The 95,919-nt window shown below is 67.9% G+C and carries 97 protein-coding genes, 2 tRNA genes and 1 pseudogene (1 of these 100 cut by a window edge); 37 read left to right on the top strand and 63 right to left on the bottom strand.

Features of this window, described 5'->3' with window-relative positions; translation table 11 throughout:
• Positions 1 to 79 precede the first annotated feature (79 nt).
• The gene (gene radA / locus AWC25_RS16830) at positions 80 to 1,501 is read left to right on the top strand and encodes a DNA repair protein RadA (RefSeq protein WP_069400822.1); all 1,422 of its coding nucleotides are present in this window, start codon (positions 80 to 82) and stop codon (positions 1,499 to 1,501) included.
• Positions 1,502 to 1,515: 14 nt separating this feature from the next.
• Positions 1,516 to 2,589, top strand: a complete 1,074-nt coding sequence (gene disA, locus AWC25_RS16825) for a DNA integrity scanning diadenylate cyclase DisA (RefSeq protein WP_069400821.1) — start codon at positions 1,516 to 1,518, stop codon at positions 2,587 to 2,589.
• 6 nt (positions 2,590 to 2,595) lie between these two features.
• Here the strand turns inward: disA and AWC25_RS16820 are convergent, their stop codons facing one another.
• Together AWC25_RS16820 and AWC25_RS16815 are read right to left on the bottom strand one after the other, a co-directional pair.
• Positions 2,596 to 3,399 carry a hypothetical protein gene (locus tag AWC25_RS16820; protein WP_142278888.1) on the bottom strand — a complete coding sequence of 268 codons (804 nt, stop codon included), beginning with the start codon at positions 3,397 to 3,399 and terminating at the stop codon, positions 2,596 to 2,598.
• Positions 3,400 to 3,509: 110 nt separating this feature from the next.
• A complete protein-coding gene (locus AWC25_RS16815) occupies positions 3,510 to 4,127 on the bottom strand; it encodes a carbonic anhydrase (RefSeq protein ID WP_069400819.1) in 618 nt (205 codons plus the stop codon).
• On the opposite strand from AWC25_RS16815, the gene AWC25_RS16810 reads away from it, so the two are divergent.
• Positions 4,126 to 5,037, top strand: a complete 912-nt coding sequence (locus AWC25_RS16810; RefSeq protein WP_085167123.1) for an HhH-GPD family protein — start codon at positions 4,126 to 4,128, stop codon at positions 5,035 to 5,037. The two genes, AWC25_RS16815 and AWC25_RS16810, sit on opposite strands and share 2 nt — an antisense overlap.
• Here the strand turns inward: AWC25_RS16810 and AWC25_RS16805 are convergent.
• Positions 5,020 to 5,775 (bottom strand): alpha/beta fold hydrolase, encoded by a 756-nt coding sequence (locus AWC25_RS16805; protein ID WP_069400817.1) that lies wholly within the window; start codon positions 5,773 to 5,775, stop codon positions 5,020 to 5,022. The two genes, AWC25_RS16810 and AWC25_RS16805, sit on opposite strands and share 18 nt — an antisense overlap.
• Before the next feature lie 64 nt (positions 5,776 to 5,839).
• Here AWC25_RS16805 and mhuD point away from each other — a divergent pair, with 64 nt between their 5' ends.
• Together mhuD and AWC25_RS16795 are read left to right on the top strand one after the other, a co-directional pair.
• Positions 5,840 to 6,160, top strand: a complete 321-nt coding sequence (mhuD, locus tag AWC25_RS16800; protein WP_044512474.1) for a mycobilin-forming heme oxygenase MhuD — start codon at positions 5,840 to 5,842, stop codon at positions 6,158 to 6,160.
• Positions 6,135 to 7,514, top strand: coding sequence for a serine hydrolase (locus AWC25_RS16795; protein ID WP_372513430.1), 1,380 nt, complete (start codon positions 6,135 to 6,137; stop codon positions 7,512 to 7,514). Before mhuD ends, AWC25_RS16795 begins: the two co-directional genes overlap by 26 nt.
• On the opposite strand, the gene AWC25_RS16790 is transcribed toward AWC25_RS16795, so the two are convergent.
• The 19 genes and pseudogenes from AWC25_RS16790 to AWC25_RS16700 all read right to left on the bottom strand — a co-directional run bounded on the left by AWC25_RS16790 (position 7,515) and on the right by AWC25_RS16700 (position 25,428).
• Positions 7,515 to 8,072, bottom strand: coding sequence for a histidine phosphatase family protein (locus AWC25_RS16790; protein WP_069400814.1), 558 nt, complete (start codon positions 8,070 to 8,072; stop codon positions 7,515 to 7,517). It lies immediately after the preceding gene.
• Positions 8,069 to 8,872, bottom strand: a complete 804-nt coding sequence (locus AWC25_RS16785; RefSeq protein WP_069400813.1) for a CbtA family protein — start codon at positions 8,870 to 8,872, stop codon at positions 8,069 to 8,071. Before AWC25_RS16785 ends, AWC25_RS16790 begins: the two co-directional genes overlap by 4 nt.
• A gap of 6 nt (positions 8,873 to 8,878) precedes the next feature.
• Entirely contained in the window at positions 8,879 to 9,088 is a 210-nt protein-coding gene (locus AWC25_RS16780) for a CbtB domain-containing protein (RefSeq protein ID WP_069400812.1), read from the bottom strand.
• Between the two features lie 165 nt (positions 9,089 to 9,253).
• A pseudogene (locus AWC25_RS16775) lies at positions 9,254 to 9,635 on the bottom strand (YbjQ family protein).
• Between the two features lie 78 nt (positions 9,636 to 9,713).
• Complete coding sequence (clpC1, locus tag AWC25_RS16770; protein ID WP_069400811.1) at positions 9,714 to 12,248, bottom strand: ATP-dependent protease ATP-binding subunit ClpC; 2,535 nt, start codon at positions 12,246 to 12,248, stop codon at positions 9,714 to 9,716.
• Positions 12,249 to 12,559: 311 nt separating this feature from the next.
• Positions 12,560 to 12,898, bottom strand: coding sequence for a histone-like nucleoid-structuring protein Lsr2 (lsr2, locus tag AWC25_RS16765; protein ID WP_044508725.1), 339 nt, complete (start codon positions 12,896 to 12,898; stop codon positions 12,560 to 12,562).
• A gap of 119 nt (positions 12,899 to 13,017) precedes the next feature.
• A complete protein-coding gene (gene lysS / locus AWC25_RS16760) occupies positions 13,018 to 14,526 on the bottom strand; it encodes a lysine--tRNA ligase (RefSeq protein ID WP_069400810.1) in 1,509 nt (502 codons plus the stop codon).
• A 231-nt stretch (positions 14,527 to 14,757) separates the two neighbouring features.
• On the bottom strand, positions 14,758 to 15,582 hold the full coding sequence (locus AWC25_RS16755) for a type III pantothenate kinase (RefSeq protein ID WP_069400809.1): 825 nt from the start codon (positions 15,580 to 15,582) through the stop codon (positions 14,758 to 14,760).
• A gap of 2 nt (positions 15,583 to 15,584) precedes the next feature.
• Positions 15,585 to 16,004 carry an aspartate 1-decarboxylase gene (gene panD, locus AWC25_RS16750; RefSeq protein WP_069400836.1) on the bottom strand — a complete coding sequence of 140 codons (420 nt, stop codon included), beginning with the start codon at positions 16,002 to 16,004 and terminating at the stop codon, positions 15,585 to 15,587.
• On the bottom strand, positions 16,004 to 16,936 hold the full coding sequence (panC, locus tag AWC25_RS16745) for a pantoate--beta-alanine ligase (RefSeq protein ID WP_372513428.1): 933 nt from the start codon (positions 16,934 to 16,936) through the stop codon (positions 16,004 to 16,006). The genes panD and panC overlap by 1 nt, the downstream gene beginning before the upstream one ends.
• Positions 16,933 to 17,844, bottom strand: coding sequence for a Rossmann-like and DUF2520 domain-containing protein (locus AWC25_RS16740; RefSeq protein ID WP_085167121.1), 912 nt, complete (start codon positions 17,842 to 17,844; stop codon positions 16,933 to 16,935). Before AWC25_RS16740 ends, panC begins: the two co-directional genes overlap by 4 nt.
• Positions 17,845 to 17,969: 125 nt before the next feature.
• The gene (locus tag AWC25_RS16735) at positions 17,970 to 19,376 is read right to left on the bottom strand and encodes a DUF6779 domain-containing protein (protein WP_085167120.1); all 1,407 of its coding nucleotides are present in this window, start codon (positions 19,374 to 19,376) and stop codon (positions 17,970 to 17,972) included.
• 122 nt (positions 19,377 to 19,498) lie between these two features.
• On the bottom strand, positions 19,499 to 19,975 hold the full coding sequence (locus AWC25_RS16730) for a DUF3180 domain-containing protein (RefSeq protein WP_085167119.1): 477 nt from the start codon (positions 19,973 to 19,975) through the stop codon (positions 19,499 to 19,501).
• On the bottom strand, positions 19,975 to 20,526 hold the full coding sequence (folK, locus tag AWC25_RS16725; RefSeq protein ID WP_085167118.1) for a 2-amino-4-hydroxy-6-hydroxymethyldihydropteridine diphosphokinase: 552 nt from the start codon (positions 20,524 to 20,526) through the stop codon (positions 19,975 to 19,977). The genes AWC25_RS16730 and folK overlap by 1 nt, the downstream gene beginning before the upstream one ends.
• 53 nt (positions 20,527 to 20,579) lie before the next feature.
• Positions 20,580 to 20,978 (bottom strand): dihydroneopterin aldolase, encoded by a 399-nt coding sequence (folB, locus tag AWC25_RS16720; RefSeq protein WP_069400804.1) that lies wholly within the window; start codon positions 20,976 to 20,978, stop codon positions 20,580 to 20,582.
• The gene (gene folP, locus AWC25_RS16715; protein ID WP_069400803.1) at positions 20,971 to 21,813 is read right to left on the bottom strand and encodes a dihydropteroate synthase; all 843 of its coding nucleotides are present in this window, start codon (positions 21,811 to 21,813) and stop codon (positions 20,971 to 20,973) included. The genes folB and folP overlap by 8 nt, the downstream gene beginning before the upstream one ends.
• Positions 21,810 to 22,418, bottom strand: a complete 609-nt coding sequence (folE, locus tag AWC25_RS16710; protein ID WP_069400802.1) for a GTP cyclohydrolase I FolE — start codon at positions 22,416 to 22,418, stop codon at positions 21,810 to 21,812. Before folE ends, folP begins: the two co-directional genes overlap by 4 nt.
• A gap of 15 nt (positions 22,419 to 22,433) precedes the next feature.
• On the bottom strand, positions 22,434 to 24,788 hold the full coding sequence (gene ftsH / locus AWC25_RS16705) for an ATP-dependent zinc metalloprotease FtsH (protein ID WP_085167117.1): 2,355 nt from the start codon (positions 24,786 to 24,788) through the stop codon (positions 22,434 to 22,436).
• A 184-nt stretch (positions 24,789 to 24,972) separates the two neighbouring features.
• Complete coding sequence (locus AWC25_RS16700; protein WP_084229364.1) at positions 24,973 to 25,428, bottom strand: VOC family protein; 456 nt, start codon at positions 25,426 to 25,428, stop codon at positions 24,973 to 24,975.
• A gap of 91 nt (positions 25,429 to 25,519) precedes the next feature.
• Here AWC25_RS16700 and AWC25_RS16695 point away from each other — a divergent pair, with 91 nt between their 5' ends.
• From AWC25_RS16695 to AWC25_RS16685, 3 genes are read left to right on the top strand one after another with little or no spacing between them, the layout of a single operon-like run.
• Entirely contained in the window at positions 25,520 to 26,488 is a 969-nt protein-coding gene (locus tag AWC25_RS16695) for an alpha/beta fold hydrolase (RefSeq protein ID WP_142278887.1), read from the top strand.
• Positions 26,485 to 27,672, top strand: coding sequence for an LLM class flavin-dependent oxidoreductase (locus tag AWC25_RS16690; protein WP_069400799.1), 1,188 nt, complete (start codon positions 26,485 to 26,487; stop codon positions 27,670 to 27,672). Before AWC25_RS16695 ends, AWC25_RS16690 begins: the two co-directional genes overlap by 4 nt.
• Positions 27,672 to 28,685, top strand: coding sequence for a zinc-binding dehydrogenase (locus AWC25_RS16685; protein ID WP_085167115.1), 1,014 nt, complete (start codon positions 27,672 to 27,674; stop codon positions 28,683 to 28,685). The genes AWC25_RS16690 and AWC25_RS16685 overlap by 1 nt, the downstream gene beginning before the upstream one ends.
• Before the next feature lie 12 nt (positions 28,686 to 28,697).
• Here the strand turns inward: AWC25_RS16685 and AWC25_RS16680 are convergent, their stop codons facing one another.
• Positions 28,698 to 29,942, bottom strand: coding sequence for a PPE family protein (locus AWC25_RS16680; RefSeq protein ID WP_085167114.1), 1,245 nt, complete (start codon positions 29,940 to 29,942; stop codon positions 28,698 to 28,700).
• 12 nt (positions 29,943 to 29,954) lie between these two features.
• Entirely contained in the window at positions 29,955 to 30,254 is a 300-nt protein-coding gene (locus AWC25_RS16675; protein ID WP_069400796.1) for a PE family protein, read from the bottom strand.
• A gap of 422 nt (positions 30,255 to 30,676) precedes the next feature.
• On the opposite strand from AWC25_RS16675, the gene AWC25_RS16670 reads away from it, so the two are divergent.
• Genes AWC25_RS16670 through AWC25_RS16655 form a run of 4 tightly spaced genes read left to right on the top strand, consistent with a single transcriptional unit; the run spans position 30,677 to position 33,789 of the window.
• Positions 30,677 to 31,507, top strand: a complete 831-nt coding sequence (locus tag AWC25_RS16670) for a helix-turn-helix transcriptional regulator (RefSeq protein WP_085167113.1) — start codon at positions 30,677 to 30,679, stop codon at positions 31,505 to 31,507.
• A 29-nt stretch (positions 31,508 to 31,536) separates the two neighbouring features.
• Positions 31,537 to 32,778 carry a cytochrome P450 family protein gene (locus AWC25_RS16665; RefSeq protein ID WP_085167112.1) on the top strand — a complete coding sequence of 414 codons (1,242 nt, stop codon included), beginning with the start codon at positions 31,537 to 31,539 and terminating at the stop codon, positions 32,776 to 32,778.
• A complete protein-coding gene (locus tag AWC25_RS16660; protein WP_069400794.1) occupies positions 32,775 to 33,044 on the top strand; it encodes a hypothetical protein in 270 nt (89 codons plus the stop codon). Before AWC25_RS16665 ends, AWC25_RS16660 begins: the two co-directional genes overlap by 4 nt.
• A gap of 10 nt (positions 33,045 to 33,054) precedes the next feature.
• Positions 33,055 to 33,789, top strand: coding sequence for an SIMPL domain-containing protein (locus AWC25_RS16655; RefSeq protein ID WP_085167111.1), 735 nt, complete (start codon positions 33,055 to 33,057; stop codon positions 33,787 to 33,789).
• 16 nt (positions 33,790 to 33,805) lie between these two features.
• Here the strand turns inward: AWC25_RS16655 and AWC25_RS16650 are convergent, their stop codons facing one another.
• The 5 genes from AWC25_RS16650 to glnT are packed head-to-tail and all read right to left on the bottom strand — an operon-like array spanning position 33,806 to position 39,316.
• A complete protein-coding gene (locus AWC25_RS16650; RefSeq protein WP_085167110.1) occupies positions 33,806 to 34,996 on the bottom strand; it encodes an NAD(P)/FAD-dependent oxidoreductase in 1,191 nt (396 codons plus the stop codon).
• Positions 34,993 to 36,354 (bottom strand): FMN-binding glutamate synthase family protein, encoded by a 1,362-nt coding sequence (locus AWC25_RS16645; RefSeq protein ID WP_069400791.1) that lies wholly within the window; start codon positions 36,352 to 36,354, stop codon positions 34,993 to 34,995. Before AWC25_RS16645 ends, AWC25_RS16650 begins: the two co-directional genes overlap by 4 nt.
• The gene (locus AWC25_RS16640; RefSeq protein WP_069400790.1) at positions 36,354 to 37,043 is read right to left on the bottom strand and encodes a GltB/FmdC/FwdC-like GXGXG domain-containing protein; all 690 of its coding nucleotides are present in this window, start codon (positions 37,041 to 37,043) and stop codon (positions 36,354 to 36,356) included. The genes AWC25_RS16645 and AWC25_RS16640 overlap by 1 nt, the downstream gene beginning before the upstream one ends.
• Positions 37,031 to 37,927: a class II glutamine amidotransferase domain-containing protein gene (locus tag AWC25_RS16635; protein ID WP_069400789.1), complete on the bottom strand. Its 897-nt coding sequence runs from the start codon at positions 37,925 to 37,927 to the stop codon at positions 37,031 to 37,033. Before AWC25_RS16635 ends, AWC25_RS16640 begins: the two co-directional genes overlap by 13 nt.
• A gap of 48 nt (positions 37,928 to 37,975) precedes the next feature.
• Complete coding sequence (gene glnT / locus AWC25_RS16630) at positions 37,976 to 39,316, bottom strand: type III glutamate--ammonia ligase (protein WP_069400788.1); 1,341 nt, start codon at positions 39,314 to 39,316, stop codon at positions 37,976 to 37,978.
• 208 nt (positions 39,317 to 39,524) lie between these two features.
• On the opposite strand from glnT, the gene AWC25_RS16625 reads away from it, so the two are divergent.
• Positions 39,525 to 40,178, top strand: coding sequence for a helix-turn-helix domain-containing protein (locus tag AWC25_RS16625; RefSeq protein ID WP_069400787.1), 654 nt, complete (start codon positions 39,525 to 39,527; stop codon positions 40,176 to 40,178).
• Positions 40,179 to 40,186: 8 nt separating this feature from the next.
• Here the strand turns inward: AWC25_RS16625 and hpt are convergent, their stop codons facing one another.
• The 4 genes from hpt to dacB are packed head-to-tail and all read right to left on the bottom strand — an operon-like array spanning position 40,187 to position 44,228.
• On the bottom strand, positions 40,187 to 40,795 hold the full coding sequence (hpt, locus tag AWC25_RS16620) for a hypoxanthine phosphoribosyltransferase (protein WP_372513431.1): 609 nt from the start codon (positions 40,793 to 40,795) through the stop codon (positions 40,187 to 40,189).
• A 51-nt stretch (positions 40,796 to 40,846) separates the two neighbouring features.
• Complete coding sequence (tilS, locus tag AWC25_RS16615) at positions 40,847 to 41,815, bottom strand: tRNA lysidine(34) synthetase TilS (protein WP_069400785.1); 969 nt, start codon at positions 41,813 to 41,815, stop codon at positions 40,847 to 40,849.
• Entirely contained in the window at positions 41,794 to 42,846 is a 1,053-nt protein-coding gene (locus tag AWC25_RS16610) for a zinc-dependent metalloprotease (RefSeq protein ID WP_069400833.1), read from the bottom strand. Before AWC25_RS16610 ends, tilS begins: the two co-directional genes overlap by 22 nt.
• Positions 42,843 to 44,228, bottom strand: a complete 1,386-nt coding sequence (gene dacB / locus AWC25_RS16605) for a D-alanyl-D-alanine carboxypeptidase/D-alanyl-D-alanine endopeptidase (protein WP_142278886.1) — start codon at positions 44,226 to 44,228, stop codon at positions 42,843 to 42,845. Before dacB ends, AWC25_RS16610 begins: the two co-directional genes overlap by 4 nt.
• A 128-nt stretch (positions 44,229 to 44,356) precedes the next feature.
• Here dacB and AWC25_RS16600 point away from each other — a divergent pair, with 128 nt between their 5' ends.
• Positions 44,357 to 44,845 (top strand): inorganic diphosphatase, encoded by a 489-nt coding sequence (locus AWC25_RS16600; protein ID WP_044508763.1) that lies wholly within the window; start codon positions 44,357 to 44,359, stop codon positions 44,843 to 44,845.
• A 12-nt stretch (positions 44,846 to 44,857) separates the two neighbouring features.
• Here the strand turns inward: AWC25_RS16600 and AWC25_RS16595 are convergent, their stop codons facing one another.
• Complete coding sequence (locus tag AWC25_RS16595; protein WP_085167109.1) at positions 44,858 to 45,943, bottom strand: DUF475 domain-containing protein; 1,086 nt, start codon at positions 45,941 to 45,943, stop codon at positions 44,858 to 44,860.
• Positions 45,944 to 46,079: 136 nt separating this feature from the next.
• On the opposite strand from AWC25_RS16595, the gene AWC25_RS16590 reads away from it, so the two are divergent.
• The 3 genes from AWC25_RS16590 to AWC25_RS16580 are packed head-to-tail and all read left to right on the top strand — an operon-like array spanning position 46,080 to position 48,460.
• The gene (locus tag AWC25_RS16590) at positions 46,080 to 47,378 is read left to right on the top strand and encodes a polysaccharide biosynthesis protein (RefSeq protein ID WP_142278885.1); all 1,299 of its coding nucleotides are present in this window, start codon (positions 46,080 to 46,082) and stop codon (positions 47,376 to 47,378) included.
• Between the two features lie 14 nt (positions 47,379 to 47,392).
• Complete coding sequence (locus AWC25_RS16585; protein WP_069400782.1) at positions 47,393 to 48,094, top strand: glycosyltransferase family 2 protein; 702 nt, start codon at positions 47,393 to 47,395, stop codon at positions 48,092 to 48,094.
• A 24-nt stretch (positions 48,095 to 48,118) separates the two neighbouring features.
• Entirely contained in the window at positions 48,119 to 48,460 is a 342-nt protein-coding gene (locus AWC25_RS16580; RefSeq protein WP_069400781.1) for a DUF2304 domain-containing protein, read from the top strand.
• On the opposite strand, the gene AWC25_RS16575 is transcribed toward AWC25_RS16580, so the two are convergent.
• Positions 48,457 to 49,401, bottom strand: a complete 945-nt coding sequence (locus tag AWC25_RS16575; protein ID WP_085167128.1) for an NAD-dependent epimerase/dehydratase family protein — start codon at positions 49,399 to 49,401, stop codon at positions 48,457 to 48,459. The genes AWC25_RS16580 and AWC25_RS16575 overlap by 4 nt on opposite strands.
• Positions 49,402 to 49,434: 33 nt before the next feature.
• Between AWC25_RS16575 and AWC25_RS16570 the strand changes: the two genes are divergently transcribed.
• On the top strand, positions 49,435 to 51,225 hold the full coding sequence (locus AWC25_RS16570) for a hypothetical protein (RefSeq protein ID WP_142278884.1): 1,791 nt from the start codon (positions 49,435 to 49,437) through the stop codon (positions 51,223 to 51,225).
• A gap of 193 nt (positions 51,226 to 51,418) precedes the next feature.
• On the opposite strand, the gene AWC25_RS16565 is transcribed toward AWC25_RS16570, so the two are convergent.
• From AWC25_RS16565 to AWC25_RS16555, 3 genes are all read right to left on the bottom strand, one after another.
• On the bottom strand, positions 51,419 to 51,640 hold the full coding sequence (locus tag AWC25_RS16565; RefSeq protein ID WP_069400780.1) for a hypothetical protein: 222 nt from the start codon (positions 51,638 to 51,640) through the stop codon (positions 51,419 to 51,421).
• Positions 51,641 to 51,761: 121 nt separating this feature from the next.
• A tRNA-Thr gene (locus AWC25_RS16560) sits at positions 51,762 to 51,837 on the bottom strand.
• Between the two features lie 99 nt (positions 51,838 to 51,936).
• Complete coding sequence (locus AWC25_RS16555; protein ID WP_244899531.1) at positions 51,937 to 53,103, bottom strand: DNA polymerase III subunit delta'; 1,167 nt, start codon at positions 53,101 to 53,103, stop codon at positions 51,937 to 51,939.
• Between AWC25_RS16555 and AWC25_RS27700 the strand changes: the two genes are divergently transcribed.
• Together AWC25_RS27700 and AWC25_RS16550 are read left to right on the top strand one after the other, a co-directional pair.
• Positions 53,047 to 53,169, top strand: coding sequence for a hypothetical protein (locus AWC25_RS27700; protein WP_280523410.1), 123 nt, complete (start codon positions 53,047 to 53,049; stop codon positions 53,167 to 53,169). The genes AWC25_RS16555 and AWC25_RS27700 overlap by 57 nt on opposite strands.
• A gap of 95 nt (positions 53,170 to 53,264) precedes the next feature.
• Positions 53,265 to 54,926: an adenylate/guanylate cyclase domain-containing protein gene (locus AWC25_RS16550; protein ID WP_372513432.1), complete on the top strand. Its 1,662-nt coding sequence runs from the start codon at positions 53,265 to 53,267 to the stop codon at positions 54,924 to 54,926.
• 8 nt (positions 54,927 to 54,934) lie between these two features.
• Here AWC25_RS16550 and topA read toward each other — a convergent pair whose 3' ends face one another.
• From topA to cspA, 3 genes are all read right to left on the bottom strand, one after another.
• Positions 54,935 to 57,736: a type I DNA topoisomerase gene (gene topA / locus AWC25_RS16545; RefSeq protein ID WP_069400778.1), complete on the bottom strand. Its 2,802-nt coding sequence runs from the start codon at positions 57,734 to 57,736 to the stop codon at positions 54,935 to 54,937.
• A gap of 180 nt (positions 57,737 to 57,916) precedes the next feature.
• Positions 57,917 to 58,507: a hypothetical protein gene (locus tag AWC25_RS16540; RefSeq protein ID WP_069400777.1), complete on the bottom strand. Its 591-nt coding sequence runs from the start codon at positions 58,505 to 58,507 to the stop codon at positions 57,917 to 57,919.
• 185 nt (positions 58,508 to 58,692) lie between these two features.
• Positions 58,693 to 58,896: a cold shock protein CspA gene (gene cspA / locus AWC25_RS16535; RefSeq protein WP_007166602.1), complete on the bottom strand. Its 204-nt coding sequence runs from the start codon at positions 58,894 to 58,896 to the stop codon at positions 58,693 to 58,695.
• 248 nt (positions 58,897 to 59,144) lie between these two features.
• Between cspA and AWC25_RS16530 the strand changes: the two genes are divergently transcribed.
• Complete coding sequence (locus AWC25_RS16530) at positions 59,145 to 61,472, top strand: DEAD/DEAH box helicase (protein WP_069400776.1); 2,328 nt, start codon at positions 59,145 to 59,147, stop codon at positions 61,470 to 61,472.
• Positions 61,473 to 61,783: 311 nt separating this feature from the next.
• Positions 61,784 to 62,821, top strand: coding sequence for a PAS domain-containing protein (locus tag AWC25_RS16525; protein ID WP_069400775.1), 1,038 nt, complete (start codon positions 61,784 to 61,786; stop codon positions 62,819 to 62,821).
• On the opposite strand, the gene AWC25_RS27450 is transcribed toward AWC25_RS16525, so the two are convergent.
• The 7 genes from AWC25_RS27450 to ssd are packed head-to-tail and all read right to left on the bottom strand — an operon-like array spanning position 62,818 to position 67,323.
• The gene (locus AWC25_RS27450; RefSeq protein WP_276048636.1) at positions 62,818 to 63,117 is read right to left on the bottom strand and encodes an Rv3654c family TadE-like protein; all 300 of its coding nucleotides are present in this window, start codon (positions 63,115 to 63,117) and stop codon (positions 62,818 to 62,820) included. The two genes, AWC25_RS16525 and AWC25_RS27450, sit on opposite strands and share 4 nt — an antisense overlap.
• Before the next feature lie 34 nt (positions 63,118 to 63,151).
• The gene (locus AWC25_RS27445; RefSeq protein ID WP_280523409.1) at positions 63,152 to 63,451 is read right to left on the bottom strand and encodes a TadE family type IV pilus minor pilin; all 300 of its coding nucleotides are present in this window, start codon (positions 63,449 to 63,451) and stop codon (positions 63,152 to 63,154) included.
• Between the two features lie 23 nt (positions 63,452 to 63,474).
• Entirely contained in the window at positions 63,475 to 63,666 is a 192-nt protein-coding gene (locus AWC25_RS16515; protein WP_069400828.1) for a DUF4244 domain-containing protein, read from the bottom strand.
• A gap of 45 nt (positions 63,667 to 63,711) precedes the next feature.
• Complete coding sequence (locus AWC25_RS16510) at positions 63,712 to 64,305, bottom strand: type II secretion system F family protein (RefSeq protein ID WP_069400772.1); 594 nt, start codon at positions 64,303 to 64,305, stop codon at positions 63,712 to 63,714.
• Positions 64,302 to 65,108, bottom strand: a complete 807-nt coding sequence (locus AWC25_RS16505) for a type II secretion system F family protein (RefSeq protein ID WP_069400771.1) — start codon at positions 65,106 to 65,108, stop codon at positions 64,302 to 64,304. Before AWC25_RS16505 ends, AWC25_RS16510 begins: the two co-directional genes overlap by 4 nt.
• Positions 65,105 to 66,277, bottom strand: a complete 1,173-nt coding sequence (locus AWC25_RS16500) for a TadA family conjugal transfer-associated ATPase (protein WP_069400770.1) — start codon at positions 66,275 to 66,277, stop codon at positions 65,105 to 65,107. The genes AWC25_RS16505 and AWC25_RS16500 overlap by 4 nt, the downstream gene beginning before the upstream one ends.
• On the bottom strand, positions 66,274 to 67,323 hold the full coding sequence (gene ssd / locus AWC25_RS16495) for a septum site-determining protein Ssd (RefSeq protein ID WP_069400827.1): 1,050 nt from the start codon (positions 67,321 to 67,323) through the stop codon (positions 66,274 to 66,276). Before ssd ends, AWC25_RS16500 begins: the two co-directional genes overlap by 4 nt.
• Positions 67,324 to 67,806: 483 nt before the next feature.
• Between ssd and AWC25_RS16490 the strand changes: the two genes are divergently transcribed.
• Positions 67,807 to 68,664, top strand: coding sequence for an HAD-IB family hydrolase (locus AWC25_RS16490; protein ID WP_069400769.1), 858 nt, complete (start codon positions 67,807 to 67,809; stop codon positions 68,662 to 68,664).
• A gap of 440 nt (positions 68,665 to 69,104) precedes the next feature.
• Here the strand turns inward: AWC25_RS16490 and AWC25_RS16480 are convergent, their stop codons facing one another.
• The 6 genes from AWC25_RS16480 to AWC25_RS16455 form a co-directional block, all read right to left on the bottom strand.
• Positions 69,105 to 69,866 (bottom strand): Fic family protein, encoded by a 762-nt coding sequence (locus AWC25_RS16480; RefSeq protein WP_069400768.1) that lies wholly within the window; start codon positions 69,864 to 69,866, stop codon positions 69,105 to 69,107.
• 11 nt (positions 69,867 to 69,877) lie between these two features.
• Positions 69,878 to 71,497 carry a dipeptide ABC transporter ATP-binding protein gene (locus AWC25_RS16475; RefSeq protein ID WP_085167107.1) on the bottom strand — a complete coding sequence of 540 codons (1,620 nt, stop codon included), beginning with the start codon at positions 71,495 to 71,497 and terminating at the stop codon, positions 69,878 to 69,880.
• Positions 71,494 to 72,357 (bottom strand): ABC transporter permease, encoded by an 864-nt coding sequence (locus AWC25_RS16470; RefSeq protein ID WP_069400766.1) that lies wholly within the window; start codon positions 72,355 to 72,357, stop codon positions 71,494 to 71,496. The genes AWC25_RS16475 and AWC25_RS16470 overlap by 4 nt, the downstream gene beginning before the upstream one ends.
• On the bottom strand, positions 72,350 to 73,276 hold the full coding sequence (locus tag AWC25_RS16465; protein WP_069400765.1) for an ABC transporter permease: 927 nt from the start codon (positions 73,274 to 73,276) through the stop codon (positions 72,350 to 72,352). The genes AWC25_RS16470 and AWC25_RS16465 overlap by 8 nt, the downstream gene beginning before the upstream one ends.
• Before the next feature lie 2 nt (positions 73,277 to 73,278).
• Positions 73,279 to 74,907, bottom strand: coding sequence for a peptide ABC transporter substrate-binding protein (locus AWC25_RS16460; protein ID WP_142278882.1), 1,629 nt, complete (start codon positions 74,905 to 74,907; stop codon positions 73,279 to 73,281).
• Between the two features lie 122 nt (positions 74,908 to 75,029).
• Complete coding sequence (locus tag AWC25_RS16455; RefSeq protein WP_372513429.1) at positions 75,030 to 75,593, bottom strand: DUF4232 domain-containing protein; 564 nt, start codon at positions 75,591 to 75,593, stop codon at positions 75,030 to 75,032.
• Positions 75,594 to 75,719: 126 nt separating this feature from the next.
• On the opposite strand from AWC25_RS16455, the gene acs reads away from it, so the two are divergent.
• On the top strand, positions 75,720 to 77,681 hold the full coding sequence (gene acs / locus AWC25_RS16450; protein ID WP_069400764.1) for an acetate--CoA ligase: 1,962 nt from the start codon (positions 75,720 to 75,722) through the stop codon (positions 77,679 to 77,681).
• 10 nt (positions 77,682 to 77,691) lie between these two features.
• Here acs and AWC25_RS16445 read toward each other — a convergent pair whose 3' ends face one another.
• A complete protein-coding gene (locus AWC25_RS16445) occupies positions 77,692 to 78,390 on the bottom strand; it encodes a chymotrypsin family serine protease (RefSeq protein ID WP_069400763.1) in 699 nt (232 codons plus the stop codon).
• Between the two features lie 265 nt (positions 78,391 to 78,655).
• Between AWC25_RS16445 and AWC25_RS16440 the strand changes: the two genes are divergently transcribed.
• Together AWC25_RS16440 and AWC25_RS16435 are read left to right on the top strand one after the other, a co-directional pair.
• Positions 78,656 to 79,198, top strand: a complete 543-nt coding sequence (locus AWC25_RS16440) for a phage holin family protein (RefSeq protein ID WP_085167106.1) — start codon at positions 78,656 to 78,658, stop codon at positions 79,196 to 79,198.
• On the top strand, positions 79,199 to 80,164 hold the full coding sequence (locus tag AWC25_RS16435) for an alpha/beta fold hydrolase (RefSeq protein ID WP_069400761.1): 966 nt from the start codon (positions 79,199 to 79,201) through the stop codon (positions 80,162 to 80,164).
• Here AWC25_RS16435 and marP read toward each other — a convergent pair.
• From marP to nth, 4 genes are all read right to left on the bottom strand, one after another.
• On the bottom strand, positions 80,157 to 81,350 hold the full coding sequence (gene marP, locus AWC25_RS16430) for an acid resistance serine protease MarP (protein ID WP_142278895.1): 1,194 nt from the start codon (positions 81,348 to 81,350) through the stop codon (positions 80,157 to 80,159). The genes AWC25_RS16435 and marP overlap by 8 nt on opposite strands.
• Before the next feature lie 5 nt (positions 81,351 to 81,355).
• On the bottom strand, positions 81,356 to 82,066 hold the full coding sequence (locus AWC25_RS16425) for an NUDIX hydrolase (RefSeq protein ID WP_142278894.1): 711 nt from the start codon (positions 82,064 to 82,066) through the stop codon (positions 81,356 to 81,358).
• A 136-nt stretch (positions 82,067 to 82,202) separates the two neighbouring features.
• A complete protein-coding gene (locus AWC25_RS16420; RefSeq protein WP_069400758.1) occupies positions 82,203 to 82,847 on the bottom strand; it encodes a TlpA family protein disulfide reductase in 645 nt (214 codons plus the stop codon).
• Positions 82,848 to 82,865: 18 nt separating this feature from the next.
• On the bottom strand, positions 82,866 to 83,546 hold the full coding sequence (nth, locus tag AWC25_RS16415) for an endonuclease III (protein WP_169717139.1): 681 nt from the start codon (positions 83,544 to 83,546) through the stop codon (positions 82,866 to 82,868).
• A 173-nt stretch (positions 83,547 to 83,719) separates the two neighbouring features.
• On the opposite strand from nth, the gene AWC25_RS16410 reads away from it, so the two are divergent.
• Together AWC25_RS16410 and crp are read left to right on the top strand one after the other, a co-directional pair.
• Positions 83,720 to 84,118, top strand: coding sequence for a hypothetical protein (locus tag AWC25_RS16410; protein ID WP_085167105.1), 399 nt, complete (start codon positions 83,720 to 83,722; stop codon positions 84,116 to 84,118).
• 86 nt (positions 84,119 to 84,204) lie between these two features.
• Complete coding sequence (gene crp, locus AWC25_RS16405; RefSeq protein WP_044508824.1) at positions 84,205 to 84,879, top strand: cAMP-activated global transcriptional regulator CRP; 675 nt, start codon at positions 84,205 to 84,207, stop codon at positions 84,877 to 84,879.
• Between the two features lie 122 nt (positions 84,880 to 85,001).
• Here the strand turns inward: crp and AWC25_RS16400 are convergent, their stop codons facing one another.
• From AWC25_RS16400 to sp36, 3 genes are read right to left on the bottom strand one after another with little or no spacing between them, the layout of a single operon-like run.
• Complete coding sequence (locus AWC25_RS16400) at positions 85,002 to 85,796, bottom strand: MBL fold metallo-hydrolase (RefSeq protein ID WP_069400756.1); 795 nt, start codon at positions 85,794 to 85,796, stop codon at positions 85,002 to 85,004.
• Positions 85,797 to 85,801: 5 nt separating this feature from the next.
• Complete coding sequence (locus tag AWC25_RS16395; RefSeq protein WP_069400755.1) at positions 85,802 to 86,257, bottom strand: RidA family protein; 456 nt, start codon at positions 86,255 to 86,257, stop codon at positions 85,802 to 85,804.
• A gap of 35 nt (positions 86,258 to 86,292) precedes the next feature.
• Positions 86,293 to 86,454 carry a Sp36 family protein gene (gene sp36, locus AWC25_RS26620; RefSeq protein WP_142278881.1) on the bottom strand — a complete coding sequence of 54 codons (162 nt, stop codon included), beginning with the start codon at positions 86,452 to 86,454 and terminating at the stop codon, positions 86,293 to 86,295.
• Positions 86,455 to 86,573: 119 nt separating this feature from the next.
• Here sp36 and bagA point away from each other — a divergent pair, with 119 nt between their 5' ends.
• Together bagA and bagB are read left to right on the top strand one after the other, a co-directional pair.
• The gene (bagA, locus tag AWC25_RS16390) at positions 86,574 to 87,596 is read left to right on the top strand and encodes an ATPase BagA (protein ID WP_084229355.1); all 1,023 of its coding nucleotides are present in this window, start codon (positions 86,574 to 86,576) and stop codon (positions 87,594 to 87,596) included.
• Entirely contained in the window at positions 87,593 to 88,735 is a 1,143-nt protein-coding gene (bagB, locus tag AWC25_RS16385; protein WP_085167104.1) for an ATPase BagB, read from the top strand. Before bagA ends, bagB begins: the two co-directional genes overlap by 4 nt.
• A gap of 282 nt (positions 88,736 to 89,017) precedes the next feature.
• On the opposite strand, the gene AWC25_RS16380 is transcribed toward bagB, so the two are convergent.
• On the bottom strand, positions 89,018 to 89,368 hold the full coding sequence (locus tag AWC25_RS16380) for a WhiB family transcriptional regulator (RefSeq protein ID WP_085167103.1): 351 nt from the start codon (positions 89,366 to 89,368) through the stop codon (positions 89,018 to 89,020).
• 360 nt (positions 89,369 to 89,728) lie between these two features.
• Between AWC25_RS16380 and ponA2 the strand changes: the two genes are divergently transcribed.
• From ponA2 to AWC25_RS16345, 7 genes are all read left to right on the top strand, one after another.
• The gene (ponA2, locus tag AWC25_RS16375) at positions 89,729 to 92,155 is read left to right on the top strand and encodes a transglycosylase/D,D-transpeptidase PonA2 (protein WP_085167102.1); all 2,427 of its coding nucleotides are present in this window, start codon (positions 89,729 to 89,731) and stop codon (positions 92,153 to 92,155) included.
• Between the two features lie 44 nt (positions 92,156 to 92,199).
• The gene (locus tag AWC25_RS16370; RefSeq protein WP_085167101.1) at positions 92,200 to 93,156 is read left to right on the top strand and encodes a metallophosphoesterase; all 957 of its coding nucleotides are present in this window, start codon (positions 92,200 to 92,202) and stop codon (positions 93,154 to 93,156) included.
• A complete protein-coding gene (cds1, locus tag AWC25_RS16365) occupies positions 93,153 to 94,259 on the top strand; it encodes an L-cysteine desulfhydrase Cds1 (RefSeq protein ID WP_085167100.1) in 1,107 nt (368 codons plus the stop codon). The genes AWC25_RS16370 and cds1 overlap by 4 nt, the downstream gene beginning before the upstream one ends.
• Positions 94,260 to 94,319: 60 nt before the next feature.
• Positions 94,320 to 94,393, top strand: a tRNA-Pro gene (locus AWC25_RS16360).
• Between the two features lie 201 nt (positions 94,394 to 94,594).
• Complete coding sequence (locus AWC25_RS16355) at positions 94,595 to 94,990, top strand: XRE family transcriptional regulator (protein ID WP_069401966.1); 396 nt, start codon at positions 94,595 to 94,597, stop codon at positions 94,988 to 94,990.
• Positions 94,987 to 95,661, top strand: coding sequence for an RES family NAD+ phosphorylase (locus tag AWC25_RS16350; protein WP_069401965.1), 675 nt, complete (start codon positions 94,987 to 94,989; stop codon positions 95,659 to 95,661). The genes AWC25_RS16355 and AWC25_RS16350 overlap by 4 nt, the downstream gene beginning before the upstream one ends.
• A gap of 11 nt (positions 95,662 to 95,672) precedes the next feature.
• Positions 95,673 to 95,919: the 5' end (the start) of a hypothetical protein gene (locus tag AWC25_RS16345; RefSeq protein ID WP_142278880.1), read on the top strand. Its footprint extends 332 nt past the window's final position; the window shows 247 of its 579 coding nt (coding positions 1-247); the start codon lies at positions 95,673 to 95,675; the stop codon falls past the right edge of the window.

Genomic DNA, 95,919 nt, shown 5'->3' with positions numbered 1-95,919 from the left:
TCTTCGGCCACCTCCACACCGACCACCACACCCGAACACAGCCTTGCCAAACGGCAGCGACTTGACATAGGAGAAACACGTGGCAAATGCGCGCCTGCAATACCGCTGCTCACAGTGCCGGCACCTCACCGCGAAATGGGTGGGCCGCTGCCCAGAGTGCGGCACCTGGGGCACCGTCGAAGAGGTGCCCGTGCTCAGCCCGGTCGGCGGCGGCCGCCGGCCCGTGGCCGCGGCGTCGCGCGCCGTTCCGATCAGCTCCGTCGAGGTCGGCGTCAGCCGGCACCGGGCGACCGGGATCGAGGAACTCGACCGGGTGCTCGGTGGCGGCGTGGTGCCCGGGTCGGTGACGCTGCTGGCGGGGGATCCGGGAGTCGGCAAGTCGACATTGCTGCTCAAGGTCGCTCATCTGTGGGCGCAGTCCGGCCGGCGCGCCCTCTACATCTCCGGCGAGGAGTCCGCGGGCCAGATCCGCCTGCGCGCCGACCGGATCGGCTGCGGCTCGGGCGATGTCTACCTGGCGGCCGAATCCGACGTGCACACCGTGCTCGAGCACATTGCGACGGTCAAGCCTGCGCTGGTGATCATCGATTCGGTACAGACGATGTCCACCAGCGAGACCGACGGTGTCGCGGGCGGGGTCACCCAGGTGCGCGCGGTCACGGCCGCGCTCACCGCCGCGGCCAAGACCAACGGCGTGGCATTGATCTTGGTCGGCCACGTCACCAAGGACGGAGCCATCGCCGGACCCCGCTCGCTAGAACACCTCGTCGACGTCGTGCTGCATTTCGAGGGCGACCGCAACGGGTCGCTCCGCATGGTCCGCGGCATCAAGAACCGGTTCGGCGGCGCCGACGAGGTCGGCTGTTTCCTGTTGCACGACAACGGAATCGAGGGTGTCGCAGACCCGTCGAACCTGTTTCTCGATCAGCGGCCCAACCCGGTGCCGGGCACCGCGATCACGGTCGCGCTGGACGGCAAGCGTCCGCTGATCGGTGAGGTACAGGCGCTGCTGGCCACGCCCAACGCCGGCTCGCCGCGCCGCGCCGTCAGCGGCATCGACCACTCGCGCGCCGCGATGATCACCGCGGTGCTGGAAAAACACGCCCGGCTGCCCCTGGCCGCCAACGACATCTACCTGTCCACGGTGGGCGGCATGCGGTTGACCGATCCCTCGTCGGATCTCGCCGTGGCCATCGCGCTGGCGTCGGCGTTGACCGACCTGCCGTTGCCCACCACCGCGGTGATCATCGGCGAGGTCGGCCTGGCGGGCGATCTGCGCCGGGTCGGCGGGATGGATCGCCGGCTGGCCGAGGCCGCACGGCAGGGATTCACCATCGCCCTGATGCCGCCGGGATGCGACGCCGTGCCCTCGGGAATGCACGCCCTGACCGCACCCACCATCGGCGCGGCGCTCGAGCACATGATCGACATCGCCGACCATCGCAGCGCGCCACCGCCGTTCGAACGGCGGAACCCTCCCACACTGCGCGCCCTCACGTAGCAGAATGACACGGTGTGACCCGTCCGACGCTGCGTGAGACGATCGCCCGCCTGGCACCGGGCACCGGGCTGCGCGATGGCCTGGAGCGCATCCTGCGCGGTCGCACGGGTGCGCTGATCGTGCTGGGCAACGACGAGAACGTTGAGGCCATTTGCGACGGCGGCTTCGCGCTCGACGTCCGGTACGCCCCGACGCGGCTGCGCGAGCTGGCCAAGATGGACGGCGCCGTGGTGCTGTCCACGGACGGCAGCCGCATCGTGCGGGCCAACGTGCAGCTGGTGCCCGATCCCTCGATTCCCACCGACGAGTCCGGCACCCGCCACCGCTCGGCCGAACGGGCCGCGATCCAGACCGGCTACCCGGTGATCTCGGTCAGCCACTCGATGAACATCGTCACCGTCTACGTCGGCGGGGAGCGTCACGTGCTGGCCGACTCCGCGACCATCCTGTCGCGCGCCAACCAGGCCATCGCCACGCTGGAGCGCTACAAGACCCGCCTGGACGAGGTCAGCAGGTTGTTGTCGCGGGCCGAAATCGAAGACTTCGTCACCCTGCGCGACGTGATGACGGTGGTGCAGCGACTCGAGCTGGTCCGGCGGATCGGGCTGGTGATCGACTACGACGTCGTCGAACTGGGCACCGACGGGCGTCAGCTGCGGCTGCAGCTCGAGGAGCTGCTCGGCGGCAACGACACCGACCGGGAACTGATCGTGCGCGACTACCACGCCAGCCCCGAGCCGTTGTCCGATGCCCAGATGACCGCCACCCTCAACGAGCTGGACTCGCTGTCAGACACCGACCTACTTGAAATCACTTCGCTGGCAAAGGTTTTCGGGTATCCGACCACGACCGAGGCACAGGATTCGGCGCTGAGCCCACGTGGCTACCGCGCGATGGCCGGCATTCCCCGGCTGCAGTTCGCCCACGTGGATCTGCTGGTGCGCAACTTCGGCACGCTGCAGGGTCTGCTGGCCGCGAGCGCCAACGACCTGCAATCGGTCGACGGTATCGGCTCGATGTGGGCCCGCCACGTGCGCGAGGGACTATCGCAGCTGGCCGAATCGACGATCGCCGACCCGCTCAGCTGAGCGGGTTCAGCCCGCGGGCGAGGGACCGGAAGCGCCGGGGGGCGATTCGGGTTGCGGCACCGCGGGTTGGCCCGGCACCGGCCCGGGCGGGGGTGGCGGCTGGTTCATGATGAACGGAACCGGGAGTGAGCGCAGGTTGCCCAGCTGCACGACAAGGTTGTAGGTGCCCGGCCCGATCGCGGGGCGGGGCAGCGGGCAGTGCGGCGCCGACCCCATGCCGGTCCACGTCACCGCCGTCGTCACCTGCTCGCCCGGGGTGAAGGTTTTCACCAGCGTCTCGTTGGACGGCGCGCAGTCCAGGTTGGACCACAGCCGCTTGTTGTCCAGGGTGTAGACGTAGGCGGCCAGGACGGCGGCGCCGACGTCACGCTTGCAGGCCACCAATCCGATGTTGGTCACGACCATGGTGAACTTCGGCTGGTCGCCGATGAAGTATTGCGGCGCGTTGGTCAGGCCCTTGACGGCCAGTGTCGAGTCGGGGCAGTCGTCGCCCTCCTTGAGCACCGGCGGCGGTTGCACCGCGGCGGTCGGCGTCACCGACTCGGGGTTCTGCCCCTGCGGCGCGGGCACCGGGGTGGCGCCTTCCTGCCCGGGTGGAGGTGGCGCCTGCGGCGGGGACGCGACCGGGGTGTTCTGCGCCGATCCGGGCTTGCTGACGCTCGCGGGCTTGGCTCCCGCGTTGTTGCCCATGAACGCGATGATGGTGGCGACCGCGATGCCGATCACGACGACCGCGATCCCCAGGGCCAGCCCCCTGCGCCGCCAATAGATCTCCGTGGGTAGCGGGCCACGCGGTTCCAGATCCAGCACGATTCCACCGTAAGTCCAGGTCACATCGATTTGACCGATCCGGCTCGGCGTGTCGCGATGTTAGCTGGCCGACATCCGTGCTATCCGCCCCTATTCGCCCCTATTCGCCCCTATTCGCCAATGTCTCCGATGTGGTCGACCAACACCGCCCGACCGTCGGCCAGGTGATAGGTGACCCCGGCCAGCCCCAGCGTGCCCGCCGACACGCGCTCCGAGATAGCCGAAGAACGCGACACCAGCTGTGCCAACGTTTCTTGTACGTGGCGGTCCTCGAACTCGTCGACCCGGGACAGACCGTCACGCCTACCCAGCAGGATCGATGACGAGACCCGTTCGACCAGGTCCCGTACGAAGCCGGACGGTATTGCACCGTCGTCGATGGCGCCCAACGCGGCCGTGACGGCACCACAGTCGTTATGGCCGAGGACGACGATCAACGGGACGTCGAGGACCACGACCGCGTATTCGATCGAGCCCAGCACCGCCGTATCGATGGCCTGCCCCGCGGTGCGAACCACGAACACGTCACCCAAGCCCTGATCGAAGATCAGCTCGGCCGCCACTCGGCTGTCCGAACAGCCGAAGATGACCGCGGTCGGCTTCTGGCCGGCGGCCAGGCTGGCCCGATGGTCGACACTCTGGCTCGGGTGCGCAGGCTGGCCGGCGACGAATCGCTCGTTACCCTCTTTGAGTGCTTTCCAGGCGGATACCGGATTGGAGTTGGGCATGGCACTCATCATGCCGCAGCCTGCGATGATCGGCAGGCCACACATATCAATTACCAATCTTCTTGACTGGTACGCGCGCTCGCGCCGCGATCTGCCTTGGCGGGAGCCGGGTGTGGACGCGTGGCAGATCTTGGTCAGCGAGTTCATGCTGCAGCAGACGCCGGTGGCCCGGGTGCTGCCGGTCTGGACCGAGTGGGTGCGGCGCTGGCCCACCCCGTCGGCCACCGCCTCGGCCAGCGCGGCCGACGTGCTGCGGGCGTGGGGCAAGCTGGGATACCCGCGACGGGCCAAACGGTTGCACGAGTGCGCCGTGGTCATCGCCCGCGATCACGGCGACGTCGTCCCGGATGACGTCGAAACCCTGTTGGGCTTACCGGGTGTCGGCAGCTACACGGCCCGCGCCGTGGCGTGCTTCGCCTATCGCCAACGCGTTCCGGTGGTCGACACCAATGTGCGCCGGGTGGTCGCCCGCGCGGTCCACGGCCTGGCCGATGCGGCGGCGCCGTCCGCTGCCCGCGACCATGCCGACGTCGCGGCGCTGTTGCCGAAAGACGATACGGCGCCGTTGTTTTCGGTCGCCCTCATGGAGCTGGGCGCCACGGTGTGCGTCGCCCGGGCGCCGCGCTGCGGGTTGTGCCCGCTCGACGAGTGTGCCTGGCGGCGGTCCGGCTATCCCCCCGCACCAGGGCCAGCCAAACGCGGGCAAAGTTACGCGGGCACCGATCGCCAGGTCCGCGGCCGGTTACTGGATGTGCTGCGCGCCAGCGATTCCCCGGTCACCCGGGCCCAGTTGGACGTCGCCTGGCTGACCGACACCGCGCAGCGGGATCGGGCGTTGTACTCGCTGCTGGCCGACGGCCTGGTGACCCAAACCAGCGACGGCCGGTTCGGGCTAGCCGGCGAGGAATGATTCGACCGCCTCCCGGTATGCTTGCGGCGCTTCGTCATGGATCAGATGCCCCGCCTCCGGTATCGACAAATACGTTGTCGACGAATTACTTTCGTGCATTGCACGCATCTGACCCGGCGGAGTGACCGAGTTACCGGCCTCCAGTAACAGCGCCGGGGCCCGCACCGCCGACCATTGCGACCAGTAGTCCCGGGTGCCCCATTCGGCGGCGATCTCGATCCAGCGCGAGGTGTGCCCGTGCAATCGCCAGCCGGTCTCGGTGCGGTCGAACGCGTCCAGGAAGTACCTGCCCGCGACGGGCCCGAATTCGTTGAATATTTGTTCGGCGCTGTCGAATTCGACCGGAAGCGCATGCAGCCACGGCTCCCACGGACCGGTGGTACGACCACGGAAATCCGGTGCCATGTCCTCGATCACCAGGGCGGACACCAGTTCGGGCCGCTCGGACGCCAGACACCAGGAGTGCAGCGCCCCCATCGAATGCCCCACCAACCGGACCGGCACCCCCAACGCGGCGGTCGCGTCGGCGAGATCGGCCACAAAACGCTCGGTGCTGATCGGGTGCGGATCGGCAACGTCACGGCCGCGGTGCCAAGGCGCGTCGTAGGTGTACACGGCGCCCAGCCGGGTCAGCCAGGGCAGCTGGCGCGACCAGGTGGTACCCCGGCCCATCAGGCCGTGCACCAGGATCAACGGTTGACCTTGCCCGCCGTGCGGAGTCAGCAGATCGGTGGGCATGGCACCATCTTGCGTTCCCCGCCCACGAGCAGGACACGGCAGGGTGCGGGGTAGCCTGGCAGGCATGCCGCCAGTGGTGAAGATCAACGCAATCGAAGTTCCCGCCGACGCCGGCCCCGAGCTGGAGAAGCGGTTCGCCCACCGAGCACACGCGGTGGACAATCAACCCGGCTTCCTCGGCTTCCAGCTGCTGCGCCCGGTCAAGGGTGAGAACCGCTACTTCGTCGTGACACACTGGGAGTCCGATGAAGCATTCCAGGCCTGGGCAAGTGGGCCCGCCGTCGAGGCCCATGCCGGTCAGCGTGCCAACCCGGTGGCGACCGGCGCGTCGTTGCTGGAGTTCGAAGTTGTCATGGACGTTGCCGGGGGCAAGTCGGCTGAATAGGCCCGACGGGTTGGGTCCCGCGCAGCGCGTGCTGGCCGTCACGGCGGCGGCAGCACTGGTCGTAACCCTGGCGCCGGGTTGTGCGCCGTCGCCGCCGCCGCAGGCCAACGCCGCCAATGCCGGCCGCGGCATCGACACCCGCACGCCGCCCGGGCTGCGCGCCCAGCAGACCATGGACATGCTGAACTCGGACTGGCCGATCGGTCCCGTCGGGGTCGGCACGCTGGCCGCCCCCGACAAGGTGGACACCGTCGAGACCACCATGGAAGAACTTTGGTGGGATCGCCCCTTCACCCTGGACGGGGTCGACATCAGCGCCAGCGTTGCCACGCTGCATCTGACTTCGTCCTACGGCGCGCGCCAGGACATCCGCATTCACACCGACGACATGGGGCGAGTCGATCGCTTCGACGTGGACACGGAAGCGCCGACGATCACCTCATGGCATGACATCGATGCCGCGCTGAGCAAGACGGGCGCGAAGTACTCCTACCAGGTCGCCAAGGTCAACGGGGCTCCCCCAGGCCACTGTGACCCCGTCGCGGGCACCAACACCACCGAATCTTTGCCCCTGGCGTCAATTTTCAAGCTGTACGTGCTGCATGCCCTGGCGGGTGCCGTGCAGCGCCACACGGTGTCCTGGGACGATCAGCTGACCGTCACCGAGAAAAGCAAGGCGGTGGGCTCCTCGGGCCTCGGGCTCAATCCCGGCGACCATGTTTCGGTGCGCGACGCGGCCGCCAAGATGATCGCCAACAGCGACAACATGGCCACCGACCTGCTGATCGACAGATTGGGCACGCACGCCATCGAGGAGGCCCTGGCGAGTGCCGGCCATCACGACCCGGCCAGCATGACGCCGTTTCCCACCATGTACGAGATCTTCTCCATCGGGTGGGGCCAGCCGGACCTGCGCGCGCAATGGCAGAACGCCACGCCGCAGGTCCGCGCCCAGCTGCTGGAGCAGGCGAATTCCACTCCTTACCAACCGGATCCGGCCCGAGCGCACGTGCCGGCGTCGACCTATGGTGCGGAGTGGTATGGCGATGCCGGGGACATCTGCCGGATCCACGCAGCCCTGAAAGCCGATGCGGTCGGCGCGGCCGCACCCGTCCGGCAGATCCTGTCCGCCGTTTCCGGTATTGCGCTGGATCGAAACGTCTGGCCGTATATCGGTGCGAAAGCCGGCGGCCTGCCTGGTGATCTGACCTTCAGCTGGTACGCCGTCGACAAGACCCACCAAGCGTGGGTGGTCAGCTTCCAGCTGAACTGGCCGCGCGATCACGGCCCCAAGGTGACCGGATGGATGCTGCAGGTTGCCAAGCAGACGTTCGCGCTGATCGCCCCGCGATAGTCACCCGAGACGCAGCGTCCAGCTTCCGTCGCGGTGATGCAGCTTCGTCACGCCGGCCGGTGCAACGTCAATGCGCCAGAACGACTTCGGCGCAATGTCGAGAGCCAGCAGGATCGCCGCCCGGATCACCGCCGGATGCGTGACCGCCACGGTGCGCGGTGGGCCGTGCAACGTCGACGCCAGCCAGCCACCGACCCGTTCGATCAGCTCGACCACGGATTCCCCGCCATGCGGCGCTCGGTCCGGCCGGGTCAGCCAGACCTGGAGGTCGGCCGGATCGACGGCCGCCAATGTCTTGCCGCGCCAATGCCCGCAGTCCAGGTCTGCCAACAGCGGCTCGGTCGCGGCGTGCAGACCCAAAAGCCGGGCAGTCTGCCGCGCGCGTAACTCGGGTGCGGCGACGTGTCGGGCGCGCGGGCCGGAGATAGCAAGGGCGCCAGTCGCTTCCGCCTGGCGGCGACCGGTTTCGTTGAGCGACTCGTCGTCGGGAAAACGCGCGGCCGTCATCGCGTCGGTCATCGCGTGCGACACCAGGGTCAGCCGGACGACCTTTGTCACGCCGCGGTGCTCGGCACCCGTCCGCTGCGGGAGCCGTTACTGAGCAACCGCCCCGCCAGCGTCGCGAAGACCAACCCGATGGTCAGCCAGAGCAACAGTTGGGCACCCAATGCCACCAACCGGAATTCGTAGAGCACGTCGGCAGGGAAGCCGGGATAGACGATTGCACCCGAGTTGTCGCGCAACGGTTCCGGCGTCTCGTCCACCGACGGCAGCACCAGCATCACCACGGCAACGCCCACCAAATAAGCCCCGGCCGCGAGCAGCCGACCGTGCCAGGCGCCGACCTGGCCGCTCAGCTGGCGCGCCAACCATACCGCCGCGGTCGCCAGCAGCACCGACGCCAGCACCATCGCCAGATACCAGCCGGTGCGCGCGCCGATCGTATCCGCCTGGCCGACGGCGGGCGGGTTGGGCGGATATTTCACGAAGGGGACCAAATACACCGTCACGAACGCGGCGGCGGCCAGCCACAGTGAAAGTGGCTGCGGTGCCGGGCTTTCCGGACCTCCGGTGCCGCGCGCGTAGACCACGCAGAACAGCACTGCGAACAGCGCGCCCATCGCGAGACCGAAAATCAGCACACCGAAGCCGAGACCCGCGTTGGCCTGCACACCGCGGGTGAACAACTCCGCGCCGTGTTCATGCACGCCGTGCGCGTTCTCGGCGTCGGCTCGGCCATCTTCGAAGGCGATGGCCCTGGCGATGACGGGCTCAGCGCACAGCCGGGCGAATAGGAAGGACAGCACCGCGCCGACGGCGCCCGCCACCAGCCCGCGTGCGATCAGACGCTTCTCCACGCCGGGTCAGTGGCAGGGGAAGCCGAGTAGGTGGCGCGCGTCGTGCACGAATTCATGCACGTGCGAATCGCTGCCGAACAGCGACACCGCGCCCTGATCGATGCCGACGAAGTAGAGCGCCAACAGGGCCAGCACGGCGGTCGCCGCCAGCCAGAGTGCGGCACTGGCCGCCGACAAATCGATCGCGCGTGTGCCGGTCGTCTCGGAAGTGGACACTGTTGGCTCCTTCTGGGAATGACGCGTCCCGCCGTAGGTGACGGGTTCCGGGTCTGACTTTGCAGTGGCGCGACCGTTCTGGAATTTCACCAGATTCCGTTACCCGTCGGAAAAAGTGTTGACAACAGTGGTCAGTCTAGACGGACCGCACCGGTGAGCAAACGATCACTGCTGTGGGGGCGACCCGCCGTACCCGAGCTGGCTTGCCGTGTATTTCGCGGCGTCCGTCACCGGGCACCGCCTCGACCGCAGTTCCGTAGGCGCAGATCTCGGTCCACACGTCGCCGATCTCGGTGGTGTCGAACCGCATCGCGACGATGGCGTTGCCGCCGCGGCTGCGTGCCTCCGCGATCAGCCGCCCCATGGCTTCGTTGCGGCTGTCGGCGAGGTTCTTGGTCATTCCTTGCAGTTCGCCGCCGAACATGGCCTTGAATCCCGCACCCATTTGCGCGAACGCGTTGCGAGATCGCACGGTCAACCCGAAGACTTCCCCGCAGACGCGTCGGATCTCCCAGCCCGGCAGGTCGTTGGTGGTCACGATCAGCACGGGTAAGCCCCCTTAGCTTCACGCACCGCAAAACGGGCGGTCAGTCCCGTGAGACTAACCGCCCGTTTTGCGTGATCGCTACTGCGGCTCGGGCGCTGCGTGCGCCCCGGCCTTCGCCAGGTCCGGCTCGGCTTCGGGCTTGCGCACCCCGGTGAACGTGAACACCGCGTCCTCGCCGGCGCCTTCGCCATCCCAGTTGTCGACGTCGACCTTGACCAGCTGTCCGGGACCGACCTCCTCGAAAAGGATCTTCTCGGAGAGCTGGTCCTCGATCTCGCGCTGGATGGTGCGCCGCAGCGGGCGGGCACCCAGCACCGGGTCGAAACCACGCTTGGCCAGCAGCGCCTTGGCCTTGTCGGTCAGCTCTAGAGCCATGTCCTTGCTCTTGAGCTGGGTGGCGACCCGGCTGACCATCAGATCGACCATCCGGATGATCTCGTCGCGGCTCAGCTGGTGGAAGACGATGATGTCGTCGATACGGTTCAGGAACTCCGGGCGGAAGTGCTTCTTCAGCTCGTCGTTGACCTTCTGCTTCATCCGCTCGTAGTCGTTTTCGCCGCCACCCTGGGTGAACCCGAGGCCGACGGGCTTGGAGATGTCCGACGTACCGAGGTTGGACGTGAAGATCAGCACGGTGTTCTTGAAGTCGACCGTGCGGCCCTGCCCATCGGTGAGACGACCGTCCTCGAGAACCTGCAACAGGCTGTTGTAGATCTCTTGGTGCGCCTTCTCGATCTCGTCGAACAGCACCACCGAGAACGGCTTGCGGCGCACCTTTTCGGTGAGCTGGCCGCCCTCTTCGTAGCCGACGTATCCCGGCGGGGCGCCGAACAGCCGCGACGCGGTGAACCGATCGTGGAACTCGCCCATGTCGATCTGGATCAGCGCGTCGTCGTCGCCGAACAGGAAGTTCGCCAGTGCCTTGGACAGCTCGGTCTTACCGACGCCGGACGGGCCGGCGAAGATGAACGAGCCGGACGGCCGCTTGGGGTCCTTCAGCCCGGCGCGGGTGCGGCGGATCGCCTTGGAGACGGCCTTGACGGCGTCCTCTTGGCCGATGATCCGCTTGTGCAGCTCGTCCTCCATGCGCAGCAGCCGCGTGGTCTCGGCCTCGGTGAGCTTGAACACCGGAATGCCGGTCCAGTTACCGAGCACCTCGGCGATCTGCTCGTCGTCGACCTCGGCGACCACGTCGAGATCGCCTGAGCGCCACTGCTTTTCGCGCTCGGTGCGCTGGGCGACCAGTTGCTTCTCTCGGTCGCGCAGGCTGGCGGCCTTCTCGAAGTCCTGGGCGTCGATCGCCGATTCCTTCTCCCGGCGGGCGTCGGCGATCTTCTCGTCGAACTCGCGCAGGTCTGGCGGTGCGGTCATCCGGCGGATGCGCATCCGGGCGCCCGCCTCGTCGATCAGGTCGATCGCCTTGTCGGGCAGGAACCGGTCGTTGATGTAGCGGTCGGCCAGTGTGGCGGCCGCGACCATCGCGGAATCGGTGATCGAGACGCGGTGGTGCGCCTCGTACCGGTCGCGCAGGCCCTTGAGGATCTCGATGGTGTGCTCGACCGTCGGCTCGCCGACCTGGACCGGCTGGAACCGGCGCTCCAGGGCGGCGTCCTTCTCGATGTACTTGCGGTACTCGTCGAGGGTGGTGGCGCCGATGGTCTGCAGCTCCCCACGGGCCAGCTTCGGCTTCAGGATGCTGGCGGCGTCGATCGCACCCTCGGCGGCGCCCGCGCCGACCAGCGTGTGCAGCTCGTCGATGAACAGGATGATGTCGCCGCGGGTGTTGATCTCCTTGAGCACCTTCTTCAGGCGTTCCTCGAAGTCACCGCGGTAGCGGCTACCGGCGACCAGCGAGCCGAGGTCAAGGGTGTAGAGCTGCTTGTCCTTCAGCGTCTCGGGGACCTCGCCGTGCACGATGGCCTGCGCCAGGCCCTCGACGACGGCGGTCTTGCCGACGCCGGGCTCGCCGATCAGCACCGGGTTGTTCTTGGTGCGCCGGCTCAGCACCTGCATCACCCGCTCGATTTCCTTCTCGCGGCCGATGACCGGATCCAGCTTGCCTTCCATCGCGGCCGCCGTCAGGTTGCGGCCGAACTGGTCGAGAACCAGCGAGGTGGATGGGCTGCCGGACTCGCCGCCGCGGCCGCCGGTGCCCGCCTCGGCGGCCTCCTTGCCCTGGTATCCGGAGAGCAGCTGGATGACCTGCTGGCGCACCCGGGTCAGCTCGGCGCCCAGCTTGACCAGCACCTGCGCCGCGACGCCCTCGCCCTCGCGGATCAGGCCCAACAGGATGTGCTCGGTGCCGATGTAGTTGTGGCCGAGCTGCAGCGCCTCGCGCAGGCTCAGCTCGAGGACCTTCTTGGCGCGGGGCGTGAACGGGATGTGGCCCGACGGGGCCTGCTGTCCCTGGCCGATGATCTCCTCGACCTGGCTGCGGACGCCCTCAAGCGAGATGCCAAGCGACTCCAGCGACTTGGCGGCTACGCCCTCGCCTTCGTGAATCAGACCCAGCAGGATGTGCTCGGTGCCGATGTAGTTGTGGTTGAGCATCCTGGCCTCTTCTTGCGCCAAGACGACCACCCTGCGGGCACGGTCGGTAAATCTTTCGAACATCGGTGGTTACCTGCTCTCCCTCACCATCGGTACTCCAGTCATTGTCGGCTCAGGGGCCGACAGTGCGTACCTGGTGTCCACTGTAATGGTCGGCCCGTCAGGGTTCGAACGTTGCGGTGCCTTGTCGTTCGGGCCGTTCGGACCTGCTTGCCACTGTGGCCCGGGATTCCCCCGGCTTACAGAGGCGTAACTGAAGCAACGAGACAATCCACCGAATCGTTTCCCCACCGAAGGCAGGCATCATTCATTTCGCCGCCAGCGAAAAGAAACCGGCGCCCGCGCCTGGTGGCCGGACGCCGGATACCGATTTTTTAGGTGGCCGCGTGAAACGCGTCGATGACGTCCGCCGGGATGCGTCCGCGCGTCGACACGTTGTGTCCGTTGCGACGGGCCCATTCGCGGATCGCGGCGCTCTGCTCGCGGTCGATCGCCCCACGGCCGCGGCCCGAGCCGGACCGGCCCCGGCGGCGGCCACCGACGCGGCGGCCCGCTGCCACCCACTGCTTCAGATCGTTACGAAGTTTCGCGGCATTCTTGGTGGAAAGGTCAATCTCATAGGTCACCCCGTCAAGCCCGAATTCGACGGTTTCGTCGGCGGCCCCTGCACCGTCGAAATCATCGACCAAGGTGACGGTGACTTTCTTCGCCATTAGCTTACCCTCGCGTTCTTCCTGAGCACTTGCTGAGCAGATTGGACCCACTCCCCGGTCACTAATCTGCCATAAGGCCCCAGCATATTCAATCTGAGCGCAACAGCGCGTTAGATGTTTCAGCTCGTGTGTGGCCGAACAATCGGGAACAAAACTGTCTCTCTAATTGACAGGCCGGTCAAAGTCATCAACAAGCGGTCGATACCCATTCCCGTTCCGGTGCACGGCGGCATCCCATACTCGAGGGCTGTGAGAAAGTCTTCGTCGAGTTGCATGGCCTCATCGTCACCGGCCGCGGCGGCCCGCGCCTGCTCGGCGAAACGCTCGCGCTGGACCACCGGATCGTTGAGCTCGGAGTAGCCCGTCGCCAGCTCGACGCCGCGCACGTAGAGATCCCACTTTTCGGTGACCCCGGGGATGCTGCGGTGCTGGCGCGTCAAAGGTGTTGTCTCGACAGGGAAATCCTTGACGAACGTCGGGGCGGTCAACGTCTTGCCCACCAGGTGCTCCCAAAGTTCCTCGACGTACTTTCCGTGCCCGTAGCCACGGTCGTCGGGAATCTCCGGAAAGTCGGGGCCGAGCCGAGCGGCGATGGCCCGCAGCTGTTCGAGCGTCGTTTGGGGTGTGATCTCTTCGCCCAGCGCCGCGGACAACGACGGATACATTTCTACGGAAGCCCATTCTCCGTCGATGTCGTAGATGCTTCCATCTGGCAACGGCAGTTGCCGAGTACCGATCGCCTCGTCGGCCACCTCTTGAATAAGCTCTCGGGTCACGACTGCCGAATCGTCATACGTTCCGTAGGTCTGGTAGGTCTCCAACATCGAGAATTCTGGAGAATGTGTCGAATCGGACCCTTCGTTTCTGAACACCCGATTTAGCTCGAAGACCCTGTCGAATCCACCGACGATGCATCGCTTCAGGAACAGTTCCGGTGCGATGCGCAGGTAGAGATCGATGTCGAGCGCATTGGAATGCGTGATGAACGGGCGAGCGGCCGCGCCGCCGGCCAGCGTCTGCAACATTGGTGTTTCGACTTCCAGAAACCCGCGCCGTTCCAGGGCGTTGCGGATCGCGCGGATCACGGCGATGCGCTGACGTGCCACCGAGCGCGCCTGGGGCCGGACGATGAGGTCGACATACCGCTGCCGCACCCGCGATTCTTCGCTCATCTCCTTGTGCGCGACGGGCAGCGGCCGCAGCGCCTTGGCCGCGATGCGCCACGAGTCGGCAAGCACGGACAGTTCGCCTCGGCGTGAACTGATCACCGTGCCGTGGACATAGACGATGTCGCCGAGGTCGACGTCGGCCTTCCAGGCGTCCAGCGACTCCTTGCCGACCTTGTCCAGGCTGATCATGGCCTGCAGGGTGGTCCCGTCGCCGTCCTGCAAGGTCGCGAAGCACAATTTGCCGGAATTGCGGGCAAAGATGACCCGCCCCGCCACTCCGACGATGTCATCGGTCGCGGTGTCGACCTCGAGGTTGGCATGCGCCGCGCGGACCTGCGCCAGCGTGTGGGTGCGTTCGATGGCAACCGGATAAGGGTCGGTCCCCTCGGCCAACAGCCGAGCGCGCTTATCCCGGCGAATCCGGAACTGCTCGGGAAGGTCTTGATCGGCTGCACTCACGACGTGCCAGCTTAAATGACCTCGCACGGCGGTCGCTGCGGGCGTCGAGTGTGCGCTGCGGGCTTTCGGTGTGCTCCGGGCTTTCGGTGTGCGCTCCGGGCGTCGACACGCCGGGGCGGCGCGCCGTGGACGCATCTTCAAAGCCGAGGATGCACACTCGCCGCGGGCCGCCCGTCGACGTCGTGCGACCAGAGCAGCCCGGAGCACCCCCGATAGGCAGGCTTGCGGACCTCAGCGGGCGGTCTTCAGCCGGCCGCGCTGCGCGTCCCGGTTGCGCTCGAAGACCAGCCGCAGCCCGTGCAGCGTCAGGTGCTGGTCGTAGTGGACCTCGGTTTCCAGCTCGGACAACAACAGCGGCGCGGTGTGGCCGGTGGCCACCACCACGACTTGATCTCCTAAGTCACCGGAAAAGCCGTCCACGTCGGCGCGGACCCGTCCCACCAGCCCGTCGACCAGGCCGGCGAAGCCGAACACCGCGCCGGCCTGCATGCATTCGACGGTGTTCTTGCCGACGACCGAGCGGGGCCGGGACAGCTCGACCCGGCGCAGCGCGGCCGAGCGCGCGGCGGCAGCATCCGAGGAGACCTGGATACCGGGCGCTATCGCACCGCCGAGGAACTCACCCTTGGACGAAACCACGTCAACGCAGATGGAGGAACCGAAGTCCACGACGATGCAGGGCTTCCCGAATTTATGAAAAGCGGCCAGGCAGTTGATGATTCGATCGGCCCCGACTTCTTTGGGGTTGTCGACCAGCAGCGGGATGCCGGTCCGCACGCCGGGTTCGATCAGCACGTGCGGCACCGACGGCCAGTACTGGTCGAGCATCACCCGCACCTCGTGCAGCACCGAAGGCACGGTCGACAAGGCCGCCGCACCGGTCAGTCGCTCGGAGTCGTCGCCGATCAAACCGTCGATGGTCAGCGCCAACTCGTCCGCCGTGACCTCCGACTCAGTGCGAATCCGCCACTGCTGCACGACCTTCGCGTGTTCTTTGGCGCCGGAGATCAGCCCCACGACGGTGTGGGTGTTACGGACGTCGATCGCCAGCAGCACGGTTATCGCACACCGATGCGTGGGTCGAGTAGTTCGTCGACGCCGTCGGGCACGAACGCCGGGTCGCTGCCCAGGTCGATCTGCTTGTTGTCGGCGTCGACGAAGACGATGCGCGGCTGGTAGGCGCGCGCCTCGGCGTCTTCCATCGTGCCGTAGGCGATCAGGATCACCAGGTCGCCCGGGTGTACGAGATGCGCAGCGGCACCGTTGATTCCGATGATGCCGGTGCCGCGCTCGCCCGTGATCGCGTAGGTGACCAGGCGGGCGCCGTTGTCGATATCGACGATGGTCACCTGCTCACCCTCCAGCAGGTCGGCCGCATCCATCAGATCGGCGTCGATGGTTACCGACCCGACGTAGTGCAGATCGGCCTGAGTGACTGTGGCGCGGTGGATCTTCGACTTGAGCATCGTCCGTAACATCAGTTCCTCCAAGATGTTTCATGGGTGTCCAGCCCGAAAGGTGCCGGCGTGGCCTCGATGTCGATAGCAATGTTGTCCAGCAGTCTGGTGCTGCCCAGCCGGGCGGCGACGAGCAGTCGGCCGGGCCGGCCGACCTGCGGCGGCCCCAGGTCCGCATCGCGCAGCTCGAGGTAGTCGACCGCGACGGCGGGCACCGCGTCGAGCACGGCGCGCGCCGCGTCCAGCGCGGCCCGTTGGCCGGCCCCCGCCGCGTGCGCGCCGGCCAGCAACGCCGCCGACAGCGTCGTCGCCAACTCGCGCTGGGCGGCGTCCAGGTAGCGATTACGCGACGACATCGCCAGCCCGTCGGACTCGCGGACGGTCGGCACGCCGACCACCTGCACGTCGATGTTCAGGTCGGCGGTCATCTGCCGGATCAAGACCAGCTGCTGATAATCCTTCTCGCCGAAGAAGATTCGGTCCGGGTGGACGATTTGCAATAGCTTGCACACGACGGTGAGGACTCCGGCGAAATGCGTCGGCCGAACGGAGCCTTCGAGCTCGGCGGCCAGCGGGCCGGGCTGCACGGTGGTGCGCAGGCCCTCGGGGTACATCGCCGCGGCGGTCGGGGCGAACACGATCTCGACGCCCTCGCCGCGCAGCAGGGTCAGATCGTGATCCAGCGTGCGCGGATAGGCGTCGAGGTCTTCCCCCGCGCCGAATTGCAAGGGATTGACGAAGATCGACACCGCGACAACCGATCCGGGCACCCGCTTGGCGGCTCGCACCAACGCCAGATGCCCGTCGTGCAGCGCACCCATCGTCGGCACCAGCATCACCCGGCGGCCGGTGTGCCGCAGCGCGCGGCTCACGTCGGACACCTCGCGCGGCACCGAATACACGTTGAGTTGCCCCGGCTGGAACGCCGGTGGGCGGGCCGTCATGGCGCTCATCGGGCCAGCACCTCGACGACCTCTTGCGGTGCGTGCGCACGCTGCGCGGTCCGCAGCGCGTTCACCCGGTAGGCGTTCGCCAGGTCGGGGTCGACCTGCGTCAGCGCCCGCAGATGGCCGGCGACCGCGGCCGCGTCACCGCGGGCCACCGGGCCGGTGAGCGCGGCCTGGCCACGCTGCAGCGTGTTCTCCAGCGCGGCGCGGGCCAACGGCCCGACGATGCGTTCGGCGACGCCGCCCGGCTGATCGTCGACCAGTTGCTGGCCCAGCAGTTCGGTGCCGCGGACCGCCGCGCGCAGCGCCTCGACCGCGTCGGCGAGCACGGTCACCAGATGATTGCTCGCATGGGCCAAAGCCGCGTGGTAGAGGGTGCGGGCCTGCTCGCGGACCCGGAACGGCTCGCCGCCCATCTCCAGCACCAGCGACTGCCCGATCGCATAGCCGACCTCGTCGGTCGCGGTGATGCCGAAACAGGTGTCCGGCAGCCGATTGACGTCCTCGTCGGAGCCGGTGAACGTCATCGCCGGGTGGATGGCCACCGGTATGCAGCCGTGCTCGGTCAGCGGGGCGAGAATGCCGACGCCGTTGGCGCCCGAGGTGTGCACCACGATCGTGCCGGGCCGGACCGCCGACGTCGCGGCCAGGCCGGTCACCAGGCCCGCCAGCTCGCCGTCGGGCACCGCCAGCAACAGCATTTCGGCGGCGGCAGCCACATCCGGCGGCGCAGCCACCGGCGTGTCGGGCAGTCGGCGCGCCGCCCGCTGTCGCGAGGCGTGGGAGATGGCGCTGCAGGCCACCACGACGTGTTCAGCGCGCTCCAGCACCACCCCCAGGGCGGTGCCCACCCGGCCGGCCGAAATGATGCCCACCTTGAGCCTGGCCGGGCGCAAGCCGTCGAACTGCCTCATCGCAGACGACCTCACATTGTTGGTTCGTGCGTTCCGGTCCACTTTTGACTGATGTCGGGTACCGGACGGTCACTAACACTGTAGTCGATCGAGCACGCGGCCCCCAATGTGAGGAAGCTCCCAGCTCAGTCTTCCCGGCGCCGACGCCGACCGCCCCCGGAGGGCTGCACCTGCAGCCGGGCCAGCAGGTCGGCGACGGATTGGCCGCCCGTGCGCGGGCCCGTGTCGGAGCCGCCCGGCTCGTCGTCGGCGCCCTGGTGGCGGGGCGTGGGCGCCGGCGCGAGTCGCGGTGGCGGCGGTGGCGCCTCCTGCTGGGGCGCCGGCCGGGGATAGGGCGGCGCAGCGGTCGCGGGAGCCGGTGCCGAGGGTCCCGCGTCGGCCTGATCCGGCACCCGGTCCGGCGCCTGCGCCGGGCCGAGAAAGTTGCGGACGCTGTAGTCGCGGTATTCCGCGGAGTGGCGCGAACGGGCCCGGCGACCCGCTTCGGCCGACGGCATCGGCGGCTCGTGGTCGGCCGGCGGGCCCGGGACACCCGCCAGCGACTCCTCGGCGTGGCGGGAGCGCCGGCGCCGGCCACGCGTGGCATCCGCTTCGCCCGGGACCTCGCCGCCGCCGGCCCAGTTGCTGCCGGGCGTGCCGGGGGGCAACCAGAGACCGTCGGCGTTGACCGGCTGCCAGTCCCTGCGTACCGGTTCGGGCGGCGGCGGCGGTTGCCACTGCGGGGGCCCGAACCGCTCGGCTTCGGCGGGCGCGGCCATCGGCGGGGGGACGAACGGCGGCGCCTCGGAATACTGCGGCTCGGCCGGGTGGCGGGCGTCCTGCGAGGCGTCGTACGGCGGGCGGTCCCGCTCGTGGAACCGCGGCGGCGGGCCGGCACTCGCGGCGCTCACCGGAAATTCCCCCACCTCCGGGACATCGATGATCGCGGACTCGTCGGTGCGTGGCTCCGCGGCATCCACCGGACGGCCCTGGCGGACCGAGGTGACCCGGTCGCTGGTGACCCAGTCGACCCCCGCAGCTTCCCCGTTGCGGTCCCAGTCGCTGTACGCCCGCGCGGGCGGGGTCTCGGTATCGACGTTTTCCAGCGCGGGCCGCTGCTCGAGGTCGGTATCGAACAAGATCTCCAGGCTGGTCCGCAGCGCCGCCACCTCGGCGCGCAGGGCCGCAAGGTCGTCGGCGGCCTGGGCGCGTATTTCGGAGGCCAGTTCGCGGCGTAACTGGGATTCGACGGTCAGCTCGTATTCGCGCCGCGCCGAGATCTCCCGGTCCAGCTGTAGGTCGTAGACCAGCTTGAGGTCACGCACCCGCGACTGGTCGGCATCGCTTTGCCGGCGGTACAGCACCGACACGAAGGCGCCGGCGACTGCGGCCCACAGCGCCAGGATCACAGCGAGCTTGAGGAGTTCCACACGATTGGTGAAAACCAGTGCGGAACTGGCCCCCATGGCGAGGACCAGCAACGCCGTCAAGAGCACCCACCCCGGCCTGCGGCCGCCGCGCCGACCCCGGGCGCCGCGGGACAGAACGGTCATGGCCTGACTGTACCTGTGCGATGTCGTTCCGCGTGTCGCGCGACTCCGGCGATTCTCACCTGGGTAGATCCGCCGAACGCTCGGCGTTTCGCCCACCCGGGCACCGGCAACCGCCCGCCGTTCTAGCTTTCCGCTCCTTCGCCGCGCTCGGTCGGATCAGGCGGGGACTTACAGCAATGCTGCAGCCACAGCGCGGCGACCAACAATGCCAGCGCGCTGATCGCGGCCACCGCCGTCCCCGTGGTGTCCTCCGCGGCGACCCGTAACCAGGACCGGCGCGGCAGGAAGAACGCCAGCACCCCGATCCACCAGCCCAGCACCAGGGCGCCCACCCAGGCCGAGGCCTTGGCGACCGTCACGGTGCGGGCCACCGCGAGCGGATGCAGCCAGCCGGGCCCGGCCCCGATTTCCCCGTCACTGATCTTGGTCCGCACATAACGTGCCCACAGCGCCTCGGCGATCGCGACGCCGAGCAGGGACAGACCGGTCCACACGGTGACCGGTGGGAACCAGCGGAACAACACCTGAATCAGCAGATAACTCAGTACCGCAGCGCCGACCACCGCGACCGTCAGGTCCCGCTTCCTGGTCGGCCCCATCAGCTCGTCGACTCCGGGTCGCCCGGGGAGTCGGTGTCACGGTGCAGGGTCCATTCGGTCAACCGGACCGCCTGCCGATCGGCGGGCTCGAGTTCGGTCAGCAGCTCGGCGACCGGGCGCGGCCCGCCGGCCAGGGTCAGTCGCGCATCCGGGTCGACGGTCAGCCAGGGCACCAGCACGAAGGCACGCAGGTGAGCCAGCGGGTGCGGGAGCGTCAGGTTGTTGTCCCGGCTGAGCACCTCGCCGGCGGCGGAGTAGCAGGCGATCAGGTCCACGTCCAGGGTGCGCGGCCCCCAACGCTCACCGCGGACGCGGCCCGCGGCCCGTTCGAACCCCTGGGCCCGCTGCAGCCACCCCTGCCCGTCGAGCGCGGGATCGTCGGCAATGAGCACCGCGTTGAGGAACGGGCCCTGTTCCACGCGCCCCCACGGCTCCGTCTCGTACACCGGGGAGATCTGCAGCAGCGTGTCACCGAGCGCGTCCACGACCGACTGCAGCCGCGCCAGCCGGTCGCCCAGGTTGGAGCCGATGGACAGTACGACCCTGCTCATGTGCGCCGCTTCTCCTCACCGCTTCGCTGTGCATCGTCGCCGATGCGGGTTGTTCACACCCCGCCCGCGGGGACCACCGAACCACGACCTCCCCGCCGGGACCGCCGAATCACCACCGCCACATCGGAGAACTGCTGCGGGATCGGGGCGCGGGGCTTGTGCACCGTGACCTCGACGGCGTGCACACGGTCGTCGGCCATCACGTGCTCGGCGATCTCGGTGCCCACCGTCTCGATCAGGTTCCGGGGCGGTCCCGCCACGATCTCGGCGGCACGTTGGGCCAGGGCCGCATAGTCGTGGGTGTCGGCCAGGTCGTCGCTGGCGGCGGCGTCGGCCAGGTCGATCCAGACCACGATGTCGACGACGAATTCCTGGCCGTCGGTCCGCTCGGCCTCGAAGACACCGTGGTGTCCGTGAATTGTCAAGCCGCGCAATTCGATTCGGTCAGCCATCGCCTTCAGTCCGCTCCGTCTGCGTCCAGGCACCGACGACTTTGAGAGCGTCGACCGAGGCCCGCACATCATGCACCCGCACACCCCACACTCCGTGCAGGGCGGCCAGCGCGGATATCACCGCCGTCGCCGTCTCGCGGCCGTCGGGCGGTCGCGGCGACCCATCCGGTCCGGCCAACAGCGTACCGAGGAAGCGTTTGCGCGACGCGCCCAGCAGCACCGGAATGCCAGTCGCCACCAGTTCGGGCAGCCCGTGCAACAGCGCCCAATTGTGTTGTCCCGTCTTGGCGAAGCCCAGACCCGGATCGATGATCAACTTGGCCGGATCCACCCCGGCGGCCACGGCGTCGTCGACACCGGCCAGCAGTTCGGCGCGCACGTCGGCCACCACGTCGCGATACTGCGGGGCCCGGTGCGGCTGGTCGGCCGCCACCGATCGCCAGTGCATGAGCACCCACGGCACACCGGCCTCGGCCACCAGCGGCGCCATTGCGGGATCGGCGCGCCCGCCGGACACGTCGTTGACGATTTGGGCTCCGTTTTCCAGCGCCACCCGCGCGACCTCGGCGTGCATGGTGTCGATGCTCACGGTAATTCCTTGTGCGGCAAGTTCTTTGACGACGGGAACGATGCGTGCGCTCTCGATCCTGGGGTCGATTCGAGTGGCACCGGGCCGGGTCGACTCCCCGCCGACGTCGATGATGTCCGCGCCGTCGGCAGTCAGTGCCAGGCCGTGCGCGACGGCGCTGTCCGCACCCAGGTAGCGCCCGCCGTCGGAGAATGAGTCGTCAGTGACGTTCACCACCCCGACCACCTGCACGGGCAGCGGAGTCACTTACGCAGGATGAGGTCGAGTGCTTCGGCTCGAGAGGCGGCATCGGTCTTGAACTGCCCGCGCACCGCCGAGGTGGTGGTGATGGCGCCGGGCTTGCGGACACCGCGCATCGCCATGCACAGATGCTCCGCCTCGACCACCACGATCACCCCGCGGGGAGCGAGCCGGTTCACCAGGGCATCGGCGATCTGGCTGGTGAGCCGCTCTTGCACCTGCGGCCGTTTGGCGTAAAGGTCAACCAGCCGAGCGATTTTCGACAGGCCGGTCACCCGGCCGTCCGGGCCGGGGATGTAGCCGACATGGGCCACCCCGTGAAACGACACCAGGTGATGCTCACACGTCGAGTACAGCGGAATCTCTTTGACGATGACCAGCTCGTCGTGGTCCTCGTCGAACATGGTGTTGAGCACCGCGTCGGGCTCGGTGTAGAGGCCGGAGAACATCTCCCGGTACGCGCGGGCCACCCGGGCCGGCGTGTCCCGCAACCCATCTCGATCGGGGTCTTCGCCGATGGCGTACAACAACTCGCGGACCGCTGCTTCCGCGCGCGGCTGGTCGAACGCCCGTACACGGTGTGGCGCGGTGCGGGTATCCGGCATCACCATCGAATTCTCCGTTCGTCAGCCCCGGGCCGGCGGGTTGGACCGGCTTACGTCGTCATCCGGCTGATCGGGCGGTCTTCCCGGCTCCGGGCTGGGCTGACCGGGCGGGGGGTAGGGCGGATAGTAGGGCTGACCCTGGACCTGACCGCGGCTCTGCTGGCCCGGGTAACTCGGTGCCGGTTGCGGCCAATGAGGTTGGGGCGCAGGCGGATACCAGTGCCCCTGTGGTTGTTGTGGCTGCTGCGGCGGCGGCCAACCGGGCGCGTACCAGCCGGCCGGAGCGCCGTAGTCCGGCTGAGTGGGCCGCTGCGGTTCCGCTGGCCGCTGCCCGCTACGAGAACCATTGGGGCCGTGCGCCATTCTGTCGGCCTCCGCGCGCGCGGCCTCGGCCGCCTGGCTGGCTGCCGCGATGGCCGCCTTGAACGCTGGCTCGGGAACCGGTTGAGGCCACGGCTCGCCGCGCTCGATGGCCAGCTCGCCGGGGGTCTTGATCGGCGGCTTGTCCGACGGGATCCGGCCCCCGAAATCGTCAAACACAGTGAGCCGGGGCCGCTTTTCGACGTCGGCGAAGATCTTCTCCAATTCGGGGCGGTGCAGAGTTTCCTTTTCCAGCAGCTCGCCGGCCAGCGTGTCGAGCACGTCGCGGTATTCGGTCAGGATCTCCCAGGCCTCGGTGTGGGCCGCTTCGATGAGTTTGCGGATCTCGTCGTCGATGTCGCGGGCGACCTCGTGCGAGTAGTCCGCCTGTGTGCCCATGGTGCGGCCCAGGAAGGGGTCGCCGTGCTCGGAGCCGTATTTGACCGCGCCGAGTTTGGAACTCATGCCGAACTCGGTGACCATCGCCCGCGCGGTTTTGGTGGCCTGTTCGATGTCGGACACCGCGCCGGTGGTCGGCTCGCGGAACACCAGCTCCTCGGCCGCCCGCCCGCCCATCGCGAACACCAACTGCGCGACCATCTCCGAGCGGGTGCGCAGGCCCTTGTCCTCTTCGGGCACCGCGACGGCGTGCCCGCCGGTGCGGCCACGGGCCAGGATCGTCACCTTGTACACCGGGTCGATGTCGGGCATCGCCCAGGCGGCCAGGGTGTGCCCGCCCTCGTGGTAGGCGGTGATCTTCTTCTCCTGCTCGCTGATGATGCGGCCCTTGCGGCGCGGACCGCCGATCACCCGGTCCACCGCCTCCTCGAGGGCGGGCCCGGTGATCACCGTGCCGTTCTCGCGGGCGGTCAGCAGCGCCGCCTCGTTGATGACATTGGCCAGGTCGGCGCCGGTCATCCCGACGGTCCGCTTGGCCAGCCCGTCGAGGTCGGCGTCGGGTGCAATCGGCTTGCCCTTGGAGTGCACGGCCAGGACGGCGCGGCGGCCCGCCAGGTCGGGGTTGGACACCGGGATCTGCCGGTCGAAGCGACCGGGCCGCAGCAGGGCCGGGTCCAGGATGTCAGGCCGGTTGGTCGCGGCGATCAGGATGACGCCGGCCCGATCGCCGAAGCCGTCCATCTCGACCAGCAACTGGTTGAGCGTCTGCTCGCGCTCGTCGTGACCGCCGCCCAGGCCGGCGCCGCGCTGGCGCCCGACCGCATCGATCTCGTCGACGAAAATAATGCAGGGGCTGTTTTGTTTTGCCTGCTCAAAAAGGTCGCGCACGCGGGAGGCACCCACACCGACGAACATCTCGACGAAGTCGGAGCCCGAAATCGTGAAGAACGGCACCCCGGCCTCCCCGGCGACCGCACGGGCAAGCAGGGTCTTGCCGGTGCCGGGCGGGCCGTAGAGCAGCACACCCTTGGGGATCTTGGCGCCCAGCGCCTGATAGCGCGACGGGTTCTGCAGGAAATCCTTGATCTCGTAAAGTTCCTCGACCGCCTCGTCGACGCCGGCGACGTCGGCGAACGTGGTCTTGGGCATGTCCTTGGACAGCTGCTTGGCGCGCGACTTGCCGAAGCCGAAGCCCATCCGGGCGCCGCCCTGCATGCGGGAGAACATCACGAACAGGCCGACCAGCAACAGCAGCGGCAGCACGTAGACCAGCAGCTCACCCAGGATGCTGCCCTCGTTGACGACGGTGCTGACCTTGGCGTTCTTCGCGTTGAGCGCGTTGAACAAATCGACGGCGTAGCCGCTGGGGTACTTGGTGATGACCTTGTCGGAGTTGTCGGTGTCGTTGTTGCCCTTCTTCAGGATCAATCGCAGCTGCTGCTCCCGGTCGTCGATCTGCGCGCTCTTGACGTTGTCACCGTTGATCTGGGACATCGCGACCGAGGTGTCGACGGGCTTAAATCCGCGGGTGTCGTCGCTGAAATAGAAGAACGACCAGCCGAGCAGCACTACTACAGCGATCGCCGTGACTGTGCGAATCACGTTTTTCCGGTTCATCAATCATCGGCCGTTTCGGCCAGGTCCTTCCGATACACGCAGCTGGAAAGTTCAGGCTACCGCTAGCTCCGGCAATGCCGGAGCGCAGCGGTCTTCACCGTGCTGCCCGGACAACGAGCGGCGGGTTCCCGATGTTTCCTGCGCAGCGATTCACAGCACCGCAAATCGGTTCGGGCATGCCCCGCTAGTCGTAATGGCGGGCTTCGATCACGTTGCCGTCGGGGTCGGAAAAGTAGAACCCGTGCGGCGCCCATCCCCGGGCACCGTAGCTGCGGGTCAGCCGGGCGCTGGTGTCCACACCCGCGTCCCGCAGCCGTCGGTCCAGGACGTCGTACTCGGCCTTCGACAGCGCCAGGCACACGTGATTGACCGGATGGCCGGCACTGCCGCGGCTGTTGGTCAGCGTTTCCACGCCGTCGACGCTGGCCAGCGGCACCAGGTCGATGATCGAGTCCTCGCACACCCGCACACTCGGGAACGGCGCCTCACCGGCCTCGAATTCGGTGAAGCGCACGGGCGCGAGGCCCACAACCTTCGTGTAAAAGTCCATCGATGAGTGCGGATCCTTCGTCCACAACACGATGTGGTCCAGCCTCCTCACCCGCTCGCCTCCGTTCCGCTGTTGCCGTGGCGCCCCCATCGCGGAGGCAAGCCTGCGACGCCCATTTTCAACCCCCTTTCAAGCTCGCCGAGTACTTCTCAGCCGATTGGGGTTGTGCTTTGGTGTGTTGGTGCCCACATCTACCGAACGGTTAGTGGAGACCAATGGGGTGCGGCTCCGAGTCGTCGAGGCCGGTGAGCGCGGAGCGCCGGTGGTCGTCTTGGCGCACGGGTTTCCCGAGTTGTCCTACTCCTGGCGTCACCAGATTCCGGCGCTCGCACAGGTCGGCTACCACGTGCTCGCCCCCGATCAGCGGGGGTACGGCGGATCGTCGCGCCCGGCGGCGATCGACGCCTACAACATCCGGGAGCTGACCACCGACATCGTCGGGTTGCTCGACGATGTCGGTGCCGAGCGGGCGGTTTGGGTCGGCCACGACTGGGGCGCCCCGGTCGCCTGGACCGCGCCGCTGCTGCACCCGGACCGGGTCGCCGCGGTGGCGGGGTTGAGCGTCCCGCCCACGCCGCGCTCCAAGGCGCCGCCGACCCAGGTGTGGCGCAGCAGGTTCGGCGAGAACTTCTTCTACATCCTCTACTTCCAAGAGCCCGGCGTCGCCGATGCCGAGCTCAACGCCGAGCCCGCGCGCTTCATCCGCCGCATCATGGGTGGTTCGGCCGCGCCCGGCGACCAGGAGGCCGCGGTGCGGATGCTGGCGCCGGGCCCCGAGGGCCTCATCGAACGGCTGCCCGACGCTCAGGTGTTGCCGGACTGGATCAGCCAGGACGAACTCGACCACTACATCGCGGAATTCTCCCGCACCGGGTTCACCGGCGGCCTGAACTGGTATCGCAATTTCGACCGCAACTGGGAGATCACCGCCGAGCTGGCCGGCGCGAAAATCCCGGTCCCCTGCCTATTCATCGGCGGCACAACCGATCCCGTGCTGGCCTTCACCCCGGCCGATCGGGCGGGCGAGCTCATCTCGGGCCCGTATCGGCAGGTGATGATCGAAGGCGCGGGACACTGGCTGCAACAAGAACGACCCGACGAGGTCAACTCGATACTGCTGGAATTTCTCGACGGATTGGAGTTGCGGTGACTGCCCCGCTTCGTTTCGGTGTGTTTATCACGCCGTTTCATCCGATCGGCCAATCGCCTACGGTGGCACTGGAATACGACATGGAACGCGTCGTCGCACTGGACCGCCTGGGCTACGACGAAGCCTGGTTCGGTGAACATCATTCCGGCGGTTACGAATTGATCGCCTGCCCGGAGGTGTTCATCGCCGCTGCGGCGGAACGAACCAAGCACATCCGGCTGGGCACCGGCGTGGTCTCGCTGCCCTACCATCACCCGCTGATGGTGGCCGACCGCTGGGTGCTGCTGGACCATTTGACCCGCGGCCGGGTGATGTTCGGCACCGGACCCGGGGCGTTGCCGTCGGACGCTTACATGATGGGCATCGACCCGGTCGATCAACGGCACATGATGCAGGAGTCGCTGGAGGCGATCCTGGCGCTGTTCCGCGCGGGCCCGACCGAACGCATCGACCGGCACACCGACTGGTTCACCTTGCGCGATGCGCAACTGCACATCCGTCCTTACACCTGGCCATACCCGGAAATCTCAACGGCGGCAATGATTTCGCCGTCCGGTCCGCGCCTGGCCGGTGCGATGGGGACGTCGTTGCTGTCGCTGTCGATGTCGGTGCCCGGTGGCTACGCGGCGCTGGAAACCACCTGGGAGATCGTGCGCGAACAGGCCGCCAAGGCGGGCCGCGGCGAACCGGACCGCGCCGATTGGCGAGTGCTGTCCATCATGCACATCGCCGACACCCGCGAACAGGCGATCCAGGATTGCACGTACGGTCTGCAGGATTTCGCCAACTACTTCGGCGCGGCGGGCTTCGTGCCGCTGGCCAACACCGTCGAGGGCACGCAATCACCGTATGAGTTCGTCGAAGACTATGCGGCGAAAGGGAATTGCTGCATAGGCACACCCGATGACGCCATCGCCCACATCGAAGACCTGCTGGAACGGTCGGGCGGATTCGGGACGTTGCTGATGCTCGGCCATGACTGGGCCTCCCCCGAAGCGACCTACCATTCTTACGATCTGGTCGCCCGCAAGGTGATCCCGCATTTCAAGGGCCAACTCGCGGCGGCACGGGCATCGCACGACTGGGCCAAAGACCGCCGCGACCAACTGATCGGCCGCGCCGGCGAGGCCGTCGTGCAGGCCATCACCGAGCACGTCGGCGAGCAGGAAGACGCGGTGCGGTGATGCGTGCCGCGGTGTTGCGCGACGGCCGTATGGTCCCGCGCGACGACGTCCCCGGCCCGATACCCGGGCCCGGCCAGGTACTGGTGGCCATCCGGGCCTGCGGAATCTGCGGCTCCGACCTGCATTTCGCCGCGCACGGCAGGCAAATGCTGGACATGACCGAGCGGGTCATGCGGGGCTCGGGTGGCACGGCGGTGGATCTGACGCGCGACATCTTCATGGGCCACGAATTCAGCGCCGAGGTGCTCGAGGCGGGACCCGATACCGACACCCATCCGGCCGGGACCATGGTCACGTCGATCCCGGTGCTGCTGTCCGCCACGGGTGTCGAGCCGATCGTGTACAGCAATCACACCGTCGGCGGCTATGCCGAACGGATGCTGCTGTCCGCACCGCTACTGCTGCCCATCCCCAACGGGCTGGATCTCAAGCACGCCGCCCTGACCGAGCCGATGGCGGTGGGGCTGCACGCCGTCAATAAGTCCAACATCGCTGCCGGCGAGACGGCCCTGGTGCTGGGCTGCGGCCCGATCGGTGTCGCGATCATCGCCGCCCTGCGGGCGCGTGGTGTGGAAAACATTGTGGCATCCGGCTTTTCGACCAAGAGGCGCGAGCTGGCCACCACCGTGGGCGCTCACCAGACACTCGATGCCGCCGACGGTTCACCCTTCGACACGGTCCAACCGGCGGTGGTGTTCGAGGCGATCGGCGTGCCCGGCATCATCGGCGACGTGCTGCTGCGGGCCCGTCCGGGCACCCGCCTGGTCGTCGCGGGGGTCTGCATGGAGGCCGACACCTTTCACCCGTTCTTCGCGATCGCCAAAGAGATCAACGTGCAGTTCTGCTTGGCCTACACCCCCGAAGAGTTCGCCGAGTCGCTGCGCGGACTGGCCGAGGGCGAAACGGACGTCACTGCGCTGATCACTGGCGAGGTGGGCCTGGACGGGGTCGGCGCCGCGTTCGACGACCTGGCCGACCCCGAACGGCACGGCAAGATCCTGGTCACGCCGTGATCGGTCGTCCTGCTACCCGCCCGCCGGCGGGTGAGTGATGATCGTGGGCTTGAATCCGTAACGGGGCGGCGCAAAGTGAGCGGCCCCGACGCTGCGGGCGGCGCCACTACCCAGCAGCGGCATGCCACCGACCGCGTGGGTCGCCGGCTGGGTCGCGGCCGCGGTGGTGCCGTTGAGCGTCACGATGGCCGGGCCGGCCGTCGGGGTGACCGCTCCCCACGACGCCGGGACGGATAGACCGCCGACGGACGCCGCCCGGCCCGCCGCGCCGACGGCATTGCCCAGGGCGCCATTCAACGCGTGTGGCACCGCCTCGATGGCCTTCGCGGCGCCCTCGGCCGCCTTCGCCGCGCCTTCCGTGGCGGCCTTTGCGGCCTGGGGCGCAAAACCCTGCGCAATGCTTTGAACGTCCTTGAAGGCGGTGGTGAACAGCCGGGTGGGCGACACCAACCGGATGAACATGTCGAACGGCGAGCTGGCGTCCAATTCCTGTGAGCCGGTGAGGCCTTCGAAGAAGTCGCCCAGCGGGCCGCTCAGCGCAAACCCGTCACCCTCGTCGTTCATCCCGATGCCCCCGAACGACAGCCCGGGCGACTGGGACGTGTTGGTTCCAGTTCCGGCCAGCGCGGACAACGTTTGTGGCACCGTGGTCAGACCTCGGGCGTTGGTGCCGGCGGTGCTCCCCGCGGCCTGCGCCACCGCGGCGGCCTGCCCGGCCGTCCCGGCGGGGTCGGTGGCGGGGGCCGCCGACTGCGGCTGCGGCAGTTTGGCGGCGGTGGCCGACGCGCCCGCGTACCCGTACATCGCCCCCGCGTCTTGGGCCCACATTTCGGCGTATTCGGTCTCGACGGCCGCGATCGCTGCCGTGTTCTGGCCGAGGAAGTTCGTGGCCAAGAGCTCCAGCAGCAACGCCCGGTTCGCCGCAACCACCGGCGGGGGTACCGTTCCGGCGAACGCCGCCTCGAACGCGGCCGCCGCGGCCGCGGCCTGAGCACCGGCCTCCTCGGCCTGCCCCGCGGTCTCACGTAGCCAGACCACTTGAGGCACCGCCGCGGCCAGCATGGCGGAGGCCGACGGTCCCTCCCAGGGACCGTCGGTGAGGCTGGCTATCAACGCGCCGTAGGTGGCGGACGCCGCGTGCAGCTCGGCGGCCAGCGCCTCCCACGCCGCGGCGGCCGCCAGCAGCGGCCCCGAACCGGGCCCGGCATACATCAGCGCCGAATTGATCTCCGGCGGTAGCTGTGCGAAATCCAGCATCGTATTCCTCGCCTAACCGACCGTGCTCAGATTCGCCATTTCCGTGGCGGCGTACGAACCGGCGCTGATCTTCAGCGTGGTGGCCAATTGTTCCCGAACAACCGCAGCCTCGGCGCTTATCACTTGAAAAAGCTGCGCGTGCGAAGAAAATTGTGCCGCAGTCAATATCGAGACCACGTCCGCGGCCGCCGGGACAACTCCGGTCGTCGATGTGGCCGCCGCGGCGCCACCTTCTCGCACCGCTTCGTTGACGCCGAACAGTCCTGCTGCCACCGCGTTCAGCACTTCTGGCTGCGCTCGCAAAAAGGACATGTCCCCTCCTCAAAAACCCTATAACTCACCAACTTTCAGTAGCCCACGCCGGCTTCTGAAACAGACGACTCGCCACGTTAGACCCGGCCGCTGTGGAGATAACAGCCCGCACGGGCCAATTCACGACGGATTCGATAAGTGTTCACCGTGTTGATCGAGCACGCTGGCACATTTGCCTTTGGTATGAAAGATCATATGAACCAATATGTTTGGAGTTTGCCATGAATAACTCCGACACCGACCGAATTGCCGTTATCCTGCGGCCCCATGGTGCTGATAGCCCTGGGCCGCTGCGGTCCGCCAGCGTCCTTCGAGTGCTGGCCGGCAGCGCCGTTATGCTGGCCTGAGCAGCTGATCCGCCCTCATGGCTCGACCAGACGGAGCCGATCCCCACCCCGACTCCCCCGCAACGATTGGCCCCCGTGACCGAAAGATCCGCCCTGGCACAGTTTCTGCGCGCCCGCCGAAGCCTGGTGCAGCCGGCGGACGTCGGTCTGCCGGCCGGCGGGCGCCGACGGGTGGCCGGTTTACGCCGGGAGGAGGTGGCGATCCTGGCCAACATCAGCACGGACTATTACCTGCGCCTCGAGCAGGGCCGCGAAGAGCATCCGTCGGATCAGGTTCTCACCGCGCTGAGCCGGGCCCTGAAACTGGACGACGATGCGGTGGCCTACATGCGAAACCTGACCCGACACCGGTCCGTCGCCGCCGTTGAGCCGTTACGGGACTTGCATCCCGGACTGCAGGGGCTGATCGACGGCTGGCCACTGACCGCGGCGCACGTGGTGGACCCCGGCATCAACACGGTCGTCGCCAACAACCTGGCCGCCGCACTGTCGCCGTACTTTGGGGTGGGGTTTAACACCATGCGGGAATTGTTCGGTGACCCGGCCGCACGCAACTTCTACCGCAATTGGAAACCACTCACCGAGTGGGCGGTGTCCCTGATCCGCGTCCTGTACGGTCAGCGGCCCGACCCCGCGCTGATCAGACTGGTCGACGATTTGATCGAACAAAGCCCACGGTTCCGTCAGCTCTGGGAACGGCACGATGTCAGATACGAGCCCGCCGGGGTGATGCTGGTCAACCATCCGCGGGTGGGCAAGCTCACCCTCAACTATCAGCAGATGATTTTGCCCGCGACCGGTCATGTGCTGGTTTCGTATTGGGCCGAACCCCGCTCTGAATCGGAGGATGGCATGCGCCGGCTGAGCCTGGGAGTCGGACAACCAGGAATCATGCGTCCTGGATAACTGCGGTGTGCGCCCACACGATTCGAGATATGACCCTAGATCCAGCTTGGATCGGTGCGCATCCCGCGACGCCGGATAGTCCAGTGCGGTTGGGCCGGGCATTCATTCAGGACCCGCGTGCCTACTACCGTCGGCTCAATGCCGAGGCCCCGGCCCACCGCGTCGCGATTTGGGGTGCGACGCAGGCGTGGCTGATCACCCGCTACACCGAGGCGCGGGCCATGCTGGCCGACCCACGATTGAGCAAGGACTGGTGGGGGCTGGCCGAGTTCCTCCCGCCCGGTGACCACGCTCCGTACACGCCAGCACTGAATAGCCATATGCTGCAACAGGACCCGCCCGATCACACCCGGCTGCGCAAACTGCTGACGAAGGAGTTCACCGCCGGCAGTGTGCGCCGGATGCGCCCCGACATCGTCGGTATCGCCGACGAGTTGCTCGATGCTGTTGCCCGAGCCGCCGACGGCGGCGCGGTGGTGGACTTGATGCAGGCGTACGCCATCCGGCTGCCGCTGGGGGTCATCGGCACGTTACTGGGGGTGCCGCCCGCTGCTCGCGACCGCTTTCGCCTGCTCTGCGAACCCTTGCTCACCAGCACCGACCCCGCTGAACTGACCAACGCCGAGAACGCGTTGATCGAATTGCTGACCGGGTTGATCGAGGGCAAGCGCACGCTGCCCACCGATGATCTGCTCAGCGCATTGGTCAACGCTCCCGTGGACCGACTTTCCCGGGAAGAGTTGCTGGCGACCGCGTATCTGCTGATTCTGGCGGGCTACGAGACCACGGTGAACCTGATCGGCAACGGGATATTCGCCTTGCTGCACAACCCATCTCAGCTTGCGACACTGCGCGCCGACCCGCGCCTACTGCCCGTTGCGGTAGAAGAGTTCCTCCGGTTCGAAAGCCCGCTCAACACGGCAACCATGCGGTATAGCACCGCACCGATTCGCCTGGGTGAAATAGAGATTCCCGCGGGGCAACTGGTGCTGATCGCGCTGCTCGGTGCCAACCACGACGAACGACAGTTCGAAAATCCGGATGTCCTCGACGTGGCCAGGACTCCCAACCCGCATCTCGCGTTCGGGCACGGCATCCATCACTGTCTGGGAGCGCCGCTGGCCCGCCTGGAGGGGGAGATCGCGATCGGACGGCTGCTCGATCGATTCGAGCGAATCACGTTGGACGGCAACGTTATCCTGCGATACCGCAACAGCACCCTGATGCACGGACTGACCGCGCTGCCCGTGCGGCTCTGGCGACGGCGATGACCGCGCACGCGAACCGGCACGGGGCGCTGCGCGTGGTCGGCATGGTCGTCGGGGTGATGATCGCGCCGGTCTTTGCTCCCACGCTCATCTGGGCGACGATTGCCGTAGACCTGCCCCTTGCCGTCGTCATTTTTCAGCTGTTGACACTGGCGGCGATCTCAAACACACTCGCGCACAGTCTGATTCGCAATTATCCGCCCGGTGAAGACGGCGTCGGCCAGGCAATGTCGGACAAATCCTGGAGTAGCGAGCCGGCCAGCGGCTAGGGTGCCTGGCATGGCCATCGAACAACGCGCTGGACTTCTCCTACGCTGCTCGATTGCCGTTGCCGTGGCCGGTTTGACCGTGACCACGGCAACGGCGTGCGATTCCCACCCTGCGGCGGCGCCGCCGGGCGAGCATCCGCGCCAGGTGACCGTCACCGGTTCGGGACAGGTGCAAGGAGTGCCGGACACGTTGACCGCCGACGTCGGCATCGAATTCGACGCACCGGACGTGACCGTGGCGATGAATCAGACCAATGACCGCCAGCAGGCCGTCATCAACGCGCTCATCGGTGCCGGCGTCGACCGTAGGGACATCAGCACCACCCAGGTGACCCTGCAACCCCAGTACGGCAGTCCCGAACCCGTCATCACCGGCTACCGTGCCACCAACTCCATTCGGGTCAAGATCCACCCGACGGACGCGGCATCGCGCCTGCTCGCACTGATCGTCAACACCGGCGGCGATGCCACCCGGATCAGTTCGGTCAGCTACTCGATCGCCGACGATTCGCAACTGGTCAAGGATGCCCGCGCGCGGGCATTCAACGACGCCAAGAACCGTGCCGACCAGTACGCTCAGCTGTCCGGCCTGCGGCTGGGCACGGTCTTGTCCATTTCGGAGGCCATCGGCCCACCCGCGCCCGGGGGCCCGCCGGCACCGAAGGCCATGGCGACCCCGGTGCCGCTGGAGCCCGGCCAGCAGACGGTGAGCTTCTCGGTGACCGCCGCATGGCAACTGGACTAGCCGAACCGGCCAGCGCTCAGCGCATCTCGCCCGCGCCCAGGTACGGGAATCGGCTGGTGAGCAGCTCCCCTTCGGCAAACCGCGATAACCGGAAGTCGGATTCGGGAATGCGTGGGTCGCTGGAGTGCCCGTCGACGACGAGGTCGGCGACCAGCCGCCCGACCGCCGGAGAAATCTTGAAACCGTGCCCACTGAACCCGGCGGCGACGATCAAGCCCGCCACAGCGCAGCGCGAGATCACCGGGTTCCAGTCCGGGGTGACGTCGTAACACCCGGCGTAGCTGCCGCTGATCGAGGCGTCGCCCAGGCCGGGGAACCGGGTGCTGATTTTCTCGGCGGCCAGCTCCAGAAAAGCCGCATCGGCGCGGTTGAGGTATCGGTCCGGGTCGGCGACGTCTAGTGCGGCCAGATCGGAGTTGCCGAACAGGATGTCTCCGCCGATCTCCGGCCGAACGTATTGCAGCGACACCAAATCGGAGAACACCGGTACCGGTCCCAGATCGACGCCGGGCGACACCATCACGATCTGCTCGCGGTGCACGGTGATGGGGACGGCGATGCCATGGGGAGCCAGCAACGCCGGCGTCCACGCACCGGTGGCCACGACCACGGTGCCGGCATGGATCTCGGCGCCATCTGCCAACACCGCCCCCGAGATACGGTCGCCGGCTACCAGCAGCCGCAGCACCCGGGCGCCCTGCCGCAGCCGTGTCCCGGTGGCACGAGCGGTCAGCATCATCGCCTGGGCGGTCCGATAGGCATCGCCGTAGCCGCCGCGCGCCTCGAAGCCGAACGCGCCGAACGGCTCCAGGTCGGCGTACGGCCACAGCCGAGCAACCTCGGACCTGCCGATCTCTTCGGTCTGCACCCCGATCTCGCGCTGGGCGGCAAGGCTTTTACGCATGTTGTCCGCGTTAGCGTCGCTCACCCCGACCACGTAGCCGGTCTGGCGGAAACCGATGTCGGAGCCGAAGAGTTCCTCGGCCTTCTCGAACACCTCAACACCGACCGCGGCCATGGCTGCCAGCGAGCTCACCCCGTAGTGACAGCGCACGATACCGCTGGACTTCCCGGTCATGCCCGAGCCGACGGTATCGCGTTCGGCGACAACGACATCGGTGACGCCTCGCTGGCTCAGCGCCCAGGCCGCCGCGGCGCCCTCGAGACCGCCGCCCACAATGAGGACATCGGCGGTTTCAGCGCTCATCGCCCACCCGCGATCCCGGGGATCCACCCGGTGCCGGCCAGCGGCACTCGGGCCATGGCGGCCGCCTCGATGGTGACAGCCACCAGATCCTCGGGCTCGAGATGACACACGTGCGCCTTCCCGCAGGCCCGGGCGATGGTCTGGGCCTCCATGGTCAGCACCCGCAGGTAGTTGGCCAACCGCCGGCCCCCCGCAACCGGATCGAACCGGGCCGCCAGCTCGGGGTCCTGGGTGCTGATGCCCGCCGGATCGCGGCCGTCTTGGAAGTCGTCGTAGAAACCCGCCGCGCTGCCGAGCTCCTCGTACTCGGCGGCGTAGCGGGGATGGTTGTCGCCCAGCGCAATCAGCGCGGCCGTGCCGATGGCGACGGCATCGGCGCCCAACGCGAGCGCCTTGGCCACGTCGGCGCCGCTGCGAATGCCGCCGGAGACCACGAGCTGGACCTTCCGGTGCACCCCGAGTTCCTGCAGGGCCTGCACGGCCTGCGGGATGGCGGCCAGCGTGGGGATCCCCACATGCTCGATGAACACCTCCTGGGTGGCGGCGGTGCCGCCCTGCATGCCGTCGACCACCACCACGTCGGCGCCGGCGTGGACGGCCAGTTTGACGTCGTAATAGGTGCGGGTCGCGCCGAGTTTGACGTAGATGGGCTTTTCCCAGTCGGTGATCTCGCGCAGCTCGTTGATCTTGATGGTGAGGTCGTCGGGACCGGTCCAGTCCGGATGCCGGCAGGCGCTGCGTTGGTCGATGCCGACCGGCAGCGTGCGCATCGCCGCGACGCGGTCAGAGATCTTCTGTCCCAACAGCATTCCGCCGCCACCGGGTTTGGCGCCTTGCCCCAGCACCACCTCGATGGCGTCGGCCCTGCGCATGTCGTCGGGGTTCATCCCGTACCGCGACGGCAGGTATTGATAGACCAGCTGTTTGCTGTGGCCGCGCTCCTCCGGCGTCATACCGCCGTCGCCGGTGGTGGTCGAGGTACCGACCTCGCTGGCGCCCCGGCCGAGTGCTTCTTTCGCCTGTGCGGACAGGGCGCCGAAGCTCATTCCGGCGATGGTGATCGGAATGGCCAGGTGCAGCGCCTGTTTGGCATGGCGGTCGCCCAGCACCACGTCGGTTCCGCACCGCTCGCGGTAGCCCTCCAGCGGATAGCGTGACATCGACGCCCCTAAAAACAGCAGATCGTCGAAGTGTGGAAGCGCCCGCTTGGCGCCCCAACCGCGAATGTCGTAAATCCCCGTCTCCGCCGCTCGCTGTATCGCCGCGATGGTGGTGCGGTCGAAGGTCGCGGATTCCCGCAGTCCCCGTTGCGCGCGCGAATCGCTGCTGGTTTCGTAGCCCGGCCGGATCGAAGTCATCAGTAGGCACCCGCATTGTCGACATGGAAGTGGTACAGGGAGCGTGCCGAACCGTAGCGGGTGTACTCGCTGGTTTGGTCGTCCTGGAATCCCGCGGCCTTGAGTAGGGCGGCCAGCTCGGCGTGGTGCTCGTCGGTCATCTGCTTGGGCACACAGTCGGCACCCAACGAGGCGACGTTGCCGCGCACATAAATCCGAGCCTCGTAGATCGAGTCACCGAGCGCCTCCCCGGCGTCGCCGCGCACCACCAACCTGCCGGCTTGGGCCATGAACGCGCTCATGTGACCGACGTCCCCGCCCACCACGATGTCGGCGCCCTTCATCGAAATACCGCACCGCGCAGCGGCATTGCCCTCGATGACCAGCAACCCGCCGTGGGCGGTGGCACCCGCCGACTGGGAGGCGTCACCGTTGACCCAGACCGTGCCGCTCATCATGTTCTCGGCGACACCGGTGCCCGCGTTGCCGGCGATGACCACCTCGGCCTGCTGGTTCATCCCCGCGGCGTAATAACCGACATGTCCGTCGATGGTCACCTGCACCGGCGCGTTGAGGCCGACGGCGATGTTGTGCGCGCCCGCGGGATTTCGGATCACGAAGTGGCCGAACACCTCTGGTGCATGCAGCGCGGCGTTCACCTCGCGCAGCGGCGTCCGGCCCAGATCGAACTCGGTACTCACCTGGTCCATGCGTAGACCACCTCGGGCTGAGGTTCCCAGACACGGGCGCGCTCGACGCCGGGCAATTGGGCAAGCGCACGGTATTCACTGGCCATCGCGACCCAATCGTCGGTTTCGGCGATCACCGCGGGCTTGCACGCGATGGCGTCCCGGACGACCGCGAACGAATTGCGGTCGGACACCAGCAGCGTGTAGAAGCCGTCGAAGCTGGCGCACAGCGCCTTGAGCGCGGTCTCGATGTCCCGCCCGTCGGCGAGCTGTTGGGCAACGAAGCGCGCGCCCACCTCGCTGTCGTTTTCGGAATCGAAGTGCACTCCGCCCCTTTGCAAGTCCCGGCGGATGCTGGCGTGGTTGGCGAACGACCCGTTGTGCACCAGGCATTGATTTGGCCCCACCGCGTACGGGTGACAACCCGACGGGTTCACCGCCGACTCGGTGGCCATCCGGGTGTGGCCGACACCCTGCCAGCCCTGCGCGGCGGTCAAGCCCCAGCGCTGCACCAGATCCCGCGGCCGCCCAACTCCTTTGAGCACCGCGAAATCCTGGCCGAAGCCGGCGATCACCGCGTCCGCGAACACGGCACGGGCCGCCTCGAGCACCGCCGACGGCGGCGCCGCCCCGCGCAGTAACAGGGTGTCGGCGACAAAGACCGCGTCGACGGGCCGGCCAAGTTCGGCGCCGACTTCGGCCGCAGCACTTGAGGCGTCCCTGGTGACGCCGATGAGGCTGACGCAACCCTGCCCGCTCGGTGACCACGCCGGGTCGCCGTAGACCGCGACGCCGGCCGAATCGGCACCACGGTCTTCCATCTCGCCGAGCATCACGGCGAGCAGCGCGCCCAGCCGTGCATACAGATCGGGGTTGCGCAGGTGCAACCCGATGATGCCGCACATTATGGTGAGTCCTTCGTCTGGTGAGTCCTCGTCTGGTGACGGCGGCCGCTAGAAGGCGGCCAGGTAGGTATCGATTTCCCAGGGGCTGATCGCGGAGTGCCAGGCGAAGAACTCCTCGCGCTTGAGCGCCGCGTAATAGTCTGACACTGTTGGGTTTTCGCCCCGCTCGCCCGGTGGCAGTGCCGCATCGAGGACACCGGCGAGCACCGCATCGGATTCCAGCTGCTCCACGGCGTGCAACAAGGTCAGCGGGAGCGCCGGCCGGGTGGCGGCGAGCGTGCCGATGGCACCGGGGTCGGTGCTGCGTTTGATGCCGTCCAGGCCGGCACCCAGGGCCGCCGCTACGGCCAGGTAGGGGTTGGCCGAGCCGTCGCCGCCGCGCAGCTCGATGCGCTGGTTGTCGGGCACCCGGACATAGTGGGTCCGGTCGTTTCCGCCGTAGGTGGGCGTGCGCGGCGCCCAGGACGCTCCCGAGGCGGTGGACAGCGCTCTAGTTCGCTTGTAGGAGTTGACGGTTGGTGCGATCAGGGCCTGCAGCGCGGCAGCATGATCGAGGATGCCGCCCACGAAGCCGTACGCGGTCTCCGAAAGCCCGAGCCCGCGCTCGTCCTCGACACCGGGAAACACCGCCGCGCCGGCACTGGTCAACGACAGGTGCAGATGCAGGCCGCTGCCGGTGCGGTCGGCGAATGGTTTGGGCATGAACGTGGCGATCATGCCGCGCTCGGCGGCCAGCACCGACACCAGATAGCGCAGGGTGACCACCCGGTCGGCGGTGGTCAGGGCCTCGGCGAACTTGAAGTTCTGCTCGAATTGCCCGTTGCCGTCCTCGTGGTCGTTGGCGTAGTTGCCCCAGCCCAGCGCGTTCATCGCGTCGCTGATCGAGGTCAAGTGGTCATACATGCGGGTGACGGCGCGCGCGTCGTAACAGGGCCGTGGGGCGGTGTCGGCGCCGTCGGCGGTGGTCAGGCTGCCGTCGGGGTTCTTCTTGAGCAAGAAGTACTCGACCTCGGCCCCCACCCAGGCGTCGAACCCGGCGTCGCTGACCTGGCGCAGCACCGCCTTGAGAATGTTGCGCGGCGCAAACGGCCAGGGCCTGCCCAGCACGTAGGGGTCGCAGTGCACGAGCGCGAGGCCCGGTTTGACGAACGGGATCGGCGTGAACGACGCCGGGTCGGGAATGGCGATCAGGTCGGGATCTTTCGGCGTTTGGCCGATCGCTCCTACGGCGTATCCGGCGAACCCCACGCCGTCGGTGCTGAGTGCGTCGACGGCGGCGACGGGTACCAGCTTGGCGCACGGCTTGCCGTTGAGGTCGACGAACAATGCCAGCACGAATGTGGTGTCGGTCTCCTGACAGAGCGTGACCAGGTCAACGGTGGCGGGCATCCCGGTTCTCCCTCAGCGTGACTTATCGCGACTATCTCGTTCTACGAGGAAACCGGTCGAATGTTGCCAACACATCAATTGGGTGTTTCATTAGGTGAAATGAAGATTCGTCATAGTGAACGCTATGATCCCGCCAGGCCCCACAATCCGGCGAGACTCCTCCACAAGTGTTTCCTCACAGGAAACGTTTCTGTTAGACTCGCGCGCCGTGGAGGAGCGCGAACCCACGGTCGTCCGCGACAGCGGCGATCCGGCGCCGGTCCAGCGCGAAGTGGTAGCTGAGGCGCTGACCGGAAACGACCTGGAGAAGGCCATCGCCCGCCAGGTCCGCGGCCTGCGGCGGGCGGCCGGGCTGTCGATCGCCGACATGGCCGGCCGGGTCGGAATCTCCAAGGCCATGCTGTCCAAGATCGAGAACGCGCAAACGTCGTGCAGTCTTTCCACGCTGGCCAGGCTGGCGGCGGGCCTGGACGTCCCGGTGACCGTGCTGTTCCGCGGCGCCGACACCGGACACGACGCGGTCTACACCGAGAACGGGCGCGGCTCGACGATCATCGGCCGCGGCACCCGGGTGGGACACCACTACGAACTGCTAGGAGCACTGCGGGGCCCGCACAAGCGGCTCGAACCGGTGCTGGTGACCCTGACCGAAGCCAGCGAAGTCTTTCCGCAGTTTCAACATCCCGGCACCGAGGTCCTCTACATGCTCGAAGGCGTGATGGTCTACGGCCACGGCGACGCCGAATACACGCTGCGCCCGGGCGACACGTTGTTGCTCGACGGCGAGACGCTGCATGGCCCGCATCAATTGGTGCGCCTGCCGATCCGGTTCTTGGCGATCACCGCCTACCCCGACGCGTGAACTCGGCTCTATTGCTCGTAGATCCGCGGGTCCAGCGTGCCGATGTAGGACAGGTCGCGGTAGCGCTCGTCGTAGTCCAAGCCATAACCGACCACGAACTCGTTAGGGATGTCGAAGCCGACATAGGCGATGTCGGTGTTGGCGCGCAGCGCGTCGGGCTTGCGCAGCAGCGTGCACACCCGCAGCGAGCGGGGACGTCGAGTCTTGAGGTTTCGCAGCAGCCAGGACAACGTCAGGCCGGAGTCCACGATGTCCTCGACGATCAGCACATCGCGATCGTTGATGTCGCGGTCCAGGTCTTTGAGAATGCGCACCACACCCGACGACGACGTCGAGGAGCCGTAGGAACTGACGGCCATGAACTCGAACTGCGTCGGCAGCGGGATCGCGCGAGCCAGGTCGGTGACAAAGATGACCGCGCCCTTGAGCACGGTAATCAACAGCAGATCCTGGTCGCTCTGCGCCGCGGCGTAGTCGTTGCCGATCTGCTCGCCGAGTTCGCCGATGCGCGCCTGGATCTGCTCCGTGGTGAGCAGCACGGACTTGATATCCCCCGGATACAGGTCCACGGGCTGCTCAGGCGTTACCGCCGAGGAGATCTGGGCCACGCCCCACAGCGTGCCACGTCGGCCGCCGAACAACCAACGGCGCCGACAATTTAGGGCAATTCACACAGGTTCACGGCGCAGGACGAGCACACCGTCGCGCCGCCCCGCGATCAGCCGCTCGCGCGGCACGTCGGAACCGACCGCCACGCCGCCCTGGCCGCGCCACGCCGTAATCAGCCGGTCGACGCCGCGGATCTGCTTGTCGGTGAGCCCGGCGGCGCCGCCGGCCAGCAGCCAGGCCCGGATGACCCGCCGCCGCACCGGCTCGGCCAGGTCGGCCAGCGGGGCCGCGTGCAGCCCGGAACCCGCCGTGACGCCGGGCAGTGCCGCGGCCGCCAGCTCGTCGATGAAATCCGTGTCCTCGCGCAGTGCGGTCGCGGTGCGGGCCAGCGCCTCGGCCACGCCGCCGCCCAGCACCTCCTCGAGCAGCGGCAGCACCTCGAGCCGCAGCCGGGTTCGGGTGAAGCGGCGGTCGGTGTTGTGCGGGTCCTGCCAGGCGGTCAAGCCCAGCTCCCGGCAGGCGGCGTGGGTGGTGGCGCGCCGGATCCCGAGCAGCGGCCGGCACCACGGCGGATCGTGCGGGCGCATCCCGGCGATGGAGCGGGGCCCGGAACCGCGGCCCAACCCGAGCAGTACCGTCTCGGCTTGGTCGTCGAGGGTGTGGGCTAACAGCACCGGGCCGCACCGGGCCGCACGCAAGGCGCCGTAGCGGGCGGTGCGCGCCGCGGCCTCGGGACCCCCGGCCGGTCTGGCGGGACCGACGTCAACGGGAATCACTTGTGCGGCAACGCATCCCAACGCGATCGCTTGGGCACGTGCGGTTTCGGCGACGGCGGCTGACTCGGCCTGCAGGCCGTGATCCACGATCAGCGCGGTGGTCGCCCGCAGCGGGGCCGCCACAGCGGTGAGGGCAAGGGAGTCGGCTCCACCGGACAGCGCCACCGACCAGTGGTCCCCGTCGAGCCGATGGGTGTTGGTGAACGCCTCGACAGCCGCGCGCAGCTGTCCTACAGGACCCTGTCGATCCATCGCTGGGGCTCTTCGATTTCGGCGGTCAGCGGCAATGTCTCGGGGCCCGACCAGATCGCGTTGAACCGCGCCATGCCGACCCGGGCCACGACCTCGTCGACGAAGGCCTTGCCGCGGGTGTACTGGCTGAGCTTGGCGTCGAGGCCGAGCAGGGCGCGCAGCAGCCGGTGCAGCGGCGGTTGCTTGCGTTGCCGCCGGTCGTCGAATCGGCCGCGGATGGTGGCCACCGACGGCACGGCCTTGGGCCCGACGGCGTCCATCACGTGCTCGGCATGTCCTTCCAGCAAAGTGCCCAGCATCAGCAGCTGATCCAGCGCCTGGCGCTGCGGCTCGGACTGGACGGCGCGTACCAGCCCGACGATCCCGGTCGGGCCGCCGTCGGATTCGGGCCCGCCCAGAGCGCGATTGCGCACGTAGTCGGCCAGCCGGCTCGTCACCTCGCCGATGTTGTCACCCGCGTCGCGGGTCAGCACCGCCAGCGCGTCCGACATGTAATCGGGCAGCCACGGATTGGCGGTGAATTGCACGCGATGCGTCACCTCGTGCAGGCACACCCACAGCCGGAAATCGGCCGGCGGCACCCGCAGCTGCCGCTCGACCGCGATGACGTTGGGGTAGACCAGCAGCAAGCAACCCTCTTTGTCGGCGGCGAACGGGTCGTACTGGCCGAGGATGCCGGACGCCACGAACGCCAGCACCGCTCCGGTCTGCGCACCCGTGACCCGGCCGGTCACCAAGCCGCGCGGCGTTTCGGTGCCGTTGGTCATCAACCGCATCGAGTGCGCCGCCGCGCGAACCCACTCCCGGCGGTCCACGACGCGCGCCGCCGGTACTTCGCCGCCGGTGGCCAACCCGGTGACGTCACGCACCAGCGGATCGGCCTTCGTCGCCGAACTTGCCAGCTCCTCGATGACCTGGCGGCGGGTGTAATCGCTGGCCGGTGGACCGGGCCGGGCCAACCGGACGCCGACGGTGGCGGCGAAGCCCCAATCGACGGCGGTACCCAGGGTCAGCTCGGACGACTGCGTCATGTGCACCCGCACGTCCACAGCCGGGCGGCCACCGCGTCCATCGCGTTGCGCCCGTTGGGGCCCGCGGCGTTGGAGATGAACGCGAACGTGAGCACTCGCCCACTGCGGTCGGTGAGCACCCCGACCAGCGAGTTGATGGCGGTCAACGATCCGGTTTTGGCACGCAACCAGCCGGCCGGGCCCTGATTGGTGGCCTGGTCGAGGAAGCGGTCGGCCAGTGTCCCGCTGCCGCCGGCGATCGGCAGCAGATCCAGCAGCGCGCGCAGCGACGGCTGGTCCGGCCCGGCGGCCGCCTGCACCGTCCCGTCGAGCGTGCGGGCGGTCAGGCGGTCGTCGACGGAAAGTCCGCTGGAGTCCAGCAGTGTGGCGCCGCCGGTGTCGACGTGCGCGGTGTTCAACCTGTTGGTCACCGCGTCGACCGCGCCGGCGAAGCTGCGCGGCCGGTTGATTGCCGCCGCCACCTCACGCCCGATGGATTCGGCCAGCACATTGTCGGAGTGGTCCATCATCTCGCCGAGCCGCTGTACCAGCGGCGCGGATTGCACCACCGCCAGCTGCCGCGCCCCGGACGGCGCCGTCCCGATGGTCACCGCGGCCGGGTCCAGCCCCAGCGCCTTCGCCAGCTCGCGTCCGGCGTCCAGCGCCGGTGTCTTGGAGCGCCGCGAGTTGACGGTGGTGGGCTGGATACGCCCGCAGTCAATCATCACCGGCTCGATCGGCGCGATGTCCCCGTTGTCGATGTCGGCCGGGTCCCAGCCCTGCGCCATCGTCGGACCGGAAAACGCCGAGATGTCCACCTGCACAGCCGTCGGCGTCATGCCGCTGCGATGGATCTGCTCCACCAAATCACCGATCCGGGCCGCGCCGCGGTACCAGGTGGGAACGTCGGGCGGCGCCGCGGACAGCGTCGGATCGCCCGAGCCGACCAGCACGACCGGCCCCTGCGCGTTCGGGCTGCCGGCCACCACCCGGGTGCTGATACGGGCCTGCCGATCCAGCGTCAGCAGTGCCGCGGCCGCGGTCAGCACCTTGTTCGTCGACGCCGGGACCAGCGGCAGGTCGTCGGCCACCTGCCACAGCTGGTTGCCGGTGAGCGCATCGGTGATCCGGCCGCCGAACCGGCCCAGATTCGGATCGGCCACCACGGGCGCCAGCACGGCCGCCAGCGCGGCGGGCGACGGCGTCTCGGCGTTGTCGGCAACGGGCACGACACCCGGCTTCAGGATCGGCGGACGGGGCGGCGGTACGGGAGCGTGAGTGGCGCCACTGCCGTGCCCACCCATGGTGAAGAACGTTGCGGCGGCCACCACGGCGGCGACGAACGCCAGCACGGCCAATCCGATCAACACCTGAGTGGATTTCCGCCAGCGAGTAGGACCCATCACTCTCCTGACTGTTTGGTCCCATTCTGCCGAATCTGGGAAATCGCGCTCGACTAGGGTTGATCCGCGACGAACCTGGGCCCCCCGGGGCCACCCCGATGGACTTTTCTTCAAAGGAGCTTCCGACAGTGCAATTCGACGTGGTCATCGAGATTCCGAAAGGCCAACGGAACAAGTACGAAGTCGATCACGAGACCGGTCGGGTGAAGCTCGACCGTTACCTCTACACGTCGATGGCCTACCCCACCGACTACGGCTTCATCGAGAACAGCCTCGGTGAAGACGGCGACCCGCTGGACGTGTTGTTGCTGCTGCCCGAGTCGGTGTTCCCCGGTGTGCTGGTCGAGGCGCGCCCCGTGGGCATGTTCAAGATGGTCGATGAGGCCGGCGGGGACGACAAGGTGTTGTGCGTGCCGGCCGGAGATTACCGGTGGGACCACATCCAGGACATCGGCGATGTTCCGGCCTACGAGTTGGACGTCATCAAACACTTCTTCTCGCAATACAAGGCGCTCGAGCCCGGCAAGTACGTCAAGGCGGCGGACTGGGTCGGCCGCGCCGAGGCCGAGGCCGAGGTGGAGCGCTCCTTCGCGCGCTTCAAGGAAGCCGGGCACTAACCGCCCCACGGGTCAGTCGGCCGCGGCGGCGCGGCGGTTGCACAGCACGCTCCACCCGAGCGCCGCGCCGATGACGACCACGCCTACCGAGGCGGTCACGACTTCGTGGATCCGGTACCGCTCCTCGATCGACAGCAGCATGATCACCGACAACGCGCCGATCGCCCAGTGTGCGCCGTGTTCGAGGTACACGAAGCGGTCCAAGGTCTGCTGCTGGACCAGATAGATCGTGATCGACCGGACGAACATCGAGCCGATCAGCCCGAGCCCCAGGGCGATGACGATCGGGTCCGAGGTGATCGCGAAGGCGCCGGTGACCCCGTCGAACGAGAAGGCCGCGTCGAGCACCTCCAGGTAGACGAACAGGGTCAGCCCGGCCCGGCCCGTGGCCAGCACGGGCGCCTCCGTCGGATCGTTGTCGTCGTCGATGCCCGCGGGCCGGAACGCCTGGCTCAGGCTGTTGACGATCAGGTAGCTCACCAGGCCCAGCAGCCCGGCCGTCAACACCGTCGCGCGCTCGTCGCTGGAGTGGGTCAGCTGCGTGCCGACCACGACGAGCGCGGCGGCCGCGACCACCACCGACACTTCGGCAAGACGCCCGACCCGGGCGAACGGTACCTCAATCCACTTGAGCCACTTGATATCTCGGTCGTTGAAGAGGAAATCCAGAAACAGCATCAGCAAGAACAGGCCGCCGAACGCGGCGATCTGCGGGTGCGCTGAGGTGACGAGCTTCTCGTAGCTGGGCGACCCGTCCGGGAATTCCAGCGCGCCGTGCGGGGGCGGCTCGGCCGCCAACTCCAGCGCGCGCACCGGGTCGACGCCGGCGGTGGCCCACACGATGAGCAAGGGGAACAGCAGCCGCATACCGAAGACGGCGATCAGGATCCCGATGGTCAAAAACATCTGCCGCCAGAACGGGCTCATCCGCTTCAGCACGGTCGCGTTGATCACCGCGTTGTCGAAGGACAGCGACACCTCGAGAACACCGAGGACGACCAGCAGGTACAGGGCGTCGAACCCGCCGTGGAGGAACCCGAGGATCAGGGCCGCCAAGGTGACTATCAGCGAAATCCCGAAGATGCGAGCGGCTGCCATGGATCCTTCCTGACAGGCGCCCACATTAGGGCGTAGCTGGTCGTCACCGCCAGCCCCTGCCGGCGCGCACTTAGTATTTTCAGATTGTGGCGATAGCGGCGGCGCGAAGCGGGGATCTGCCGAAGGCGCCGTCTCGGTGACCGAAGTCGGCGGCGCGGCGGCGCCCCTGGGTGCTGCCCCGGCCGCGGGACCGTCCCAGGGACCGATCGCGCGCGGCAGCGTGGCTCGGGTGGCTATCGCGACCGTGCTGACCGCGGTATGCGGCTACGCCGTCATCTATCTGGCCGCCCGCGACCTGGCCCCGGGCGGTTTCTCGGTGTTCGGCGTGTTCTGGGGCGCGTTCGGCCTGGCCACCGGGGCCGCCTTCGGCCTACTGCAGGAGACGACGCGGGAGGTCCGCGCCACCCGGTCCCCCGCGGCGGCAGCATTCCTGGGCGGACCGCGCAACCATCCGCTGCGGGTGGCGGCGCTGGTCGGCGTCGCGGCGGCCGTCGTCATCGCTGGCAGCTCACCACTGTGGAGCGGGCGGGTGTTCGTCCAGGAGCGCTGGCTGTCGGTGGCCCTGCTGGCCATCGGGCTGGCCGGTTTCTGTGTACACGCCACGCTGCTGGGCATGTTGGCCGGGACCGACCGGTGGAGCCAGTACGGCGCATTGATGGTGACCGACGCGGTCATGCGGGTGGCGGTCGCGACCACGACGTTTGTGCTCGGCTGGGGCCTGACCGGGTACCTGTGGGCGACCGTGGCCGGTGCGGTCGCCTGGCTGATCATCCTGCTGGCCGCGCCCGGCGCCCGCGCGGCGGCCCGCCTGCTCACGCCGGGCGACACCATGACGTTCCTGCGGGGCACCGCGCATTCGATCACCGCCGCCGGGGCGAGCGCGATCCTGGTGATGGGATTCCCGGTGCTGCTCAAGTTGACGTCGAATGAGCTTGGCGCACAAGGCGGTGTGATCATTTTGGCGGTGACGCTGACCCGGGCGCCGCTGCTGGTGCCGCTGACCGCGATGCAGGGCAACCTGATCGCGCACTTCGTCGACGAACGCCGCAACCGGCTGCGCGCGCTGCTCGCGCCGGCCGCGCTCATCGGCGGCATCGGCGCGGTCGGGGTGATCGCCGCCGGGCTGCTCGGACCGTGGCTGTTACGGGTGGCGTTCGGATCGCAATACGACGCCAGCAGCGCCCTGCTGGCATGGCTGACCGGCGCGGCGGTGTCGATCGCAATGCTGACCCTCACCGGCGCGGCGACGGTCGCCGCCGCGCTGCACCGCGCGTACGCACTCGGTTGGGTCGGCGCAACGGTGGCGTCCGCGGTCTTGCTGCTGCTGCCGTTGCCGCTGGAGACCCGGACCGTGGTCGCCCTGTGCTGTGGTCCGCTGGTGGGAATCGCAGTACACCTCTTGGCCCTGGCGCGTGCCGAGCACCTAACCGGCTAACCCTGACTAACCTGGTGAGCATCGAAACGCACTACCCCGGCGCCTGGATCGTCATTCCCGCCTTCAACGAAGCCACCGTCATCGGCGAGGTGATCGCCGATGTGCGCTCGGTCTTCGACAACGTCGTGTGCGTCGACGACGGCAGCACCGACGACACCGGCGAACTGGCCCGCCGGGCCGGCGCCCATCTGGTGCGCCACCCGGTCAACCTCGGCCAGGGAGCGGCCATCCAGACCGGCGTCGAGTACGCCCGCAAGCAGCCCGGCGCGCAGCTGTTCGCGACCTTCGACGCCGACGGGCAGCACCGTGTCAAGGACGTGGCCACGATGATCGACCGGCTCACCACCGAAGACGTCGACATCATCATCGGCACGCGATTCGGCGGGCAGGAGACCACCCGCCCGCCGTTGCTCAAGCGGCTCGTGCTGCAGACCGCCGCGCGGTTGAGCCGGCGCGGCCGCCGGCTTGGCCTGACCGACACCAACAACGGGCTGCGGGTGTTCAACAAGACGGTGGCCGACGGGCTCGACATCACCATGAGCGGCATGAGCCACGCCAACGAAATCATCATGCTCGTCGCCGAAAACCATTGGCGGGTGGCCGAACAACCGGTCGAGGTGTTGTACACCGAATACTCGCGATCCAAGGGCCAGCCGCTGCTCAACGGCGTCAACATTATTTTCGACGGGTTCCTGCGCAGCCGGATCCCGAGATGAGCCCGAGATGAGAAGGACTCGACGATGAACTGGATCCAGGTATTACTGATCGGCTCGATCATGGCGCTGCTGGTGTATCTGCTGCGGTCGCGCAGGAGCTCGCGGTCCAAGGCGTGGGTCAAGGTCGGCTACGTGCTGTTCGTGCTCGCCGGCATCTACGCCGTGCTGCGCCCCGACGACACCACCGTGATCGCGAACTGGTTCGGCGTGCGCCGCGGCACCGACCTGATGCTCTATGCGCTGGTGATGGCGTTCAGTTTCACCACACTGAGCACCTACATGCGGTTCAAGGACCTGGAATTACGCTATGCGCGGTTGGCCCGCGCCGTCGCGCTGGAAAGCGCCCAGGCGCCCGAGCCGCGCTAGCCGGCCTGCGCCCGGCGGAAGTACTCGACGGTGCGGCGCACTCCCTCGGCCAGCTGAACCCGCGGACGCCAACCCAAAACTTCTGCCGCGGAACTGATGTCGAGGCAGGAACGCCTCAGATCGCCGAGCCGATCCGGGTGGAACTCCGGGTCGTCCGGCCCGCCGACGGCCTTGGCCACCGCCGTGTGCAATTGCCGGTCGGAGGTCTCGATCCCGGTGCCGATGTTAAACCGCTGGCCGCCGCCCACCCCGCCGGCGGCCCTGACGAACGCGTCCACCACGTCGTCAACGAACACGTAGTCGCGGGTCTTGCTGCCGTCACCGAACACCTTGGTGGGTTTGCCCGACAGCAAGGCCTGGGCGAAGATCGCCACCACACCGGCCTCGCCGTGCGGGTCTTGCCGCGGGCCGTAGACGTTGGCCGGAGCGATGTGCGTGCAGTCCAGGCCGTACAGGTTGCGAAACGTGTTCAGGTAGATCTCGCCGGCCACCTTGCCCGCGGCGTACGGCGACGTCGGATCGGTGGGCACGGTCTCGGGCGTGGGGTACTGCGGCGGGGTGCCGTAGATGGACCCGCCCGACGAGGTGTGCACGATCTTGCGCACACCGGCTCGGCGCGCGGCCTCGGCCAGCCTGATCGTGCCGATGACGTTGACGGAGGCATCGAATTGCGGGTCGGCCACCGAATGCCGGACGTCGATCTGCGCCGCCAGATGGAACACCACCTCGGGTCGATGCTCCTCGAGGATCGCGGCCAGGTCGGCGGTCACGATGTCGGCCTCGATGAAGTCGTGGGCCACGTCGTCGGCCAGATGCTCGAGGTTGGTCGCCTTGCCCGTCGCGAAGTTGTCCACGCTCACGACCGAGTGCCCGTCCGTCAGCAGGCGGTCGACCAGCGTGGACCCGATGAACCCGGCTGCCCCGGTGACCAGTGCGCGCATCGGCCCCACCATACCGACCGGTAAGAAATAACCATGCCCGCCGTCCCGACCCGGATTCCGCGGGTCGCCGTCGCGGCGGCCGCGCTGATCGCGGTGCAGCTGGCGATCCGGGCGGTGCTGGCGTTCGGCGGCTACTTCTACTGGGACGACCTGATCCTGATCGGCAAGGCCGGGTCCGAGGGCTTGCTGGCGCCGTCGTACCTGTTCGACGATCACGACGGCCACGTGATGCCGGCGGCCTTCCTGATCGCGGGCGCGTTGACCCGGCTCGCCCCGCTGGACTGGACCGGACCCGCGATCAGCCTGGTGGTGCTGCAGCTGCTGGCCTCGGCGGCGCTGCTGCGCGCGCTGTACGTGCTGCTCGGCTGGCGCCGCGTGTTGCTGATCCCGTTGACGTTCGCGCTGTTCACCCCGTTGGGCGTGCCCGGGTTCGCCTGGTGGGCGGCGGCGTTGAACACCCTGCCAATGCAGGCAGCGCTGGCCTGGGTGTGCGCCGACGCGGTGCTGCTGGTGCGTACCGGCAACCAGCGGTACGCGCTCACCGGCGCGCTGGTTTACCTGGGCGGGCTGCTGTTTTTCGAAAAGGCGGCGGTGATCCCGTTCGTCGCCTTCGCGGTGGTGGCGTTGCTGTACCACGTGGCCGGCCAACCGGCGGCGCTGGCGACGGCCTGGCGTGCCGGCGTCCGGTTGTGGACCGCATCGTTAGTGCTGACGGTCGGCTGGGTGGCGCTGTATCTGGCCGTGGTCAATCAGCGTCGATGGAGTTCCGACCTAACGATGACGGCAGACCTGCTGGCCCGGTCCATCACCCACGGCATCGTGCCGGGATTGGTTGGCGGGCCGTGGCATTGGGACCGCTGGGCCCCGGCTTCGCCGTGGGCCACTCCCCCGCCGGCTGCGATGGTGCTGGGCTGGCTGGCGCTGGCCGGGGTGCTGGCGCTCTCGCTAATCCGTAAACAGCGCATCGGCGCGGTCTGGTTGACCGCCGCCGGTTACGCGGTGGCCTGCCAGGTGCCGATCTATCTGATGCGCTCGTCGAAGCTGACCGCGCTGGAGCTTGCCCAAACCCTGCGCTATCTGCCGGATCTCGTCGTTGTCCTGGCGCTGTTGGCCGCGGTGGGCCTGGGCGCGCCGAACCGGCCGACGGCTGCGCGCTGGCTGGACGCGTCGGGTAAGCGCGCGCTGGTGACGACGGGCCTCGCCGCGCTCTTCGTAATCAGCAGCATGTATTCGACCGCGACGTTCCTGAGCAGCTGGCGCGACAACCCCACCAAGGCGTACTTACGTAACGCGCAGACGAGTTTGGCTGCCACCCATGCCGATTCGTCCGCGCCGATCCTGGATCAGGAGGTCGATCCGCTGATCTTGCAACGGGTGGTCTACCCGGAGAACTTGGCCAGCCATCTGTTCGCCTTACTGCGGGGTAGGCCCGAATTCGCAACGGCAACAACACAATTGCGAATGTTCGACAGTGCCGGCCGGCTGATCCCGGCGCGGGTCACCTGGGTTCGCACCATCCGGCCCGGGCCGATGCCGCACTGCGGCTACTTCGCGCAACCCGACAAGCCCGCGCGGATGGCCCTCGACGGTCCGCTGCTGCCCGCCGACTGGACGGTCGAACTCAATTACCTGGCCAATAGCGAGGGATCGATGACCGTGGCGCTTTCGGAGGGGCCGGCCGTCAAGGTGCCGGTGCACCCCGGCCTCAATCGCGTGTTCGCCCGGCTGCCGGGAGCGGGCGACGCAATGACCGTCCGCGCCGACACGACCGCGCTGGCGCTGTGCATAGCGTCCGGTCCCGTCGGCTTCCTGGCGCCGGTCTAGATGGTTGCCGCCGGTTCGCAACTAGGCGGTGGGGCCGTCCTCGTCGCCGTCGGCGGTCTCGTGGGTCGGTGCGTCCTTGCTTTGGGCGGCTTGTGGGGGCTGTTCGTCACCCTCGGGCGGCGGCTGTTCGGCGGTGGTCACCGCTGTGACCTACCCGGCCAAGCGATGCCGGAAACCGCATCCGCGGCTGGTCCTACGCGGCGCCGGGTCCGCGCAGTGTCGCCGGCGCCGCGGAACTACCAGCGGGTTTGGGCTCGTGCTCGACCTTGCGGTACGCCCACCATGCCGCGACCATGGTCGCGGCCGCCATCGCGAGAGCCGACAGCACGAAGGCATCACCGAAAGCGAACATCAGCACGATGCCGACGGTGATCCAGATTGCCTCCCCGATCGGGAAGCGGGTTTGCTTGTCCATGTCAGCCTCGCTCGCAGTCGAGTCACCCAGTCGGTGACGCAGGCTGCAACGCTGCCGAACCGGAACGACTGCCCGAAACGCGTGAACGGTGACCGAACTCACCGCGAGGCGCACGAAATTTTGGAGCCGCCTGGGGGAATCGAACCCCCGACCTATTCATTACGAGTGAATCGCTCTACCGACTGAGCTAAGGCGGCATACCCTCGCGCCGGGCGGCACGAGTCTACGGCAGGCGGGGGCGCGCCCCCAACTTCGGATCGCGCCGCCGTTAGGCACCGTGGCATCGTCTTCGGCTTTCAATCGCGCAGTTCCTGCCCGATGGTGGCCACCATCGCGTCGACGGCGAATTTGGGCTTGACGTTGACCGCCAGCGCCTCGCGGCACTGCAGCACCGCTTCGATGCAGCGCAGCAGCCGTTCCGGCGCGGCGTGCGCGGCCAGCGCGGCCACCCTTTCGGCCATGTCCGGGTGGTTGGCCCGCACCCCGTCGGCGTGCGCCGAGACCACCAGCGCGTCCCGGAAGTACGTGGCCAAATCAATCAGCGCCCGGTCCAGCGCATCACGCGAGGCCCGGGTCTGGCGCGACTTCTGCCGTCGCTCGAGGTCCTTGATCGCGCCGGTGGCGCCGCGCATCGTCCCCGCGGTGCCCTTGCCGGTGCCCCCGGCCCCCAACGCCGTCCGCAGTTCCTCGGTCTCGGCCTCGGCCCGATCGGCGGTCAGCACGACGGCCTCGGTTTCGGCCGCGGCCACCAGCTCTTCGGCGGCGGCGTAGGCCCGCGACGGTGTGGCGGCGTCGCGCACCAACCCCAGTGCCCGCTCGCGGCGCTCACGAGCCTCCGGGTCGGTCGCCAGCCGGCGCGCCCGCCCGACGTGACCACCGCTGACCGACGCCGCCCAGGCGGCCGTGTCGGCAGGCAGGCCGTCGCTGTCGATCAACACCCGGGCAATCGCGTCGGTGGACGGCGTCACCAGCGCGACGTGCCGGCACCGGGAACGCAGCGTGACCGCGATGTCCTCGGGATCAACCGACGGCGCGCACAACAAAAACACCGTCGACGGCGGCGGTTCCTCGACGACCTTCAGCAACGCGTTGGCGGCGCCCTCGGTCAACCGGTCGGCGTCTTCGATCACCACGATCTGCCAGTGCCCGGTGGTCGGGCGGCGCGACGCGATCTGCACGATGCCGCGCATCTCGTCGACGCCGATCGACAAGCCTTCGGGAATCACCCGCCGGACGTCGGCGTGGGTGCCCGCCATCGTCGTCGAGCAGGCCCGACACCGCCCGCACCCGGGACCGCCGTCCTCGGCGGGCGCGGTGCACTGCAGCGCCGCGGCGAAGCACAACGCGGCGATTGAGCGACCCGACCCGGGAGGGCCGGTGACGAGCCAGGCATGTGTCATAGTCCCGTGATCGGCGTCATTGTGAGCGGGATCACGGCGGGCGGCGCGGGCGGCCCCGAGCAGTTCCGCTTCGACGGCTTCCTGGCCTACCAGCCGCGTAAACACACCGGACATCATCGGCAACACTAGTGAGACGGACCGACGGCTATCGCGCGGATACCGGATCGCGACATTTCCGTGATCTTTGGTGCTGTTTTGCCAGCATCCGGCGACTTGCCGAATCAATTTGGGGTTACCGAGTAGTCCCCACTGACCGATACGGTGGGTTGGTGGCAACGTCAGGTGCACTTCCCGGGCGAATCAGCGCATTCGTCCGGTGGGTGGTGCGCACTCCGTGGCCGCTGTTTTCGCTGAGCATGCTGCAGGCCGACATCATCGGCGCGCTGTTCGTGCTCGGCTTTCTGCGTTACGGCCTGCCCCCCGAGGACCGTATTCAACTGCAGGATCTGCCAACCCTCAACTTGGCGATCTTCGCGTGCTCTCTGGTCGTGCTGTTCCTGGTCGGCGTCGTGGTCAACCTCAAGCTGCTGATGCCGGTATTCCGCTGGCAGCGGCGCGACAACATGCTCGCCGAAACCGATCCCGCCGCCACCGAACTCGCGCGCAGCCGGGCGCTGCGCATGCCGTACTACCGGACCCTGAGCACCGTCGTGTACTGGTGCATCGGCGGGGTGGTATTCGTCGTCGCCAGTTGGTCGGTGGCCAAGTTCGCTGCCCCCGTGGTGACGGTGGCCACCGCGCTGGGAGCGGCGGCCACCGCGATCATCGGCTACCTGCAGTCCGAACGGGTGTTGCGGCCGGTGGCGGTGGCGGCCCTGCGCAGTGGGGTGCCGGAGAACGTCAAGGCACCCGGCGTCATCCTGCGCCAGATCCTGACCTGGATGCTGTCCACCGCGGTGCCGCTGCTGGCGATTGTGCTCGCGGTCGTGGCCGACAAGGCGTCGCTGCTGCACGCGGCGCCGGAGAGCCTGTTCAACCCGATCCTGTTGCTGGCGCTGACCGCGCTGGGCGTCGGGCTGATCAGCACCCTGCTGGTGGCCATGTCGATCGCCGACCCGCTGCGTCAGCTGCGCTGGGCGCTCTCAGAGGTCCAGCGCGGCAACTACAACGCGCACATGCAGATCTACGACGCCAGCGAACTGGGCCTGCTGCAGGCCGGATTCAACGACATGGTCCGCGACCTGTCCGAGCGGCAACGGCTGCGCGATCTGTTCGGCCGCTACGTCGGTGAAGACGTGGCCCGCCGCGCGCTGGAGCGTGGCACCGAGCTGGGCGGCCAGGAACGCGACGTCGCGGTGCTCTTCGTCGACCTGGTCGGCTCCACCCAGCTGGCCGCGACCCGCCCGCCCGCCGAGGTGGTCCACCTGCTCAACGAGTTCTTCCGGGTGGTCGTCGACACCGTCGGCCGCCACGGCGGCTTCGTCAACAAGTTCCAGGGTGACGCCGCGCTGGCGATCTTCGGCGCGCCCATCGAGCACCCGGACGCCTCCGGGGGCGCGCTGGCGGCCGCCCGGGAGCTGCACGACGAACTGCTGCCGGTGATCGGCGCCGCCGAGTTCGGCATTGGAGTGTCGTCGGGACGGGCCATCGCGGGGCACATCGGCGCCCAAGCGCGCTTCGAGTACACCGTGATCGGCGACCCGGTCAACGAGGCGGCGCGGTTGACCGAGCTGGCCAAGCTCGAGGCCGGGCACGTGTTGGCGTCGGCGATCGCCGTCAGCGGTGCCCTGGATGCCGAGGCCCTGTGCTGGGACGTCGGCGAAGTCGTGGAACTGCGCGGTCGCACCGCGCCCACCCAGCTGGCCCGGCCGCTGAATCTAGCTGCACCCGAGACGGTTTCGAAACGGCACTATGCTTCCGAGGAAGTGTCCAGCGAAATCATGTGACCGGCGCGCTAGCTGCGCTTGACGGCCTTTTTCGCCGGGGCCTTGCGGGTCGACTTCTTCGCGGTCCGCTTGACCGGGCCCCTGGCCCGCCGGTCGGCCAGCAGTTCGGCGGCACGCTCGTCGGTGATCGTCGCGACATCGTCACCCTTGCGCAGGCTCGCGTTGGTTTCGCCGTCGGTGACATACGGCCCAAATCGACCGTCTTTCACCACCATTGGTTTGCCCGACGCCGGGTCGGTGCCCAGCTCGCGCAGCGGTGGCGCGGCGGCGCTCTGCCGGCCGCGGCGCTTCGGCTCCGCGTAGATCTTCAGCGCCTCGTCGAGGGTGATCGTGAACATCTGCTCTTCGGTCGCCAACGAACGAGAGTCGCTGCCGCGCTTCAGGTATGGGCCATACCGTCCGTTCTGCGCGGTGATCTCCTCACCGGTCTGTGGATCGACGCCGACCACCCGGGGCAGCGACAGCAGCTTGAGCGCATCCTCGAGGGTGACGGTCTGCAGGTCCATGGTGCGCAGCAACGAGCCGGTGCGAGGTTTGGGGCCGGTGGGCTTCTTGCCCTTCTTCGCCGGGGCGGCATTGCCACCATCGGGGCCGTCCTCCGGCGGCGGCTCCGGCAGCACCTCGGTCACATACGGCCCGTATCGCCCGTCCTTGGCCACGATTTCGTGCCCGGTCTCGGGATCCACGCCCAGCGAGCGACCCTCCTGCGGCGTGGCGAAAAGCTGTTCGGCGACCTCGAGTGTCAGCTCGTCTGGGGTCAGGGAATCGTTGAGATTGGCCCGCTGCGGCTTGGGCTCGCCGTCTTCGCCGGTCACCATGCGTTCCAGATAGGGCCCGTTCTTGCCTACCCGCACGTAGACCGGCCGACCCTGATCGTCGTCAAAGAGCTTGATGGAGTTGACTTCTCGAGCGTCGATGCCTTCCAGGTTGACGCCGACGAGTTTCTTCAGGCCGCCGGAGCGGGCCACCGAGTCGGCCACCCCGTGCTCGCCGCCGAAGTAGAAGTTGTTGAGCCAGTCGGTGCGTCGTTCCTGTCCCGAGGCGATCGCGTCGAGTTCGTCTTCCATCGCGGCGGTGAAGTCGTAGTCGACCAGGCGGCCGAAATGCTGTTCCAGCAAACCGGTTACGGCGAACGCCACCCAGGACGGGACCAGCGCGCTGCCCTTCTTGTGCACATAGCCGCGGTCCTGAATGGTCTTGATGATCGACGAGTACGTCGACGGCCGGCCGATGCCTAGCTCCTCGAGCGCCTTGACCAGCGACGCCTCGGTGTAGCGGGCGGGCGGGTTGGTCGAGTGGCCGTCCGGGGTCAGCTCCAGGACGTCCAGCCGCTGGCCCTGTGTCAGTTGCGGCAACCGGCTTTCGGCGTCGTCGGCCTCACCGCCGGCCAACTCGTCGACGGTCTCGACGTAGGCCTTGAGGAAGCCGGCGAAGGTGATGGTGCGGCCACTGGCCGAGAACACCACTTGCCGGTCGCCGGCGGCGCCGTTGATGCGCAGGCTCAGCGTGGTGCCGCGGGCGTCGGCCATCTGCGAGGCCACCGTGCGCTGCCAGATCAGCTCGTAGAGGCGGAATTCGTCGCCGTCGAGTTCGCGGCGCACCGCGTCGGGGGTGGCGAACGTCTCGCCCGCCGGCCGGATCGCCTCGTGGGCCTCCTGGGCGTTTTTGACTTTGCGGGTGTACTGGCGCGGCGACGGGGACACGTACTCGTCGCCGTAGAGCTGGCGTGCCTGATTGCGGGCGGCGTTGATCGCCGACTGCGACAGCGTGGTCGAGTCGGTACGCATGTAGGTGATGTAGCCGTTTTCGTAGAGCCGTTGGGCGATGCTCATCGTCCGCTCGGAGGAGAAGCGCAGTTTGCGCCCGGCCTCCTGCTGCAATGTCGACGTCATAAACGGGGCGTACGGCCGCCGGGTGTAGGGCTTTTCCTCGACCGAGGCCACCGACAGCTGCGCCCCGCGCAATCCCGCGGCCAACTCGGTGGCCCGGGCCTCGTCGAGCACCACCACCTCGTCCGCCTTGCGCAACTGGCCCAGCGAATCGAAATCACGGCCGGTGGCCACACGCAGACCGTCGACGGAGGTCAGCCGGGCGGCGAAGGTGGGCGGCGCGGCGTTCGCATCGGAGACGCTGGCGTCCAGCTGGGCGACGATGTCCCAATACGACGCGCTGCGGAAGGCCATCCGGTCGCGCTCTCGCTGCACGATGATGCGGGTGGCCACCGACTGCACCCGCCCCGCCGACAGCTTTGGCGCGACCTTCTTCCACAGCACCGGGCTGACCTCGTAGCCGTACAGCCGGTCCAGGATGCGGCGGGTTTCCTGCGCGTCGACCAGGTCGATGTCGAGGTCACGGGGATTTTGCGCGGCCTCGAGGATGGCCGGCTCGGTGATCTCGTGGAACACCATCCGCTTGACCGGGATCCGCGGTTTCAGCGTTTCCATCAGGTGCCAGGCGATGGCCTCGCCCTCGCGGTCGCCATCCGTGGCCAGGTAGAGCTCGTCGACGTCTTTGAGCAGGCCTTTCAGCTCGCTCACGGTGCTCTTCTTTTCCGGGCTGATGATGTAGAGCGGTTCGAAGTCCGCGTCGACGTTGACGCCGAGCCGGGCCCACGGCTCCGATTTGTACTTGGCGGGCACGTCGGCCGCGGCGCGCGGCAGGTCACGGATGTGGCCGCGCGAGGATTCGACGATGTATGTGGAGCCGAGGTAGCCCGCAAGTTTGCGCGCCTTCGTCGGCGACTCGACGATCACAAGTCGCCTCCGGCTGCCATTGCCGCTGCTTTCGCGGCCTAAAGTCGGGTCAGCCACCTACGGTTACGCTCCATATCTTTCCCGGTCTCCGTTCGAGACCGCCTGCAGGAAGAATGACAGGCACACGTCTGAAATTCCGCTGAAATTCGGATACGCCGACGTTCCTTCCCGTGCGGGCACCTGACAATTTCGCACCCTGAGGCGGGCGGACGCAAACCGACTCCCCGGGCAGGCTGGCTAAACCCGGGGCCACTGCGCCAACGCTTCGGCGCCGTCGGGCGGTTCCCCGACGTTTTCTACCAGCCTCGATAGCCGGCGCCTACCACTGATTCGCAGGGCCGGACGGCCGCCGCGGGTGCCGATCAGGGTCGGGGCGATGCCGACCCGCATCAGGGCCGACGCCAGGGGCGAATGGGTGTCCGGGGCGTGCGGGTCCAGTCCGAGCTGATAGTGATCGCCTTCCGGGGTGCCCGCGGCGATGGTCCAGGCGCGCAGCTCGCGCGGGCCGGGCAACCAGCGTGGCGGAACCGTCTTGACCGCGCCGCGGATCCATTCGGCGGCGATCGCGGTCAGCGCCGGGTCGATCGCCGTCCGCACCAGCGGCGTGTCCTCGTCGGTGCGGCTGATCTCGGGCACCAGCCCGGCCTGTTCGATCATCTCCGCCAGTGCCGAGGCGCGCCACAGCTGATCCACCACCACCGAAAGCCGGGCCCCGCGAGACTCCGCCGCTCCCACCGTCACGATCTGGCCCGAGGCCGCCAGCACTCCGCACAGGTCGGCGACCGCGGGGGGCACCGCCTCCGCCGTGAAAAAGGAAAGCTGGCTCACTTCACCGACAGTAAGCCAGGAGGTCGATCCGCGCCGCCAAGTTTTCGGCGCGGCGGCAAGTCGCCGCGCCGGGACGGATGGCCGATTCGTGAATAGATAGTGAAAACCCGAATAGATAGTGAAAACCCCCCGGCGAAATCCGCTGAGCGGAATGCACGGGGGGTTTTCGTCAGAGTCTGCTCGATTTAGACGGAGCGGACTCCGGTGGCCTGGGGGCCCTTAGGGCTGTGGCCGATCTCAAACTCGACCTTCTGGTTTTCTTCGAGGGTGCGGAAGCCCGAACCCTGGATCTCCGTGTAGTGGACAAAAACATCCGCGGAACCATCTTCGGGGGCGATGAAACCGAACCCCTTCTCCGCGTTGAACCACTTCACAGTTCCCTGTGGCATTTCTCGATCTTTCCTTTTCTTCAAGGTTCGGAGCACCGCCTTTCGGTGCCCCGGGCCCGTTGTCACCGCCATACCTCGCGGAGTCGTCGGAACGTCACCCGAACGTTAACCTCGCAGGAACCGCGGGTCGCAACGTCGATCCTGCGAAGTTTTGACACGAACACAGAAGCTACGACCGCAAACAGTCAACCATGTTCAACGTCTTGGCGACAGAGTTGCGCTACTGACGGATTTTTGGAGGGTACGAGGTGCCGAGTTTCGGCAGCGATCTGCTCGCCGTCGCTCTGTCCGGCGCCGCGCCGGACGAAAACCCGGTGCGCCATGTGGCGGAGTTGCCGGCGCGCAGCGGGCGGCCCCACCCGTGGCCGCAGTGGGCCGATCCTGAGGTCGTGGCCGCATTCACCGGCCGCGGCATCCGGGAGCCGTGGTCCCACCAGGCCGAGGCCGCCGAATTGGCCTATGCGGGCCGTCATGTCGTGATCAGCACGGGGACCGCGTCGGGCAAGTCGCTGGCCTATCAACTCCCGGTTCTCAACGCGCTGGCCACCGATCCGTTGGCCCGGGTGCTGTATCTGTCCCCGACGAAAGCCTTGGGTCATGACCAGTTGCGCGCCGCGCATGCGCTGACGTCGGCGGTGCCACGGCTGAATCAACCCGGTTTCGCGGTTGCTGCCACCGCTTACGACGGTGACAGCCCGGCCGAGGTCCGTCGTTTCGCGCGTGAACGCTCGCGCTGGTTGTTCTCCAACCCCGACATGATCCATTTGTCCATTTTGCGAAATCATCCGCGCTGGGCGGTCTTGCTGCGCGGGCTGCGGTTCGTGATCGTCGACGAATGCCATTACTATCGCGGGGTTTTTGGCTCGAACGTGGCGATGGTGCTGCGTCGCCTGTTGCGATTGTGTGCGCGTTACGCCGCCGAGCCGGGACGAACGCCGACCGTGATCTTCGCCAGCGCGACGACCGATTCGCCGGGCACGACGGCCTCCGAGCTCATCGGACTGCCCGTCGAGGAGGTCGTCGACGATGGGTCGCCGCAGGGCGCGCGCACGGTCGCGCTGTGGGAACCCGCGCTGCGCACGGACGTCACCGGAGAGCACGGCGCCCCGGTGCGCCGGTCCGCCGGCGGGGAGGCGGCCCGGGTGATGGCCGATCTGGTCGCCGAGGGCGCGCAAACGCTGACCTTCGTGCGTTCCCGGCGCGCTGCGGAGCTGACCGCGCTGGGTGCCCAAGCTCGGCTCGACGACATCGCACCGGAACTGTCGCACACGGTGGCGTCCTACCGGGCCGGCTATCTCGCCGAGGACCGCAACGCACTGGAACGTGCCCTGGCCGAGGGGAAATTGCGCGGCCTGGCCACCACCAATGCCCTCGAACTCGGCGTCGACATCGCCGGGCTGGACGCGGTGGTGCTGGCCGGTTTTCCCGGGACGGTGGCGTCGTTTTGGCAGCAGGCGGGCCGCTCGGGACGTCGCGGCCAGGGCGCCCTGGTGGTGCTGATCGCCCGCGATGACCCGTTGGACACCTATCTGGTGCACAATCCGGCTGCACTGCTGGACAAGCCGGTGGAGCGGGTAGTGATCGACCCCACCAACCCCTACCTGCTCGGCCCCCAATTACTCTGTGCCGCAACAGAATTGCCGCTCGACGACGCCGAAGTACGGAATTTCGGCGCCGCCGAGGTAGCACAGGAACTCGTCGATGACGGGTTGCTGCGCCGGCGCGGCGCAAAATACTTCCCGGCGCCCGGTGTGGAACCGCATGGCGCCGTTGACATCCGGGGCTCGGCGGGTGGCCACATCGTGATCGTCGAGGCCGACACCGGGCGCCTGCTGGGCAGCACCGGAGTGGGTCAGGCCCCGGCGTCGATCCATCCCGGCGCGGTGTACCTGCATCAAGGCGACAGCTATGTCGTCGATTCGCTGGACCTGGACGGTCAAATCGCGTTCGTGCACGCCGAAGACCCCGGGTACGCCACCTTCGCGCGCGAGATCGTCGACATCCAGGTCACCGGCAGCGGCGAGCGACGGACATACGGGCCGGTGACGCTGGGCGTGGTACCGGTCAGGGTCACCCACCAAGTGATCGGTTACCTGCGCCGCTATCTTTCCGGCGAGGTGATCGATTTCATCGAGCTGGACCTGCCCGAACAAGTGCTCGACACTACCGCCGTCATGTACACCATCACACCGGAGGCATTGGCGCACAGGGGAATCGATGCAACCCGCATTCCGGGCTCGTTGCATGCCGCCGAACATGCTGCGATCGGGCTGCTGCCATTGGTGGCCAGCTGCGACCGCGGCGACATCGGCGGTCTGTCCACCGCTCTCGGCCCCCTCGGCCTGCCGAGCGTTTTCGTCTACGACGGGTATCCGGGTGGGGCGGGATTCGCAGAACGAGGCTTCCGGAAGGCTCGCACCTGGCTGAGCGCGACCGCGGCGGCCATCGAGGCGTGCGAATGCCCGATGGGGTGCCCGTCGTGCGTGCAATCTCCGAAGTGCGGCAACGGCAACGACCCGTTGGACAAGTCGGGAGCGGTGCTGGTGCTGCGACTTGTGCTTGCGGAGTTGCCGTAGCGATCGCGCTGAGCTACCCACGGACGGCGACCGACCCCTCGACGGCCGACCTCCGTGGATCTGCATACAACAGCCGCCGAGTGCGGTCCCTCTGCATTGAAGAAACGCCAGCGTACTATCTCAAAGCGCGATCAACGGCCGGAGCAGAAAACCTACCAAGGCCCTGATCTCGTCTGCAAACGTATCAGTAACCTGACGGCGGCGAAGGCGATTCGCCGGTATCCGACCGGTGTTTGCTGGCGGGTTTGCTGGTTCACGTAATGCCCGCCCGGCCAAACCTGTAGTCCACTGCGGCCACTAAAATTGACGCCATGGCCCACGACTGGTTGCTCGTGGAGACACTGGGGGACGAGCCCGCCGTCGTTGCGCAGGGGCGGCAGCTCAAGAACCTTGTCCCAATCACAACCTTCCTTCGCCGCAGTCCCCACCTGGCCGCTGTCCGCACCGCGATCGCGGAGTCGATGCGCACGGGCCAGGGGTTGACCAGCATCACGCCCAAACGCGACCGAGTGATTCGCACCGAACCGGTGGTCATGTCCGACAACTGCATCCACGGTGTGCAGGTGTGGACCGGCCCGGCCGACATCGAACCACCCGAGCGGCCCGCCGTCGGGCCGCTAAAGTGGGACCTGACAATGGGTGTGGCCACCGACACTCGGGAGTCGTTGGCGATTAGCGGGAAGAACCCGGAAGTCGAAGTCACGTTCGGCCGAGCGTTCGCCGAAGACCTGCCGACTCGGGAACTGAACCCGAACGAAACCAAGGTGCTGGCCATGGCCGTCAAAGCCGAACCGGGACTAACCCTCTGCAGCACTTGGGATCTCACCGACTGGCAGGGGCAGCCCATCCGGATCGGCTTCGTGGGCCGCAGTACGTTGGAGCCCGGGCCCGACGGCCGGGACCATCTGGTCGCGCGGGCGATGAACTGGCGGGCCGAGCTCAAGGGCCCGGTGGTGTCCACCGATGATCTGGCATTGCGAATCCTCAACGGTTTGCGGCAGGCCGGCGTGCACCGGGCGCTCGTCGACCTGAACAACTGGACGTTGTTGAAATGGCTCGACGAGCCCTGCACGTTCTACGACTGGCGCGGCGCCGGCAAGGACCGGCCGAAGGTCCACCCTGATGATGTATCCCAAATGTCTGCGATGACACAGGAATTCAGCAAGGGAACCACCAGCCGGGTGTTGCGAATGCGTGGCTTCGACGGCGATTGGGTTCCGGTACACGTCACCGCCAACCAAGTGGAGTTGGAACCGGACACATTCGTCGGGCTGGTCTCGTTGCGGTTGCCCAGCGAGGAAGAGCTGGCCGCCGCCGGTTTGACGGAGGACTTCGCCGCCGGTGACTAACCGGTCACGTCGACCGGCCCCGCCCGGGCGACGGCCCGGGCTACCCCGGCGTAGCGTACCGCCACGCCGACGGCGATGATGACGTCGAGATCGTCTACCCGGCAGCCGATATCGTCGACCCGCATCGAGTGGGCCACCGCGCTCGCCCGAGCGCAGGCCGCCTCCGCTCCGGCGGGCAATCCGGCCGCGGCGGCCAGCGCGGCCAGATCGGCGGCCGACTGCGCACGATGGCGAGCCACCACCACTGCCCCGACGTAGAGGCACGCGCCCACGACACACAGCAACACCAACACCATCGCGGCCCCCAGCACCGTCGCCGCACCCCGGTCATCACGGTGGCTCGGCGGCGGCGACGGCCCGCGCGCTGATATCCAAGGCGGGCAACAGATCCGAATGTGCGATGACGGTCGCCACCAGCAAGTCGCCGTCGTGGCGCACGTTGACGCGCGCCCCGCTGGGGGCAATACCGCCGGCGACCTCGACCGCCCGGCGTTCATCGCCGCGGGCCGCCAGCCGGGCCGCCTCCCGCGCCGCGTCGATACAACGGACCTGCATCGACACCGCCGTGATGCCGGCCAGGCATAGCACCAGGACCACGACCAGCGCGGCGATCGCCAAGGCCGCTTCCACGGTGCTGGCCCCGCAACACCCGACTAGACCTTGGTGTTGAGTGCGCGCCCGATGATTTTCGTCAACGCGGACACGATCGAGTCGCCGGTGACGACGGTATAAAGGATCGCGCCGAATGCCGCGGCGGCGATTGTGCCGATCGCGTATTCGACCGTGGACATCCCCGACTCGTCGGTCGCCAGGACCGCGAGCCGTGTCACGACCCCACGTATCATGTTGATCACCAATGCTTCTCCTCTGTTGTGGATAGTGCCTGTCGTTCACAGCACGCCGGACTGCAGGACATCTCGGGCCAATCCCGCCACCACTGGCACAATGCCCAGGCAGACGAATGCGGGCAGAAAGCACAGGCCCAGCGGCCCGGCGATCAGCACCCCGGCACGCTCGGCCGCCGCCGCGGCGGCGTGCGCGGCGTCGTGCCGCGACTGGTCGGCCAGTTCGGCGACGCCGGCGGCCAGCGCCGAGCCCGAGGACGCCGAGCGCCGAGCCAGCCGCAGTAGGGCGTCGGTCGACGCGTGCTCTGCCGGTCGCCCCGGATCCGGGGAGAGTGACCAGGCCACAGCGGGATCCGCGCCCAACGCCAGCAGGTCCGCGGCCCGGCGCAGCACTCGGCCCAGCGCGGGTGGCGCAGACCCCGCGGTCGCGGTCGCCGCGGTCGACACCGCCATTCCGGCCTCAAGGCACGCCGCAAGCACGTCCAAGGTCGACGCGATCGCAAGCGGATCCGGTTCGCGCGCCGGGGAGTTCGGCGCCCGGTGTCGTCGCGCGCGCAACGACCCTGCGCGGGTGCGCACCACCGACGGTCCAGGCATCAGCAGCACCGCCATCGCCAGCAGGATCGCCGCGGCACTCATGATCCGGCTCCCGCGCGCTGGATGATCCGGTCCGACCACAGCAAACCGGCGCACGCCAGCAACGAGCCAGCCAGCAGCAGCCACCCGCCGACGTGCCCGCCGAACAAGAAGCTCAATGGCCGGGCCCCGATCAGCTGGCCCAGCACGACGCCGAGCACCGGCAGGCCGGCCAGAATCGCCGCCGTGGCGCGTGCGCCCGCCAATCCAGAGCTTACCCGTGCCGAGAACCGTTGCCGCTCAACGATATCGCGTTGCGCGGTGCGCATCAGGGTGGCGATCGCCAGGCCGTACTCGCTAGCCAGCTGCCAGCACACCGCCAGTCGATGCCAATGCGCAGGTTGCGCCGACGTACGCGCCGCCGTGCGCAGTCCCGCCGTGACATCGGCGCCCAATCGGGCCCGGGCCGCGACCCCGCGCAACGCCGCGGCCACCGGACCGGCGGTTTCGTCGGCGGCCACCGCGAAGGCGCGCACCGGATGGTTCCCGACGCGCAGCTCGCCGACCAGCACGTCGAGCGCGGCTTCCAGCGTCCGGCCTTCTTCGATTGATCGCCGGATCCGGCGCTTCCGATGCAGGCGCAGGCTCGCCGTGGCCGCCACTACCACGCCGGCCAGCACGACCGTCACCGGCAGCATCGCCGCGCCCGCGGCGATGCCACACACCGGGAGCCAACCCGCCGCGCGGGCGGGGACGATCAGCGGTCGGCGCGACGGCCTCGACCGACCCAACCGACGACCACGCGACGACGGAACAAGCAAGAGCGCCAACGCCAAACACAGCGCCGCGACCGACACGCCGCTCACGGCAGCCGACTTCGCAGCAACCGATGCAAGGCATCGGCATCGTCGGTCATCCCCTGGTCCGCATGCCACGCCGTCACCGCGCGGACGTGCCCGTCGACATAGCGCAGCACCGCGATCTCGGCGAGGCGGCGTCGCCCCGCGCGGTCCCGGGAGACGTGGAGCAACACCTGCACGGCGGCGGCCAACTGACTGTGTAACGCGGCGCGGTCCAGGCCGCCGAGGGCACCCAGCGCCTCCAACCGGGCCGGGACCTCACCCGGATTGTTGGCATGCACCGTGCCCGCCCCGCCGTCATGGCCGGTGTTCAGCGCGCCCAGCAGGTCGACCACCTCGGCGCCCCGAACCTCGCCAACCACGATGCGGTCGGGCCGCATTCGCAATGCCTGTCGGACCAATTGGCGAACCGAAACCTCGCCCACGCCTTCGACATTGGCGCATCGCGCGACCAGCTTCACCAGGTGCGGATGCGGCGGTGCCAACTCGGCGGCATCCTCGACACACACGATCCGCTCGGTCTTCGGCACGGCGCCCAACATGGCGGCCAGCAGGGTTGTCTTCCCGGCGCCGGTGCCGCCGCAGACCAGGAACGCCAACCGGGCCGCGATGATGTCGGCGACGAGCGCGGCGGCCTCCGTTGGGATCGCCCCGGCCGCGACCAGGCCCGGCAGGTCCTGAGTGGCTGGCCGCAGCACCCGCAGCGACAAACACGTGCCCGCGGCCGCCACCGGCGGCAGCACCGCGTGCAACCGGACCGCGAAGCCACCGGCGCCGATCCCGCTCAGCTGACCGTCGACCCACGGCTGCGCATCGTCGAGGCGCCTGCCCGCGGCCAGGGCGAGTCGCTGTGCCAACCGGCGCACCGCGGCTTCGTCGGCAAATCGGATGTGACTGCGGCGCAAGCCGTTTCCATCGTCGACCCACACCGCATCGGGCGCGGTGACCAGGACGTCGGTGGTGCCGTCGGCGCACAGCAGCGGCTGCAGAATTCCGGCACCGGTCAACTCGGTCTGCAACACCCGCAGATTGGCCAGCACCTCGGTGTCGCCGAGCATTCCGCCCGACTCGGCCCGGATCGCCGCGGCCACGACGTTGGGTCGCAGCGACGATCCCAGCGGCGCCGACTCTGCGGCGAGCCGCTCGCGCACCCGTTCGATCAGCGGCCCCGTCACGCCGCCCGGCCTTTCGCCGCCGAGCCCGCCCGGGGCAGCATCGCCAGCACCCGGCGCGCCGCCCCGGCCAGCGCCGATCGCCGTCCCAGCCGCAGCCCGCCATGCTCAAGCTGTTCGGCCAGCTGCGGTTCGGCACGCATCGACGCCAGCAGTGGCAGTGCGGTGATGTCGGCGAGCTCGGCGGCGCGCAGGCCGCCCGGCGACGGTCCACGGGCCACCAACCCGAGATTCGGATTGGTCGCGGCCAGCACCGGGGTCAGGGCCGCCGTCGCCGCGCACGCCCGCACGTCACAGGGACTGACGACCACGACGAGGTCGGCGGCGTCCAGCGCGGCGTGAACGGCGTCGGTCAGCCGGCGGGCCAGATCGCACACCACGCTGACGCCGCCGCGGCTGCCCGCGTCGACCACGGCCTGTACTGGCCCCGCTTCCAACTCGTAGCTGTGCCGCGTGCCCGACAGCACGCTGATGCCATCCAGCCGCGGCAACGCATCGCGCACGGCCGTCCAGTTGAGCCGTCCGCCTTGCAAGGCCAGGTCGGGCCAGCGCACTCCGGGCGTCGCCTCGGCGCCGAGCAGCAAATCGGCGCCGCCGGACCACGGATCAAGATCGACCAGTAGTGCCTCGGGCGCGACGCGCGCCAAGGCGGCAGCGAACAACGAGGCGCCGGCGCCGCCGCAACCCCCGATTACCGCGACAATGCCGCCGCGCGATCGGTCATCCCGCACTGATTCGGCCGCCTCGGCGAGTGCGCGAATCAGTTCGTGCTCCCGCTCGGGCACGGTCAGCACGTCTTGAGCACCGACCGCGACCGCCGCGGCCCACGTCGACGACGCGGGTTCGGCCGTGCTCAACACGCTGACGTGGGTCCGGCGTGGCAGGTCGGCGCAGCGTGCGGCGGCGGCCTCGTCGAGTACTACCGCGGCGGCCGCCGACCAGGTTTTCCGACCGATCGGTGAACTGCCGGCATGCACCACACGCACGCCGACCGCGGCGGCCACCCGGTCCAGCTCGTCGCGCAGATTCGGGTCGGTCAAGACCGCCAGAACGCCCGCGGAACGTCGCTCCTGGGGGCCCGTGCTGACACTCACCCCACCACCGTGCGGGCAGCCGAGGATGGGACACCAGTCCCAAATCGGATTTTGTGGAGAGAGACGCGAGTGTGCACAAAGACGAGCCGCCGGCGTTCGTCGAGGCGACGGATAACACTGTGCCCGCAACACACGGGGGCGCGTTGCGATGGTCTAAATGCCGGGAAAAATACCCCAGAAAAGGGACGACCCCCGCCAGGGGGGGAGGAGGCGGAGGTCGTCGTGCATCAGCCCCGGGGGGTCGGGCTGATACACCCTCGGCGTAGGCCGAGTAATGCTTACTATACACACGACAGTGCGGATTGACGCAAGAGCGGTTTTTTTCCGCGCGGCCGTTTTCACCGCAAAAATCCCGTTGGCCTCGTCCGTTGCACGCTGCTCAGCGGGTTGCGCCGACAATCCCCCGGCCCGCGGGTCCGGCCCACCTATGCTGAGGTCGTGACCGTCTCCGACTCGGACGCACCCCAGCAAACTTCGGACCAGACCGCTGCACCCGGCCCCCCGCATGGCCGCACGGCGGCCTTCTTCGACCTGGACAAGACGATCATCGCCAAGTCCAGCACCCTGGCGTTCAGCAAACCGTTCTTCAACCAAGGACTGCTCAACCGGCGTGCCGTGCTGAAGTCCAGCTACGCCCAATTCATCTTCCTGCTATCGGGTGCCGATCATGACCAGATGGACCGCATGCGTACCCACCTGGCCAACATGTGCACCGGCTGGGACGTCGCGCAGGTCAAGTCGATCGTCAACGAAACACTGCACGACATCGTGACGCCGCTGGTGTTCGCCGAGGCCGCGGACCTGATCGCCGGGCACAAGCTGTGCGGCCGCGACGTCGTCGTGGTGTCCGCGTCCGGCGAGGAGATCGTGGCGCCGATCGCCCGTGCGCTCGGCGCCACGCATGCGATGGCGACCCGGATGGTCGTCGAGGACGGGAAGTACACCGGTGAGGTCGCGTTCTACTGCTACGGGGAAGGCAAGGTGCAAGCCATCCGCGAGCTGGCCGCACGCGAGGGCTATCCGCTGGAACATTGCTACGCCTACTCCGACTCGATCACCGACCTGCCGATGCTCGAGACCGTGGGGCATCCGAGTGTGGTCAACCCCGACCGCGCGCTGCGCAAGGAGGCGACCGAACGCGGTTGGCCGGTCTTGAGTTTCTCCCGGCCCGTGTCGCTGCGCGACCGGATCCCGGCCCCGTCGGGTGCGGCGATCGCCACCACGGCGGCCGTGAGCATTACCGCGCTGGCCGCCGGTGCGGTCACCTACTCGCTGCTGCGTCGGTTCGCGTTGTAGCGACCCGCGCCACGCGCCGAACAGCGACGCTGGCAAACACCCGATCGCCTGTGCATTCGCAATGTTCACAGAATTGACCCTTGCTGTGCTAAGGGTCTAGTAGTACAAAGGAACCACGGAAGCCCGGCGAGGCCAAGGTCGATCCGGAAGAGAAGGTTCGATCTCCCGACCCGGGCGCCCAGCACGGTACCCGGCACCCACGCGGAGTCATAGCCGCGATAATGGCAGAAGTGTTGCGGGCCTGCGTAATTGCGAAAAGCAGAAGAGCTTGGACGGCCCTTTGGGTGGGGCTGGAGTTCGAAGCGTCGCAAGATCGCCGAGGCCACCCACGCAGCCCAGAAGTGCACGCATGGTAACCGGGTTCCGTGCTAGCGGGCGGCGCACCGAATACTTCGGAACGCCGCCCGCTCTGCATGTCCGGGCCGCCTTTTTCGCGCGCGTTATTTCTTTCCCGGCAAAGACTCGGCGATCGACAACGCCTCCTGCGCGCCGGCTTGCAGCGCCCGGCAACACAGCACCACCCAAGCACCTACCCCCCGCGGTGTGCCCTGCGCGAATCCGCTTGCGGCAGAACGGTAGTCGCCCGGTCCGCGCATCCAGCTGACCTCCGGCACGCCGAGTCCGTGCGGGTCCAGCCCGGTAGCGATGGTCACCAATCGCGAGGCCGCGCGCGCCACCACGCCGTCGGCGCTGCCAAAAGGCTTGAGCGTCAGCAGTTCTCCGTGCGCAACCGCGGCGATCACCGGCGCCGGCACTTGGCTACGGCCGCTGACGATGTCAGCCAGCAGTGCCAGGCGCGGCCCCACTTCGGCATCGGCCCGGGGCCGGCCCAGGTGGTCGTCGTCAGCCAGGTCCGCGGCGGCCAGCATGTGCAGGCGCGCCAACGCCTGCAGGGGAGCCCGCTGCCACGTCCTGACCACCAGGCCTGCGCCGCCTTCCAGTTCCTGGGCCACCCGCAGTGCGCCGCCGAACACGGGGTCGCTGACCCCCGACTGATTCGCGAGGTCTTCGAATCGCACCGGCCCGCCGTCGAGCACTGAGGAGGCACGCGCCGCGCGCAGCGACGCTTCGGCCGCGGTGACCGGCCACCCGCGCAGGTTGGCCCGGTGCCGGTGCGCGCGGCCCAACGCCTCGCGGGCCCGGTCGCTCGCCTCGGCGACGCCGGGCAGCTCCATCAGCGGGGCCAGCGGGTCTGCCGTCACAGCTTGTCAACCTATCGGTGTGGAGTGGACGGGCCGGGGATGGCCTCCAGCAACTGCCGGGTGTACTCGTGGTTGGGCCGGCTGAACAGCTCCTCGGTGGCGGCCTGCTCGACGATTCTCCCGGCGCGCATCACCAGCACCTCGTCGGCGATCTGCCGGACCACCGCCAGGTCGTGACTGATGAACAGGTAGGCGAGACCGAGGTCGGCCTGCAGCGAATTCAGCAGTTCCAGGATCTGCGCCTGTACCAGCACGTCGAGCGCCGACACCGCCTCGTCGCAGACCAGCACGTCGGGCCGCAGCGCCAGCGCCCGGGCGATCGCGACCCGCTGGCGTTGACCGCCCGACAGCTCGCGCGGCAACCTGCTCAGCAGCGACGACGGCAGCGCCACCTGGTCGAGGAGCTCGCGCACGGCCTGCTCGCGCTGCCGGCGGTCGCCGAGCCGGTGGATGCGCAACGGTTCTTCGATCGCGCGAAACACCGAATACATCGGGTCCAGGCTGCCGTAGGGGTTCTGGAACACCGGCTGCACGCGCCGACGAAAGGCCATCATCGCCTCGCGCCCCGACCGGTCGCAGATGCGGGTGCCGTCGAACGTCACTGTGCCGGAGGTGGGTTCGAGCAGCCCGAGCGCCATCCGGGCCACGGTGGATTTGCCGGATCCCGATTCGCCGACGATGGCCAGGGTGCGGGCTCGCCGCAGCCTGAAGGACACCGCGTCGACGGCGCGGATCTGTGCGCGCCGCCACGGCGCGCCGTGCGATTCCCGGTAGACCTTGGTGAGCTCGGAGGCCACCAGGATGTCGTCCGCCGCAGCGGACGACGGTGTCCGTGCCGGGCGGCGGATCGTCAGCGACGGGGCAGCGGCCACCAGCCGCCGGGTGTACTCGTGTTCGGGTTTGCCCAGGATGGACTGTGCAGCACCGGATTCCACCACGGCCCCGCGATGCATGACGACGACCCGCTCGGCCCGTTCGGCGGCCAGCGCCAGGTCGTGGGTGATCAGCAGCAACGCGGTGCCGAGTTCGTCGGTCAGGTGTTGCAGATGGTCGAGCACCTGCCGCTGTACGGTGACGTCCAGCGCGGACGTCGGCTCGTCGGCGATCAGCAGCTGCGGGCGCCCCGCGAGGCCGATGGCGATCAGGGCGCGCTGGCACATGCCCCCGGACAGCTGGTGTGGATACTTGGCAGCCTGCTTCTCCGCGTCGGCCATGCCCGCCTGGGCCAGCAATTCCACCGCCCGCCAGCGGGCCTGACGGCCATCGGTGTTGGCCCGCAACGCCTCCCGGATCTGAAAGCCGATCTTCCAGACTGGGTTGAGGTTCGTCACCGGGTCTTGTGGGACGTAGCCGATGCGCCGCCCCCGGATGGAGCGCAGCACCCGGCGATCCGCCGCGGTGAGGTCAATTCCGTCGAACATGATGCGGCCGTGGGTGATTCGACCGCCGGGCGGCAGGAGCCCGAGGATCGCGGCGGCCGTGGTGGTCTTGCCCGAGCCCGATTCGCCTACCACGGCGACGGTCTGACCCCGCATCACGCGCAGATCGACATCGCACACCGCGGGGGTGCGCTCGCCGAAGCTGACCTGCAGGCCCTCGACGGTCAGCAGCGGCGACTGCGACGTGTTCACGCCCGCCTCGCTTGCGACGCGGGATCCAAGGCGTCGCGCAGCGCATCGCCCATCATCATGAACGCCAGCACCGTGACCGCCAGGGCACCGGCGGGGTAGAACAGGATCGGCGAGCCTGCCCGCAACCGCGTCTGGGCCAGGTTGATATCGCCACCCCAGGACACCACCGAGGTCGGCAGGCCGACGCCTAGATAGGACAGGGTGGCCTCGGTAACGATGAACGCACCCAGCGTGATCGTGGACATCGCAATCACCGGCCCGACCGCATTCGGCACCGCGTGCCGAAGCAACGTTTGAAACCTGCTCAGCCCCAGCGCCTTAGCCGCCAACACGTAGTCACTGGCCCGCACCTGTAGCACCGCGCCCCTGGCGATGCGCGCGATCTGGGGCCAACCGAACAATGCCAGGATCGCGATCACCGTCCACACCGTGCGGTGGCGCAGTACCTGCATCAGCACGATCGCGGCCAACAGCAGTGGCAGCCCGAAGAAGATGTCGGTGACACGCGAGACGACGGCGTCGATCCACCCGCCGTAGAAACCGGCCAACGCGCCCAGCGTCCCGCCCAAGACGAACACCAGCAAGGTGGCGCCCAGTCCGACCGTCACCGACGCCCGCGCCCCGTAGATCGTGCGCGCGTAGATGTCGTGGCCCTGCAGGTCCGTGCCGAACCAGTGCGCCGCCGACGGGCTGCGCAGGCTCTGGCTGGGGTCGGCATAGCTGGGGTCGGCGTGGGTGAACAATGCTGGAAACAGCGCGACTGTAAGGATCAGCAAAATCAGCACGGCCGCAACGACGAACTTGGGTCGGCGATGCAACTTTCGCCAGGTTTCATGCCAGAAGCCGGAATGCTCAGCCATAGCGGATCCGTGGGTCGAGCGCCGCGTAGAGCAGATCCACCAGCAGGTTGGTGACCAGATAGATCAGCACCAGTACCGTCACGATCGACACGACGGTCGGTGCCTCCTGCCGGGTGACGGCTTGGTAGAGCACTCCGCCGACGCCGTGGATGTTGAAGATCCCTTCGGTGACGATGGCGCCACCCATCAGCGCCCCCAGGTCGGCACCCAAGAACGTCACGACCGGGATCAGCGAATTGCGCAGAATGTGCACGGTCACCACCCGGGGCCGCGACAGCCCCTTGGCCGGCGCGGTGCGGACATAGTCGGCGTGTGCGTTGGCGGCCACCGCCGATCGAGTCAGCCGCACCACGTAGGCGAACGATACTGAGCCCAAGACGATTCCGGGCAGCAGCAGGCGGGCGAATGTCGCCCGTTCACCGACGGTGACCGGGGCGATGCCGAGCTTGACCCCGAACAGGAATTGAGCCAGAAAACCAAGCACGAAGATCGGAATCGCGATGATGATCAGTCCGGTGATCAGCACCGTCGCGTCGAACACTCCGCCCTGCCGCAGGCCGGAGATCGCGCCAAACCCGACGCCCAGCACCGCCTCGATTACCAGCGCGATCAGCGCCAGCCGGATGGTGACCGGAAAGGCATGCGCCATAACGGAACTGACCGGCAACCCGGAGTAGGCACGACCCAAGTCGCCGTGCAGGACGCCACCCAGATAGTGCAGGTATTGCAGCAGGAACGGGTCGTCGAGGTGGTAGCGCGCTCGCAGCTGGCTGGCCACGGCCGGTGTCAGCGGCCGGTCCCCCGCGATCGCGGCCAACGGGTCGCCGGGCAGCAAGAAAACCATGCCGTAGATCAGCAGCGTGGCGCCCAGGAAGACGGGCACCAGCACGGCGATCCGGCGCGCGAGATACCACCCCATGGCTACGCCTTGACGATGTTCTCGTAGTCGGGCAGCCCGTTCCAGGTGACCGTGACGCCGCTGACCTGTGGCGACCACCCGATCACCGCGATGTAGTACCACAGCGGCACGGCGGGCATGTCGTGCAACAGGATTCGCTGCGCCACGTTGACCAGTACATCGGCGGCACGCAGGTCGGGCGCGGCCGCGGCGGTCGCCAGGGCGGCGTCGAAATCGGGGCTGGAATAGCCGACGTCGTTGGAGCCCGCGCCACTGACGTACAGCGGGGCGAGGAACTCGATCATCGATGGATAGTCGCCGATCCAGCCAGCCCGGAACGCGGTGTCGATGGTGCGGTTGGTGATCTGAGTGCGCAAGCCCGCGAAAGTGGGCTGGGGCACCCCCACCGCATCGATGCCCAGCACGTTTTTGATGCTGTTGGCCACCGCGTCCACCCAATCCTGATGGCCGCTGTCGGCGTTGTAGGCGATGGCGTACCGCCCGCTCCACGGCGATATCGCATCGGCTTGAGCCCAAAGTTGGCGCGCCCGTTCGGGATTGAAGTCCAATGCGTCGCTGCCCGGGATATTCGGATCGTATCCCGGTAGGGAGTTGGCGGTGAAATCGCGAGCCGGGCTGCGGGTACCGTTGAAGATCTGCTGGCAGATCTGCGGCCGGTTGATGGCCGCCGACAGCGCCAGGCGGCGCAGCCGGCCCTCCTCACCGCCGAAGTGTGGCAACCGCAACGGCGTGTCGAGCGACTGGCTGACGGCGACGGGTCCGCTGGCCGAGTTGCCGCCCAAGTCGCGGCGGTAGATCGTCAACGCGCTGGACGGGATGGTGTCCAAGACATCGAGATTGCCGGACAGCAGGTCGGCGTAGGCAGTGTCCAGGTTTCCGTAGAACTCGAATCGCAGGCCCTTGTTGTGCGGTTTTCGGTTGCCGTGGTAGCGCGGGTTGGGTTTCAGGTCGATCTTCACATTGTGCTCCCAGGCCGGCCCGTCCGGGCCGTCCGCCAACTGGTACGGGCCGTTGCCGACCGGATTGCGGCCGAACTCCGCCATGTCCCGAAACGCCCTGGCGGGCAACGGATAGAACGCGCTGTGCCCGAGCCGCAGCGTGAAGTCTACGGTCGGCGCCCGCAGCCGCACCGTGAACTCCGAATCGTTGACGACGTGCAACCCGGACATCGTGGTCGGTTTGCCGTCGCTCGGCGGGCCGGCCACGTCGTCGAATCCGGCGATCGGACGGAAGAAGTCTTGCTGCAGTTGGGCATTGGCGCTCAACGCCCCGTAATTCCAGGCGTCGACGAAGGAATGGGCCGTCACCGGTGAGCCGTCGGTGAATTCCCAGCCCGGTTTGAGCACGATCCGGTAGTTGATGTTGTCGCTGGTTTCGATCGACTGCGCCACCTCGGGTGAGGGTCTGCCCGCGGCGTCATAGGACACCAGACCGGCGAACAGCCGGTCCAGGATCCGCGCACCGAGGCTGTCGTTGGTGCCGGTCGGGATCAGCGGGTTGGGCGGTTCCCCGCCGTTGACCACCACCAACTCGGGGCTCAGCGCGCCGCCCCCACAACCAGATAAGCTGCCGACCAGCAGCAGAACCACGGCGGCAGCCGACCAGGCCGCCCTGCCCCGCATTCCACGCATGACCCCGACCCTAGGTCCTGCGGCCGGGCCGACCGCGCAGCACCGCTGGATGTGCCATCGGGCTCCTACTAAGGCCGCGACTACGCGCGCGGCAGCCCTGACTGAGCCTTCCTTCAGCCCCTTCAGTCACCTTCGGCGGCGGCCAGTGCGGTCACCGGATGCACCTGCGCGTCGCAGGCCTCGATGGTGGCCGGCACCGGGAGCACGACGACCGTGTTCGGCGGATTGACCTGCAACTCGGTGTAGGTCGGGCATGGGTCACCGCGGCCGTCGACGGCCATCCCCTCGACAATGGCTTGCCCCTGCCCGGTCAGCGACAGCGTGACCGTCGGCGCCGCCTCGACCCCGGCGGGCAAACCGCCCATGTAGCCGCGCGGTGTGGGCGTGGCACGAACTTCCGGCCACTGGTCGCCCATCTCGACGACGGGATAGCCGGTGAGCGTGCATGGCTCCGCCCCGCCGGCAAGGCTGAAGGTCAGGGTGATTGCCCGGTGGCCGACGGCGCCCTGAGTCGGCGAGGCCGCCGCGGTAACCTGCTCGGAGCGACACGGCTCTGCCTGATCACCGCTTTCGATCGGCACCGCGTGAGCGGGCGTCCCGATCCCCGCGGCGAGTGCGTAACTCGTTGCGGCGGCGGCAAAGATGCGGCTTGGTTTACGCGCGCCCGGCCCGCGAAATTCCCGCACAACGGCGATTATCCGCTATGACTACATGCTTTGCCATCGAATTGCGGCGCGCGGATTCCACCGGCAAGACTAGGCTCGCAGACGGCTGACCAGCTTGAACCCCGGTCTTCGTTAGGAGAAAAGCCAGTGACCGCCACACCCATCGATGGGCCGTCGTCGTACCCGCCGCCCGCGCACTTCGTCGAGCAGGCCAACGCCCGTGCAGATCTATTCCACGAGGCCGAGCAGGACAGGTTGGCCTTCTGGGCCAAGCAGGCCAATCGGCTGTCCTGGGCGACGCCGTTCACCGAGGTGTTGGACTGGTCGGAGCCGCCGTTCGCGAAGTGGTTCGCCGACGGCAAGCTCAACGTCGCCTACAACTGCGTGGACCGGCACGTCGACGCCGGCCTGGGCGACCGGGTCGCCATCCACTGGGTCGGCGAACCGGTCGACGACAGCCGCAGCCTGACCTACGCCGAGCTGCAGGCCGAGGTCTGCAAAGCCGCCAACGCGCTGACCGATCTCGGTCTGGTTGCCGGTGACCGCGTCGCGATCTATCTGCCGCTGATCCCGGAGGCCGTGATCGCGATGCTGGCCTGCGCGCGGCTGGGCGTCATGCACAGCGTGGTGTTCGGGGGCTTCACCGCCAAGGCGCTGCGCGCCCGCATCGCCGATGCTCAGGCCAAGGTGCTGATCACCAGCGACGGGCAGTTCCGGCGCGGCAAGCCGGCGCCGCTGAAGGACAACGCCGACGAAGCGGTGGCCTCCGGGCCGGACGGCGAAAGTCCGATCGAGAAGGTTCTGGTGGTGCGGCGCACCGGAATTGACGTGTCGTGGAACGACGACCGCGACGTGTGGTGGCACGACGCGGTGGGATCGGCCTCACCGGAACACACGCCGCAGGCTTTCGACGCCGAGCACCCGCTGTTCCTGCTGTACACCTCGGGAACCACCGGCAAGCCCAAGGGGATCGTGCACACCAGCGGCGGCTACCTGACACAGTCCTGCTACACCGTGCACACCATCTTCGATGTCAAGCCGGAAAGCGATGTGTTTTGGTGCACCGCCGACATCGGTTGGGTCACCGGGCACACCTACGGCGTCTACGGCCCGCTGTCCAACGGCATCACCGAGATCCTCTACGAGGGCACACCCGATACGCCGGATCGCAGCCGTCATTTCCAGATCATCGAAAAGTACGGTGTGACAATCTATTACACGGCGCCGACGATGATTCGCACGTTCATGAAGTGGGGACGTGAGGTTCCCGACGCCCACGACCTGTCCAGCTTGCGCCTGATCGGATCGGTCGGTGAGCCGATCAATCCCGAGGCGTGGCGCTGGTACCGGGAAGTGATCGGCGCCAACGCCGTTCCGGTGGTGGACACCTGGTGGCAGACCGAGACGGGTTCGGCGATGATCTCGCCGCTGCCGGGTATCGCTGCGGCCAAACCGGGTTCGGCGATGACGCCACTGCCCGGAATCTCGGCCAAGATCGTCGACGACCATGGCGATCCGCTGCAGCCCGACCCGGACAGCGACAAGAACGTCACCGGCTACCTGGTCCTCGATCAACCGTGGCCGTCGATGCTGCGCGGTATCTGGGGTGACCCGGAGCGCTACCGCGACACCTACTGGTCCAAATTCGCCGACAAGGGCTACTACTTTGCCGGGGACGGCGCGCGTTTCGATCCCGACGGCGCGATCTGGGTGCTGGGCCGCATCGATGACGTGATGAATGTGTCCGGGCACCGGATTTCGACCGCCGAGGTGGAGTCGGCGCTCGTCGGCCACTCCGGGGTCGCCGAGGCGGCGGTGGTCGGCGTCACCGACGAGACCACCGGTCAGGCCATCTCCGCGTTCGTCGTCTTGTGCGCCGGCTACGACGCGCACGACGACACGATCAACGAGCTGCGCACGCAGGTGGCCAAGGAGATCTCGCCGATCGCCAAGCCCCGTGAGATTCACGTGGTGCCGGAGCTGCCGAAGACCCGCAGCGGCAAGATCATGCGCCGGCTGTTGCGCGACATCGCCGAGAATCGCGACCTCGGCGACACGTCGACGCTGCTCGACCCGGGCGTGTTCGACGCGATCCGAGCGGCCAAGTAAGGATCGGCGCTCAGACCGGCACCGGGACGAATCCGGCGCCCGGCCGATGCTTGGCGGTGACGTCGGCCAGGACGGCGTTGAACGAGACGACCACGGCCGGGGTGTGCAGCGGGATGTACTTGATGACGCAGGTGGGCAAGCTGTCGCTGAACGCGCCGTGGATCATCCCGACCAGCATGCTGTCGACGGTTACCGGGCCGCCGGAGTCGCCCGGCCGGCCGCAGACTTGCATGACGATGGTGCCCGGGTCCTGCCCCGGACCCCACGTCACGCCGCACGAGTTGCCGGTGGTGCGGCCCTGCTTGCAGGCGACCTGACCGAACACGGGTTCCGGACCGATCCCGTTGATCACGAAGCCGTTGTAGTTGGCCACCGGCGCCACCTTGGCCGGATCGAACTTGATCACGGCGTAATCGAGAGCGTCGTTGCCGGCAACCATCTTGCCGAGCACTCCGCGGGCCTCGGCGGCCTCGGCCGCGACCTGCGCGCCCGGGCCGCCGCAGTGGGCGGAGGTGAAGCCGATCAGCTCCCCGGCGGCGTCGGTGCCGATCGTCGTCAAGGTGCACATGGTGTCCCCGTTGATGACGATGCCGGCGCCGCCACCCATGGGAACGCGGTCGTCAGCGGACGCGACGTTTGCGGGCAGACCGGGCTGACAAGCGAGCACGGCCACCAGTACCGCCACCACGCACCGATGTGCTCTCTGCAATGCGTAACCCCCATCGGTGCCCGGTCGTCGGAGAACAGCTGCGCCAGTCTAAATGATCACCCGGGCACCCCTCTTGCTGTGCGAATGGCCGTCGGCGACTCGTTGACCGGGCCGCATGGCGCCGGAGCGCCGCGCTCGGCTGGCCTCGTCTGGCATCGCCGCACATGGCAACATAAGCCGCGACGAAGCGAACGGGCTCGGCGACGATGCGGGCCGTGCAACGGCTCGACGACGGGCCGGGGCAGTTGAGCGGAGAGGACCGTCTGTGAGCAAAGTCGATCGCAAAAATGGTGTGCCGAGCACCCTGACCACGATTCCGTTGGCGGATCCGCACGCCCGCAACGGCGAGCCGTCCATCGGTGAGCTGATCAAAGAGGCGACGGCGCAGGCGTCTACGTTGGTGCGGGCCGAGGTCGAGCTGGCCCGCGCCGAGATCACCCGCGACATCAAAAAGGGCCTCACCGGCAGCGTCTTCTTCATCGCGGCGCTGGTGGTGCTCTTCTACTCCACCTTCTTTTTCTTCTTCTTCCTCGCCGAGTTGCTCGACAACTGGTTGTGGCGCTGGGTGGCCTTCCTGATCGTGTTCGCGCTCATGGTGGTGGTCGGCGCGGTGCTGGCGCTGCTGGGGTGGCTGAAGGTGCGGCGGATCCGGGGACCGCAGGAAACGATCGAGTCGGTCAAGGAGACCCGCACCGCGCTGACCCCGGGCCACGAGAAGGCCGCTCCGGGGAGCAAGGAGCTCACCGAGGCCGCCGGGAAGCACGCGCAGCCCGGCAACGGCACCCCGTCGGACCCCTCGGGCTGGTAGATGGCGGCACCAGATCCGTCGGTGGTGCGTATCGACGGCCCGTGGCGGCATCTGGACGTGCACGCCAACGGCATTCGCTTCCACGTCGTCGAGGCACTCCCGGACGGCCACGAGGCGCCGGGCGCGGCGGCGGCGCGCCCGCTGGTGATGCTGCTGCACGGTTTCGGTTCGTTCTGGTGGTCCTGGCGACACCAGTTGCGCGGACTGACCGGCACGCGCGTCGTCGCGGTCGACCTTCGCGGCTACGGTGGCAGCGACAAGCCGCCGCGCGGTTACGACGGTTGGACGTTGGCCGGTGATACGGCCGGACTCATTCGCGCGCTTGGACATTCGTCGGCGACGCTGGTCGGTCACGCCGACGGCGGCCTGGCCTGCTGGACCACCGCGCTGCTGCACTCACGGCTGGTGCGCGGGATCGCACTGATCAGCTCGCCGCATCCCGTCGCATTGCGGCGCTCGGCGTTGACGCGCCGCGATCAGGGGTCCGCGCTGCTGTCGACCCTGTTGCGCTACCAGTTGCCGGCGTGGCCCGAGCGACTGCTGACCCGCCACGACGGAGCCGAGATCGAGCGACTGGTCAGCAGCCGCAGCTCCGGGAAATGGGTTGCCTCCGAAGACTTTTCACAGACCATCGGTTACCTGCGCACGGCCATCCAGATTCCCGGTGCGGCGCACTGTGCGCTGGAGTACCAGCGCTGGGCCGTGCGCAGCCAGCTGCGCGGCGAGGGACGGCGATTCATGAAATCGGTGTCCCGGCAGCTGGGGGTGCCGCTGCTACACCTGCGCGGCGACGGCGATCCCTATGTGCTGGCCGATTCGATCAACCGCAGCCAACGCTTCGCGACGCAGGGCCGCTACCTGTCGATCGCCGACGCGGGACATTACAGCCATGAAGAGGTGCCCGAGGAGGTCAACAAGCATCTGACGAGGTTCCTCGAGCAGCTGCACGGACCGATGATCAGCTGACGCAGTTGCCGGTGCCGACCTGCTGGGTGTCGCCGATCCGGGCCATCTGGCTCTCGACCTCGCCGGCCGTCAGTACAAATCCGGTGTCGGGGTCGTCGACGGCGGCGCCGAACACCACACCGAGCACGTGGCCGCTGAGGTCGATCAACGGTCCCCCCGAATTGCCTTGTTCCACATTGGCTCTGATGGTGTAGACGTCGCGGGTGACGGGCGCGGGGTCCCGGTAGATGTCGGGACCGCTGAGCTTGATGGCCTCCCGGATCCTGGCCGGGGTCGCGGTGAAGTTGCCGCCGCCGGGATATCCCAGCACCACCACGCTGGTGCCGGTTTTCGCCTCGGTGTCGCTGAACGCCAGCGGGGGCGGCGGCAGGTTCGGGATGGACAGGATGGCGATGTCGACCGACGGGTCATAGGACACCACGGTCGCGTCCAGCGGATTGCCGCTGGCGTAGATCTGGACGCTGCTGGAACCGGCCACCACGTGCGCGTTGGTCATCACCCGGTCCGGGGCGACGACAAAACCACTGCCCTCCAACACTTTCTGGCAACTCGGCGCCAAGCTGCGTACCTTGACGACGCTGGGCGCGGCGGCCTTTACAACCGGGTTGTTGGCCAGGGCGGGATCCGGTGACTCGACGGGGATCACCGGGGTGCGGCTGAACGGCTCCAGCACTGCGGGCAACCCGGAGGTATTCAGCAGCGCCGAAAGACGTTTGGGCACCGTCTTCAGCCACGGCGGCGCGACGTCGTTGACCTCCGCGAGCACGCGCGAACCGCGGACGGCGGCGGCCAGTTCGGGTTGGTCTTTCGACTGTGTCAGCGGAGTTGCCAGCAGCCAGGCCGCGGTGAGGACCACGACCAGTTGCACGCCCACCCCGATGACGGAGTCGGCCGTTCGGATGCTGCGGCTGTGAATCGCGCCGCGCACGGCCCGCCCCAGCACGACGCCGGCAACCTCACCGACGACGACCAGCGCGAGAATCAGGAACAGCGCGGCGAACAGCTTGGCGCGCGGTGCGGCGATGTGGCTGACGATGTGCGGCGCCAGCAGCACCCCGGCGATGGCACCCAGCAGCACGCCGACGAACGAGAACAGCGATCCCACCGCCCCCGACCGCCAGCCCGAGATCGCGGCGATGAAGGCGACGGCCAGCACGGCGACGTCCAGCCACTGCGACGGGGTCATCGAGTTCATCGGCCGCCGCCCTGCCCGCCGACCAACCACCTCATGGCGTCGTCGAGTTCGCGGACGTCGTTGCTGCCCCAGGGCTTCGCCCAGCCGGCGACGTCGAGCACCGCGGAAATCACCTGGCCAGTGAAGCCCCAAACCAACATCTGGTTCAACAAAAACGCCGGACCAGCCCAGCGGTTGCCCAGGTCACCCCGGTACACCATCAAACGATTCTCCGGGTTGATGAACGCGCGCACCGGAACGCGCGACACGATCGCCGTCTCGGCGTCGTTGACGACGGCGACGGGTCCGGGGTCCGGCGAGTAGGCCAGCACCGGAACGACGTGGAACTGTGACGGCGCGATGAACGTCTTCTCCAGCGTGGCCAACGGGTGCAGCCGGGTGACGTCGATGCCGGTTTCCTCGTTGGCTTCGCGCAGTGCGGTGGCGACGGGCCCGCTGTCGGTGGGGTCGGCGGCCCCGCCGGGGAATGCCGCCTGACCTGCGTGATGCCGCAGCGACGATGCCCGCACGGTGAGCAGCAGGTCGGCGTCGTCCGGAAGACCGCCGTCGGCGGGCCCGTTCTGGGGACCCGAAAACAGCACCAGCACCGCGGCCTCGCGCTCGTCGCGCTGGGCGGAGGCCGCCGCACGGGCCGCGGTCACCATGGCCAGCACGTCGGGCGGCAACCGGCGCCGGTAGGCGTCGGGGATCTGATCGACGTTGTCCATCAGCGGCCGCAACCAGGACGGGCAGGCGTCGGGTACCAGGGGGACCGTCCCCTGCGCGCGGGCGGCACCCCCAGCACTCACCGGCGCCTCCTCGTCGGGTCCACCCGCCCAGGCTGTTGGGGGTGGTGGAGCTTGGTCATGCGTCGCTTCCGACCGCGGCCGCGATCTCGTCGGCACTCGCGAAGTCCCGCAGCAGCGTTTGCGCAACGCTACCGTCCGGTCGCAGCACCACCGTCGCGGGCACCACATTTGCAACCTTGAGCGCCACGGCGACCAGCCGCCGCCCGTCCTGCAGGGTCGGCAGCCGAACGCCCAGCTCCGCCAGGCGCGACAACGCGGCGGCTTCGTTCTCGTCTTGATGCACGGTCACCACCATGACATCGGGCCCGACCCGGCGCTGATATTCGGCCATCGCCGGCAGTTCGGCCGCGCACGGCGTGCACCAGTACGCCCACAGGTTGAGCACCACCCGGTGGCCGGCGAGCGCGCGGGCGACGTCGACGGTGGATCCGTCGGCCGCGCATACGACGCGCACCCCGCGCAGCGCTGCCGGACCGGGACCGCTGCCGGGCGCCGGGCAGGACGGCAGGTTGGCCCGCTGTCGGGGTTCGGCCAGCGCCGCGGGTGTGTCGGCATCGCGATGCTCACGACTGGGTGTGGGCGGGGGCGCCGAGAAGGGCGGCGAGTCGTCCTGCAATTGAGCGACCAGCGCGACGACCAGCGCCGCCACCACCGCCAATACGGCGATGGTCCAGCGAGTGCGTCGGGTCAACGTCGTCATACGCGGCCGAGGGCCGTTTTACAGGCCGACCAGCGCGAGCAGGTGTTCGGTCTCCGGTCCCTGGACCAGGGGTGCGGCCAGCGCCGGCTCGGTCGGGCCGAGCCCGTACGACGGGCAGTCCTTGGCGAGCACGCAGACGCCGCACGCGGGCTTACGCGCGTGGCACACCCGCCGGCCGTGAAAGATCACCCGGTGACTGAGCATGGTCCATTCGCGGCGTTCGACCAGCTCACCGACGGCGTGTTCGATCTTGACCGGGTCTTTTTCCGCGGTCCACCGCCAGCGCGTCACCAGCCGCTGAAAATGGGTGTCCACGGTGATGCCTGGGACGTTGAAGGCATTCCCCAGGATGACGTTGGCGGTCTTGCGTCCGACACCGGGCAGCGTCACCAGTTCTTCGATGGTCGAGGGCACCTCGCCGTCGAACCGCTCGACGAGTGCCTGACCGAGGCCGATCAACGAACTAGCCTTGTTGCGGAAGAAACCAGTGGGACGGATGAGGTTTTCCAGCTCGTTGCGGTCGGCCTGCGCGTAATCCAGTGCCGATTTGTATCGCCGGAACAATGCCGGCGTCGTCAGATTCACCCGCTTGTCGGTGCTCTGCGCGGACAGGATGGTCGCCACCGCGAGCTCCAACGGCGTGGTGAAATCCAGCTCGCAGTGTGCATCCGGAAAAGCTTGTGCCAGAGTGCGATTCATCCGACGAGCGCGCCGCACCAGGCCGGCTCGGGTTTCGGAGGCCCAGCGCCGTGCGAGCACCGAATCGGGCTTGGCGTCGGACACGACCGCTTTCGATTTCGAACGCCCAGACGGCCGCGCCACGGTCACCTACGACAGAGTACTGATTTCGTAACCTGGCTGAGACCTTGGGCATGTTTACTCTCCTTGTGTTGTGGTTGCTGGTGGCCTGCGTACCCGGGCTGCTGATGCTCGCCGCGCTCGGCCTCGGGCGACTCGAACGGGAGCTCGGCCGCGAGTCGATCACCGCGACCGACGTCGACGAGTTCCTCGACCAGGCGCAGCCGATGGACATGCACACGCTGGCCCGGGAAGGGATGCCGGAGGCCCTGGAATACCTGCACCGGCGACAAGCCCAGCAATTGGCGCTGCCGACGCCGCCGCCCACCCTGCAGGTCGGCCGCCACCGCGCCGACTCGCTGTCGATCGGGGACCTCGCCGATCCCTCCGGCCGCGCATTACCGATGCGAATACATGCGCATTCGGCCGCAAATCCAAAATTTGAGGCGACTAGACACGTCAATCGTGTGTAGCGTTGGCACGTTGGCCTACCTCTAGACTCGTCACGAGTTGAGTGGATGGGCACCTATATCACTTCGTTGAAAGCTGAAGAGGCAAAGTGGACGAGATCCTGGCAAGGGCCGGAATCTTCCAAGGGGTTGAACCCGGCGCAGTCGCCGCACTGACCAAGCAGTTACAACCCGTTGACTTCCCGCGGGGACACACCGTTTTCGCAGAGGGGGAACCGGGCGATCGGCTCTACATCATCGTCTCGGGGAAGGTGAAGATCGGTCGGCGGTCCCCGGACGGCCGGGAGAACCTGCTGACGATCATGGGCCCGTCAGACATGTTTGGGGAGTTGTCGATCTTCGACCCTGGCCCACGGACTTCGAGCGCCACCACCATCACCGAGGTCCGCGCGGTGTCGATGGACCGCGACGCGCTGCGGGCGTGGATCGCGGATCGCCCGGAGATCGCCGAGCAGCTGCTGCGGGTGCTGGCCCGACGGCTGCGCCGCACCAACAACAATCTGGCCGACCTCATCTTCACCGACGTGCCGGGCCGGGTGGCCAAGCAGCTGTTGCAGCTGGCGCAGCGGTTCGGCACCCAGGAGGGTGGCGCGATGCGGGTCACCCACGATCTGACGCAGGAGGAAATCGCCCAGCTGGTCGGGGCTTCCCGCGAGACGGTGAATAAGGCGCTGGCCGATTTCGCGCACCGCGGGTGGATCCGTCTGGAGGGCAAGAGCGTGCTGATCTCGGACTCCGAACGCCTAGCCCGCCGAGCGAGGTAAGCGCGCGCGAAGCGCGGGCGCAACCGAGCGAGATCCAACCCCGAGCGAGGTAGTTCGACGACGATGCGGCCCGCAAAGCGGGCCGAGGAGGAGTCGGACAATCAGGCCAAGCGCGCGGGTTTTTACTCCTGCCGCAGGTAGTCCAGCTGCACCTGCACCGACCATTCGGCGGCATCCCAGAGTTTCTCGTCGACGTCGACGTAGACGTGCTCGACCACCTGCCGCGCGCCGGCATCCTCGCCGAGCTCGCGCAACGCGGCGCGCACCTGTTCCAGTCGCTCGTGCCGGTGGACCAGGTAGCCCTGCGTGACGGCCCCCAAGTCGGGCAGGTCGGGGCCGTGTCCCGGTAGCACCACCCGACGGCCCAGGCCGTGCAGGCGGCGCAGCGACTCCAGGTAATCGGTGAGGCTGCCGTCTTCCTTGTCCATGACGGTGGTGCCGCGGCCGAGCACGCTGTCCGCGGTCAGTACCGCGTCGTCGAGCAGGAACGACAGCGAATCGGCGGTATGCCCCGGCGTCGACATCACCTTGATCTTCAGGCCGGCGGCATCGATCACCTCGCCGTCGACCAGCTCGCCGCCCAGTCCCCGCAGGAATCCGCTGCCCGCCGAGCGCACCGTCGCACCGGTGCGCTCTACCAGCTTGTCGATGCCGTCGGTGTGGTCGCCGTGCCGGTGGCTGATCAACACCAAGACGATGCGGCCCAGCGCCGCGATCCGGTCGATGTGCTCGTCGTCGTCCGGGCCTGGATCCACGATGACCAGCTCGTCGCTGCGCGGTCCGCGCAACACCCAGGTGTTGGTGCCCTCGAGCGTCATCAGGCCCGGATTGTCGGCCAACAGAACCGAGGCCGTGTCGGTGACGGCCCGCAACATGCCGTATGCGGGATGCGTCAACTGCTCGGCCGTCTCGGTCACCGTCGTTAACCGACCTCCACGATCAACTCCACTTCGACCGGCGCGTCCAACGGCAACTCGGAGACCCCTACCGCGGAACGGGCATGCGCGCCTTGGTCGCCGAAAACTTCGGCGAGCAGATCGGAGGCGCCATTGACGACGGCAGGCTGGCCGTTGAATCCGGGCGCCGACGCGACGAATCCGACGACCTTGACCACGCGGGTGACCGCATCGATGCCAACCAACGAGTTCACCGCCGCCAGCGCGTTGAGTGCACAGGTCCGCGCCAGCGCCTTGGCGGCCTCGGGGCTCACTTCGGCGCCCACCTTGCCGGTGCCCGCCAACTTTCCATCGGTCATCGGCAACTGGCCGGAGGTGTAGACCAGATTGCCCGTCCGCACCGCGGGAACGTACGAGGCCAGTGGAGTCACCACGTCCGGGAGCGCGATACCGAGCTGCCCGAGCCGGGCAGAAGTGTTCATCGACCCTCGTCCTTAGTTGTTGGGCTTGGTTGGTGTTACTTGGGCCGCTTCAAATACGCGACGTGCTGCTCGCCGGTCGGGCCGGGCAGCACGGACACCAGCTCCCAGCCGTCGGCACCCCATTGGTCGAGGATCTGTTTGGTGGCGTGCGTCAGCAGCGGAACCGTGGCGTATTCCCACGGGGTCGGTTGGCTCATGACGTGAGCTTATCCGTCGGGTTCGCGCAGCACCGGCCAGCCCGGGGGCCGGCAACGTCGCGCGATCCGAAGGGGCGACCCGATCTGCGGGTGCAGCGCAGCGCGCGGGCTAGCATGCTGTGGTGGCAACCACATCTAGCGGCAGCGCTGCCGTGGGCTGGCCGGCTCGCCTTTCGAAAGCCCGCCTGCACTTCGTCACCGGCAAAGGCGGAACCGGTAAATCGACCATCGCGGCGGCACTGGCGTTGACGCTGGCGGCGGGTGGCCGCAAGGTCCTGTTGGTAGAAGTCGAGGGCCGCCAAGGGATTGCGCAACTTTTCGACGTGCCGCCGTTGCCCTACCAAGAGCTCAAGATCGCCACCGCTGAGCGCGGCGGTCAGGTCAACGCGCTGGCGATCGACATCGAGGCCGCGTTCCTGGAGTACCTCGACATGTTCTACAACCTGGGTATCGCCGGGCGCGCGATGCGCCGCATCGGTGCCATCGAGTTCGCGACGACGATCGCGCCCGGCCTGCGTGACGTGCTGCTCACCGGAAAAATCAAGGAGACGGTGATCCGCGTGGACAAGAGCAAGCAGCCGGTCTATGACGCGATCGTGGTCGACGCGCCCCCGACCGGACGGATAGCCCGGTTCCTCGACGTCACCAAAGCCGTGTCCGATCTGGCCAAGGGCGGGCCGGTGCATTCGCAGGCCGAGGGCGTGGTCAGGTTGCTGCACTCCGACCAGACCGCCATCCACTTGGTGACACTGTTGGAAGCGCTTCCGGTGCAAGAAACCCTGGAGGCGATCGAGGAGCTGGCCGAGATGAACTTGCCGATCGGCAGCGTGATCGTCAACCGCAACATTCCGACTTACCTCGAACTCGGTGATCTTGCCAAAGCCGCCGACGGCGATATCGACGCTGACGCGGTGCGCGCCGGCCTGAAATCGGCAGGAATCCAGCTGGGCGACAACGACTTTGCTGGTTTGCTAACCGAGACCATCCAGCATGCGACCCGGATCAGCGCGCGTGCCGAGACCGCGCAGCAGCTCGACGACTTGCAGGTGCCGCGCCTGGAGTTACCCGCCATTTCCGACGGCATCGACCTCGGCAGCCTGTACGAGTTGTCGGAATCGCTTGCCCAGCAGGGGGTTCGATGAGTACGGTACCGAAACCGCTTGATCTGGCGTCGATTCTGGCCGACCGGTCTAACCGCGTCGTGGTGTGTTGCGGCGCCGGCGGCGTAGGCAAGACCACTACTGCCGCCGCCATGGCGTTGCGTGCGGCCGAATACGGGCGCAATGTCTGCGTTTTGACGATCGACCCGGCAAAGCGGCTGGCGCAGGCACTGGGTGTCAATGATCTGGGCAACACTCCGCAGCGGGTTCCGCTGGCGCCGGAGGTCAGCGGAGAGCTACACGCCATGATGCTCGACATGCGTCGCACGTTCGACGAGATGGTGATCCAGTACTCCGGAACCGCTCGGGCGCAAGCGATTTTGGACAACCAGTTCTACCAAACGGTCGCCACCTCGCTTGCCGGCACGCAGGAGTACATGGCAATGGAGAAGCTCGGCCAGCTACTGGGCGAGGATCGCTGGGACCTGGTGGTGGTGGACACTCCCCCGTCCCGCAATGCGCTGGACTTTTTGGACGCGCCGAAGCGGCTGGGCAGTTTCATGGATAGCCGGTTGTGGCGCCTGCTGCTGGCACCTGGCCGCGGCATCGGCCGATTAGTCACGGGCGCAATGGGTTTGGCGATGAAAGCAATGTCGACGATCCTCGGATCGCAGATGTTGGGTGACGCGGCGGCCTTTGTGCAATCGCTGGATGCCACGTTCGGCGGTTTCCGCGAGAAGGCGGACCGCACCTATGCGTTGCTCAAGCGGCGCGGCACCCAATTCGTCGTGGTGTCGGCGGCCGAGCCGGATGCGCTGCGGGAGGCCTCGTTTTTCGTCGACCGGCTCTCGCAGGAGGACATGCCGTTGGCGGGGCTCATCCTGAACCGCACCCATCCGCTGTTGTGCTCGCTGCCCGTGGAGCGAGCCATCGACGGCGTCGAGTCGCTGAAGTCCGGGGGCGACGTCGACACGGCGCTGACCGTCGCGGTGCTACAGATCCACGCCGATCGGGGCCAGACGGCCAAGCGTGAGATCCGGCTGCTGTCGCGCTTCACCGGCGCCAACCCGCACGTGCCCGTGGTGGGCGTTCCATCGCTGCCGTTCGACGTGTCCGACTTGGAGGCCCTACGGGCGCTGGCCAATCAGATCACCGCCGTGGGGGCCGATACGACCCGCTGACCAGCATTTACGTCGGCGTCAACGGGAGCCGCTTACCGGATCGCTGAGCGGCGCCAAAGCGGGACGGGTGGTCCGTCGCGGCGGGCCGCAACGCGTTGCGTAGCATCCGATATTGCACACAAGACTAGTTATGACCGCGAATTGTGCACGCGCACAAGCCCGTTCGCGTTTTGGGAGCTGTTCGACACGCACTCAACGGGAGCGGTGCTGTAACGGAAACGTAATACTGAGGTAGGGCCTCTCAGTACGCCACCCGGCCGCGAAGGACCGGAGGTATACCCGTCAGCTGACGCCGCGGTTACGGCGCTTGTCGAAGAAATCCGACCAGGAAACGACCTCGGGGTGCTGCTTGAGCAGGGCCCGGCGTTGCCGTTCGGTCATGCCGCCCCAGACGCCGAACTCCACCTTGTTATCCAGCGCATCCGCTCCGCACTCCTGCATCACCGGGCAGTGCCGGCAAATAACCGCGGCCTTGCGTTGGGCGGCACCCCGGACGAAAAGTTCGTCGGGATCAGTGGTCCTACACAGCGCTTTGGACACCCAGGCAATGCGTTCTTCAGTATCCACACTGCGCAGTACCCCCTGTGCTGCCGCAATGTTGGTTCGGCGTGCTGCCGGTCGTGTTCCTGACACGAGCTGTTCCCTTCCTCCCGGTCGCGATGTGCGACCGCCCTCCTCGGGTGGCAGACCGTCGGTTGCGATCTACGCCACATGGTGCTGCTCGGTGTTACCTGAATCTCACCGTCTGTATAAGTTAGGTGGTCAGGGGCCAATTGCGCAACAGTCTGATAACGGTTTTTTTGGGACGGGCGTGCCGTCTTGTCGTCCAGGGTAAGTCGCGCCATGCCGTTGAGTACCCGATTTGAGTAGCTGATATGTCTACCAATTGCAAAACGGGCTGCGCACCAACGGCAAAGACGCTGCTCACGGCCTGTCGATCCGCACAGCGGATTCGGAACGCGACGGCTAAGAAACGGCGGTTACCCTGTACGCATGTCAGACCGGCCACCGGCAGCTCTCACCATTCTCAAGCTGGCCGGATGCTGTCTGCTGGCCAGTATCGTCGCCACCGCACTGATGTTCCCGATGGCTGGTGGGCTGGGACTGATGTCCAACCGGGCCTCCGAGGTCGTCGCCAACGGTTCGGCCCAGCTCCTCGAGGGCCAGGTACCCGCCGTCTCGACGATGGTCGACGCGAAGGGTAACACCATCGCGTGGCTGTATGAGCAGCGTCGTTTCGAGGTGCCGACCGACAAGATCGCCAACACGATGAAGCTGGCCATCGTCTCGATCGAGGACAAGCGATTCGCCGAGCACAACGGCGTCGACTGGAAGGGCACGCTGACCGGGTTGGCCGGCTACGCCTCCGGCGACGTCGACACCCGCGGTGGCTCCACGATTGAGCAGCAGTACGTCAAGAACTACCAACTCTTGGTGACTGCCAAGACCGACGCGGAGAAACGCGCGGCCGTCGAGACCACCCCGGCGCGCAAGCTGCGCGAGATCCGGATGGCGCTCACGCTCGACAAGACGTTCACCAAGCCAGAGATCCTGACCCGGTATCTCAACCTCGTCTCGTTCGGCAACGGCTCGTTCGGCGTGCAGGATGCGGCTCAGACCTACTTCGGCATCAATGCCTCGGATCTGAACTGGCAGCAGGCGGCGCTGCTGGCGGGCATGGTGCAGTCCACCAGTGCGCTCAACCCCTACACCAATCCCGAGGGCGCCCTGGCCCGGCGGAACCTGGTCCTCGACACGATGATCGAGAACATCCCGCAGGAAGCCGACGCGTTGCGCGCCGCCAAGGCCACACCGCTGGGCGTCTTGCCACAGCCCAACCAGCTGCCGCGCGGCTGCATCGCCGCCGGCGACCGTGCCTTCTTCTGCGATTACGTCCAGGAATACCTCTCGCGCGCCGGCATCAGTAAGGAACAGGTGGCCCGCGGCGGCTATCTGATCCGGACAACGCTGGACCCGGACGTGCAGAACCCGGTCAAGGCGGCCATCGACAAGTTCGCCAGCCCGACGCTGCCGGGCATCTCGAGCGTGATGAGCGTGATCCAGCCCGGCAAGACGTCGCACAAGGTGATGGCCATGGCCAGCAACCGCACCTATGGTCTGGACGTCGACGCCGGTCAGACCATGCGGCCGCAACCGTTCTCGCTCGTCGGCGACGGGGCGGGGTCGGTGTTCAAGATCTTCACCACCGCCGCGGCGCTGGACATGGGGATGGGCATCAACGCCACCCTCGACGTGCCGCCCCGATTCCAGGCCAAGGGCCTGGGTAGCGGTGGGGCGAAGGGCTGCCCCAAGGACACGTGGTGCGTGGTCAACGCCGGTAACTACCGCGGCTCGATGAATGTGACCGAGGCGCTGGCCACCTCGCCGAACACCGCGTTCGCCAAACTCATCTCGCAGGTGGGCGTGACCCGCACGGTCGACATGGCGATCAAGCTCGGACTGCGCTCCTACGCCGATCCCGGCACCGCCCGCGATTACAACCGGGACAGCAACGAGAGCCTGGCCGACTTCGTCAAGCGGCAGAACATCGGCTCGTTCACGCTCGGCCCGATCGAGGTCAACGCGTTGGAGTTGTCGAACGTCGCGGCCACGTTGGCCTCCGGCGGGGTGTGGTGCCCGCCGAACCCGATCGACAAGCTGATCGACCGCAACGGCAACGAGGTCGCCGTCACCACCGAAACCTGTGACCAGGTGGTGCCCGAAGGGCTGGCGAACACGCTGGCCAACGCGATGAGCAAGGACGCTACGGGCGGCGGCACCGCGGCGGGCTCGGCCGGCGCCGCGGGTTGGGACCTGCCCGTGTCCGGCAAGACGGGCACCACCGAGGCGCACCGCTCGTCCGGTTTCGTCGGCTTCACCAGCCACTACGCGGCCGCTAACTATATCTACGACGACTCCCCCAACCCGACGGATCTGTGTTCGTCGCCGTTGCGCCATTGCGGTGAGGGCGACTTGTACGGTGGTAACGAGCCGGCGCGCACCTGGTTCACCGCGATGAAGCCGATCGCGCTGAATTTCGGCGACGTCAAACTGCCCCCCACCGATCCCCGTTACGTAGAGGGCTCGCCGGGCTCACGCGTGCCCAGCGTCGCCGGCATGGACGTTGATGCGGCCCGCACCCGCCTCAAGGACGCGGGCTTCCAGGTGGCCGACCAGACCAACTCCGTCAACAGCAGCGCGAAGTTGGGGGAGGTGGTCGGGACATCGCCGTCGGGCAACACGATCCCCGGCTCGGTGATCACGATCCAGGTGAGCAACGGCATTCCGCCGGCGCCGCCGCCACCGCCGGACGGCGCGCCGTTGCCAGTCGGTTCCCAGGTGGTCGAGATCCCCGGCCTGCCGCCGATCACCATTCCGTTGCTCGCCCCGCCCCCGCCGCCCGGCCAACCGCCTCCGTAGCCGCGGGAGCGCTGTTGGGCCGCGACCGGCAGTAAACTGCCCGCATGGCTGATGTTGTGCCCGCCCTCATTCGCACCGGCGCCGTCGCGCTGGGTTCGGCCGTCGCCGGTGTCGGTTATGCCGCGGTCGAGCGCAATGCCTTCGTCCTGCGCGAGATAACCATGCCCGTCCTGTCCCCGGGCTCCACACCGTTGCGGGTACTGCACATCAGCGATCTGCACATGCTGCCCAACCAACGCCGCAAGCAGGCCTGGTTGCGGGAGCTGACCGGCTGGGAGCCGGACCTGGTCGTCAACACCGGTGACAACCTGGCCCACCCCAAAGCGGTTCCCGCGGTCATCCAGGCCCTAGGGGATCTGCTGTCGCGGCCCGGGGTGTTCGTCTTCGGCAGCAACGACTACTTCGGGCCGCGGTTGAAGAATCCGCTGAACTACCTGACCAACCCGTCGCACCGGGTAAAGGGTGAGCCGTTGCCCTGGCAGGATCTGCGCGCAGCCTTCACCGAGCGAGGCTGGCTCGACCTCACCCACACCCGCCGCGAATTCGAGGTGGCCGGCCTGCACGTCGCCGCGGCCGGGGTGGACGACCCGCACATCGACCGCGACCGCTACGAGACGATCGCGGGCCCGGCCAGTCCGGCGGCGAATCTGCGCCTAGGACTGGTGCATTCGCCGGAGCCACGGGTGCTGGACCGGTTCGCCGCGGATGGCTACCAGCTGGTGATGGCCGGGCACACACACGGCGGCCAACTATGCCTGCCGTTCTACGGAGCCTTGGTGACCAACTGCGGCCTGGACCGCACCCGGGCCAAAGGGCCGTCGCGCTGGGGCGCGGACATGCAGCTGCATGTCTCGGCCGGGCTGGGCACGTCGCCGTTCGCGCCGGTGCGGTTCTGCTGCCGGCCCGAAGCGACCCTGCTGACGCTGATCGCCGCGCCGATGGGGGGCCGTGATTCCAGCAGCGACCGGGGCCGCTCGCAGCCCGCGGCATCGCTGCGTTGAACGCCCGGACCGAGACCGCGGTCCGCCCCGCCTCGCGAAGCTGGACCGACAACGCGATCCGGCTGATCGAGGCGGATGCCCGTCGCAGCGCCGACACGCACCTGCTGCGGTACCCGCTGCCCTCGGCTTGGTCGACGGATCTCGACATTGCGCTGTACCTCAAAGACGAGTCCACGCACATCACCGGCAGCCTCAAACACCGGCTGGCGCGCTCGCTGTTCTTGTACGCCCTGTGCAGTGGGTGGATCAGCGAGGGCACCACGATCGTGGAGGCGTCCTCGGGGTCCACGGCGATATCCGAGGCGTACTTCGCGTCGCTGCTGGGCCTTCAGTTCGTTGCCGTGGTCCCCGCCGCCACCAGTTCGGCGAAGGTCGCGTTGATCGAATCACAAGGCGGCCGTTGCTATTTCGTACAGAACTCCAGCGAGGTCTACGCCCAGGCGCAGCGGCTGGCGCAGGAGACCGGCGGCCATTACATGGATCAGTTCACCAACGCCGAGCGGGCCACCGACTGGCGCGGCAACAACAACATCGCCGAGTCGATATTCGCCCAACTACGCGACGAGCAACACCCCATCCCCGCATGGATCGTGGTGGGGGCAGGCACTGGCGGCACCAGTGCGACGATTGGCCGCTACATCCGCTACCGGCGCCACGCCACCGGCCTGTGTGTTGTCGACCCCGAGAACTCCGCGTTCTTTCCGGCCTACGCCGAGCAGCGCTACGACCTGGTGCTGGCGGCGTCGTCGCGGATCGAGGGCATCGGCCGGCCGCGGGTCGAGCCGTCGTTTCTGCCCGAGGTGGTCGACCGCATGGTCGCGGTGCCCGACGCGGCGTCGATCGCCGCGGCCCGTCACGTCAGCGCGGTGCTGGGCCGCCGGGTGGGACCGTCGACGGGCACCAACCTATGGGGCGCGTTCGGGCTGCTGGCCGAGATGGTCGCCGCGGGCCGCAGTGGGTCGGTGGTCACCCTGATCGCCGACGGCGGCGACCGCTACGCCGACACCTACTTCAGCGATGAGTGGGTCGCCGAGCAGGGGCTCGACCTGACCGGTGCGGCGCAGGCGCTGGTCGAATTCGAGCGCGACTGCAGCTGGATCTAGCTTCCGGCCTGCGGTTTGGCGAGTCGGCGGGCGGGTGCGATAGGCTGTCGAGGCTTCAAGCGGGGTGTGGCGCAGCTTGGTAGCGCGCTTCGTTCGGGACGAAGAGGCCGTGGGTTCAAATCCCGCCACCCCGACCCAGAACTGGTTTCGTAAACCGGTTTTCGACGGCGTCAGGCAATCTGGCCTGGCGCACCGCGAGACTTCACCGATTGCCTGGCCGCTTGGCCTCCGAACACCGCTGCCGTTGTTGGTGTAGTTTCCGGTGTAGTTTGCCTGCAGCTTGGTGGTAGTCTCGAGTTGAGGTACTTGGACAGACCGAATCGTGGAGGCGCACAATGCCCGTTCTGACGGTGTCCGCGGCGCAGCAGCTCGATATCGAGGCGTCGTCGCGTCCGATCGGCGACATCGCGGCATACCTGCAAGGCACGGTGGGTCAGCGGGTTGCCGCCGCGATAGCCGGGCTGGCCGACGCCAGGCAGATCGGCCGGTACGCGCGAGCAGGCGGTCCCGAGCCGCACGGGATGACCGAACGACGGCTTCGCGAGGGATACAAAGTGGTGCGGATGCTCGTCGAGGCCTACGACGACAAGACGGCGCGGGCGTGGTTGTTCGGGACGAACACGCGGCTGGACGACCAAGCTCCCGTGGAGGTTTTGGGTGCCGCGACCGACACGAAGGACTTCACCATGGTGGTGCAGGCGGCGCGGCAGGTCGCTAGCTTTCAGGCGTGAGCCCCGGCGCCGGTGAGAACTTCCTCTGGCGAGTCGGCTACCACGCCAGCCCGCTCGACTTCGCGCCCCGGCACCTCTACGGGTTCAGCCACCGGTTCGACGACATCGAACACCGGTTCCGCACACTGTATTTGGCGGAATCGGAGTTGACCTGCCTACGCGAAGTGCTGGCCGACTTCCGGCCAAATGTCGCCGCCCGCCAACGCCACGTCGAACGCTATGGACCTGCGGCCGCCGCCGATTTCGCAACCGCCCCGGTGACCGCGAAATGGCGACAGGAGAACGTGCTGGTGCGAGCGAAGCTGGAACTCGAGGGGCCCGTGGTCGATCTGACCAAAGCGCGGACCCGGCATCAGATAGAGCAGCGGCACGCGACGCTGTTGGTCGGTCACGGGCTGAAACACCTTGACCTACATGAGATCACGACGCGCCGGCGCATCGTGACGCAGACCATCGCGGGCGACCTGTTCGATACCGGCGTCGCGGCGGTACGCTTTCCGTCCAGCCTCGACGGCAAACCGTGCGTCGCCTTGTTCGAAGGACGCGGTGATGCACATCCGGCCGGCAATGTGGTGACGCTGACCGACCCGCCGCCCGTCTCCCTGTTGACCGTGGCGAGCGAGTGGCATCTGGACTTGGAGCCCGCCCCGCGGCGGCGCCGCAAGCGTTAGACTTTGCGCGCATGGCGCCGGTGGGGCCGCATCACGAACCGCGAAAGATTCGCAGGTTACCCAAACGCACCGTCAAGCCGCCCGATTCAGCGCCATCGGACGGCGAATTCCCTTACCATCCAACGCTTTTAGAGATTGCTCAGCGCCGTCAGGAAATCGACGTGTGGGAAGCACTTCAGGTCGGCGGCTACCGATTCGTCAAGCCCGTCACCATTGCCAGTTTTTTGGTCTCGGCGGTGATGCTCTTTCTCGCAATCA

The sequence above is a fragment of the Mycobacterium sherrisii genome (assembly GCF_002102355.1).
Taxonomy (GTDB): Bacteria; Actinomycetota; Actinomycetes; order Mycobacteriales; family Mycobacteriaceae; genus Mycobacterium; species Mycobacterium sherrisii.
This window is presented reverse-complemented; position numbering and strand designations above follow the sequence as displayed.

What these genes read in the sequence shown, in the direction of transcription:
- AWC25_RS16810 (WP_085167123.1), top strand. Translation starts at nt 4,126, where the DNA reads ATGGCACTCATCATGCCGCAGCCTGCGATGATCGGCAGGCCACACATA.
- AWC25_RS16815 (WP_069400819.1), bottom strand. Translation starts at nt 4,127, where the DNA reads ATGCCCAACTCCAATCCGGTATCCGCCTGGAAAGCACTCAAAGAGGGT.
- AWC25_RS16805 (WP_069400817.1), bottom strand. Translation starts at nt 5,775, where the DNA reads ATGCCCACCGATCTGCTGACTCCGCACGGCGGGCAAGGTCAACCGTTG.
- mhuD (WP_044512474.1), top strand. Translation starts at nt 5,840, where the DNA reads ATGCCGCCAGTGGTGAAGATCAACGCAATCGAAGTTCCCGCCGACGCC.
- clpC1 (WP_069400811.1), bottom strand. Translation starts at nt 12,248, where the DNA reads ATGTTCGAAAGATTTACCGACCGTGCCCGCAGGGTGGTCGTCTTGGCG.
- lsr2 (WP_044508725.1), bottom strand. Translation starts at nt 12,898, where the DNA reads ATGGCGAAGAAAGTCACCGTCACCTTGGTCGATGATTTCGACGGTGCA.
- panD (WP_069400836.1), bottom strand. Translation starts at nt 16,004, where the DNA reads ATGTTACGGACGATGCTCAAGTCGAAGATCCACCGCGCCACAGTCACT.
- panC (WP_372513428.1), bottom strand. Translation starts at nt 16,936, where the DNA reads ATGAGCGCCATGACGGCCCGCCCACCGGCGTTCCAGCCGGGGCAACTC.
- AWC25_RS16740 (WP_085167121.1), bottom strand. Translation starts at nt 17,844, where the DNA reads ATGAGGCAGTTCGACGGCTTGCGCCCGGCCAGGCTCAAGGTGGGCATC.
- AWC25_RS16735 (WP_085167120.1), bottom strand. Translation starts at nt 19,376, where the DNA reads ATGACCGTTCTGTCCCGCGGCGCCCGGGGTCGGCGCGGCGGCCGCAGG.
- AWC25_RS16730 (WP_085167119.1), bottom strand. Translation starts at nt 19,975, where the DNA reads ATGGGGCCGACCAGGAAGCGGGACCTGACGGTCGCGGTGGTCGGCGCT.
- folK (WP_085167118.1), bottom strand. Translation starts at nt 20,526, where the DNA reads ATGAGCAGGGTCGTACTGTCCATCGGCTCCAACCTGGGCGACCGGCTG.
- folB (WP_069400804.1), bottom strand. Translation starts at nt 20,978, where the DNA reads ATGGCTGACCGAATCGAATTGCGCGGCTTGACAATTCACGGACACCAC.
- folE (WP_069400802.1), bottom strand. Translation starts at nt 22,418, where the DNA reads ATGGTGATGCCGGATACCCGCACCGCGCCACACCGTGTACGGGCGTTC.
- ftsH (WP_085167117.1), bottom strand. Translation starts at nt 24,788, where the DNA reads ATGAACCGGAAAAACGTGATTCGCACAGTCACGGCGATCGCTGTAGTA.
- AWC25_RS16700 (WP_084229364.1), bottom strand. Translation starts at nt 25,428, where the DNA reads ATGGGGGCGCCACGGCAACAGCGGAACGGAGGCGAGCGGGTGAGGAGG.
- AWC25_RS16685 (WP_085167115.1), top strand. Translation starts at nt 27,672, where the DNA reads ATGCGTGCCGCGGTGTTGCGCGACGGCCGTATGGTCCCGCGCGACGAC.
- AWC25_RS16680 (WP_085167114.1), bottom strand. Translation starts at nt 29,942, where the DNA reads ATGCTGGATTTCGCACAGCTACCGCCGGAGATCAATTCGGCGCTGATG.
- AWC25_RS16675 (WP_069400796.1), bottom strand. Translation starts at nt 30,254, where the DNA reads ATGTCCTTTTTGCGAGCGCAGCCAGAAGTGCTGAACGCGGTGGCAGCA.
- AWC25_RS16665 (WP_085167112.1), top strand. Translation starts at nt 31,537, where the DNA reads ATGACCCTAGATCCAGCTTGGATCGGTGCGCATCCCGCGACGCCGGAT.
- AWC25_RS16660 (WP_069400794.1), top strand. Translation starts at nt 32,775, where the DNA reads ATGACCGCGCACGCGAACCGGCACGGGGCGCTGCGCGTGGTCGGCATG.
- AWC25_RS16655 (WP_085167111.1), top strand. Translation starts at nt 33,055, where the DNA reads ATGGCCATCGAACAACGCGCTGGACTTCTCCTACGCTGCTCGATTGCC.
- AWC25_RS16650 (WP_085167110.1), bottom strand. Translation starts at nt 34,996, where the DNA reads ATGAGCGCTGAAACCGCCGATGTCCTCATTGTGGGCGGCGGTCTCGAG.
- AWC25_RS16645 (WP_069400791.1), bottom strand. Translation starts at nt 36,354, where the DNA reads ATGACTTCGATCCGGCCGGGCTACGAAACCAGCAGCGATTCGCGCGCG.
- AWC25_RS16640 (WP_069400790.1), bottom strand. Translation starts at nt 37,043, where the DNA reads ATGGACCAGGTGAGTACCGAGTTCGATCTGGGCCGGACGCCGCTGCGC.
- AWC25_RS16635 (WP_069400789.1), bottom strand. Translation starts at nt 37,927, where the DNA reads ATGTGCGGCATCATCGGGTTGCACCTGCGCAACCCCGATCTGTATGCA.
- glnT (WP_069400788.1), bottom strand. Translation starts at nt 39,316, where the DNA reads ATGCCCGCCACCGTTGACCTGGTCACGCTCTGTCAGGAGACCGACACC.
- tilS (WP_069400785.1), bottom strand. Translation starts at nt 41,815, where the DNA reads ATGGATCGACAGGGTCCTGTAGGACAGCTGCGCGCGGCTGTCGAGGCG.
- AWC25_RS16610 (WP_069400833.1), bottom strand. Translation starts at nt 42,846, where the DNA reads ATGACGCAGTCGTCCGAGCTGACCCTGGGTACCGCCGTCGATTGGGGC.
- dacB (WP_142278886.1), bottom strand. Translation starts at nt 44,228, where the DNA reads ATGGGTCCTACTCGCTGGCGGAAATCCACTCAGGTGTTGATCGGATTG.
- AWC25_RS16595 (WP_085167109.1), bottom strand. Translation starts at nt 45,943, where the DNA reads ATGGCAGCCGCTCGCATCTTCGGGATTTCGCTGATAGTCACCTTGGCG.
- AWC25_RS16580 (WP_069400781.1), top strand. Translation starts at nt 48,119, where the DNA reads ATGAACTGGATCCAGGTATTACTGATCGGCTCGATCATGGCGCTGCTG.
- AWC25_RS16575 (WP_085167128.1), bottom strand. Translation starts at nt 49,401, where the DNA reads ATGCGCGCACTGGTCACCGGGGCAGCCGGGTTCATCGGGTCCACGCTG.
- AWC25_RS16570 (WP_142278884.1), top strand. Translation starts at nt 49,435, where the DNA reads ATGCCCGCCGTCCCGACCCGGATTCCGCGGGTCGCCGTCGCGGCGGCC.
- AWC25_RS16565 (WP_069400780.1), bottom strand. Translation starts at nt 51,640, where the DNA reads ATGGACAAGCAAACCCGCTTCCCGATCGGGGAGGCAATCTGGATCACC.
- cspA (WP_007166602.1), bottom strand. Translation starts at nt 58,896, where the DNA reads ATGCCACAGGGAACTGTGAAGTGGTTCAACGCGGAGAAGGGGTTCGGT.
- AWC25_RS16525 (WP_069400775.1), top strand. Translation starts at nt 61,784, where the DNA reads ATGGCCCACGACTGGTTGCTCGTGGAGACACTGGGGGACGAGCCCGCC.
- AWC25_RS27450 (WP_276048636.1), bottom strand. Translation starts at nt 63,117, where the DNA reads ATGGTGTTGGTGTTGCTGTGTGTCGTGGGCGCGTGCCTCTACGTCGGG.
- AWC25_RS16515 (WP_069400828.1), bottom strand. Translation starts at nt 63,666, where the DNA reads ATGATACGTGGGGTCGTGACACGGCTCGCGGTCCTGGCGACCGACGAG.
- AWC25_RS16510 (WP_069400772.1), bottom strand. Translation starts at nt 64,305, where the DNA reads ATGAGTGCCGCGGCGATCCTGCTGGCGATGGCGGTGCTGCTGATGCCT.
- AWC25_RS16470 (WP_069400766.1), bottom strand. Translation starts at nt 72,357, where the DNA reads ATGGCTGAGCATTCCGGCTTCTGGCATGAAACCTGGCGAAAGTTGCAT.
- AWC25_RS16465 (WP_069400765.1), bottom strand. Translation starts at nt 73,276, where the DNA reads ATGGGGTGGTATCTCGCGCGCCGGATCGCCGTGCTGGTGCCCGTCTTC.
- AWC25_RS16460 (WP_142278882.1), bottom strand. Translation starts at nt 74,907, where the DNA reads ATGCGTGGAATGCGGGGCAGGGCGGCCTGGTCGGCTGCCGCCGTGGTT.
- AWC25_RS16435 (WP_069400761.1), top strand. Translation starts at nt 79,199, where the DNA reads ATGGCGGCACCAGATCCGTCGGTGGTGCGTATCGACGGCCCGTGGCGG.
- marP (WP_142278895.1), bottom strand. Translation starts at nt 81,350, where the DNA reads ATGACCCCGTCGCAGTGGCTGGACGTCGCCGTGCTGGCCGTCGCCTTC.
- AWC25_RS16425 (WP_142278894.1), bottom strand. Translation starts at nt 82,066, where the DNA reads ATGGACAACGTCGATCAGATCCCCGACGCCTACCGGCGCCGGTTGCCG.
- AWC25_RS16420 (WP_069400758.1), bottom strand. Translation starts at nt 82,847, where the DNA reads ATGACGACGTTGACCCGACGCACTCGCTGGACCATCGCCGTATTGGCG.
- nth (WP_169717139.1), bottom strand. Translation starts at nt 83,546, where the DNA reads ATGAATCGCACTCTGGCACAAGCTTTTCCGGATGCACACTGCGAGCTG.
- AWC25_RS16410 (WP_085167105.1), top strand. Translation starts at nt 83,720, where the DNA reads ATGTTTACTCTCCTTGTGTTGTGGTTGCTGGTGGCCTGCGTACCCGGG.
- AWC25_RS16395 (WP_069400755.1), bottom strand. Translation starts at nt 86,257, where the DNA reads ATGAACACTTCTGCCCGGCTCGGGCAGCTCGGTATCGCGCTCCCGGAC.
- sp36 (WP_142278881.1), bottom strand. Translation starts at nt 86,454, where the DNA reads ATGAGCCAACCGACCCCGTGGGAATACGCCACGGTTCCGCTGCTGACG.
- bagB (WP_085167104.1), top strand. Translation starts at nt 87,593, where the DNA reads ATGAGTACGGTACCGAAACCGCTTGATCTGGCGTCGATTCTGGCCGAC.
- ponA2 (WP_085167102.1), top strand. Translation starts at nt 89,729, where the DNA reads ATGTCAGACCGGCCACCGGCAGCTCTCACCATTCTCAAGCTGGCCGGA.
- AWC25_RS16370 (WP_085167101.1), top strand. Translation starts at nt 92,200, where the DNA reads ATGGCTGATGTTGTGCCCGCCCTCATTCGCACCGGCGCCGTCGCGCTG.
- AWC25_RS16355 (WP_069401966.1), top strand. Translation starts at nt 94,595, where the DNA reads ATGCCCGTTCTGACGGTGTCCGCGGCGCAGCAGCTCGATATCGAGGCG.